Here is a 95,759-nt window from a genome sequence, read left to right on the forward strand (position 1 = left end):
CAGATGGTAGTGGTACTCGGTTTGTGCGTTGAACCCGACCTCCACCGTGCGCAGGCTATCGGCACCGGAAAGCTGTGCGTAGACCATCGCCAGCAACTGCTGCCAGCGACCAAATCCCTTGCTGTACTTGTCGGCCTCGCACCGCTCGACGGCGCGATCAAACACGCCACGCGGGAGATGCTTCGTCAGTGCATGGAATCGGCTTATGCTGAACATGTTGCGGGCCCCGGTTTTTGAGTTGGCGCTCGGGGGTGTACACCCCCAACCGTTGGCCCGCAACGCTTCTCGCTCCCATGGCTGGATTTATTCCGGACAGCAGTGAGCCTTCGCTGGATTGACGAGTAGGAAAATCGTGCGACTCGCCCGCCGACTGCGCCTGTCACGCGCCAAGCCGGGAGGCGGGAACGGGCGTGATAATCTTTGCGGCCACAGTCATCGCCGCAGAGGTTGCGCCATGTCGCAGGACCGCCGTTCGTTTTACCCCGAGATCGAGCCGTATGACCGCGGCATGCTCAAGGTCTCGGAACTGCACACGCTGTACTACGAGCAGAGCGGCAATCCGGACGGCAAGCCGGTGGTGTTCCTGCACGGTGGCCCAGGCGGCGGCACCAACCCGAAGTGCCGGCGTTTCTTCGACCCGAAGGTCTATCGCATCGTGCTGTTCGACCAGCGCGGCTGCGGCCAGTCCACGCCCCATGCGGAGCTTCGCGAGAACACCACCTGGGATCTGGTGGCCGACATCGAGCGCGTGCGCGAGCACCTGGGCATCGATCGCTGGCAGGTGTTCGGCGGTTCATGGGGCTCCACCCTGGCGCTTGCTTATGCGCAGAGCCATCCGGACAAGGTCACCGAGCTGGTGTTGCGCGGCATCTTCATGCTGCGTCGCTGGGAACTGGAATGGTTCTACCAGAAGGGCGCCGATGCGTTGTATCCGGATGCGTGGGAAACCTTCCTGAACGCGATTCCGGAAGTGGAGCGCGGCGACCTGATGAGTGCCTACCATCGCCGCCTGACCAGCGACGATCCGGCGGTGCGCGTCGCTGCGGCGCGGGCCTGGTCGGTGTGGGAAGGCTCGACCAGCTACCTGTACCAGGATCCGGCCAGCATCGGCTCGCATGACGAGGACGCGTTCGCGCTGGCCTTTGCCCGTATCGAATGCCATTACTTCGTCAACGGCGGTTTCTTCGAGCAGGCCGACCAGTTGCTGCGCAACGTGGATCGCATCCGCAAGATTCCCGCGGTGATCGTGCAGGGCCGTTACGACGTGGTGTGTCCGCTGCGCAGCGCGTGGGACCTGCATCGCGCGTGGCCGGAAGCAGACCTGCGCATCGTGCAGGACGCCGGCCATTCGGCGTTCGAGCCGGGCAACCTGCATGAATTGATCGAGGCGACGGATCGCTTCGGGCGGTGATGGGTTCAATCAGTCGCGGATAGTTGCTTGGTGCCGAAGATCTTGTCACCGGCATCGCCAAGGCCGGGCAGAATGTAGCCCTGCTCGTTGAGCCGTTCGTCGATCGAGGCGGTGTAGATCTCGATATCCGGGTGCGCCGCTTCGATGCGTTTGAGGCCTTCCGGTGCGGCGACCAGGAACAGGCCCTTGATGCGTGTGCAGCCGGCGGCCTTGAGCATGTCGACGGTGGCGATCAGGGTGCCGGCGGTGGCCAGCATCGGATCGACGATCAGCGCGATGCGTTCGTCCATGCGGCCGGTGAGTTTTTCGTAGTAGGCGACGGGTTGCAGCGTGTGTTCGTCGCGCTGCAGTCCGACCACGCCGACCTTGGCCGACGGGATCAACTCCAGCACGCCGGGCAGCATGCCGATGCCGGCGCGCAGGATCGGCACGATGGTGATCTTCTTGCCCTTGATGCGCTGCACGTCCACCGGGCCGGCCCAGCCTTCGATGGTCTGCTCGACCAGCTCAAGATCCTGGGTGGCTTCGTAGGTCAGCAGCGAGGCCACTTCCGAAGCCAGCTCGCGGAATTCCTTGGTGCTGATGCCGGCGCGGCGCATCAGGCCGAGCTTGTGGCGGATCAGTGGGTGGCGGACTTCGACGATTTTCATGGGCGGCTCGCATGCGTGGCTGCCCCAAAGCATAGCCGCAAAGAAAAGGGCGCCGCCAAGCTGGCGACGCCCTGGTGCTCATGACAGGCGGGCTCAGTGGCCCTTGAGGCAGCTGCTCATGAAGGTCTTGCGATCCGCACCCTTGAGCGCCTTGGTCTTGGCTTCGGCGTTACAGGTCTTCATCTTTTCGCGCTGGGCCATCTTGGCGCTGGACGCGGCCGGCTTGGCGGCGGGTGCGGCCGCCGCGCTGGTCGAGGCCGTGCTCTTGCCCTTCAGGCAGGCACTCATGAACGCCTTGTGCTCGGCCCCCTTCTTGCCCTTGGACTGGTGGCTGCAATCGGCCATGCGTTGCTGCTGCGGGGTGAGTGTCTTGGTGGCCGGAGCGGCGTAGGCGGTAACAGTGGCGAGTGCCAGCACGGCACTGGCGGCAAACAGGCTGAGTCGCATGGTCATGGTGCTTCCTCCTGAAGATGGACCGGCGGGCGCCGGCCGTCGCAGTTTATGCCTGTGCGATGGGCCAGCGGAAGCGGTCTTGTACGGGATCTGCGACCCATGTTCAGGAAGCGGAAACGTCGACGGCCCGGAGCATGGGCTCCGGGCCGCCGGTGGTTTGCCCGAGGGTGTCAGGCAGCCTTGCTTTCGGCCTTGCGCGGACCTTCCAGCAGGGCGTGGCGCACGTGGGCGACGATCAGGTCGACCTCGGCACTGGTGACGTTGAAGTGCGGGGTGAAACGCAGCGAATTGGCGCCGCCGTGGATCACGCCCACGCCGTGCTCGCGCAGGTACTCCTCGGTGGAGCCGGCGCCGTAGCACTTGAACTGCGGGGCCAGCTCGCACGAGAACAGCAGGCCGGTGCCCTGCACCTTGGTGATCAGGCCGCCCAGTTCGTCCTTCAGCGTGTTGAGCTTGTCGACGAACTCCTTGCCACGGGCACGGATGTTGGCGCGCACTTCATCGGAAAGCTGGTCGAGCGTGGCCAGCGCCACGTCCAGCGCGCGCGGGTTGGCGGTCATCGTGTTGCCGTAGATGCCCTTGCGATACAGCTCGGCGGTGCGTGCGCTCACGGCCAGCACCGACAGCGGATACTGGCCGGCGTTGAGCGCCTTGGAGAAGGTCTCCATGTCCGGCGCGGGCAGCTTCTCGAAACCGGGGTAGTCGGTGATCGACAACACGCCGTGGGCGCGCAGGCCGGCCTGGATCGAATCCACCAGCAGCAGCGAGCCGTGCGCCTCGGTGAGTTTGCGCGCCGCTTCGTAGAACGCCGGCGTCACCGCGCGACCCGGATCGCCTTCGCCCATCACCGGCTCCAGGAACATCGCCTCGATGAACCAGCCGTGCTTGTCGGCATCGGCGAACACGGCCTCGAGCTGGGCCACGTTGTAGGGCTCGACGGTAAGCACGCTGTCTTCGTGGCGGTAGCTGGCCAGGTATTGCTGGTAAGCCTTGCGCGAGGAATCGGAGTACAGCGCCGGACGGTCGGTGCGGCCGTGGAAGGCGCCCTTCACCGCCACGCGCTTGATCGTGCGGCCGGCATAGCGGCCACCGGCATCGGTCATCGCCTTGGCATTGACGTCGGCGATGCGGCAGGCCAGCGTCACCGACTCCGAGCCGGAGTTCAGGCACAGCTGGCGCGCGTACGGGTTGCCGCCACGGGTGCGGCCCAGTTCGCGGTTCAGCGCCTTGGTGAAGCGCAGCTGCGCCACGCTCGGCGTCATCACGTTGGCCATCACCTGCGGACGCGCCAGCGCGGCGTCGATGGCCGGGTTGTTGTGGCCGAAGCCGAGCATGCCGTAGCCGCCGTTGTCGTGCAGCACCGCGCCCTTCAGGGTGACGATCCACGGGCCGCGCGCGGCCGCCGGCAGGTACGGGTTGATCGCATCGTCCGGATAGAAATTGACGAAACCGGTCTGCGCCTGCGTCAACTGCTCGGCTTCATCCAGCTTCAGGAAGTCGGCCAGCTCGCTGCGCAATTCACGATGATGCGCCACGGCGGCACTCACGGCTTCGCCCAGCATGGGATCGACGGCAGCCATCCGCTCGATGGTGGCGTCGTCCAGGCCGGTGGTACGCGGCTTGCCGCCGAATTCGCGCAGCTCGCGCAACTGTTCGATCAAACCCATGGTTTCCTCCTCGAAATTCACCGGCGCCTCGCACCCAGCGCAAAGCAGGCCGATGTGTATCTGTGTGAGTGGCGGAGACCTTGGGTTGCCCGGCGCGTTTTGCGCTCGTGGATGGGCGGTCGGCGCACTCATGAACGTTGAGCATAACGCGCCGGACGGGGTGGCCGGTACCCCCGGCATGACGGCTGTCATCCACGATGGCTGACGTCGGGGACTGGGTGCAAGGTCTTGATCTGCTTACCTTGCAGTGCAAGGAGAGAACTGTCATGAATGAAGCATTCCCGCCCGTCGCGCGCCTTGCCGGGGCTGTCAAACACTACGATCGACTGGCCGCGCTGGACGGCGTCGACATCATGTTGCATCGCGGCGAATTGCTGGCGTTGCTGGGCCCGAATGGTGCCGGCAAGAGCACCAGTATCAGCCTGTTGCTCGGGTTGGTTCGCCCCGACGCGGGTTGCGCCGAACTGTTCGGCATGGACCCGCAGCGTATCGAGGCGCGTCGGCGTATCGGCGTGATGCTGCAGTCGGCGAACCTGCCGCCCACCTTGCGCGTGGGTGAAATGTTGCGGCTCACCGCCAGCTATTACCCGGATCCGCGACCACTGGCCGAAAGCGCCGAGCTGGCCGGCATCGGTGATCTGTTGAAGCGACCCTACGGCAAGCTTTCCGGCGGCCAGCAACGACGCGTGCAGTTCGCGCTGGCGCTGTGCGGGCGGCCCGAGCTGCTGTTCCTCGACGAGCCTACCGTGGGCATGGACATCGATGCCCGGCAGAAATTGTGGGCGGCGATGCGTGCGCTGATCGCCGAGGGCTGCTCGGTGGTGCTCACCACGCATTACCTGGAAGAGGCCGAGGCGCTGGCGCAACGCGTGGTGGTGCTGGGGCACGGGCGCGTGCTCAGCGAAGGCAGCGTGGACGAGCTGCGCGCGAAGGTGGCGTTGACCCGTATCCGCTGCGTCAGCGACCTCGATGCGGAAGCCGTGGCGCATTGGCCGCAGGTGGCGTCGGCGTCGTCCATCGACGGGCGGCTGCAGGTCGCCACCGCGGCGGCAGAGCACGTGGTGCGCCGCCTGCTCGATACCGATCCCGCCTTGCGTGAACTGGAGGTGCAACGCGCCGGCCTGGCCGAGGCATTCACCGAACTGACCCGTGCACCCACCCTGCAGGAGGCTGCGTGATGAATGCCGTGACCGTTCCCGTGGCCGCTTCGACGAAAGCGCCCGGCATGTCGCCGCGCCGCGCGTTGGGCGCCTATGTCGAGGAAGCCCGCAGCGAATGCCTGCGCTACATGCGGGCTCCCGGCTTCATGCTGCCGATCCTGCTGTTTCCTGGCATGTTCTACCTGTTGTTCGGCGTGGTGATGGGCAAGTCGGAGGGGGCCGATGCGGCGCGTTACCTGCTGGCCAGCTATAGCGTGTTCGGCGTGATGAGCCCCGGCCTGTTCGGCTTCGGCGTGTCGCTGGCAATTGAACGCGATGGTGGCCTGCTCACGCTGAAACGCGCGCTGCCCATGCCGCCCGGGGCCTACCTGCTGGGCAAGATGCTGATGGCGATGACCGTCGCCGCGGTGGTGGTGGGGGTGTTGCTGGCGATGGCGGCGGGGCTGGCGCACGTGGCGCTGGCCCCGCGGCAGGTCGCATTGCTGCTGCTCACCGGCGTGCTCGGCGTGCTGCCGTTCTGCGCGCTGGGCATGTTCGTGGGCACGCTGTTCAAGGGCCAGGCCGCGCCGGCCATGCTGCAACTGATCTACCTGCCGATGTCGTTCCTGTCCGGCCTGTGGTTCCCGCTGTCGATGATGCCCCGGGTGCTGCAGCAGATCGCGCCGGTGTGGCCGAGCTACCACCTGGACCGCCTGGCGTTGGCCGCGGTGGGCATGGGCCAGGATGCGGCGTGGCCGCACGTGCTGGTGCTGGTCGGATTCGCCGCGGTGTTCCTGCAGCTGGCGGCGCGGCGGCTGCGCCGGCACGGCTGAAGTGTTGCCTTGACTGGCGGTAGCATGCGGACATGAGCAACATGGATCACCGTTCCGGCAACACGCGATGGCCCGCCTGGCTGCGCCCGGCGCCGGGTTCTTCGGCGGCGGCGATGCGCGCCGCGGGCCATTCGCCGTGGTCCTACGCATGGAACCTGCTGTGGTCGTTCTGGGTGTTCCTCGGCCCCTTTTTCCAGCCCGTGGAAGCGGGCTTCTGGTGGTCGCTGGCGCTGGGCTATCCGCTGTTCCTGCTGATCTTCCTGCTTTCTTGGGTGCGGCCGGTCGCCGAGGTGGGCGGCTACGTCGGCGCGCTGGTGGTCCTGACCGCGCTGTCGATGCCGTGGAATCCCGCCGGGTGGACGTACGCGGTGTTCGCCTGCGCGATGGTGCCGTACCAGGGTTCGTGGCTGGCCAGCGCGACGAAGATGGCGGTCATCCAGGGCTTGCTGGTACTGGAGGGCATCTTCCTGCACTGGCCGTGGTACGCCTTCCTGATCCTGGTCGGCGTATGCACCAGTACCGGCGCTGGCGCGCTGGCGGGGCGCATCAACTGGGACAAGAACACCCGGCTGCGCCTGTCGCACGAGCAGATCCGCCAGTTGGCCGCCACCGCCGAGCGCGAGCGCATCGGCCGCGACCTGCACGACCTGCTCGGCCACACGTTGTCGCTGATCACGATGAAGCTGGAGCTGTCGCGCCGACTGCTTGATCGCGACCAGGCGGCGGCGCGGCGCGAACTGGCCGAAGCCGAGGAGGTGGCGCGCCATGCGTTGGCGGAAGTGCGCGCGGCGGTCACCGGCATCCGTGCCGCGGGCATCGCCGCCGAGCTGGCTTCGGCCGCGCTGTTGCTGCAGACCTCCGGCGTACAGCTCGACCAGCACCTGCAGGTCGCGAACCTTCCCGAATCGATCGAATGCACCTTGGCGCTGGTGTTGCGCGAGGCGTCCACGAACATCGCGCGGCATGCGCGTGCGACGCTGGCGCGGGTGTCGCTCACCCGCACCGGCGACAGCGTGCGGTTGTGCATCGAGGACAACGGCCACGGCGGCATCCGCGCCGCCGGCAACGGCCTGAGCGGGATGCGCGAGCGCGTGCAGGCGCTGGGCGGCCGCCTGGAACTGGATTCGCCGCCGGGCGGTGGTACGCGGCTGGAGATCGACGTGCCGCTGGCGGCGCCCGCCATCGTGCGGGACGTCGACATGCCGCGCGCCGGTACGCTGGCATCCGCACGGGTGCGGCACGCCACATGATGCCCGCCTTCCTCGCCCGCTGGTTCACCCCGGCGCCGGATTCCGGCGTGGCCGACGACCTTCGCTGCGGCAAGTCGCCGTGGGCCGACAGCGTGCACTTGCTGTGGTCGGTGTGGATCTTCGTCACGCCGTTGTTCGACCAGGGCACGGACGGCGGCTACACGCGGACCTGGTGGCTGCTCACACTGTCCAGCTACCCGGTGTTCCTGCTGTTGTTCGCCAGAATCCAGCTGGCGTCGCGGCGTACGACGCATTTCTACGCCTGGGCCATGGCGGCACTGTGCTTCGCGTTGTTGCGCTGGTACCCGAGCAGCCTCAGCTATTTCGTCTATGCCTGCGTGATGTTGAGCCATTGCCGGATGCCTCTGCGCGTCCGGCTGGCTCAGTTGCTGGCGCTCAACGCGATGTTCGCGGTGCTGGCATGGCGGGTCGGTTATCCGGTGGCCCTGCTGGTGGTGATCCCCGCCTCGGCGATGGGTGTCAGCGCCATCGTCATGGTCGAGAGCGTCTACAAGGAAAAGGACGCGGCGTTGCGCCTGTCGCAGGACGAGATCCGCCGGCTGGCGGTGTTGGCCGAGCGCGAGCGCATCGGCCGTGACCTGCACGACCTGCTCGGCCACACGCTATCGCTGGTCACGTTGAAATCCGAGCTGGCGCGCAAGCTGGCGCTGGTCGACCCGCCGCGCGCGCAGCGCGAGATGGAAGAAGTCGAGCGCGTCTCGCGCCACGCACTGACCGAGGTGCGCGCGGCGGTCACCGGCATGCGCCGCAGCGATCTCGCTGCCGAACTGGTCTCCGCACGGCTGATGCTGGAAGCCTCGAACATCGCGTTCGGTGCCGACGCGCCGGCGACGTGCGAGCTGCCGCCGGACGCCGAGGCCTCGCTGGCGCTGGTGCTGCGCGAGGCCGTCACCAACATCCATCGCCACGCGCGCGCCACGGCGGCGCGGGTGGATTTCTCCAGCAGCCCGGAAGGCTTCCACATGCGCATCAGCGACAACGGACGCGGTGGTCTCGCCGCCCATGGCAACGGCATCAGCGGCATGCGCGAGCGCGTGCGCGCCCTGGGTGGCACACTCACCATCGATTCGCCCGCGCGGCGCGGCACTGCACTCGACGTGGCCATACCGCTGCAGCGTTCGCCGAAGTCCGTCGAGCGCGATGCGCCGGTCGCATCGATGGCGCTGTCGGGTCCGGGGGGCGTCGCATGATCCGCGTATTGCTGGCGGAGGACCAGGCGATGGTGCGCGGTGCGCTGTCCGCGCTGCTCAACCTGGAATCCGACATCGAGGTGCTCGGCTCCGCCGCGGACGGCGAGGAAGCCTGGCGCGAACTGCAAAGGCTGAAGCCCGACGTGCTGGTCACCGACATCGAGATGCCCGGCCTGACCGGGCTGGAGCTGGCGCAGCGCATCCAGCGCCACGACGAGTTGCCGGTGAAGGTCATCATCGTCACCACCTTCGCACGCCCCGGCTTCCTGCGTCGCGCGCTGGACGCGGGTGTATCCGGTTACCTGCTCAAGGACGCGCCGGCGGAGAACCTGGCTGAGGCCTTGCGTACCGTGCACCGCGGCGGCCGCGCGATCGATCCGCAGCTGGCGCTGGAAGCCTGGTCGGAAGCCGATCCGTTGAACGATCGTGAACGCCAGGTACTGCGTCTGGCCGGCGAAGGGCAGTCGGCCAACGATATCGCCACGCAGCTCAGCCTGTCCCACGGCACCGTGCGCAATTACCTGTCCGAGGCGATTGGCAAACTCGGGGCAGCCAACCGCATCGAGGCGTATCGATTGGCAAGGCAGAAAGGCTGGCTATAGGCGCTGTCCTGGTTCGCGCAACATGTGCGAGTGCCGGCGGCGGCCGTGTTTTCACGAAGCCGGTTCGCCGGCCTGGTGATCCGCTGCCGTCACCCATTCGCCACGTCGGGCGATTCGCTTGGCGGTCCACCCCATCGCTGCGGCACGCACCAGCATGAAACCGAGGAAAGCCAGCCACAGGCCGTGGTTGCCCCATGGGCGAAGGCCGGCTGCCAGCAGCGCGAAGGCGATGCCGGCGATCAGCATGCTGTCGCGCATTTCACGAGCGCGACTGGCGCCGACGAACAGGCCATCGAGCAGATAACTGCCTACGGCCACCAGCGGCAATGCGGCAAGATAAGGCAGGTATGGGTAGGCGAGGCTGCGCACCTTGGCGATGTCGGTTTGCAGGTCGATGAAAACCTTTCCGAACAGCGCGAAGAACATTGCGAACAGCACGCCGCCAAGCAGCGACCAGCCACCCGCGACCACCAGCGCTCGGCGCAGTGCCACCGGGTCGCCACGCCCCAGCGCGTGACCGGTCAGTGCCTCGATGGCGTTGGCCAGGCCATCCAGCGCAAACGAAGCCACCAGCAAGCCGTTGAGCAGCAGCGCATTGGCGGCAACCATGCCGTCGCCCAGGCGCGCGCCCAGCACGGTCACCGCAAAGAACACGCCCTGCAGCACCAGGCTGCGGATCAGGATGTCGCGGTTGACTGCCAGCAACGGCTGCCAGCTTTTCCACCGACCCATGACGGAGGCGTGCAGCCGGCCCGGATAACGACGCAGTTGCCCTGATACACCAAGCAGGCCGACCAGCGCGCCGGTCCATTCGCCGATGACCGAGGCCAGGGCAATGCCGCCCACCCCGCGGTGCAGGCCCAGCACCAGGATCAGGTTGAAGGCGATATTGACCGCGTTGGTGATCACCGTGACGCGCAGCGCCATACCGGCGTTCTGCATGCCCAGGTACCAGCCGACGAGTGCATAACCGAGCAGCGCCGCCGGCAGGCCGGCCAGGCGAACGTGCAGATAAGTGACGGTGAAACCATCCAGTCCGGCCGAAGGTTTCATCAGCTCCAGCACACTGGGCAGCAGTGGCAGTGCCAGCAGCAGGATGACGCTGGCCAAGGCGCCCGCAAGCAGCAGCGCCTGCAACAGCACGCGACGCAGCGTGTCGCCGTCGGTGCGACCTGCGGCCTGCGCGGCGAAGCCGATCGTGCCCATGCGCAGGAACCCGCAAATCAATACCGGCAAGCTGTACACCGCACTGCCGACGGCCACGGCGCCAAGCTGCTCGGCGTGCGGCAGATGGCCGGCCACGATGCTGTCGACCAGCGACACCAGCGGTACCGTCAGGTTGGAGGCGATCATCGGGCCGGCCAGCCGCCATACCTGACGGTGCGTGGGCCGGTGAAGCCAGTCGCGCTGCAGTGATTGCATGGAAAAACCGTTGCCCGGGTCGCGGCATTCTCCCATCCGCCGTGCATCGCTGCCCATGCGGGCGAGTGCGCGGAGGGTGCCAGCGGTCGGTGGCTGCGGGATAATGCGCGCCTGCCCGTAGGTCGCGGGCGCCCCTTGAGCCGATCTTGAAGAAGTCCGATTTCAATTTTGATTTACCGCCCGAGCTGATCGCCCAGGCACCGTTGCCGGAACGCTCGGCCAGCCGCCTGCTGCTGCTGGATGCCGCCGCGGCGAAGCGGCAAGATCGCATGTTCCGCGAGCTGCCGGAGTTCCTGAATCCGGGCGATCTGCTGGTGTTCAACGACACGCGGGTATTGCCGGCGCGCCTGTACGGCCGCAAGGACACCGGCGGCGCGGTGGAAATCCTGATCGAGCGGGTTACCGGCGCCCACGAGGCGGTAGTGCAATTGGGCGTCAGCAAGAAGCCGAAGGAGGGCGGCCGGATCGAGCTGGCCGACGGCAGCCACGCCACCGTGCTGGGGCGCGACGAGGGCTTCTTCCGGCTGCGCTTCGAATCGCCGGAGTCGCTGGAACGGCTGCTGCTGAAGCTCGGCGAGATGCCGCTGCCGCCGTATATCGAGCGGGCCGCCGATGCCAGCGACATGGAGCGCTACCAGACCGTCTACGCGCGTGAGCCCGGCGCGGTGGCCGCGCCCACGGCGGGGCTGCATTTCGACGAAGCCCTGCTGGCCAAACTGCATGAACGCGGCGTGGATTTCGGCTATGTGACGTTGCATGTGGGCGCCGGCACCTTCCAGCCGGTGCGGGCGGACGACATCAGCGACCACCACATGCACAGCGAATGGCTGAACGTGGGGGCGGGCCTGATCGAGCAGATCCACCGCACCCGCGCCGCGGGTGGCCGGGTGATCGCGGTGGGCACCACGGTGGTGCGCGCGCTGGAAAGTGCCACTGCCGAAGGGCAAATGCGCCCGTTTGCCGGCGAAACGCGGATCTTCATCTTCCCGGGTTACAAGATCACCAGCATCGACGGCCTGATCACCAATTTCCACCTGCCCCAATCGACCCTGCTGATGCTGGTCTCGGCGCTGGCCGGTCGCGATTACATGCTGGATGCGTACCGTCACGCGGTGGAGCAGCGCTATCGCTTCTTCTCGTATGGCGATGCGATGCTGATTTTGCCCCAAGGCGCCTGAAACTTTCCCTCTCTCCTGCGTGGAGAGGGCAGGGTGAGGGGCGGGTGCTCGCGGAAGCGCTCCAAAGGAGAGCGTCGGCGCAAGATTGGCCCCTCACCCCAACCCTCTCCCCGGAGGGGAGAGGGAGACAGTCGTGCGACCTGCGATAATGGGGGAATGACTTCCCTCAAATTCGACCTTCTCGCCACTGACGGCGCGGCGCGCCGTGGCCGCCTGAATTTTCCCCGCGGCACGGTGGAGACGCCGGCGTTCATGCCGGTGGGCACTTATGGTTCGGTGAAGGCGATGACGCCGCGCGACATCACCGATATCGGCGCCGAGATCATTCTTGGCAACACCTTCCACCTGTTCCTGCGCCCCGGGCTGGACATCGTCGGGAAATTCGGCGGGCTGCACCGCTTCATCGGCTGGGACAAGCCCATCCTCACCGATTCGGGCGGTTTCCAGGTGTTCTCGCTAGCGCACAAGCGCAAGCTGACCGAGGAAGGCGTGACCTTCGCCTCGCCGGTGGACGGTTCGAAGGTGTTCCTGTCGCCCGAAGTGTCGATGAAGATCCAGACCGTACTGGACTCGGACATCGCGATGATCTTCGACGAGTGCACGCCGTACCTGGTCGATGGCGCGCCGGCGACGCAGAAGCTGGCCGCGGATTCGATGGAGCTCAGCCTGCGCTGGGCCGCGCGTTCGCGCCAGGCTTTCAATGAACTGGGCAATCCCAACAACCTGTTCGGCATCGTGCAGGGCGGTGTCTACGAGCCGCTGCGGCGGCGCTCGGCCGAGGGGCTGGTCGACATCGGCTTCGACGGTTATGCGGTGGGCGGCCTGGCCGTGGGCGAGCCGGAGGAAGAGCGCAATCGCACGCTGGATTTCACCCTGCCGATGCTGCCGGCGGACAAGCCGCGCTACCTGATGGGCGTGGGCCGGCCCGAGGACATCGTCGAGGCGGTGCGCCGTGGCGTCGACATGTTCGATTGCGTGATGCCTACCCGCAACGCGCGGAATGGCTTCCTGTTCGTGCCGGAAGGCACGTTACGCATACGTAACGCGAAATTCGCCGACGATACGCGGGTGATCGAGGAAGGCTGCGACTGCTACGCCTGTGCCAACGGTTTCAGCCGGGCCTATCTGCGCCACCTCGACCGCTGCAACGAGATCCTGGCCAGCCAGCTGGCCACCATGCACAACCTCCGGCATTACCAGCGGCTGATGGCCGGCTTGCGCGAGGCGATTGCCGCGGGCAAGCTGGACGACTTCGTTGCCGCGTTTTATGCGCGGCGGGCGGGTTCCGTGACCGTTTAGGCATGGCAGCAGGGAACCCGCGGGGGCTGTCGGGGTTCCCACTTGTATCGGTGCCGGTGCGCCCCGATACCGGACGAACGTGACCGTGCATGTCGATTGGCGCAGTGCATGGCTTGGGGGGGCGTGGCATAATCCACGGTCTTTTACCGGCTGCCCGGCAGAAAATCCTGCCGGCTCCATAACTTGCGAGACAAGCTGATGAGTCTTTCGTTGCCCTTCGTGATCGCCCAGGCCGCACCCGCCGGTGCCGCTGGCGGTGGTGTGTCCATGATCATCTTCATGGTGGTGATCTTCGGCGCCATGTATTTCATGATGATCCGCCCGCAAACCAAGCGGCAGAAGGAGCATCGCGCGATGGTCGCAGCCCTGGCCAAGGGCGACGAGGTGGTGACCAACGGCGGTATCGCCGGTCGCGTGGACGAGGTGGGCGAATCGTTCATCACCGTCGAGATCGCGGCGAACGTGAAGATCAAGGTGCAGAAGGGGGCGGTGTCGCAGGTACTCCCCAAGGGCACGCTGAAGTCGGCCTGAGACAAAGGTTGCCCACGGATCGGGCTTTCATTGTGAAACGCGGCCAGGACGGCCGCCTCCTGACTTTAGCGGCCACGGACGGTTGCCCAGGGATTTCCCAGACATGAGTGATTTTCCACGCTGGAAGTACGCGCTGGTCGCCATTGCGATGGTGCTCGGCATTCTTTACGCGCTGCCCAATGCATTTGTGCCGTTGTCGGCCGTGCAGGTCGCTGCCACGCACAACGCCCCGGTCGACGCGGCGCTGGAGCAGAAGATTGTCGCCGAGTTGCAGAAAGACAAGATCGCCTACCAGAACATCACCCTTCGGCACGACAAGGCCAAGGGCGACAACATCCTGATCGGCTTTGCCAACGGCGACCTGCAGAAGAGCGCGGCCGATGCGTTGAAGCCGGTGCTGGGTGATGACTACACCGCGGCGTTCAACCTCGAATCCACCGTGCCGCACTGGCTGCAGGCGATTGGCGCGCGTTCGATGCCGCTGGGCCTGGACCTGCAGGGCGGTGTGCACTTCCTGATGCGGGTCGATCAGAGCGACGTGGTCGACAAGCAGGAGGTGCGCTACACCGAGGACATCACCGCGCTGCTGCGGGAAAAGAAGATCCACTACACCTCGGTTACGCGCAACAGCGTGCATGGCAAGGGTGTGGTCGTGGTGCTGCCCACGGAGGCCGACCGCAAGGCCGCTTCCGACGAGATCGCCACCAGCTTCCCCGACCTCGATGTCACCAATGGCCCCAATACGGGCGACCGCTATGTGCTCAACGCGGTGGTGAAACCCGACAAGCTGCGCGAGCTGGCGCAGAACACCATCAAGGAAAACCTTGGCACGCTGCGTAACCGCATCAATCAGCTGGGCGTGTCCGAGCCGCTGATCCAGGCGCAGGGCGACAACCAGATCGTGGTCGAGCTGGCCGGTGTGCAGGATCCGACCGAAGCCAAGCGCGTGATCGGTGCCGTGGCCACGCTGGAATACGTCGCCGGCCTCGGTGGCCCCGGCGACCCGGCCACCCAGGATGCCGCGCGTACCGGCAACATCCCGCCGAACGCGCACCTGTACTACGGCAGCCATGGCGAGCCGTACCTGGTCAGCAAGCGCATCATCGTCAGCGGCGATGAACTGGTGGATGCCTCGTCAGGCAGCGACCCGGACAATGGCTCGCCCAGCGTCAACGTGTCGTTGAACTCGGTGGGCGCCAAGAAGATGCTCGACTTCACCCGCGACAACGTCGGCAAGCCGATGGCGGTGGTTTACGTGGAGCGCGTCACCAACACCAAGATGGTCGACGGCAAGGAAGTCATCACGCCGAAGATCACCTACAAGGTGATCAACTACGCCACCATCCAGGGCGTGTTCGGCAGCAAGTTCCAGACCAACGGCCTGTCCAGTCCGAAGGAAGCTTCCGAGCTGGCGCTGCTGCTGAAGGGCGGCTCGCTTGCCGCGCCGATGGACATCGTGGGGCAGAGCGTGATCGGTCCCAGCATGGGCAAGCAGAACATCAGCAAGGGTCTGGACGCGGTGCTGCTGGGTCTGGCGCTGGTGCTGATCAGTGCGGCGATCTACTACAAGCTGTTCGGCCTGGTGGCCGATATCGCGCTGTTCTTCAACCTGGTGATCCTGATCGCGGTGATGTCGATGATCGGCGTGACCCTGACCATGCCGGGCATTGCCGGTATCGTGCTGACGCTGGGCATGGCGATCGACGCGAACGTGCTGATCTGCGAACGCGTGCGAGAGGAATTGCGCAACGGCTCCACGCCGCTGGCCTCGATCCGCGCCGGCTACGAGAAGGCGTGGTCGACCATTCTCGACGCCAACGTCACCCACCTGATCGCCGCGCTGGCACTGACCACGATGGGCTCGGGCGCGATCCGCGGCTTCGGCGTGACCTTGCTGATCGGTATTCTTACCTCGCTGTTCACCTCGGTGACGATGACGCATGCGATCACCGCGCTGCTGCATGGCGGTCGCAAGAAGCTCAAGACACTTTCGGTATAACGGGGAAGCGGACGCTATGGAAATTTTCAATCACAACAGCAATATCCACTTCCTCGGCCTGCGCAAGTTCAGCGTCGGACTGGCTGTGTTGCTGGTCGTCGCATCGATCGCATTGCTCGTTACCAAAGGCCTCAACTACGGTCTGGACTTCACTGGTGGCGTATCGATCGAGGCGCATTACACGCAGGCGGTCGATACCAATGGCGTGCGCGACACGTTGATCAAGGGCGGTATCGAGGACCCGGTAGTGCAAAGCCTGGGCGGCACCCGCCAGGTACTGATCCGCTTCCAGCCCAAGGACGACACGCACAACCCGCCGAAAGACGGCAAGGTCAATCTCGACCTGGTCGCTGCCGATGTCAGCAAGGCCTTGCAGGCGGTGCGGCCGGACGCCAAGGTGGTCAGCCGCAGTTACGCCAGCCCGCAGGTCGGTGCCGAGTTGCGCAGCAGCGGCATCGTGGCGGCGATCTTCGTGATCGTCGGCATTGGCCTGTACTTGTGGATCCGATTCGAACGCCGCTTCGCGGTCGCCGCACTGGTGACCGAAGTGCATGACGTGCTGGTGACGCTGGGTGTGCTCGCGCTGTTCCAGCGCGAGTTCGACATGACTGCGTTGGCTGCGGTGCTGGCGGTGATCGGTTACTCGATCAACGACAAGGTGGTGGTGTTCGACCGTATCCGCGAGCTGTTCCGGCTGGCGCGCAAGGCCGAGCCGGAGGAAATCCTCAACCGCTCGATCAACAGCACGCTGTCGCGAACCATCATCACCTCGTTGTTCACCGGTATCGCGATGGGGGCACTGTTCTTCTTCGGCGGTCCAAGCGTGCACGTCTTCGCGGTGACCATGTTGATCGGCATCGTGGTGGGTACGTTGTCGTCGATCTTCGTGGCCAGCCCGATCCTGTTGTGGCTGGGCGTGTCGAAGAAAGACCTGATGCCGGTGACCAAGGAAAACCCGGAGCTTGCAAGAAGGCCTTGAGCCAGCATCGCCCGCAAAACGGGCGATGATGCCCGATGGGTGGGTGAGGCAGCCCTCCGAAACGAAAAACGGCCCGGTCTCACACCGGGCCGTTTTCTTTTGCTTGTCCGCCCACGACGCGCGCGTGCAGGAGGCCGCTGGCGGGCGATGCTCTCTGGCACGCTGCAAAAGCATCGCCCGCCAGCGGGCTCCTACGCGTGGGACAAGTCGGCTTCCAGCTCGGCCAGTCGCTGCGGCGTGCCTACATCGGTCCAGTCGCCGCGATAGTGGCTGCCGCCGAGTGCGTTCACCGCCATCGCCGCTTCCAGCAACGGTCGCAGTTTGAAGCGTGGCGGTTTCGCATCCGCACCTGCGGCATGGCCCACGGTTTCAAGCCAGCCGTCCAGCAGCTCGCGGCGAAATACGCCGATGCCGCTGTAGGTCAGTCGGGGGGCGCCGTCATCGTGCAATTGACCCTGCTCATCCAGCCGGAAATCACCGTTCGGATGATGGGCCGGGTTGTCGACCATGACCAGGTGCGCCCGTCCCGTCGGCTCGGCGGGCAGGGTGGTCAGGTCCAGGTCGCACCAGATATCGCCATTGATGGCCAGGAACGGTTCGTGCCCCAGCAACGGCAGCGCGTTCAACATGCCACCACCGGTTTCCAGTGGAACCGGACCTTCGTAGGCATAGCGGATGCGCAGGCCCCAGCGCGAGCCGTCACTCAGCGCTTCGGGAAACTGTTCGGCCAGGTGCGAGGTGTTGATCACCACGTAGTTCACGCCTGCCGCGGCGAGTCGTTCCAGATGCCACTCGATCAGCGGTTTGCCACCTGCCGACAGCAGCGGTTTGGGCGTGCGTTCAGTGAGCGGGCGCATGCGCTCGCCAAGGCCGGCGGCGAAGATCAGCGCGTGCCTCATGCGCCGGCGGCCTGGGTCAGGTCGCGGCCTTTGGCGTGGCGTTCGAGCAACGCGACGAAGTCGGCCAGTTCCGGATAGCTGCGCGCCACCGACACCACGTAGTGGTAGACCGTGGGCACGTCGGCGAGATAACCGGGTTTGCCGTCGCGATACCACAGCCGATAGAACTGCCCCAGCACGCGCACGTGGCGATGCAAGCCGGTGAGGTCGAACCAGCGCAGGAAACGCTTCGGGTCGACAGCGGTGCCGATCACGCCGGCGTCCAGCAGTCGCTGCCGATAGGTTTCAACCCAGCCTTCCACGCGTTCACGCGGCCAGACGATGTAGGCATCGCGCAGCAGCGAGGCGAGGTCGTAGGTGACGGGGCCGGCCAGCGCACCCTGGAAATCCACGATGCCGGGCGTGTTGTGTTCGACGATCAGCAGGTTGCGGCTGTGGAAATCGCGGTGCACGAACACGCGTGGCTGTTCCAGCACGTTGCGGATGATCACGTCGAAGGCCGCCTCCAGCACGTCCCATTCGGCGCAATCGGGCGTGTGGCCCAGATGCCGTTGCAGGAACCATTCCGGCATCGTCTCCAGCCCGCGCACCAGCATGGCGTGATCGAAGGGTGGCAGCTCGTCGCAGGACACCTGCGTCTGCATGCGCAACAGCGCGTCCATCGCGTCGTCGTAAAGCCGGTCCGCGCTGGCGTCGTTCAATGCGGGAAGGTACAGCCGCGAACCGAGATCCTCGATCAGCAGGAAGCCCTGCACGAGATCGGTGGCTTGCACCGCCGGCACGTGCAGGCCGGCGGCGGCGAGTCGCTCGCCGATGGCCAGCCACGGGCGTGGATCTTCCTGCGCCGGCGGCGAATCCATCACGATCCAGCTTTTGCCGTCGTGCCGGGTACGCCAGTAGCTGCGGAAACTGGCGTCGGCCGAGGCGGGCTCCAGCACGAGCGAATCGTCGCCAAGGGTGGCGCGGGTCCAGGCGAGGCGGGCGGTGGTGCGATCGGGCAATGGGGGCATGGCTAAGCTGGCATCGAACGGCTTTGCCAGCTTAGCCGCACGTTGCTGGTCTGGCGAGCAGCCACCCGGCGGTGATCCGGGTGGCGCCGGGCGCAGTTACAGGAGCGTGCCGCCGGAGGCTTCGATGCGCTGGCCGGTGACCCAGCGATTCGCGTCGTCGAGCAGGCTGGCGATCATCGGACCGATGTCGTCCGGAACGCCGGCACGGCCCATGGCCGTCATCGAAGCGATGAAGCGGTTGAGCTCGGGGTTGTCGCGCACCGCACCGCCGCCGAAATCGGTTTCGATGGCACCGGGGGCCACGGCGTTGACGGCGATGCCGCGCGGCCCGAGTTCCTTCGCCAGGTAACGCGTAAGCACTTCGATGGCGCCCTTCATCGCCGCATAGGCCGCATAGCCGGGCAACGAGAAACGCGCCAGGCCGCTGGAGATGTTCACGATGCGGCCGCCGTCGCGGATCAGCGGCAGCAGGGTCTGGGTGAGGAAGTACACACCCTTGAAGTGCACGTTGCACATGTCGTCGAAGCCGGCTTCGGTGGTTTCCTCAAAGCTGGCGTAGTAACCGCTGCCGGCGTTGTTGACGAGATGATCGAAGCGCTCGCGGTTCCACTGCACGTGCAGCACGCGGCGGATTTCATCGGCGAAGCCGCCGAAGCTGGCCACGTTGCCGGCGTCCAGTTGCAAGGCAACGGCCTTGCGGCCAAGCGCCTGGATTTCCGCCACGGCGGCGTCGGCTTCGCTGCGGTTGGAATGATAGGTGAGGATCACGTCCACGCCACGCCGGGCCAGCGCGATGGCGGCATTGCGGCCGAGGCCGCGACTGGCGCCGGTGATCAGGGCGATCTTCGACGCGTTGTTTGCGCTTTCCGTTGTCATGGGTGTCTCCGGGAGTGGGGTGCGGGAAGGGAGTCACTCTAGGCTCGGGGTGGCACGGACTGAATGCCGGAACTGACGAGTTTCTTGCCTGATCCTGCGGGGGCGGCGGATGGCGCCCGGTATCCGTTGCACAATGCGTTCTCGGCCGGTGTGGCCGGCAAGCGGAGTGTTCCAGCGATGTCCTCGGCCCTGAAACTTGCCTTGAATCGCCAGATGGATCGGCTGGGCGGCGGCGATGGTCCCTTCGCCACCGCCGTCGATGGTCTGTACCTGATGCGCGCCACCGACGCGACCTTGCCGGCACCGCGAATCTATCGCCCGGCGCTGTGCATCGTGGCGCAGGGCGCCAAGCAGGTGATGCTGGGCGAGTCGACGTTCAACTACCGCGAAGGGCAGGCGCTGGTGATCGGCCTGGAGCTGCCGGTGCTGGGGCGGGTGGTTCAGGCCAGCGCCGAACAGCCTTTCCTTGGCCTCAACCTGGACCTGGACGTGCAGGTCATGCGCGATGTGCTGGCCCAGCTCGATCCGCCACCGCGCCCGGGCCCGGACGCATCCGGCGTATTCGTCGGTCATCTTGGCGAAGCGTTGAGCGACTGCGTGCTGCGCTTGTTGCGCCTGCTGGATACACCCGAGGCCATCCCGGTGATCCAGCCGGGCATCATGCGCGAGATCTGCTACTGGCTGCTGACCGGGCCCAACGCGGGCGAGGTCTGCAAGATCGCGCTGCCCAACGGTCCGACCGAACGCATCGCCGGGGCGATCCATCAGCTGCGCGAAGACATCACGCGGGCGGTGCGCATCGACGCGCTGGCGGCCGCCGCGAACATGAGCCCTTCCACGTTCCACCAGCACTTCAAGACGCTGACGTCGATGACGCCGCTGCAGTACCAGAAGCAATTGCGCCTGCTCGAAGCGCGCCGGTTGATGCTGGCGGGCGAGGCCAACGCGTCAGGCGCGGCTTATCAGGTCGGTTACGAAAGCGCCTCGCAGTTCAGTCGCGAGTACGCACGCATGTTCGGCACGCCGCCGAAGCGCGACGTGGCCGTGGCGCGGCTGTCGCCCGCGATCTGAGGATCTGCTCGAACGTTTTCGGCAACGAACATGCGGATGGAGGAGCCCGCTGGCGGGCTCCTCCATCCGCTTCCGTCCTGCCTTGATGCTGGCCGGAGTTCTCAACTCAGGTTGTACGCGCGCTCCTCGTGCTCGGCCAGGTCCAGGCCCATCTGTTCCTGTTCGGTGCTCACGCGCAGGCCCAGGGTCCGATCGATCAGTTTCAGCAACACCCAGCTCAGCACGGCGCTCCAGACAATGGTGAATGCCACGCCCTTGGTCTGTATCCACAACTGCCCGCCCAGCGACGTGACCGTGCCGAAACCGCCCAGCTTTGATGAGGCCAGCAGGCCGGTGAGCAGGGCGCCGACGATGCCGGCGATGGCATGCACGCCGAACACGTCCAGTGCATCGTCATAGCCCAGGCGGTACTTGAGCTTGGTGGCAGTGAAGAAGCACACCACGCCGGCGATCAGGCCCAGCACCAGTGCGCCGCCCGGTCCGCAGGTACCGGCGGCGGGAGTGACCGCGACCAGTCCCGCCACCGCACCGGAGACGATGCCCAGCACGCTGGCGCGACGATGCGCGATCCATTCGGCGGCGGTCCAGCCGATTGCGGCGGCGGCAGTGGCGATCTGCGTCACCAGCATCGCCATGCCGGCACTGCCGTTGGCCGCCACCGCCGAGCCGGCGTTGAAGCCGAACCATCCCAGCCACAGCAGGCTGGCACCGATCACGGTGTAGCCCAGGTTGTGTGGCGGCATCGGCGTGTGCGGCCAGCCGCGACGCTTGCCAATCACGATGCAGGCGACCAGCCCGGCGATGCCGGCATTGATGTGCACCACGGTGCCGCCGGCGAAATCGATCACACCCAGGTCACCGAGCAACGAGCCGGGGCCGCCCCACACCATGTGCGCCACCGGCAGGTAGACGATGGTGAACCACAACGCGCTGAACCACAGCATGGCGCTGAATTTCATGCGCTCGGCGAAGGCGCCGATGATCAGCACCGGCGTGATGATCGCGAAGGTCAGCTGGAACATCACGAACACGCTTTCCGGTACCGTCTGGTAGCGCGATGCCGGGGTCAGCCCGGCCAGCAGCGCGCGATCGAGTCCACCCACGATCGAGTGCAGGTTGAATACGCCGGCGTGCATGCCCTCGGTACTGAAGGCCAGCGAATAGCCGTACAGCATCCACAACACGGTCACCAGCGCGGTGATCGCGAAGCACTGCATCATCACCGAGAGCAGGTTCTTGGTGCGCACCATGCCGCCGTAAAACAGCGCTGCGCCGGGGATCGTCATCATCAGCACCAGCATGCTGGCGACCAGCATCCAGGCGGTATCGCCGCTGTTGATGGCAGGGGCGGTGGATTGCGCAAAAACCGGCGTGGTCGCCAGCATGCCGGCGGCGATCAGCGCGGCGAATCCGGCGATCCGGCGGCCATGGCCGCCAGCGCATCGTGGCGTTTTCGTATCAAAGCGCATCAGCGTCGACCTCCTGCGTGCGGATGCGGATCACCTGTTCCAGCTCACTGACGAAGATCTTGCCGTCGCCCACCTTGCCGGTGCGCGCGGCCGCGGTGATCGCCTCGATCACCTGCTCAGCCTGCTCGTCGGCCACGGCGACCTCGATCTTCAGCTTGGGCAGGAAATCCACCACGTATTCGGCCCCGCGGTACAGCTCGGTATGCCCGTGCTGGCGCCCGAAGCCCTTGACCTCCGTGACCGTCATGCCCTGCACGCCGGCTTCGGCCAAAGCCTCGCGCACGTCGTCCAGGGTGAACGGCTTGATGACTGCAATGATCCACTTCATGTCCTGCCCCTCGCTGGCTACCCTGTTGCAGCACAGCAGGTTGCGTGCCATCGAGGGGAATGCGTTGCGGGGCAACGCCTGGCGGGCTTTGCAGGGTGGCGTTTGGCGGCCGTGCTGCCGATTCGAGTGCATGCATTGCGCCGATGCGGTGCAAACCCGATGGACGTCCATTTGACCGCGCCGAGCCGAATCAGTACCATTTTGGTCTGGATTAAGAGGCCGAGTCCCCGTACCCCCATGCTTCGTGTCAGCCGACTCACGGATTACGCCACGGTGGTGATGACCTGCATCGCCGCCCATCCCGGCGACGTGCTCAGCACCGCGCAGATTGCCGACGAGACGCACCTGGAATTGCCCACCGTCAGCAAGTTGCTGAAGTCGCTGGGTCACGCCGGGCTGGTGGACTCGTTCCGTGGCGTCAACGGCGGCTACCGGCTGTCGCGCCCGGCCGGCGAGATCAACCTGGCCGAGATCGTGGAGGCGCTGGAAGGCCCGATCGGCATGACCGAGTGCGGCATCACCCAGGGCCAGTGTGATCGCGAGGCGCAGTGCGGCGTGCGCGGCAGCTGGCAACGCATCAACAGCCTGCTCGACGGCGCGCTGCGCGCGGTAAGCCTGGCCGACATCCTGCGGCCGGCCACCCCGTGCAAGGAAGTGACCGTGGACATCAGCACATTGAAAGGCAGAACCATCGCATGACCAGCGAACGCAGCGACCACATGCTCGGTGACACCGGGGCCACCGTGCTTCGCGACAACGCCGAGGTTGCCGAGGCATTGGGGCGCAGCTACAGCGCCGGCTTCGTCACCGAAATCGAAAGCACCGGCCTGCCGCCTGGCCTGAGCGAGGAAACCGTGCGCCAGATCTCGGCGATCAAGCGCGAGCCGGAGTGGATGACCGAGTGGCGCCTCAAGGCGTTCCGCCACTGGCTGACCATGCCGCAGCCGGACTGGGCCAAGCTGAAGATGGCGCCGCAGGACTACCAGGCGATCAGCTACTACTCCGCCCCCAAGGTGGCGCCGAAGTCGCTGGACGAAGTGGATCCGGCGCTGCTGGAAACCTACGAGAAGCTGGGCGTGCCGCTGCACGAGCGCGCGGCGCTGGCCGGCGTGGCGGTGGATGCGGTGTTCGACTCGGTGTCGGTGGGCACCACCTTCCGCAAGCAGCTCGCCGACGCCGGCGTGCTGTTCTGCTCGATGAGCGAGGCGATCCGCGAATATCCCGAGCTGGTGCAGAAATACCTGGGCAGCGTGGTGCCGCCGGGCGACAACTTCTTCGCCGCGCTGAACTCGGCGGTGTTTTCCGACGGCAGCTTCGTGTTCATCCCCAAGGGCGTGCGCTGCCCGATGGAACTGTCCACCTACTTCCGCATCAACGCACAGAACACCGGCCAGTTCGAGCGCACCCTGATCGTGGCCGAGGAAGGTGCGCACGTCTCGTATCTGGAAGGCTGTACCGCGCCGCGCCGCGACGAGAACCAGTTGCATGCCGCGGTGGTCGAGCTGGTCGCGCTGGAAAAGGCGCAGATCAAGTATTCCACCGTGCAGAACTGGTACCCCGGCGACGAGAACGGCGTCGGCGGCGTCTACAACCTGGTGACCAAACGCGGCGACTGCCGTGGCGCGGACAGCAAGATCAGCTGGACCCAGGTGGAAACCGGCTCGGCGATCACCTGGAAATATCCTTCCGTGATCCTGCGCGGCGACCGCTCGGTCGGCGAATTCCACTCGGTGGCGCTGACCCATCATTTTCAGCAGGCCGATACCGGCACCAAGATGATCCACATCGGTCGCGACACCAAGTCGAAGATCGTTTCCAAGGGCATCAGCGCCGGGCGCAGCAACAACAGCTATCGCGGCCTGGTGAAGGTGGAGAAGGGCGCCGAAGGCGCGCGCAATTACACCCAGTGCGACAGCCTGCTGATCGGCAAGCGCTGTGGCGCGCACACCTTCCCCTACATGGAGGTGAAGAACCCCAGCGCGATCGTCGAGCACGAGGCCACCACCTCGAAGATCTCCGACGACCAGCTGTTCTATTGCCGCAGCCGCGGCATCGGCGAGGAAGACGCGGTGTCGATGATCGTCGACGGCTTCTGCAAGCAGGTGTTTCGCGAGCTGCCGATGGAGTTCGCGGTGGAAGCGAAGAAGCTGCTGGAAGTGTCGCTGGAAGGTGCTGTCGGTTGATGCTTTTCCCTTCTCCCTCCGGGAGAAGGTGCCCGAAGGGCGGATGAGGGTACGGGCGGAGCGGGGCATCCTGTTCCAGCCGAACCCTCACCCCAACCCCTCTCCCGATGGGAGAGGGGCTCAAGATCAGGAACAACCATGCTGAAAATCGAAAACCTGCACGCCCGCGTCGAGGGCAAGGAAATCCTCAAGGGCCTCTCGCTGACGGTGAACCCGGGCGAGGTGCACGCCATCATGGGGCCGAACGGCGCCGGCAAGTCCACGCTGGGCAACGTGTTGTCCGGCCGAGACGGCTACGAAGTGACCGCCGGCAGCGTCACCTACAACGGCGTCGACCTGCTGGCGCTGGAGCCGGAGGCGCGCGCCGCGGCCGGCGTGTTCCTGGCGTTCCAGTATCCGGTGGAAATCCCCGGCGTGAACAACACCTATTTCCTGCGCACCGCGTTCAATGCGCAGCGCAAGGCGCGCGGCGAAACGGAGCTGGATTCCATGCAGTTCCTCAAGCTGGTGCGTGAGAAGCTCAAGGTGATGCAGATCTCCGACGAGTTGATGCATCGCGCGGTGAACGAAGGTTTCAGCGGCGGCGAGAAGAAGCGCAACGAAATCTTCCAGATGGCGGTGCTGGAACCGAAGCTGGCGATCCTGGACGAGACCGATTCGGGCCTGGACATCGATGCGTTGAAGCAGGTGTCCGAGGGCGTCAACGCGCTGCGTTCGCCGGAGCGCAGCTTCCTGGTGGTCACGCATTACCAGCGCCTGCTCGACTACATCGTGCCCGACTTCGTGCATGTGCTGGCGGACGGACGCATCGTCGAGAGCGGCGACAAGACGCTGGCGCACAAGCTGGAAGAACACGGTTATGCGTGGCTTGCCCAGCACGGCGAGCCGGCCGGTGCGCAGGCATGAGCGAGTCGGCCGTTCCCTTTGTGGCCTCCACGCTGGCGGTGCCGCCGCCGAGCAGCGGCATCGGCTGGCTGGACGAAGCCCGACGCGAGAACCTGGCCGCCTTCGGCGAAGCCGGGTTGCCCGACACGCGCGTGGAAGCGTGGAAATACACCGCGCTACGTGCGCTGTCGCAGCGCAGCTTCATCCATGGTGACGCGCAGGCGGCCACGCGCGACATCGATCCTGAAGCGTTTGCGTTGCCGGGGCTCGACGGACCGCGGCTGGTTTTCGTCAATGGCGTGTTCCGCGGCGACCTTTCCGATCTTTCTGCTCTGCCCGCCGGGCTCGCGCTGAGGCCGCTGTCGCAGGCTCTGGCACAAGACGCCGAGCCGCTGCGCTTTGCGCTGGCGCGTCGCTACAAGGAACGCGGCGACGCCTTCGCGCAACTCAATGCGGCGCAGGCCGTCGATGGTGTGGTGCTGCGGGTGGCGGCCGACGCGAAGATCGATGTGCCGGTACGACTGGTCTTCGTTGGTGTGGCGGCGGATGCCGAGCTGGCATGGCATCTGCGCAATGTGATCGAGCTGGGCGAAGGCGCCGAACTCACCCTGGTCGAGCAGCACGTGGGCAGCGGCAACGCACGCCAATTGGGCACGCTGGTGGCCGACGTGGTACTGCGCGACGGCGCGCGCCTGCAGCACATCGTCGCGCAAGATGCATCGGCGGACGCCACGCTGGTGCATCGCCATGCGTTGCAACTGGGCGCGCGGGCGCAAGCCTTGCTGCACGTGCTGGAACTGGGCGGCGCACTGGTGCGCCACGATCTGCAGGCCGATCTGGTCGGCAACGGCGCCCGGCTGGATACGCGCGGCGTATTCGTGCCGCGCGGTCGTCAGCACATCGACACGCAGCTGGCGATTCGCCACCAGGCATTGAACACCACGTCCGACTCGACCTGGCGCGGCGTGGCGGATGGCCGCGCGCGCGGCGTGTTCCGCGGCGCGATCCTGGTGGCGCCCGGTGCCGATGGCAGCGACGCCCGGCTCAACAACAAGAACCTGCTGCTGTCGGGCAGCGCCGAGATCGATACCAAACCGGAACTGGAAATCTATGCGGATGAAGTGCAGGCCGCGCATGGCGCCACGGTTGGCCAGCTCGACGAACGCGCACTGTTCTACCTGCGCTCGCGTGGCATTCCGTTGGCCGAGGCGCGCACCCTGCTGACCGCGGCGTTCTGCCGTGCCGTGCTCGATGACCTGCCAAACGCGACGTTGCGCGAGCATCTTGCTTCGTTGTTGGCGATCAGGCTGCCAGTTTGACGACACAGAGTTTGAAGATGCGGTAGGAGCGCACCCTGTGCGCGAATGCTCTCGGCTTCCAGCAACGCCAGAGCCATCGCACACCGGCCGCACTCCTGCACGCGGCGTACTGCGGTAAAGAGTAATCACGGAACATTGGAGACGAACATGCAAGCCAGCGCGCCAGCCTTCGACCTCGCTCGCATCCGTGCGGACTTCCCGCTGCTTGCGCGCAGCGTGCACGGCAAGCCGCTGGTGTATTTCGACAACGCCAATACCAGCCAGAAGCCGCACCAGGTGATCGAGGCGGTGGACCGTCATTACCGCGAGCACAACGCCAACGTGGCACGTGCGGTGCATCAACTTGGCGAGGAAGCCACCAGTGCCTACGAAGGTGCGCGTGATGCCTTGGCGCGTTTCATCAACGCGCCGTCGCGCAACGAAGTGGTGCTGACCTCGGGCACCACGCAGTCGATCAACCTGGTGGCCTACAGCTATGCCTTGCCGCGGCTGAAGCCCGGCGACGCGATCCTCACCACGGTGATGGAACATCACGCCAACATCGTGCCGTGGCAGCTGGTGGCTGCACGCAGCGGCGCCACGGTGAAGGCGGCGCCGATCAACGAGCGCGGCGAGCTGATCGTCGAGAAATTCATCGAGCTGCTCACGCCCGAAGTGAAGCTGGCCTGCATGGCCCACGTCTCCAACGTGCTGGGTACGGTGAATCCGGTGCGCGAGATCGCGAAGGAGTGCCGCAAGCGCGGGATTCCGCTGCTGGTGGACGGCTCGCAGGCCGTGCCGCATCGTCCGGTGGACGTGCAGGCGTTGGGCTGCGACTTCTATGCGGTCACCGGCCACAAGATGCTGGCGCCCACCGGCACGGGTTTGCTGTGGGCGAAAAAGGAACACCTGGATGCGATGCCGCCATTCTTCGGTGGCGGCGAGATGATCCGCGAAGTGAAGTTTTCCGGCACCACGTTTGCCGAAGCGCCGCACAAGTTCGAGGCCGGTACGCCGAACATTGCCGGTTTCGCTGGCGTGGCGGCGGCGATCGACTATTACCAGTCGATCGGCTTCGACGCGATCCTCGCACACGAGCGCGAGCTGCTCGACTACGCCAGCGCGCGCCTGCGCGAGATTCCCGGCCTGCGCATCTTCGGCGAAGCCGTGGACAAGGAACCGGTCATCTCGTTCCTGCTCGATGGCGCCCAGGCGACCGACCTGGCCACGCTGCTGGACCTGGAAGGCGTGGCGGTGCGTTCCGGCCATCATTGCGCGCATCCGCTGATGCAGTTCTACGGCGTGCCGGCCACGCTGCGTGCCTCGCTGGCGTTCTACAACACGCACGAGGAAGTGGATGCCTTCGTGGCGGCCTTGCTGAAGGTACGCAAGCTGCTGATGTGAATGCCGGGCCGGCGCCGGTGCGCCGACAGCGGCTCCGGTATTGGACGATGGTCGCGATGCGTGCTGCCACGCGGGCGACCGGTTACCCTTTGATTTCCCGCTCGCCCCAAGGTCTTCGATGTTCGCCTCGTTGCCCCGCCTGATTCGCGTTCCGCTGGTCGTGCTGTTGCTGACGGTCAACGTCGTGGTGCATGTGTTGCTGCTGTTCGCGCTGACCCTGGTGAAGCTGGTGTTGCCATGGCGCGCCGCTCGCAGCGCATGCTCGCAGGGGCTGGTGGCCATCGCGGAAAGCTGGATCGGCTTCAACAATCTCCTGTTCGACCTGTTCACCCGCATCCGCTGGCAGGTGGAAGGCCTGGACGGATTGCGTCCGGACGGCAATTACCTGGTGCTGTGCAACCACCAGAGCTGGGTGGACATCCCGGTGCTGCAGAAGGTGTTCAACCGACGCATTCCGTTCTTGCGCTTCTTCCTCAAGCAGCAGTTGATCTGGGTGCCGTTGCTCGGACCGGCCTGGTGGGCGCTGGATTTTCCCTTCATGAAGCGCTATTCGCGGGAGACGCTGGAGCGGCATCCGGAGCTGCGCGGCAAGGACATGGAAGCCACTCGCCGCGCCTGCGAAAAATTCCGCCGCATGCAGGTGTCGGTGATGAACTTCGCCGAGGGCACGCGCTTCACCCCGGCCAAGCACGATGCGCAAGCTTCGCCGTACCGCCACCTACTGCGGCCGAAGGCCGGTGGACTGGCGTTCGTGCTCGATGCGATGGGCGATGCATTGCACGCGATTCTCGACGTCAGCATCGTCTACCCGGAAGGCCCCTGCAGCATGAAGGACCTGGTCGCCGGCCGGGTGCACGAAGTCCGCGTCCATGTGAGCGAGCGGCCGATCGAGGCATCGCTGCGCGGTGATTACGAAGCGGACCCGGTTTTCCGTGAGCATTTCCAGACATGGGTCAATGAACTGTGGCGGGCCAAGGATGCGTGCATCGAACGCATGTCCGGGCCGGTCAGCGAGACGGCAAGAGGAGACTGAGCAATGCGAATCCTGTTTGTAGGTGCGGGCGCCACCGGCGGTTATTTTGGCGGCCGTCTGCTGCAGCATGGACGCGATGTCACGTTTCTGGTGCGCGAGCGTCGCGCGGAACAATTGGCGCGTCATGGCCTGGTGATCCACAGCCGCACGGGTGACGTGACATTGCCGGCACCTCCCGCCGTATTGGCGCGCGAGCTGCACGAACCGTTCGACCTGATCGTGCTGAGTTGCAAGGCCTACGGGCTGGAGCAGGCGATGGAGGATTTTGCTCCCGCGGTCGGTTCGCATACCACGATCCTGCCGTTGCTCAACGGCATGCGCCACATGGATCGGCTCGATACGCGCTTCGGTGCGGACAAGGTGCTGGCCGGCCAGTGCTCGATTGCCGCCACGCTGGATGACGAAGGCGCGATCCGTCATCTCAACACCATGCAGAACCTGGTTTTCGGCGAGCGCGACGGGCGCAAATCGGAACGCATGCAGGCGATCACCAAGGTCATGCTCGATGCCGGCTTCGACGCGCATGCCAGCGACGATGCATTGCAGGCTATGTGGAACAAGTGGGTGTTCCTGGCCTCGCTGGCCGGCATCACCTGCCTGATGCGCGCCTCGGTAGCCGACATCATGGCCGCACCCGGCGGCGCCGAGGCCACGCTGGCCTTGCTGGAGGACTGCCGCGCCACCGCCGAGCGCGCCGGTCATGCGCCCAGCGACGCCGCGCTCGGACACGCCCGTGGCCTGCTTACCGATGCCCAGTCCTCGCTGACTGCCTCGATGCTGCGCGACTTGCAGCAGGGTCATCCGATCGAGGCCGACCACGTGATCGGCGACATGCTGGCACGCTCGGGGCACGCGCTTGGCGATGGTTCGATGCTGGCCGTGGCCTATGCCCATCTCAAGGCTTACGAGGCGGGCCGCGCCCGTCGCCAGACCAACTGACCTTTCCGGAATTTGCCGCATGTCGACACAGCCGCTTCCCTTTGCTTTCCGCATCGCTACTGCCGCGGATATCCCCGCGTTGCTGGCGCTGGTCCAGTCGGCCTATCGCGGCGATTCCGGCCGGCGCGGCTGGACCACCGAATCGGATCTGCTCGATGGCCAGCGCACGGACGCCGCCGACATCGCCGAGGTGATGGCGCGTCCCGACAGCCTGATCGTGATGACCGAACGCGATGGCCGACTGCTTGCCAGCTGCCATGTCGAGCGGCAGGCGGACGGCGGCTACTTCGGCATGTTCGCGGTCGATCCGCTGCAGCAGGGTGGTGGCGTGGGCAAGGCGGTGCTGGCCGAGGCCGAGCGCATGGCGCGCGAACGCTGGCAATGCCGCGCCATGCACATGACCGTGATCGAGCAGCGTGCGGAATTGATCGCCTGGTACGAACGTCGCGGCTACCGTCGCACCGGCCAGTACAAGCCGTTTCCGTACGGCGACGAGCGCTTCGGCATCCCGCTGCGCGACGATCTGCGTTTCGAGGTGTTGATCAAGGAGTTTCCCGCATGAGCCTGGAATCCGAAGGTTGGGTGCGCGTAGGCACGCGTAGTGAAATGCTGCCGGGCGAGTTCCGCACCGTGTACGACGGCGATACGCCGATCGCGGTGTACAACATCGACGGCGACCTCTACGCGATCGAGGATGTCTGTACGCACGACGGCGGCGATCTCGCCGGCGGAGAGGTGCACGGGTTCGAGGTGGAATGCCCCCGCCACGGCGCCCGCTTCGACGTGCGCACCGGTGCCGTCACTGCACCGCCGGCCTACGAACCGGTGGCCAGCTTCCCGGTGCGCGAGGAGGATGGCGCGATCTTTACCCGGGACGATCGCGACTGACTTTATCCGCCCCTCCATGACCTCTGGCCTATGACGAAACGCCGCATGCGGCGCACGCTGGAGGAATCACTCGTGGGGGAGACGTGCGATGGCAGGAATGACGGGCAGTCGCGGGCTGTGGCTCGCGGCCCTGGTGTGTGGCCTGGGCTGGCCGGTGCTGGGCTGGGCCCAGTCGGCGCCGGCGCCGGCAGCCAGTACGGCGGCACCGGCGGTGGCAAGCAGCGCACCGATTCCGTTCGCACCGGCACACCAGACCATCATCACCACGCCCAGCGCGCCGAATGCCTGGGGCGGCCAACGCACTGGCAGCGAGCCGACGCTGTCCGACCGGGTGGTCAGCTACACCATCGATGCCAGCCTGGATGCAGCGAAGCACCAGGTGACCGGCAAGGAACACATGACCTGGCGCAACCGCAGCGATCGCCCGGTCAGCCACGTCTACTTCCACCTGTATCTCAACGCCTTCGCCAATGACGGCAGCACCTGGTTCACCGAGCGCAGGGTGCTTACCGCGCATGGCCGTTCGCGCGGCAACGCCCGGCTGAAGAAGGGCCAGTGGGGCTGGGTCCACCTGCAACAGGTCGAACAGGACGGCACGGCGCTGAAATGGAGCTTCGTGCACCCCGATGGTGGCCCCGCCACCGACGAGACGGTGGTGCGCTTCGACCTCGCCCAACCCGTGCCCGCCGGCGGCACGCTCGCGCTGGACATCAACTTCCTCAGCCAGTTGCCACGCGTGGTCGAGCGCACCGGTTGGTGGGGCGATTTCAACCTGGTCGGACAGTGGTTTCCGAAGATCGGCGTGCTGGAATTGCCGGGCGAACGCGGCGCCACGCAAGTGCGCTGGAACGTGCACGAGTTCCACTTCAACAGCGAGTTCTACGCCGATTTCGGCCTGTACGACGTACACCTGACCGTACCCAGCGATTACACCGTGGGTGCGGTGGGACAGGAGCAGGGCGCGCCGGTATCGAAGGATGGCCAGACCACCTACCACTTCGTGCAGGGCGACGTGCACGACTTCGCCTGGGTAGCCGCCAAGGGCTACAAGACGCTGGACGGCAGTTGGACCGGCCCGGGCAGCCCCAAGGTGGACGTGCGGGTGATCTATCCGCCCGAATACGTGGGCAGCGCTGCGCCGACGCTGAAGTCCACCATCGCCGCGCTGGGTTACTTCTCGAAGACGCTGGGGCCTTACCCGTATCACACGGTGACCGCGGTGATCCCGCCGTACAACGCGCAGGAAGCCGGTGGCATGGAATACCCCACCTTCTTCACCTCGGAGGGCTACAAGAAGGTGGAGCCGGGCACGCTGAGCCAGTACGAGAGCGATTTCGTCAACATCCACGAATTCGGTCACGGCTACTTCTACGGCATCATCGCTTCGGACGAATTCGAGGAGCCGATGCTCGACGAAGGCCTCAACGAGTACTGGGATGACCGCATGCTGCGCGACACGCATGAGGACATCACCGCTGCCTCGCCGCTGATGAAATGGCTGGGCATCACACCGACACTCACCGCCTTCCAGATGGAACGTCTGGGCGCCACCTTGAGGCAGCCGGCCGATCCGCTGGCGCAGAACAGCTGGGATCGCCTGTCCAGCACCAGTTACGGCACGGTCTACACGCGCACCACCACGGCCATGCACGACCTGGAGCTGCGCATGGGCAAGGCGACCATGGCAAAGGCCATGCGCCTGTACTACCAGCGCTGGCGTTTCCGCCATCCTTCGGTGGCCGATTTCCGCCAGGCGATGATCGACGGCTCGGGCGACGCCAAGGACGTCAACGAAATCTTCGACCAGTTCGTCTACGGCACCAAACACATCGACGATCGCGTGGCCTCCATCGATACCCGCCAGGTGCTGCCGCAGGCTGGCGTGACGTGGAAGGACGGCAAGCCAGTGGAAGCCGACGGCACCGCGCTGGACAAGCAGATCGCCAAGCAGGAGTCGGACTGGAAGAAGGCGCACCCCAAGGCGAAGCCGGGCAGCGGCGGGGCCTATCCCTGGCACAGCACGGTGACGGTGCTGCGCGACGGTGCCCAGGTGCCCGAATTGCTGCGCGTGACCTTTGCCGACGGCAGCCACGAAGACGTGCATTGGAACGATGATCGCCGCTGGGCGCGCTTCGACTTCGTCAAGCCGGGCAAGGTGGTGTCGGCCGAGCTCGATCCGCAGCAGCAGGTCTACCTCGATGCGAACAAGCTCAACGACAGTTACGCAACCAAGCCGAACAGCGCCGCGTCGCGTCGCTGGAGCGCCGACGTGGCTGCCGTGCTGCAGGCTTTCTACTCGATGCTGGTGACCTTGTGATGATGGCCTACAACACTTCCCGTCGCGTGGGTCCCGGGGCCCTGTTCTCCGCCATGCTGGCGGCCATCCAGTGGCGCCTGCTGCTGTTGTGGCTGCTGTTCCTGCTGCTGCCGGTGGCAGTGGTGGCGTTGCCGTTGTGGCGCACGCTGGCCGGGCTGCTCGATCACTCCGTGCACTCGGCCCAATGGGCGCAGCACTTCAATGCATCGATGTTCGGCGACACGATGATGGCCTTGAGCGGACACGCCGCGTGGTTTGGCGCCACGGCCCTGCTCGGAGTGGTGCTGACCCTGCTGCTGTCGCCGTTCCTCGACGGCATGATGGTCGGCAGCGGCCGTGCCGGGCGCACCCTGGGCTTCGGCGCGTTGCTGCAGAACGGCTGGATCGAATACGGGCGGATGTTCCGCGTGATGCTGTGGGCGCTGGTGCCTTACGCGGTGGTGCTGGTGGTCGCTGGGGCGGGTTCGCACCTGGCCGACAAGCATGCCGCGGAAGCCGTGCTGCAATCGCAGGCGGATGCCTGGGCGCATGGTGCGAAGTGGGTATTGCTGGTGGTGTTCGTGCTGGCGCAGGCGATCGTGGAGTCGATGCGCGCCGCGTTCATCGCCGACCCCGAACTGCGTTCGGCCACCCGCGCGTTCGGCCGCGGCCTCCTGCAACTGTTGCGCCGACCGCTGGGCACCTTGCTGTTCTATCTGGTGGTGAGCGTGATCGGCCTGCTGATCTTCGGCGCACTCGGCCTGGCACGCATCCACTCCACGGCAGTGGATGGCGGCTTCCTGCTGGCGTTGTTGCTGGGTCAGCTGATGGTGCTGGTGGTGGGCTGGATGCGCTTGGCGCGCCTGTTTGCGTTGGCCGCGGTGTCGCGTGCATGGCGAGCGGGGCGGCGCTCGTCGGGATTTGCATCGGCACGCTGATCGGAGGCGTTGCATATGGCCGGGAGGGAGCATGCTCCTCTTCTGGTCACGTTGTGAGCGTTTGCTGCCCGGAATGCTTTGGGGCGTTCCGCCCGGACTCAAATGCCTGGGTAACGTGCCGCCACGAGGGTGACGGGGTTTCGCCCACCTGCCGGTGGCCAAGTCACTTTCTCTCGCTTGCCCGAGAGAATGTAACCCAAGAGAGGGGCACCCTGCGTTCGCGCCCACCGGCTCTGCGAGCCGGCGGGTCCGCGCCCGGCTACGGGGGTTCGCCGACAGCACATCGGGCAACTGCGTCCTGCGTTGCCTCAACTCCGGCATCCATGCCGTCGCCTGCCCTGACGTCGAACTGACCGGCATCCATGCCGGTCACCCTGCGGGCCTGATCCTCCGCCGTGCGCCGCTTCTCGAAGGGGATGAAAAAGCCGCACACCGCAGCGCCAAGCTCGACCACACGCGTCCGCTCTTCCTACCCCTCAGTTGACGGTGACGGCGCGGTGTGGCCGCTGGTGTAACAGGAAGTGTCACGCAGGTTCCAAACCCCTCGACCGCCAAGGCTTGTAGGGTCGGCGGGTCCCATAGGCCATTTCTCTGGGTTACGTCTCTTGACTCCGGGCATCCTGCCCTTCGCCCTTCGGGCCAGCTTCGCTGTTCGCCACTGCTCCTGCAGTGGCGTGGGCCAGCAAAGAGAGGTAACTCGGGCGCCGGCAGGCGTCCGAAAGCCCGCCGCAGGCGAGCAATCTAGCGACCACGTCAGAACGAGCAAAAGCCCGCCGCTGGCGAGCAATTCCACGATAACGCCTGCAGCCCACCCGGAACGGGCCGCAGCCCCGCCTACGCGAAGGCGCGACGCGCCTCAGCCCGAGGCGGATAGTAGGCGAACACGTGGGTGTCGCTGCCGTAGAAATCCATGTCCTCGATGTGCTCGCCGCCCAGCCGTTCGGCCACGCGATCGGAAGCATCGTTGCCGATGCGCACCAGGCTGATCACGCGCGGCACGTGCAGGCGGCTCCAGGCGAAATCGAGCACGGCGTTGCCGGCTTCGGTGGCGTAGCCGTGGTGGCGGTGTTCCGGCTTGAGCATCCAGCCCAGTTCCACGTCCGGCCAGCCTTCGGGGTGGAACAGACCGGCGCGACCGATGAATTCGCCGCTTTCCTTCAACTCCAGCGCCCACATGCCGTAACCGCGCAGTTGCCAGTGGCCGATCAGCATGGCCAGCGAGCGCCAGGCATTGGTGCGGTCCAGCGGCTGGCCGTCGCCGACCCAGCGCGTGCTCTCCGGATCACCCAGCATCGCGGCGTAGTCGTCGAAGTGGCGTTCGGTGAGGGCGGTGAGGCGCAGGCGCGCGGTTTCGATTACGGGGATATCAATCATGTCAAATCAGCAAGCAGGCACCGTGCCATCAAGCAGACTGGCCAGCGCGCGCGTAGTGGTTGCCAGGCTTTCAGCCCAGGGCAGACCCACGATTGTCTCACCGGAAGCCGCATCCGCAAAATCCTCGACCTGGCCGGGTGGCAGCAGGTGGCGGTAGTCCACGGTGATCTCGGTGCCTGCGGGCAGGTCGCGCAAGGCGAACACGAAGCCCAGGTGCCACAGGCCGACCGGCTGGAAGCTGTGGTTGATATAGCACTCGTCCGGCCAGTCTGGCGACAGCGTGTAGCGGTCCTCGAACCAGCGGGCGGCGGCGTGCATCTGCGCGGAAAGGGCCGGATCGGCGACGATCTCGGCCAATCGCCAGGTGCGGTCGATGGCATCGGGGGCGGTGAGGATGCGCCCGGCGGCCACATTTTCGTCCAGGAACAGGCCTTTGCCAGCGCCACGGATGGTGGAGACGGCAATGCGATAGCGCGGAAGAATCATGGGGCGTGGCGGCGGCGGGAATGCCGCGCAGTGTAGCGCAGCCGGCGCGGCATTCCTTGCTGCACCGGCTGCTCCATCCTGGAAATCGTCCCTGTATGAATGCAGCATCCCCCCGCATTCGACAATCCGTTGCACTGACATCCCTGAGGCAACATTCCGTGTTGGCCTGACCGATACTTTGCCGCAAGGCGTGATGGTTCGCCGCCAGCGCTTGCGTGCGGTGCGCGTGCGCTTTTGGCGCCATGATTTGTCAGGGAATCCCCACAGGCGGCAGTCCGGTGGGACAGGGTCGTCACGGGGCGCTGGTACAATGTGTGTTTTCGCCTGCCTGTATTGGAGCCCACGTGATGGATACCGCCCGCCTTTCCCGTTTCGTCAGCGACCTGTGGGACGCCGAGATCGTGCCGAAGCTGACCGATTACATTCGCATTCCCAACAAGTCGCCGATGTTCGACAAGGATTGGGTGGCGCATGGCCACATGGATGCGGCGGTGAAGCTGATGAGCGACTGGGCGAACAGCAAGCTGTCCAGCTTGCCGGGCGCCACGCTTGAAGTGGTGCGATTGGAAGGGCGTACGCCGCTGATCTACATCGAAGTGCCGGGCCAGGGCGACGACACCGTGGTGCTCTACGGCCATCTCGACAAGCAGCCGGAAATGACGGGTTGGTCCGAAGGCCTGGGTCCGTGGACGCCGGTGCTCAAGGGCGACAAGCTTTACGGCCGCGGTGGCGCCGACGACGGCTATGCCATTTTCGGCTCGCTGGCTGCGTTGCTGTCGCTGCATGAGCAGGGTATTCCGCATGCGCGCTGCGTGGTGATGATCGAGGCCTGCGAGGAATCGGGCAGCTACGACCTGCCGTTCTACGTCGATCACCTGGCCGAACGCATCGGCAGCCCGTCGCTGGTGGTGTGCCTGGATTCGGGCTGCGGCAACTACGATCAACTCTGGCTGACCACCAGCCTGCGCGGCATGACCGGCGGCGAGCTGAGCGTCGAAGTGCTGACCGAGGGCGTGCATTCGGGCGACGCCTCCGGCGTGGTGCCGTCCAGCTTCCGCATCCTGCGCCAATTGCTGGAGCGGCTGGAAGACGCCAACACCGGGCGTATCAAGCCGCAGGAACTGTATGTGGAGGTTCCGGCCGAGCGCGTGGAGCAGGCGCGCAAGTCGGCCGAGGTGCTGGGGGCGGACATCTACGACAAATTCCCGTTCGTCGAAGGCATGCAGCCGGTGACCGAGGACTTGGGCGAGCTGGTGCTCAACCGCACCTGGCGCCCGCAGCTGGCCGTGACCGGCGTGGACGGCATGCCACCACTGGAAAGCGCCGGCAATGTGCTGCGTCCCAAGACGGCGGTGAAGCTGAGCTTGCGCGTGCCGCCGACCCTCAGCGGCGCCAAGGCCGGCCAGTTCGTCAAGGAACTGCTGGAAAAGGATCCGCCGTACGGCGCCAAGGTGAACTTCAAGCTGGAAAAGGACGGCAGCGGCTGGAATGCGCCGGCGCTGTCGCCGTGGCTGTCGCAGACCGTGTCCGAGGCTTCCGAGCATTACTTCGGCGCACCGGCGGCCTACATGGGCGAAGGTGGCAGCATTCCGTTCATGGGCATGCTGGGCGAGAAATTCCCGCAGGCGCAGTTCCTGATCACCGGCGTGCTGGGCCCGCACTCCAACGCGCACGGCCCCAACGAGTTCCTGCATATCCCCACCGGCAAGAAAGTGAGCATGGTGGTGGCCGAAGTGGTGGCCAGGCATTACGCGCAGGGCGCCAAGGGCTGAGGCGTCTTTCTCCCTCTCCCCTGCGGGGAGAGGGGCGGGGTGAGGGGCCAACCTCTCGGGGCGCTTGAAAGAAGCGAAGAGCGCTCGCTTGAATGTTTTCGCGAGCACCCGCCCCTCATCCCAGCCTTCTCCCCGGAGGGGAGAAGGGGCCAAGGCGGAGCACCCGCCCTTCACCTCAATCCTCTCCCTCAAAGGGGCGAGGAGGCGAACGCAAAGAGCCGTACTCATGGATCACTCCCATCTCGCCCACAACTGGGCCGATATCCGCCATCGCGTGGCGGAAGCCTGCCGCGCCGCCGGGCGCGATCCGTCCGAGGTCAGCATCCTGCCGGTCAGCAAGACCTTCGGCGCTGACGTGGTGCGCGAGGCGGTGGCGCTGGGGCTGCATCGCTTCGGCGAGAACAAGGTGCAGGAGATCCGCGACAAGTCCGGTCCGCTGGCCGACTGCGGCATCGACTGGGTGATGATCGGCCACCTGCAGACCAACAAGGCCAAGGACGTGGCGCGACTGGCCAGCGAGGTGCAGTCGCTGGACCGCCCGGAACTGGCCGAGGCCTTGCACCGCCGCCTGACCCTGGAAGGCCGCAGCATCGACGTACTCGTGCAGGTGAAGACCTCGCGCGAGGACAGCAAGTACGGCCTGCCGCCCGACCAGCTGCCGGCCTTCCTGGACAGCCTGCGCCAGTACGACACCTTGCGCGTGCGCGGCCTGATGACCCTGGCCATCCACACCGACGATCCGGCCGAGATACGCGCCTGCTTCCGTCAGTTGCGCGAGTTGCGCGATGCCGAAATGGCCCGCGGCCACGACATTCCGCGCCTGTCGATGGGCATGAGCGGCGATTTCCCGCTGGCCATCGCCGAAGGTTCGACCGAAGTACGCATCGGCACCGCCATCTTCGGTCGCCGGCCGTATCCGGATTCGTATTACTGGCCCGAAGGCAGCGGGCAGGGCGACATATCTGGCTGAATATGAATGGCTGGAGTGTGAACCGGTTGTCGATTGTTCGTGAACGACAGGGTTCAGTTAACTCCATCCGAACAAGTCATCCACTTCCCTTTGCTAAGTTCACTCCTTCATCACGGTCGTCGCACCATGCGGGCGATCGGAAGTCAGCGATTACACTGGGATTTCCCGCATGCTCTTCAAGCGATTGACCGCTTCTGCCGTGCTGGTGTCGGCCTTGCTCGCCAGCGGCACGCTGTTTGCTGCGGGTACGGTCGGGGCCACGGCCGACATGGCCGCTGCCCGGGCGTCCGCCCCGCTGATGGATGCCTTGCCGATCTTCAACCCGGCCACGAAGCTGGCGCAGTCGATGATCCCCAGTGGCCCGGTGGCCTTGCCGGCGTCCGCTGCGGATGACCAGGCACTGGATCTGCGCAAGACCCTGATCAGCCTGGCCATGAAGCTGCGCAACAGCCCGTACGTGCGCGGCGGCCACAGCCCGTCCACCGGGTTCGATTGCAGCGGTTTCGTGCGTTACGTGTTCGCCCATGCGCTGGGCCTGGAGCTGCCGACCAACTCCGCCTCACAGTTCCACGTGGGGCACAAGGTCAAGCGCGACCAGATGAAGCCGGGCGACCTGGTGTTTTTCCGCACCGCCGGCCGTCACGGCCACGGCCGCGTCTCCCATGTGGGCATTTACCTCAGCGGTGGGCGCTTCATCCATTCGCCCCGCCACGGCGAAACCGTGCGCGTGGACAGCCTGCAGGAGGCCTACTGGGCCAAGCGTTTCGCCGGCGCCAAGCGTCCGGACGCGATGGCCGAGATCGACTCGATGGCCGCTCGCCAGGGCTGATTCGCCTGTCTCGCATCGCTGGACGAGGCCGCCATCTGGCGGCCTTGTCGTTTCCTTTTCCGGTTTTTGCGCCCCTTCGTGGCGTGGCGAATTGTCGCGGAGGGGTGCGTAGCCGTCCAGGCGACCGCATGACGCATGAGGGTACACCCGGCTACCCTTGCTCCATCGCTCCCGGAAACCTTGCATGCCCTTCAACCTGCCACCCGTTACCCGCAACCTGCTGATCGCCAATGTGCTGGTGTTCGTGCTGCAACTGTTGCTGCATGACCAGACCAGCCTGGCGCTGACCCAGCATTTCGCGTTGTGGCCGCTGGGGCCGGATGTCACCGGTGCCACGCCAGACGGGCATGTCATCACTGCCGGTTTCCGCATCTGGCAGGTGGTCACCTATGCCTTCATGCATGGCGGCTTCACCCACATCCTGTTCAACATGTTCGCGCTGTACATGTTTGGCGGGGCGATCGAACAGACCTTCGGCGCGCGTCACTTCGTCATCTACTACTTCGTCTGCGCGATCGTGGCGGCGCTGGCGCAACTGCTGGTGGTGAAATACTTCACCCACGGCTTCTATCCCACCATCGGCGCTTCCGGTGCGATCTTCGGCCTGCTGTTGGCGTTCGGCATGCTGTATCCGCAGGAGAAGGTGATGCTGCTGTTCCTGCCGGTGCCGATGCCGGCGTGGCTGTTCGTGATCGGCTACGCGGCAGTGGAGTTGTTCATGGGCGTCACCGGCACCGAGGCGGGCGTGGCGCATTTCGCGCACCTGGGCGGAATGGTCGGGGGCATCGTGCTGATCCAGTACTGGCGCGGCAAGTTTCCGATCAAGCCGAAACGGCGCCTGATGCGCTGACCGTGGCGGCTGCGGCGTGTCGCCGCGGGGCGGGCTGATCCATGTCATGGCGGGGCTGCGTGGCGGCGGCGCATGCTGCGCGGGTCATTCCCGCCACAGGTATCCATGCCCATGTACACGTCTGCCACGCTGAGCCAGAACTCCACGCACATCTTCGATGCACGCGGCATCGCGCGGCGTTTCCGTCATTCGTCGATCTTCGCTGCGTTGGGCGTGTTGCAGCCGGGCGAAGCCATGCGCTTCATCAACGACCACGATCCGTTGCCGCTGATCGCCCAGTTGAACGAGCGCTACGGCGACGTGTTGTCGGTGAACTATGTGCAGCGCGATGCCGAGCTGGTGGTCATCGATTTCGGCGTGACTGGCTGAGGCGCGATCATGTCCATGCCCGGTTTTTTCGACCAGGCCCCGGTGGTGTGCGTGCGTGACCGGTTGGCCGACCTGCTCGGCGCGGCGGGCGACGGTGTGATGGAATACCACTACGCCGACGCGGTGCGCCTGGCCGGGCATTCGTGCCCCACCGTGGCCGGTGCCTATCTGCTGGGGCGTACCGCGCTGATGACGCTCTATCCCGGCGAGATACCCGAGCGCGGCGGCGTGAGCGTACGCATGCCGGCACCCGTGGATGACGGCGTGACCGGCGTGACCGCACAGGTGCTCACACTGCTGACCGGTGCGGCCGCCGAAAACGGTTTCCATGGCCTCGGCGGTCAGTATGTGCGCAGCGGCCTGCTGGATTTTGCCGAGAGCGTCGAGGGTGGCCCTATCCTGTTCCGTCGCAACGATACCGGCGCCGCCGTGGCGTTGACCCTGGACCTGTCCAGCGTCCCGCCCGATCCCGCCCAGCGGGCCTTGCTGGGCCCGGTGCTGCAGGGCAATGCCGATGCCGCGCAGCAGCGCGCATTCGGTGTCGCGTGGCAGGGACGGGTGCGACGGCTGTTGCTGGAACACGCCGATGATCCGGCGGTGATACGGGTTGAGCGTCGGTGAGGGTACGACAAAGGCGGGCGCCGGTGACTCGTTGGCGCCTCGACTTCGTGTCGCCTCGACCTTCGTCACAGCCGCGAAAGCGGAAATGACGGTGAGGAGTGCGGTGCGATGAAAAGCGGGGGCGAGGCGCGCTGGCGCACCGCCCGCTTGGGTCAACAGTGCTCAGCGAAGCGCCAGGAAGTCCGCGCTGACCACGAAGCGCACCGCGTCCAGGCGTAGCCGCGATTGTGGCAGAGCCTCCAGCAGGGCGGTGCGCTCGTCGGCGACGGCGGTGATTTCCGCTTCGCTGATCGACGGGTTGACTGCGTGCAGGGCACGCAGGCGTGACAGTTCCGCATCCAGCATCTCGGTGGCGAGCACGGTGGCCTCGTCGATGACTGATTGCGAGCGCAAGGTGGCAATGGCTTCGCTGCGCTCCAGCATCGGCGGCACCAGCTTGGTCAGGAATTTGCGGTAGCGCGCCACTTCGATGTTGCGGTCGGCGGCCTTGCGCAACGCGACGTCGCTGGGACGGAAATCAGCACGCTCGGCAAGCCGGGTGTCCACGGTCACCGTGATCGGCTGGGTCGGCAGGAAGCGTTCGGCATCGAGCTGGCGGTGGGCCACGCATTCAAGCAGGTAGACCGCTTGCAGCAGGGCGGTGCGCGGTGGCAGCGCGTCGTCGACCATGAAGGCGGCGTTGCCCTGTTCGCCGGAAAGAGCCAGGTCCAGCGCACCGGCCACCAGCGGGTGGTCGAGCCGCAGCAAGGGCAGCTCCTCGCGCGCCAGCGCCACGTTACGCGCGAACGTCGCCGATTGCGGGCCCTCGGCGAAGCCGGGCAAAGCATCGGTGGACAGGTATTGCGGATCGAGCAGCAGCACCTGGCCACCGAGTTCCTCGGCGTGGATGCCGAAGGCTTCCAGCAGGCGTTGCACGAAGGCATCGCGGGCCGGATCGATGTCTTCGCGGCGGAATGCCTGGCCCAGTTCCTCGGCATGCAGGTCGCGGTTGGCTGCCAGTTCCAGCAGGTGGTCGCGGCCGGCGCGAATCAGTTCGGCCAATTGTTCGTGGGCGGCGCGGGTCTCGGCCAGCAGCGCTTCCAGTTCCTGGTCGCGGCTGCCGGGGCCGCGGGCGTGCTCCTCGGCCAGTTGCGTCAGCGTGCTGCCAAAACGGCGCAGCAGTTCGCGGCCGTCGGCCGGGCTGGCGCGGAAGGCATCCACGCCTTCGTCGTACCAGCGGGCCAGCACGTGTTGTGCGCTGTCGGCCACGGCGAGAATGTGGATGGCGATGTCGTGGCTTTGGCCGATGCGGTCGAGTCGGCCGATGCGTTGTTCCAGCAGGTCGGGATCGAGCGGCAGGTCCCACAGCACCAGGCGGTGCGCGAACTGGAAGTTGCGTCCTTCCGAACCGATTTCCGAGCACAGCAGCAGGCGCGCGCCATCGGGCTGGGCGAAGAAGGCCGCGTTGCGATCGCGCTGCATGATGCCCAGGCCTTCATGGAAGCGCGCGATGCCGGCGCCGGTGCGCGTGCGCAGCGCTTCTTCCAGCGCAAGTACCTTGGCCTGGCTGCGGCAGATCAGCAGGAACTTGTCTTGCGGGTATTCGTCGAGCAGGGCGACCAGGGTTTCGAGCCGCGGATCATCCGCGTAGTCCAGTTCCAGCACGGGTGCCGGTTGCTGGATGTCGGCGTGGAATTCGGCAAGCAGTGCTTGCCGGGCATCCTCGCTGACTTCGTCCGATTCGGTGATGTGCCATACCGGCTGGCGCTGCGGGAAGCCGCCGATACCGGCACGGCGGTTGCGGAACATCGCGCGGCCGGTGCCGTGGCGATCGATCAACGCATCAAGAATCGTCCGCGCGTGGGCGGCCTTGGTGGTGTCGGCCAGGCAGGCGAGCAAGGCATCGTCGCCGGCGAACAAGGCGTGCAGATGGGAGAGCTGCTCGGCGTCCTGGGCTTCGCCGTCGAGCAGCCGATCGGCGATGCGCGACAACGGCTGGAAGCGATCGGCTTCGGCCAGGTAGGTGTCCAGGTCGTGGTAGCGCTGCGGATCGAGCAGGCGCAGGCGGGCGAAATGGCCGCTGCGGCCGAGTTGCTCGGGGGTGGCGGTGAGCAGGATCACGCCGGGCGTCTTCGCGGCCAGCTGTTCCACCAGCGTGTAGCGCGGACTGGCGGCTTCGGGCGTCCACTCCAGATGATGGGCCTCATCCACCACCAGCAGGTCCCATGGGGCATCGAGCAGTTGCTGTGCGCGTTTCGCGCTGGCCTGCAGGAAGCCAAAGTCGGCGATCACCATCTGCTCGTCTTCAAACGGGTTGCTGTCGTTGCCGGATTGCTCCAGCGCTTCGCAGCGCTCTTCGTCGTAGATCGCGAAGCTGAGGTTGAAACGGCGCAGCAATTCGACGAACCACTGGTACACCAGCGTGTCGGGCAGCAGCACCAGCACGCGCGAGGCGCGACCGGCGGCGAGCTGGCGGGCGATGATCATGCCCGCCTCGATGGTCTTGCCCAGGCCCACCTCGTCGGCCAGCAACACCCGCGGCGGCCGCCGCGCGGCGGCGGCGCCGGCCACGCGCAACTGGTGCGGCACCAGCCCGATGCGCGCGGCGCCGAGTCCCCAGGTGGGCGAGCGGCGGGCGTCGGCACGGCGTTGCAAGCCTTCCAGGCGCAGCTCGAAGTGGCTCACCGGATCCGTGCGGCCACCGGTCAGGCGCTCGTCGGCCTGGCTTACGCTTTGTTCGTCGTCGAGCTGGCCTTCGTGCAGTTCGCGACCTTCACCGCGATAGATCAGCAGGTCGTCCTTCACTTCCACCCGTTCGACCAGGAAGGCGACCCCCTTGCCGGCCACGCGTTGTCCCGCGCGGAATTCGGCCCGAACCAGTGGTGCCGAGTCGATCGCGTAGGGGCGCAGCACGCCAGCCTTGGCGAACAGCACCTGCACGCCGCGTCCTTCGACGCGCAGCACGGTACCGAGGCCGAGTTCCGGCTCGGCGGTGGAGATCCAGCGTTGACCAGGTACGAACATTGCACAGCCGTGGAGTTTCAGGGGTCGCCGATTATCCGCTCCCGGTCGCGTGGTGGGAACCGTTGCGTGTCGCCGGCCCTCTTCAGGCTTCGGCCCATTGCCGCAGCAGGTTGTGGTAGGTGCCGGTGAGTTGCAGTACGGCGTCGGCATCGGCGCCGGTGGCGGTGAGGCGCTGGATCGAGGTATCCAGTTCGAACAGCAGGCGGCGGCGACCGTCGTCGCGGATCAGGCTTTGCACCCAGAAGAACGAGGCCAGGCGCGCGCCGCGGGTGACCGGTTGCACGCGGTGCAGGCTGCTGGACGGATAGATGATGGCGTCGCCGGCGGGCAGCTTCACCTCGTGTTCGCCATAGGTATCGCTGACGATCAGCTCGCCGCCGTCGTAATCGTCCGGTTCGCTGAGGAACAGCGTGCAGGAGATGTCGCTGCGCAACTGCTCGCCGCCCGGCAGCGACATCACCGAACCGTCGACATGCATGCCGTATTGGCCACCGCCTTCGTAGCGGTTGAAGCGCGGCGGCAGCGTGCGCAGCGGCAAGGTGGCGGCATGGTAGAGCGGGTGGCGTGCGAGTGCGGCCAGCACGATGTGGCCCAGCTCGGCGCGCAGTGGCGAAGCATCGGGCAGCTGCCGGTTGCGTTTCACCAGTGCGCCCTGCACGCCGACGGTTTCGCGGCCATCGGTCCAGTCGGCGGCATCCAGCGCCTGGCGCAGCTGCACGACCTGGTCGTGATCGAGGATGGCAGGGATGTGCAACAGCATGGCGAGGGTCCTCAACGCGGCAAGCCCTCCCCGCTTGGGAAGGGCTTTCGAGTTTGCCTGAAACCGCAGGTGACAGCCTGACTCGGATCAGAAGCGGATGTTGGCGGTCAGCATGCCCGAGCGTGGCGTGGCCGGGGTGTAGCGGTAGCCGCTTTTGTTGATCGCCGCCACGTACTTCCTGTTGAACAGGTTGTACAGGTTCAACTGCAGGTCGATGTGCTTGTTGAGCGGATAGCTGGCCATCGCGTCGAACACCCAGTAGGCACGGGTGAAGGCCGGTGTGCCGATGGCGCCGTCGGTACCGCGCTTCATCTCGCCGGAGTAGCGCGCGCCGCCGCCGATGGTCAGGTTGAACGGCAGGTGGTAGGTGGTCCAGGCGGTGAAGGCGCTCTTGGGCGTATAGGCCAGATCGCTCGAACCGTCCTCGGACACGTTCGGGCCATCGGTGACGGTGGCATTCATGAGGGTATAGCCAGCGCTGACCGCCCAGTTGCGACTGATCTGGCCGACTGCGTTCAGCTCGATGCCTTGCACGCGCTTCTTGCCAACCTGGTAGTACAGCAGGTCGGTCGGATCCTGCACGACCTGGTTGGTGACCACGGTGCGGTACAGCGCACCGGTGAGCAGCAACTGGTCGTCGAGCAGGTTCCACTTGGTGCCGATTTCGGTGGTGCGGGCTTTTTCCGGGTCGAAGATCGGGTTGTCCGCGCTGTTGGCCGAGGAACTGAGTGACAGGCCGTTGCCGCCCGGCGGCTCCTGCGAGACGGCGAAATTGGCGTAGATGCTGCTGATCGCGCTGGGCTTGTACAGCACGCCGAGTTTGTAGCCGAGCAGGTTGCCGTTCTTGCTGGCGTCGACGCCAGGCGCGGGGCTGCCGGCCGGTAGGCCACCGCAATCGGGGCCGCGACGGCCACCACACGCCACGATGCTATCGAAGCGGGTGGTGTAGTGGTCCAGTCGCGCACCCGCGTTCACCTGCCAGTGCTCGCCGAATTTCAGCGTGTCGAACAGGTAGGCGGCGTAGGTGTCGGTCTTGCCGCGGCTGGAGGTGCCGGTGTTGCCGTAGACCAGACCGGTGGCATTCCAGCTGGGGTCGTACAGGTTGGCGGGTGACGCCGTGCTGCCGTCCAGCGTGCCGAGCCCGCCGGTGTTGAGCTTCTCCTGGCTCAGCTCGATGCCGGTGCTGATGTCGTGGATGACGCTGCCGGTGGTGAAGCTGGCGGTGAGGTTGGTCTGGTTGGTGACGATGCGGTTGGTCTGGTCCTTGTAGTTCGGAATGCTGCGGACCAGCGACCAGCTGGACGGATCGGCCGGGTTCGGCGTGACCAGGTTGGCCGCGTTGCCCATGAACGAGGTCAGCAGGTAATCCTCATGCGTGCGGCCCCAGCGCAGCGTGTTGTGCAAGGCCATGTCCGGCGAGAAGTCGTGCTCGACGATCACGGTGAACATGTCCGCGGTGACGTGGTCGTGGTCGGCGTCGGTGCCGTAAAAATTGTGCGGATTGACCTGCGGGGCGTTGCCGATGAACGGCCGCGTCGGATCGGGGCTGGAATAGCCGGGCAGGCCGATGGTGGGGACGCCGCCGTCGGGCACGTTGGTCTGCTTTACGTGCAGGTAGTCCAGGTACACGCGGGTGGGCGTGCCCAGGCCGAACGCCAGCGTGGGGGCGATGCCCCAGCGGTCGTTCTTCACGTGGTCGCGGCCGGCCACGCCGCTGTTCTGGCCCATCACGTTGAGGCGGAAGGCGGAGTGGTTGCCGGTGACCTGGTTCAAGTCGGCGGTGGCGCGCTTGTGGCTGCCGCTGCCGTAGGAGATCGAGGCGGAGACGGCGTTGCCCAGCATCGGCTGCTTGCTGACCATGTTGACCGCGCCGGTGGGCGCGGTGCGGCCGTATTCGGTGCCATCCGGGCCCTTGGTCACTTCCACCTGCTCGATGTTGAACACGTCGCGCGAAATCGAACCGAGGTCGCGTACGCCATCCACGAAGATGCTGCCGGAGGTGTCGAAGCCGCGCATGTAGATGGCGTCACCGGTGGAGGTGGTGCCGTTCTCGCCGACGTAGAAAGTGCCCACGCCGGGACTGTTGCGCAGCGCTTCGGTCAGCGTGGTGGCGCCTTGCTGCTGGATGATTTCCTTGCTGATGATGCTGATCGTCTGCGGCGTGTCGAGTAGCGGCTCGGTGAACTTGGACGAGGAGAGTTGATCGATCTTGTACGCCGCCGCGGTGCCTTCCACGTTGACGGCCGGCAGGCGCTTGGCCGAAGCAAGCTGTTCGGGCGTGGGGAAGGTGGTATCGGTGGACGTTGCAGCGGCTGCGGGCAGCGCCAGCGCCAGGCCGGTCATCAGCGTGGCGGCGGTGAGTGTCGGTGCGCACGAACGGCGCGTGACGGGATGCTTGCGGCTCTTGATGAAGTCCATCGGTAAAAACTCCACGGCGTTTCTGGAAAGGGGAAAGCAGGGGGCGCGAGGTTGCGACTTGGCGGCCGGATGGCTGGCGTGTCCACGGATCCCGGCAGCAGGATCCGCGAGCGCGCTGCACTGTCGTCATGGCGCAGGCCGTGTCGGTTCCCCGAGACACGGACGGCGCGACCGTCGCAACGAATCATTCAGTCAATGTTATTTTTAATGAGAATGATTTGCAACACCTTTCGCGTCATCAACCCGTAATGCCTGCTTCCCCACATTCGTGGCGCCCACGAAAAAGGCCCCGCACTCGCGTGCGGGGCCTTTGGTCTGGTCAAGCCGCGACTGGCGTGGCTTAGCCGGAGCGACCTACCAGATCTTCACCTGCTTGTCGCCAGAGCGAACCATCGGATCGGTGGTCTTGCACTGGAACGCCTTGGCGAATGCGCTCATGTCCGACGGGGCGGCAATGGCGCGGATCGATGCCGGCGAATGCGGGTCGACATTGAGGTACAGCTCGGCCTGCTTCTCGCGGATGTTGCCGCGCCACACGCGGGCCCAGCTGAGGAAGAAGCGCTGGTCCTCGGTGTAGCCGTCGATCTTGGTGGCCGCTTCCTGCGGGTGATTCTTCAGCGCGGTCTGCAGGGCGTCGTAGGCGATGTTCAGGCCGCCCAGGTCGGCGATGTTCTCGCCCAGGGTCAGCTTGCCGTTGACGTGCAGGTCCGGCTTGCCCTTGATCGGCGTGTAGCCGTCGAACTGCTCGACCAGCAGCTTGGTGCGCGCATCGAACTGCTTCTTGTCCTGAGGCGTCCACCAGTCTTCGCGGTTGCCGTGGCCGTCGAACTGGCTGCCCTGGTCGTCGAAGCCGTGGCTGGACTCGTGGCCGATCACCGCACCGATGCCGCCGTAGTTGATCGCGTCGTCGCCGTGCGCATAGAAGAACGGCGCCTGCAGGATCGCGGCCGGGAAGTTGATGGTGTTGGTGCTCGGATCATAGTAGGCGTTGACCGTCTGCGGGGTCATGCCCCATTCCTTGCGGTCGGTGGCCTTGCCGATCTTGCTGATGTCGTAGTGGTAGTTGTACTTGCTGGCGGCTTCGAGGTTGGCGAACCAGTTGCCCTGCTCGATCTTCAGGCCGCTCCAGTCACGCCATTCGCCCTTGTCGGGGTAGCCGATCTTGGGCAGGAATTCGGCCCACTTGTCCAGCGCCTTCTTCTTGGTCGCTTCGCTCATCCAGTCCAGGTGCTCGATGCGATCCTTCAACGCGTTGCGCACGTTGGTCACCAGCTCTTCGGCGCGCTGCTTGGATTCCGGCGGGAAGTACTTGGCCACGTACAGCTGGCCCAGGCCCATGCCCATGGCGCCATTCACCGAGCGCAGCACGCGCTTCCAGCGCGGCTTCTGTTCCGGCTGGCCGGACAGGGTCTTGCCGTAGAAGTCGAAGCGGTTGTCCTCGAACGGCTTGCTCAGCGCGGACGAGGCGCTGCTGATCAGGTGGAAGCGCAGGTAGGCCTGCCACTGCGACACCGGTGCGCGGGCCAGCAGCTTGTCGAACTCGGCGATGAATTTCGGCTGCGACAGCGAGAAGCCCTTGTCGATGGTCACGCCCTGGGCGGCGAAGAACTTCTGCCAGTTGAAGTGCGGGCTGATCTTGTCCGCTTCCTTCAGGCTGACGAAGTGGTACTGGTTGTCGAGATTGCGCATCTCGGTGGGAGCCAGCGAGGCCTTGGCCAGCTCGGTTTCGAACTTCATCACTTCGCCGGCCTGCTTCTTGGCATCGGCGGCGGACACGCCGACCAGCTCCAGCGACTTGGCGATGTAGGCCTCGTACGCGGTGCGGATGTCCTTGTACTGTGGCTTGAAGTAGTAATCCTTGGTCGGCAGGCCCAGGCCATCCTGGTACACGTAGCCGATCTGCTTGGTCGCATCCTTGAAGTCGGCGCCGGAGCCGAAGCTGAAGATGTAGCTGTCACCGTTGTTGAAGCTGGTGTCGATGAAATTGGCGATGTCGGCGCTGTTCTTCAGGCCGTCGATCTGCGCCAGCTGCGGCTTGATCGGGTCGAAACCGGCCTTGTCGATGGCCGCTTCATCCATGCCGGCGGAGTACAGCCAGCCCAGTTTCTGTTCGGTCGAACCGTCCTTGGCGCTGGCAACGTTCTTTGCGGCGTTCTCGAGAATCTGGTGCTGCTCGTCCATGCTCTTGTCGGCCAACTGGTCGAACGCGCCCCAGCGGGTGCGGTCGGAGGGAATCGGGTTGGCCGCAACCCACTTCGCGTTGACGAAGGTATTGAAGTCCTGGCAGGCCTCGGTGGGCGCGCCCAGCTCGCTGACGTCGAACACGCTCTTGGGCGCGGCGGCGGCCGTGCTGGCTGCGGCAGCCGGCGCGGCGGCGGTCTTGGCCGGAGCCGGGGCGGGCGCGGCCGCCTGCTCGCTCTTGCCGCACGCGGCAAGCGCCAGGCTCAGGCTGGCGGCCAGCGCCAGCGGCTTCAGATACTGCTTGGTCATGGGTATCCCTCTGATAAATAGCAATGTGATTTGCCCGTAGGCTTCCTGGTTCGCGCGGACCGTGCCGGTGGGCCTCCCCCGCCCGCGACCATGACCGCTCACGCTAGGTCAAAGGTCATGGGGAGCCCAGTGTCAAAGGTCAGGGGTGGTTTCGGCAACCAGGGCCAGCCAGGCGCGGGCGGCTGGCGAAACCTCGGCGCCGCGACGCCAGGCCAGCACCATCTGCCAGCGCAGGTCGCGGCCGGACAGCGGCACGGCGACCACGCCGCTGAGCGAACGCTCCTCCACGGTCAGCCGCGGCAGCAGGGCGATGCCGCCACCGGCGGCGACCAGCGCCAGGATGAAGTCCACTTGCGCGCTGTGCACGGTCTCGCGCGGCGCCACGCCGTGGCGGGCACAGGCGTCGCGGATCAGCCGGTTCAGCGCGAAGCCTTCCTCGAACAGGATCAACGGCGACTCGCCCAGCCACTCCATGCGGAAGCGGCGCGCCCGTGCGCGAGGATGCGATTGCGGCAGCAGGGCCAGCATGGGTTCGTCGCAGACTGGCTGGCAGTCCAGCCCTTCGCCGACCGGACGCAGCGTGGCGGCGATTTCCAGCTCCCCGGCCAGCACGGATTGCTCCAGGCGCCGACTGCCGTGTTCCAGCAGGTGGATGTCGATTTGCGGATGCTGTTCGCGGAAGCGTGCCAGCAGGGGCGCGAACAGCACGCTGCTGCCCAGCGGCGGCAGGCCCAGTCGCAGTTCACCGCGATGCAGGTTTTGCAATGCGTCCAGCTCGGCGCGCAGATGCTCGGTTCGCGCCAGCATGGCCAGCGCGTGGCGATGCACGATCTCGCCGGCCTGGGTCAGGCGCACGCCGCGGCGGTCGCGGTCGAGCAGGCGTGTGCCCAGTTCGTCTTCCAGTTGGGCGATGGCCTTGCTCAGCGTGGGCTGGCTGGCGTGGGCCGAGCCGGTCGCGCGGGCGAAGCCACCGCGACTGGCCACCTCGGTGAAATAACGCAGGCTGCGCAGGTCCATGATGTATTCCAAAAACGAATTGAAATGATGGAAACAATTCATTTCCATCATATACGGGATGGCCATAGGCTGGCGCCATGAAAACGCTCCATGCCCGCATGCGCCTGCTTGATCGTCGCCATCCCCGGCTTGCCCTGCTTGTGCAGGTGTTGCTGCTGGTGGTGCTGTGCGCCGTTTGCGAATACGTGGTGCGTGCGTGGCGCCTGCCGGTGCCGGGCAGTGTGCTGGCGCTGGGCGTATTGCTGCTGATGCTGGCGTGCGGCGTGGTGCCGATGTCGAGCCTGCGTCGCGGCGCCGACTGGCTGCTGGCCGAGATGCTGCTGTTTTTCATTCCCGCCGTGATGGCGGTGTCGCAGCATGCGGCGCTGTTGCGTGCGGAGGGCGTGCGCATCGTGGCGGTGATCCTGATCGGCACCGTGCTGGTGATGACGGCCACGGCCTTCCTGGTCGATCTGGTCTGGCGCTGGAGGCAAAAACACCATGCGCAGTGAACTCGCCTCGCTGGCGTGGCTGGCGGTCACGCTGGGCGGTTACTACCTGCTCAAGCCGCTGTACCGGAAACGACCGCGCTGGTGGACCTCGCCACTGTTCACCGTGCCGGTACTGCTGATCGCGTTGGGCCTGCTGTTCGGCATGAATTACCCGGTGTATATCCGCGACACGCACTGGCTGGTGCTGATGCTGGGGCCGGCGACGGTGGCGTTCGCGCTGCCAATCTGGCGTTATCGCCGGTTGATCCGCCAGCACTGGGCTGCGTTGCTGGCCGGTGTGCTGGGTGGCAGCACGGTGGCGATGAGCAGCGCGTGGGGACTGGCCACATTGTTTGGTTTGAGTGGAAGCCTGCGCCTGAGCCTGGTGCCGCGTTCGATCACCACGCCGCTGGCGATGCTGGTGTCGGCCGATATCGGCGGCGTGCCGGATCTGACCGCGCTATTCGTGGTGATCACCGGCGTGGCCGGCATCGCGTTGGGTGAGTTGTTGCTGAAATACCTTCCGCTGCGTTCGGCGCTGGCACGCGGCGCGTTGTTCGGTGTCGGCGCACATGGCGCCGGTACCGCCAAGGCCTGGGACGTGGGAGCCGAGGAGGGCACCATCGCCAGCCTCGCGATGGTGCTGGCCGGCCTGCTCAATGTGCTGGCTGCACCCGGGGTCGCCTGGCTGCTGCGCTGAACGGTGCTCTTACTTCCTCTCCCCCACGGGGAGAGGATTGAGGTGAGGGGCGGGTGCTCGCGGGAGCGCTTCGCAAGTGAGATTGCCGCAAGAGCGGCCCCTCACCCCGGCCCCCTCCCTGACGAGGGGAGGGAGACAGGCAGTTGGCGCAGCTCTGCCGCGTTGAGTCGCAACACCGGGTACGCGCCAACACGCTGCACCGTGTACCACGGCGAGCGCTTGTAGAAGAATTCCAGACGTGCGCGGCTGCTGGCGGCGAAGGCCGGATCGTCGTGCAACTTCTTTTCGAATTCGGCTTTGAGCGCCGGGTTCTTCGCGATCATCTCGCGCGCCAGCTTCTCCAGCACGCGCGGTTCGCCGTATTCCTTCGCCTCGAAGATCGCATTCAGATAGCCCCAGTGCAGCAACGAGTCGGGTGCCTGCGGTTCGAGCAATTCGATCGCCACGTTGGCCGCGCGCTGATCCATCGGCACGATCACCGAGCCGGGCGCCAGGGTGACGGTGCGTGGTGCCGTCGCCAGCGTGAAATCGCGCAGCATCAGGTGGCCTTCGAATGACCGGGTCGCCCAGCGCGGATCGTCGAGCTGGTAGCCCTGCGCGGTCATCGTCAGCGGGTGGTCGATGCGCCGGTAGGCAATGCCGTGTGCTTTCAGCCGGTCGATGATGACCGTCCACTGTGCCGGCACGACATAGGCCGCCGGCGGGGTGATCGAGAGATCCGGCAACAGACGGTTCCAGTTCTGGATGGTGTAGTTGCGCGGCGTGTGCGGGTCGTACCGGATCCAAATGTCGTTGGAGATGTCGCTGTGGGTCTGGCTGAAGGCGTAGCCCTTCAGCGTGTACGACGTGGGCACGGGATCGAGCTTGAAGGTGAGCGGTACGCGTGCCGCAGGATTGTCGGCGCGGGCGATCACGTCGGCATCGGCCTTGTGCGTGGCGGCGAGCAGGGCGGCCGGGTCCCGGTTGATGTCGGCCAGCATCAATTCGACCAGATCGTAGACGGCCTTCACGCGCACGCCGTAGGGCTTGAGCATGTGCGTTTCGATCAGCAGCGCGGGCCGGTTCTGCAGCGCCGCGTAGCCGGTGGAGAAGCGCGGGCCGGAGCCGAAATTCGCGATGCCCTTGCGCGGGTCGCGACCATCCTTGAACTCCAGATAGATCGAAGCGAGATGGCCGCGCTTGTCGTAGGCCGGCATCACCGTGTCGGTGAGCTGCTGCTGCCAGGACGCCACGGCGGGATCGAGCTTGTGCGGGTCTTCGGTGTACCAGGTCAGGTCGTACTGGTAGTCGGCGCCGTCGGTGGCATGCACGTCGACCAGGAAATTCGGCTGCCACGTCTGCCACAACTTCAGCCACGCGCGCATTTCCGGTGCGTCGGCCTTGATGTAATCGCGATTGAGGTTGAGGTACTGCGATTGCCCGCGAAAGCCCATGCTGGCCGGGCCATTCTGGTTGATGCGGTTGTAGGGCGAGGAATTCGCGTGGCCATCCACGCTGAACACCGGGATGTAGACCAGCACCACATGATCAAGCAGGTGCGGATACTTGCCGGTGATGGCGAAATCGCGTAACAGCATCAGGCCGGCATCCTTGCCCGCGATCTCGCCCGGATGGATGCCGGCCTGCACCAGCACGACAGCCTTGTGCGCGGCGCGGGCCGCTTGCGGAGTGAACGTGCCATCGCCGCTGGCGATCACCACCGTCATCGGCCGGCCTTCCGGCGTGGTGCCGAAGGTTTCCAGATGGATCTTGCCGGGCGCGGCCTTTTGCAATCGTTGCAGGTAGGTCAGCGTATCGGCATAACTCGGCGTGGTACGGAAGTGTGCCGCCTCGGCCGGGGTGATCCAGTTCGTGGACGCGAACGTGGTGGCAGGCACGCATGCCGTGGCAAGCATGAGCAATGCGGTAAGCGGCCATTTCGGCATGAGGTTCCCCGGCACTGGCGTGAAAGACGCAGGCATTGTGGTGGGAGCGCTCCCTGTGCGCGCATGCCTTTCGTCGTGGTGACGCTCGCGCGCAGCGCGCCGGCTACAGCAGGTGATCGGGGTGGCGGGCAGGCGCGGGCAGGGTGTCCGGCGCCACGGCACCACCGGAAATGATGAAGGCCATCGCCTGGTCCATCGTCCAGTCGGTCGGCGTCAACTCGTCCACCGGCACCAGTTCGAGATAGCCGCCGGTGGGGTTGGGCGTGGTGGGGATGTATACCGCCGCCATCTCGCGGCCGGTGCCTTCCTCGACCATGGTGCGGGTAACGAAACCAACCACCTTCATGCCGCGCCGGGGGAAATCGATCAGCACCACGCGCTGCATGCCGCCGGGCTTGTTCTGCAGCACCGTCATCAGCTTCTTGGTGCCGCCGTAAATCGTCTGCACCAGCGGGATGCGGTGCAACAGTCCGTCGAAAGCATCGAGCACGCGCCGACCGATCACCCGGTGCGCCAGCCAGCCGAGCGTATACAGCGCGGCCAGCGTCAGCAGCAGGGCGAGGATGAAGATCAGCCAGTCCTGGTTCAGCGCATCGGCTGCGCGCGGCGCCACCAGCGCCAACGCCTTGACGAAGCCCGCCACCACCGGCGCGCCGATCCCGGCCAGCAGACCCAGCACGAACTTGAACACCAGCCAGGTCACCCACAACGGGATGAAGGTGAGCAGTCCGGTCAGCAGATAGCGTTTGAGGCGCAGCGGTTGCATGGGGTGGGCACGTCAGGGGGATGGTTCGGCCATTGTAGGCGACGACTGTGGTGCCCTGGGAAAGCCGTTTGGCGGGTGTTTTTGCAAGGAGAGGCTTCAGTCGTGATGTTCTTGCTTGTTCCTGACCCACCGTCGTGTGGATCTTTGGCTGCCGCCGTTTCCAGCGAATTGCTGGAGGCACCGATTGCTTCGAGGGTACAGCTACCGCTTGAAGCAATTTTCCCTGTGCCAGGCCAGATAGGTTGCGTGCGGTCGCAGGTCGGGATTGGCAGGGATACGCAGCTTTCTATCCGGCAGAATCAGCTTGTCCAGATCATCGGGTACGCCATGGGGTGAGAGCAGGATGCTGTAGTCATCGGCGAAGGTCAGCAGGCCTCTATCAAATAGCCAGTGAGCCGTGCCGGTGAGGGCAATGCCATTGCGGACGGTATCGGGGCCATCGGCTTCTACCGAACGGATATGGGCAGCCTGAACTTCAGGGCGACCACCGCCATTGATCAGGCGAAGACCTGTGACCGCACAAGTGTTTGCGTAGGCGTTGCGGACATGGCGCCTGAATGCGGCATCACGAAATTTTCGTTGGCTGACCTGTTCCACGATGGGGTGCACGACATACTCAGGCACAGGTTCTGCCACCCGGTCAGCCAGCTCCCATGGTTGGGGCTGGGCGTACAGGCCGGCTTGTGCGATTCGATCGAATTCCTCTCTGGGAATCAGGCGAACAGATCGACCGAAGGCGCCTTTGTTGGTTGAACCATCCGCTTTTTGCAGAATTGATTCCCGGTACTCTGCACCTTCACGAAACGCGATGGCTTGATCGAACTCCAGGAAGCCGCGCATCTGTGCGTAATGATGATCCGGTCGCGCGGGGTCCTGCGTGATGCCCGCGACTTGAGCGATGGCAAAGTAGGCTTGTCGGCCACCAGCGCGGTTCGGACCAGTGGACCGACGTGGTTCGTAGTAGATGATCCAGTCACCAATAGCCTCTTCGACCTGTCGAAGATAGGTGCGAGGGAAGTGGTAACGGCACTCGATCTGGTCGTCGTAAGCGGAGCTTTCTGAAGCGGTGAATATCGCGTTGGTCATCCTGCCTCCCCGTGTTGCCCAGGTTACCAGGGATAACGCGCTATGGGATTTCACGCGTGGCACGGCATGCCGGACTTGCAAAAGCGGAAGTATCGTGGAGTCCTTCAGGGGCGTTCAGCGAGCTGATGGCGAAGCGGTGCAAGGGATCAAAGTGCACACCACGCTGTGCCCACAGCGCATGTCAGCGCTACACGTGCGGCGCGTGCCGAAACTGGCTCCGGTACAACCGGCGCAATCCGATCAGTGCGACCAGCAGCCAGGCCAGCAGGCTGACGTAGACGCCCACGGCAGGAATCGTCCGCAGAAAATCCAGATGCAGTGCCTGTGCCAGTTCGAACGTGCCCACGGTATACATGCCGATGGGAAACACGATGTCCCAGTCGTCGGTTTCGTAACGCACCGGCACGTGGCGCCAGATGTGGCGCCACAGTTCCAGGATCACCAGCAGCGGAATCCACCAGCTGGCAGTGGCCCAGAAGAACAGGGTGAATCCTTTCACGAACGGCAGCAGGGGCAACAGCGGGCTGGCGGCTGGCGTGTTGATGACCACCAGGCTGCCGGCCAGCGTGGTTACCGCCAGTGCACCCATGTCGATCCAGTACGGTGGCGTGAACTCGCGTGCGCGCATCGGGAAAAACACCATGCGATAGACCACCAGCGTGATGATCAGCAGGTACAGCGCCGCGCCCAGCAGGTACAGGCACAGCGCCACGAACAGCCAGCCGCCGCGCGGCGTGGGTGCGTGGCCGGCGATTAGTGCAACCAGTGCCGCCAATGCCTGCGTGGAGACCACCGCCACCAGCCAGCCGCCGTTGATGCTGCGGGTGAAGCCGGGCTTGAAGCGGGCGGTGATGGTGGCGGCGAAGAACAGGTAGATCAGTGCCAGCCAGAGGACGGCGCCGGCGATCGCCAAGCCCAGGGCCAGCCGCGGACACGACACCACCAGCAGGCATTGGCTGCCGAGCACGCTGGTCGCCGCTGCCAGTGTCAGGAAGCCGGCGCCGCGCGAGGGATCGACGAAATCCGCCACCATGCTGTGGCGAAAACGCGCCAGCCGCAGCGCGGTCAGCACCAGCAGCCAGGCGTAGGCGATCAGGTTGAAGGCGAACAAGGCCAGCGCCAGCCACGGCATGCCGTGTTGGCTGGCGTCGACGGAGACGATGCCGGTGGCCATCACCAGCGCGAAGCAGCCGGGGTCGAGCCGACGTACTCGCCGCAATAGCGCATCCACCACAGCCATCGCACCCTCCATCGCCGGCAACCTCGGTCATTATGCGACCGTGGGCCGGCGCGCCGGTGTGAAGGCGCAGCAGCGACGCGACCCCGGACCCCGCCGTTCGCACTGAGCGTAGCCTGCGCAGCTGGCGGAGTCGAAGTGGGGCCCGCATGGCCAGCGCTTCGCCGTGGGTGTCCTGCGACTTTGGCCTGAGCTCGAAGCCTGCCCCGGACGCGATCCGGGGCGAGCGGTAACAAATGGTCTTCGGACGAGGTGTGATTTTTTTTCGCGCCGTGCGAATCATGGGGTGTATCACGGGGAATACGGATGACATGACCAGCCGCAGCCACCAGCGACAGTTCGAGATACTGCTGCACGAGCATCGCGGCATCGTGTTCAAGGTGGCTTCGGTGTATGCCGTCAGCGCTGCCGATCGCGATGATCTGGCGCAGGAAATCTGCGTGCAGTTGTGGCGATCGTTCGGCCACTACGACGAGCGCCGGGCGAAGTTTTCCACCTGGATGTACCGCATTGCGTTGAACGTGGCGATCTCGCAATTGCGTCGCCGCAAGACGTCGCTGGACAGCCGTGTCGAACCGCTGGATGAACATCATCTGGACAGCATCGGTGGTGGCCAGGTCATTGCCGAAACCGATGAGCGGCTGGCTGCGATGTACGCCTGCATCGGCCAGCTCGATCCGCTCCATCGCGCGCTGATCCTGTTGTACCTGGAAGACCGCAGCTACGCCGAGATCGCCGACGTGCTCGGCATTAGCGAAACCAACGTGGCCACCAAGATCAATCGCATCAAGCAGAAGCTGCGCGGCCAGATGACCGCGCCGGCACCTACCGGAGCATGACGATGGAACTCGACGAGATGAAGCTGGCCTGGCAGACCATGGGACAGCAACTGGAGCGGCAGAATGCGTTGCAATTGGAGCTGTTGCGACAGGGGCGCGCCGACCGCCTGCATCGGCACTTGCGACCGCTGGCATGGGGACAGTCGCTGCTTATCGTGCTTGGCGTCGCCATCATGCTGTGGGGCATCAGCTTCTGGTCGACGCACCTGGGCATCTGGCAGGCGGTGGCTTGCGGTGCCTTCATGCAACTGTTCGGTACCCTGGCGTTTGCCTTCCCGATCCGCTTGCTGGTGATGCAACAAGGCATCGATTACACCGCGCCGGTGCTGGACATCCAGCGCCGCCTTGCCCGGATGCGCGTCTGGCGGGTCAAGGTGGAAGCGCCGGTGTTCGCGGTGCTGGGTGGCGTGGTGTGGATACCGGCCTTGCTGATGCTGGCGCAGTACGAGGCGGACCCCTTCGGACTGAATCCCTGGCAGCACCTGCGCCCTAGCCTCATGCCCTGGCTGCTGTCGAGCGTGGCCGTGGCCATTGGCCTGGTATTCCTGGCCCGTTTCGCGGTGCGACGACTGGGGCACGGTCGCTGGCTGGAGAACGGCCTGGCCGGCAGCGCCATCGTCAGGGCTGAAGCGGCGCTGGAGGAGATGGCGCGCTTCGAGCGGGACTGAAGCCGCCCGTCATTCCGACCTGTGCCAGCTGCTGTCCGAGATATTTCCGGCTGTTGAATGAGCCCCTCCCCCTGCGAGCAGGGGGAGGTTGGGAGGGGGTAACGCTTTGGCTCTCCAAGGCAAAAGCACCCCTCCCCAACCCTCCCCTGCGCGCAGGGGAGGGAGTTTTCAGTCCGTCCATCGAGGCGCACGGACAGTCTTCGCTGAGCTCGGCTCTCGGATTTTTGATACAACCTTTTGATCGAGCTCGACAAGTATTCCGGACAGCAGTGAGCCTGCGCCGGAATGACGACTGGGCAAGCCCTCAGCGCGCCTTTGGCTTCAAACGCACATAGATCTGCTTGCGCACCCGGGCGATTACTTTGCCGGAGGCGGTGACGACGTCGGTCTCGAACCAGCGCAACACCTTCTCGCCGCCGGCGGCTGCCGTGCGCAGTTCGTCGATCACGCCGGGTTCCAGCTTGAAGTGGGCGTAGACGTCTTCATAGCCAGGTGCGACGAAGTCGATCGTGCCGGCCTTGTCCCACACGAAGTAGTCCTTGCCCAGTTGCTGCATCACCAGCAGCATCCAGAACGGGTCGGTCATCGCGAACAGGTTGCCGCCGAACTGGCTCTTGACGTAGTTGCGGTTCCACGGGCGCAGGCGCAACACCACCCTTGCTTCGGTGTAGTCGTCGCTGACCGATTGCAGGCGGATGCTGTTGAACAGGAACGGCGGCCACAGATTCAACAGCCGGCGGAAAGTGGATGCGCGCATGGGGCGGGAAGCGTGTCGAAGTCGCCGGAACGATACCATACCTTTGCGTATGGTGTGCCACTCGCACCGCTTAGAACAACAGCGAAGCCATCCGGCGCCGGTAGCGTCCCACCAGTTCCGCATCATCGAGCGTATTGAACGCCGCCAGCAGGCGCTTTTTCGCGGCACCGTCGTTCCAGTCGCGGGCTTTTTCGAGGATGACGAGGAACTGGTCGAGGCCGGTGGCCGGCTCGTCGCCGAGCAGCAGGCGCACGCCGAGCAGGTCGCGGGCCTCCCAGTCCGTGGCATCGGTTTGCACGCGCTGTTGCAGTTCGGCCAGCGTGGGCGCGTTTTTCAGCGTGCTCGCCAGTTCGAGCTGGCTGCGCAGGCGGACGGCGCGGGCATCGGTGGCGAGGTTGGCGGGCAGGGCGTTCAGTTCGGTTTCGGCGGCGTCGCTTTGACCGGCCTGCATCAGTGCCAGGGCGAGGTCGAGCTTGAGCTCGGCACGGTCCGGCTCGGTGGCGATGGCCTGCTGCAGGCGGTTGATGGCCTGTTCGGGCGTTTCGGCCGGGGCTTCGACGGCGTCGGCGGCATCTTCATCGCCGGCTCCGTCCAGTGGCTGCAGATGGCGCGACAGGAATTCGCGCAACTGGCCCTCGGGCAAGGCACCGGAGAAACCGTCGGCGATCTCGCCATTCTTCACCAGCATCACGGTGGGAATGGAGCGGATGCCGAACATGCCGGCCAGCTCCTGGTTCTTGTCCACGTCGACCTTGGCCAGCCGGAACGCGCCGTTGTATTCGGCGGCAAGCTTTTCCAGCATCGGGCCGAGGGTCTTGCACGGGCCGCACCAGGTGGCCCAGAAATCCACCAGCACCGGGGTGGCCTGCGAGGCCTGCAGGACATCGGTCTCGAAGTTGGTCGGGTCCACGTCGAAGACGTGAGTGGTGGCGGTATCGGTCACGATGGGCTCCGGTAGGCGGGATGCCCGCTGAAGGTCGGGGCGGGCACGAGCATATCAAGGGCTTCGACACATGCGCGCCGTTGACGCGGATTTGCGAGAATGGCCGGCATGAGCGTCCCGTCTCCCGCCATTGAGCAGGCCCCGGCCCCCGTGCCGGCGCCGCTGCTGATCTGCGAGCACTGCGACACGGTGTATCGCCGCCGCCCGCTGGCGTGCGGCGAAACGGCGCGTTGTGCGCGCTGCGATGCGGTGCTGGAGCGCCATCAGCGGCTGGGTACCAACGCCATGCTGGCGCTGATATTGACGGCCATGCTGGTGTTCGTGGAAGCGAACGTCTGGCCGATCGTCACCCTTGGGCTGAACGGCGAGAAGGTGGCCACCACGCTCTGGGGCATGATCCTGGCGATGTGGCACGAAGATGCCAAGGTGGTGTCGGTGCTGGCGGCGGCTACGCTGTTCTTCTTTCCGCTGGCGAAGATGATCGGCATGGGCTGGCTGTTGTTGTTCGCGCGCAAGGGGCAGCGGGCGCCGGGCTTCCGGTCGCTGATGGTGGGGCTGCATTACTTGCATCCGTGGACGATGAGCGAGGTGTTCGTGCTGGGCGTGCTGGTATCCATCGTCAAGGCGCACCTCTATTTCGAGATCAGCCCGGACCCGGGCATCTTCGCGTATGCGGCGCTGGCCGTCCTGATCACGATCTTCGCCGGGGTGGATTTGCGGCAATTGTGGGAAACCCTGCCGGAGCACGCGACCACGGAGCCGACTGAATGAGCGCGTTGCCGCGGGCACACGAGCTGGGGCTGATCGGCTGCCATGTCTGCGGACTGGTTTGCCGCGACACGCCGATGGACGACGCGGCCTGCCCGCGCTGCGGCTCGGCGCTGCATCGGCGCAAGACGGCCAGCTACGCGCGCACCTGGGCGCTGCTGATTGCCGGCTTCCTGCTGTACATCCCGGCCAACGTGCTGCCGATCATGCGCACGGCGAGCCTGGGCGACGTGGACGACAACACCATCATCAGCGGCGTGATGGAGCTGTGGAACAAGGGATCGCCGGATCTGGCGGTGATCGTGTTCACTGCCAGCATCCTGGTGCCGATGACGAAATTCTTCGTGCTGACGACCCTGCTTGTCAGTGCTCGTCGGGGCAGCAACTGGGCACGTCCGCAGCGTGCGAAACTGTACCGGCTGGTGGAATTCATCGGCTACTGGTCGATGCTGGACGTGTTCGTGGTGGCGTTGCTGACGGCGCTGGTGCAGTTCGGCATCTTCAGCCTGGTGGCGCCGTTGCCCGGCGTGATTTTCTTCGGCCTGACCGTGGTGCTGACCATGCTGGCCTCGATGAGTTTCGACCCCCGTTTGATCTGGGATGGCAGGACCGACGATGACTGATGAATCCAGGGCGACTCCCCCCGACGACTTGCCGCAACCGGTGGTACGAAGCCGACGCGTCGGCATATCGCTGATCTGGCTGGTGCCGGTCATCGCCGCACTGGTGGGGTTGTCGCTGGTGGTCCATGCCTGGTTGCAGGCCGGGCCCACGATCAACATCAGCTTCCAGACCGCCGAAGGCCTGACGCCGGGCAAGACGCCGGTGAAGTACAAGAGCGTGACGATCGGCAAGGTCGAAAAGGTCCGCCTCAGCAGCGATCGCGACCACGTCATCGTGAAGGTGGCGCTGGAGAAGAGCGCCGAAAGTTTCGCCACGGCCGACACGCGCTTCTGGGTGGTGCGTCCGCGCATCGGGCTGGGTGGCGTGTCGGGCGTAAGTACGCTGTTGTCGGGTGCTTATATCGGCGCCGATATCGGTAATTCGAAAGAGGAAAAGTACCGGTTCAAGGGGCTGGAGCTGCCGCCGGCGATCACCCACGGTTCGCCCGGGCGCAGCTTCGTGCTGCATGCGCAGGACCTGGGTTCGCTGGATGTGGGGTCGCCGATCTATTACCGGCGCATCCAGGTCGGCCAGGTGGCGTCCTACCAACTGGACAAGGATGGCAGCGGCGTGACCATCCGGATTTTCGTGGGCAGTCCGAACGATCGCTTCATTACGGACTCCACGCGGTTCTGGAATGCCAGTGGCGTGGACGTCTCGCTGGGCGCGAACGGGTTGAAGCTCAATACCCAGTCGCTGGCCGCGGTACTGGCCGGTGGCGTGGCGTTCCAGAATCCGCCCGGGCCGCACGACAGCACGCCGGCCAAGGAAGACGCCAGTTTCCGCCTGTTCGGCGACGAGACCACCGCCATGGCTCCGCCGGATGGCCCGGCGCACTACATCCGCATGCGCTTCAAGCAGTCGCTGCGCGGGCTGGCGGTGGGCGCGCCGGTGGAATTCCTTGGCGTGAACTTCGGCAAGGTGGTGTCGATCAAGATGGATTACGACGAGAAGTCGCAGAGCTTCCCGATCATCGTCGGTGCCGTGATCTATCCGCAGCGGCTTGGACAGGCCAACGACAAGCTGGTGGCGCTGGCCAAGGCGCAAGGCGACGACGCGGATCTTTCGCACATAGTCGGCCGGCTGGTGGCGCATGGCCTGCGGGCGCAGGCGCGCACCGGCAACCTGCTCACCGGCCAGCTCTACATCGCGCTGGACTTCCTGCCGAATGCGGCCAAGGTGAAGTACGACCCGAATGCGCGGCCGCTGGAAATTCCCACCGCGCCGGGCAGCTTCGACAAGCTGCAGGAGCAGTTGGCCGAAATCGTCGACAAGATCCACAAGATCCCGTTCGACAGCATCGGCAAGCACCTGGACGACTCGCTGGCCAATCTGGACAGCACGCTGAAACAGGTCAACGGCCAGGTCTTGCCGCAGGTCAGCGAAACCCTGAAGGGCGCGCAGAGCACGCTCGGTTCGGCCAACCACATGCTGGCCGGCGATTCACCGCTGCAGCAGAACCTGGGCACCACCTTGCAGGAGCTGCGACGCATGGCGCGTTCGCTGCGCGTGCTGACCGATTACCTCGGCGTGCATCCGGAAGCGCTGATTCGTGGGCGCCACGCCGATCCGGCCGTGCGTGAGCCCGCCGCGGAGCCGACAACGCCCGCCACGTCGAACGGCGCGGCATCGAAAGGGAGCAAGCCATGATTCGCCTGCGTTCTCCACTGGTTGGCCTGCTGGCTGTGGCGCTGGCCGCCTGCGCCTCCGCGCCGATGCATTACTACACCTTGATCGCGCCGGCTCCGACCGAAGCATCGCCAGTCGCCGCGCCGGCCTCGTTCCGTTTCGCGCTTTTGCCGGTGGGCATTCCGGCCCAGGCCGACCAGCCGCAAATGGTGGTGCGCGAAGGCGGGCAGGGCGTGGCCATGCTGGATGGCCGGCGCTGGATCGCCCCGTTGGCCGATGAAGTGCGCGGCGCGCTGTCGGCCGATCTTGCGCGCGACACCGGGGCGCAGGATGTCAGCGGGTTGCCCGCCGGCGACAAGCCGGTGCTGCGCATCAAGGTCGACCTGCGCCGCTTCGACTCCGTGCCTGGCCAGTACGCCCTGATCGACGCCGCCTGGAGCGTGCATGCGCTCAAGGGCGATGCCTTGCTGGCGTGCACCAGCCGGATCCAGCAGAGCGTCGGCCCCGGCTTCGACGCGCTGGTGGCCGGCCACCAGCGCGCACTCGCCGCACTGGCCACGCGGATTGCGCGCGTGGCCCCGGCGGTGGCTGCCGGCCAGACACCGGCCTGCCCGGCGGATTGATGTCAGCGGATCGGACGGGAGCCATGCGGGCTTTTTCGCCCGCCGACAAGGCCCGGAAGCCTTTCGCGGCTCCGGACAACGCGCCATTCTGCTAGTCTGACGCGTTCAACGCGGCAGCCGGCAACGGCCGTTTCGACGTCGGCACAGGCACAACGGCAGCAGAACATGCAGGACATCCAAGAGCAGGCTTCCAACGACTATGACCCGCAGGCGGTGGAAGCCGCCGCACAGCGGTACTGGAACGAACAGCACGCCTACGAGGTGAAGGAAGACCCGGCCCGGCCGAAGTTCTTCTGTCTCTCGATGCTGCCGTATCCGTCCGGCGCGCTGCACATGGGCCATGTGCGCAACTACACCATCAGCGACGTGATCAGCCGCTACCAGCGCATGCAGGGCAGGAACGTGCTGCAGCCGATGGGCTGGGATGCGTTCGGCCTGCCGGCCGAGAACGCCGCGATCAAGAACAAGACCGCGCCGGCGAAGTGGACCTACGCCAACATCGAGCACATGCGCGGCCAGCTGAAGTCGCTGGGCTATGCGATCGACTGGACCCGCGAGTTCGCCACCTGCCGTCCGGATTACTACGTGCACGAACAGCGCATGTTCGTGCGGCTGATGAAGAAAGGCATCGCCTACCGCCGCAACGCGGTGGTGAACTGGGACCCGGTCGACCAGACCGTGCTGGCGAACGAGCAGGTGATCGACGGCCGCGGCTGGCGCACCGGCGCGCCGGTGGAAAAGCGCGAAATCCCGCAGTGGTTCCTGAAGATCACCGATTACGCGCAGGAACTGCTCGACGGCCTGGACACGTTGCCCGGCTGGCCCGACGCCGTGAAGACCATGCAGCGCAACTGGATCGGCCGCAGCGAGGGCCTGGAAATCCATTTCGCGGTGGAGGGCGAAGCCGCGCCGCTGACCGTGTTCACCACGCGCCCCGACACGCTGATGGGCGTGACCTTCGTGTCCATTGCCGGTGAACACCCGCTGGCGCAGAAGGCTGCGCAGGGTAATCCGGCGTTGGCGACGTTCCTGGAAGAGCTGAAGCACGGCGGTGTGTCCGAGGCCGAACTGGAAACCCAGGAAAAGCGCGGCATGGCCACTGGCCTGTTCGCCATCCATCCCGTCACCGGCGACAAGGTGCCGGTATGGGTCGCCAACTTCGTGCTGATGGGTTACGGCACCGGCGCGGTGATGGCCGTGCCCGGCCATGACGAGCGCGACTTCCATTTCGCGAAGAAGTATCGGTTGCCTATTAAAGCAGTGGTGGCCCCGCTGAGCTGGGATGGCAAAAGCATCGAGTCGGTCACGATGTTCCATGACACCGGGAGTGGAAAGGTCGAATACCCGTCGATTCATCTGGAAGACGATATTTCCGAATCTTTGACTTGGAGCGCTTGGGATGAGCGGTTTGGTCAGCACGGAGTGCTGCTCAACTCCTGCGCGCTGAACGGCAAGACCTACCGCGAAGCCTTCGACTACTTGGCCGACAAGCTTTCTGCCGAAGACAAGGGCCAGCGCCGCGTGAACTATCGCCTGCGCGACTGGGGCGTTTCGCGCCAGCGCTACTGGGGTTGCCCGATTCCGGTGATCCGTTGCGCCAAGTGCGGTGACGTGCCGGTGCCGGAAGACCAGTTGCCGGTGCTGCTGCCCGAAGACGTGGCCGATGTGTACTCGAAGGGCGGTGGCGTGCAGTCGCCGATCAAGACCGATCCGGAATGGCGCAAGACCACCTGTCCCGAGTGCGGCGGCGCGGCCGAGCGCGAAACCGACACCTTCGACACCTTCATGGAGTCGAGCTGGTACTACGCGCGCTACACCTCGCCGGGTGCCGCCACCCAGGTCGACGAACGCGCCAACTACTGGCTGCCGGTGGACCAGTACATTGGCGGCATCGAACACGCCATCCTGCATCTGCTGTACTTCCGCTTCTATCACAAGCTGTTGCGCGACGCGGGCATGGTGAATTCGGACGAGCCGGCGACCAACCTGCTGTGCCAGGGCATGGTGATTGCCGACACGTTCTATCGCGACAACGCCGACGGCTCGAAGGACTGGATCAATCCCGCCGACGTGGAAATCCAGCGCGACGACAAGGCGCGGACGATCGGCGCGGTGCTCAAGGCCGATGGCCAGCCGGTGCAGATCGGCGGCACCGAGAAGATGTCCAAGTCGAAGAACAACGGCGTCGATCCGCAGTCGATGGTGGGCAAGTTCGGCGCCGACACGGTGCGTCTGTTCTCCATGTTCGCCGCGCCGCCGGAGCAGTCGCTGGAATGGAACGAGGCGGGCGTGGAAGGCATGTCGCGCTTCCTGCGCCGTTTCTGGCGTGAGGTGACCACGCATGCCGCACAGCCGGATCACGCGGTGGTCGATCCGGCGCAACTGGATGCTGGCCAGAAGGCCTTGCGCCGGCAGTTGCACGAAGCCATCCAGAAAGTGGGTGACGACCTCGGTCGGCGCCACTCCTTCAACACGGCCATCGCCGCGCTGATGGAACTGCTCAACGCGGTCGGCAAGTTCGCCGACATGAGCGAGCAGGGCCGCGCGGTACGCCACGAAGTGCTGGAAACCATGGTGCTGCTGCTGAACCCGGTGGTGCCGCACGTCAGCCATCGCCTGTGGCAGGTGCTGGGGCACGCCGAAAGCGTGCTGGAAGACCAGCCGTGGCCGAAGGTGGACGAAAGTGCGCTGGTGCGTGATTCGCTGACCCTGGCGGTTCAGGTGAACGGCAAGTTGCGCGCTACCATCGAGGTTGCCGCCAGTGCGTCGAAGGACGAGGCGGAACAATTGGCTCGCGCGCACCCGCACGTGACCAGCTTCCTCGAAGGGAAGACCGTGCGCAAGGTGATCGTGGTGCCGGGCAAGATCGTCAACATCGTCGCAGGATGAAAGCCATGAGCCGTTCGCTCCAAGTTTCGCTGTTGCTGCTGTGCGGCCTCGCGCTGAGCGCCTGCGGCTTCCATCTGCGTCGCAGCGCGGCGTTGCCGCCGTCGATGCAGCGCGTACATCTCACCGTCAGTGGCGGTGGCGAACTGCAGCGCAACCTGGCGCGCACGCTGACCGCCTCCGGCGTCACTGTCGAGGACGAAAGCGGCCCGGGCATCGCCGAGCTGGACGTCACTACCGCGCACTTCAGCACCGACTCGCTGAGCATCAACGGTTCCGCCCGCGTTACCGAATACGCCGTGCGCTACCACGTCGAGTTCAACGTCAAGGACGGCAAGGGTGACTTGCTGATCCCGGGGCAGCACATCGACATGTCGCGCGAGTACAGCTACAACGCCGGCGACACCGTGGGCAGCACCGCCGAGGTGGAAGAGCTGCAGCGCAGCCTCAACGACGACATGGTGCAGGCCATCCTGTTCCGTCTGCAGGCGGCCGCTAAGCATCCCCAGCCCGTAATGGGGGCGGCTGCCGCGCCGGCACCAGCCAGCAGCACGCACTGAGACAGCCATGCCGCTGAATGCCACCCAATGGCAGAAGGCGCTGGCGGCGGACAGCCTGCGCCCGGTCTACCTGCTGGTGGGCGAGGAATTGCTGGTGCTGGAAGCGGCCGACGCATTGCGCGCGCAGGCGCGCAAGCTCGGCTACAGCGAGCGCGACGTGCTCGACGCCGGTACCCATTTCGACTGGAACGATCTGGCTCGCGCGGGCGCAGGCATGTCGCTGTTCGCCACGCGACGGATGATCGACCTGCGCCTGCCCACCGGGCGCCCGGGCAAGGAAGGCGCCGCCGCGCTCACCGAGTACTGCGCCGACCCGCCGCCCGATGTCACCCTGCTGGTGACGGCCACCACCTGGAGCAGCAAGCACGACGGCGCGTGGAGCAAGAAGCTCGACGCTACCGGCGCGATGGTGGTGTTCAACGCACCGCGCCCGAACGAATGGAGTTCGTGGATCGGTGCCCGACTCGCTTCGCGCGGCTTGTCGGCCACGCCGGATGCCGCGGCATTGTTGGCCGAGCGCGTGGAAGGCAACCTGCTGGCCGCCGCGCAAGAAGTCGACAAGCTTGCCGTGCTGCGTGCCGGTGACAGCTCGCGCATCGATGCGGCGGCGATGGAAAGCCTGGTCGCCGACAGCGCCCGCTACGACGCCTTCAAACTCACCGATGCCGCCTTTGCCGGCGACGGTGCGCGCGCATTGCACATCCTTGCCGGCCTGCATGCCGAAGGCGAGGAATTGATCGGCCTGATGGGCTGGCTGGTCAATCAATTGCAGCTTGCGCTGCGCCTGGCCAATGCCCGCGACTTCGCCGCGCAAGCCCGCCTCGAACGCCTGTGGCCCGCACGCGAACAACTGTTTCGCAAGGCCCTGCGTCGTGCCCCGCGCGAACACTGGCTGCAATGCTTGGCGCGCGCCTCGCGCATCGACCGCATGGCCAAGGGGCGCGAAACCGGTGAACCGTGGCGCGAAGCCGAGCGGCTGATTGCGGCCATCGCCGAACCGCGTGCGGCCATGGCACTCGCCTGAACGCCGGACTTGTCATGAAGCCCCTCGCCATTCTCGGCGGCACCTTCGACCCGGTACACATCGGCCACCTCAACGCCGCCTGGGAAGCCGCCGAACTGCTCGACGCCGAAGTGCGCCTGATGCCTGCCAACGTGCCGCCGCATCGCCCGCCGCCGGTGGCCAGTGCCGAACAACGCGTGGCGATGCTGCGCGCTGCACTGCAGGGGCAGTCGCGCCTGAGCCTCGACACCCGCGAACTGCAGCGCGAAGGCCCGTCCTATACCGTCGACACCCTTGTCGAGCTGCGCGCCGAGCAGGGCGATCGTCCGCTGGTGTTGCTGCTGGGTGAAGACGCCTTCGCCGGATTGCCGAGTTGGCATCGTTGGCATGAGTTATTTGAGCTGGCGCATATGGGAGTGCTGACGCGGCCGGGGGTTGAGCCGACGTGGCCGGCGGGACTTGCTGAGGCGATCAGCGGACGTTTGACTACCGATCCCCAGGGTATTCGCGCCACCCATGCTGGCCGAGTGGTCCTGATGCCGATCACGCCTTTGGAAATTTCCGCTACGCGCGTGCGCGAGCTGCTTGCCGCAGGACAGCAGCCGCGCTATTTGCTGCCTGTGGAATTGCTGGACAGTCCGACGTTGCTGGCGCCGTATCGGCGATAGATCGAGCTGCCGCACTCGGGCAAGCGTTCATTGGCTCATTCCGCGCATTCAATCGGCGTTGGTGATGCCAAGCTCATCGAGCTTCTCGAAGAGAACGTCCGAAATGTATTCGGGGAACTGTGGCATGGAGGAGGCCATGTTGGCGGCCGCCTGTTCCGTAATGGCTTCGGAGGTTCCATTCAATTCCACGCTACTGCGTGCTCCCTTGAGCCCCCGATAGAATTTCAGTGATTCCAGGTCGATTGACGAAACGTCGGTATTCCTTGCCACAACGGGCCAGTCGCCAGATTCGATCGGTAGTGTCACTATGTTGTGGACGGGCATGGCGCGGTGCGCCTCAAGAATGTCATTGGAGAATTCCGGAGTCTTTCTGAAGCACGCAAAGAACTCTGCGAGCCGCCACCGCCCATCCAGGTAGAGCAGGCGGCCAAAGCCGTAACCGCGCGCCCGCAAGGGAATGGCAAAAACGTCCCCTGCGCGTGGGGCCTGTCGTCGGGAAGAACCATTCTTCGTCACACGTGCTCCGTTCATCAGATCCTGCAGCCCGCTGATTCGGGTGTCATTGCATCATAGTGTTTCCTGAAAGCTTTCCCGCGCGTATCGGTGCGGGCAATGTCGAAACCTGCCTGCCTATTGCCCTCTGCATTGGGGCCGAATGCCTTTCCGCGTGCGGATGTCTGCATCGTCTTGTGTTGCTCTATGTAGAACTGTTCCTTGCCTCTGGCTTCCGCATAGGTTTCTGCGGAGTCCAGCTCAATGCTTTCCAGCGCGCCATGAAGTCGCCCACTTGTTGCATGCTCGTTCATGCGATCCCAGAACCTGGCGTTTTCCGTCAAGCCAACATACTTCACGGTCCCCGTCTTCCGGTCGACGAGTGCGTAGATTGTGTAGCCGCTGCCATCAGGTCCCTTGTAGCCAAGATCTATCAGACCGAGGGGGTCTGCATACATCAAGGGATTGGCTGGATAGCTATACAGGTTCGTGCCTGCCAGCAGTCCCAGCGGATCTCTCGTCACGTATTGGCCAGAGCCTGGGTCGAAGTAGCGAAAGCGGTTGTAGAGAAGGCCGCATTCGTCGTCATGGTATTGGTTGAGAAAGCCGATCTGGCTTTTCAGGTTCTCGATGCGCGCGTCGTTTGGCTCGCCCCAGAGTCGTTGGCTTCCCGCCCATGCGACCTGCCCCTGCGCGTCGGTGATTCGCTGGGGGCATCCGTTTGGATCGTTGTGGAAGTAGTAGACGGACGTCCGCGATGGCTGAAGCACTGCCGAGGGAGGCTCTTCATTTGGCGCGAGCGTGAGGGCTCGCTGCGACTGCATGGTCGCGTTCCCCTCTCGCTGTGAAATGCCGAGTCCCGACACGGGGTATACGAGGGCATGGTGGCCGGGGTCGCGGCTGGCGAGAGGGGCTTTCGCCCGGCTTGCACGCGTTGCAAGTGATGCGGTGCTGCCTAGCAAGCCCAGTGTATGCGCGCTTTCCACCTGTGCCATGGGGCCCCGGCCGGAATCGAGCCGTGCAGGGCGTACAGGGTTATTCGTCGATTCACTCTCGACCAAGGTTGCCGGATGGGGCGGTGGTGAGGAGGGCGTCTCCTGCCTGTCTGGTGCTTCGTGCTCGATCAGGGCTAGTGGTTCGAAAGTCCCGGGTCTGTAAACGTACTCGCGGATTGCGGGGAACAGGCGTCTGAAGGTATCGAGCCGCTTTCGTGACGCGATGAAATCGATGACGCCGTCTTGGGTTGCCGGTCCACCGAGAGCAGATTCAATTGCATTCCCCTGACGGACCTCGCCCAGCAGCGCATCGCCATCCCAGAAAAACCACGTCGTATGCGTCGGGTTGCGCTTGAACACGCGTCGTCCCAGCGGGTCGTAGCCGTAGGTGGTGCGCAATTCTTCGCGGTCGCCGCCTTCCCAGTGGCTTTCGGCCAGGCGCTGGTTGGCGTCCCAGGCCAGGTGCAGGGTGGGATGGCCGGGTTCCTGGTGGTGCTGGCGGCGGATCAGGTTGCCGGCGCGGTCGAATACGTAGTGGCGGCCGTCGTAGTCGCCTTCGCGGGTCCAGGCATCGGCAAGCGGGGCACCGCCCACGGCCTGTTTCATGCGCACTTCCAGCACACGGGTCTTGAGCCGGTCACCTGCGGGATCGTTGAGCCAACGGGTGAGCTTGCCGGCGGGATCGGTGTGCTCCAGCACGCGACCCATCGGGTCGTAGGTGTAGCGATCGGTGCCGTGGACGCTGTCGGTGCGTTCGGTGAGGTTGCCTGTCTGGTCGTAGGCGTAGCGGGTGTCGAACAGCGGCGTGTGGTCGTTCGTCACCGCCTGCGCGGTGAGCAGGCCGTCGGCGTTGTAGTCCAGCGTGCGGCGCAGGGTGGGCGTGAGTTGTTCGGCGACGACCAGCCCCGACGCGTTGCGTTCGATGGTGATGGGCGCGGCATCGTTGATGGTGATGCACTCGGGGCGGCCCAGTACATCGAAGCCGATGCGCACGGTGTTGCCGGCCGAGGTATGGCGCTCGATGCGATTGCCCAGCGCATCGTAGATGTTGTCCACGGTGAAGCCGTTCTGGACTTCCTGCAATAGCCGGCCTTCGGCATCGAAATTGCGGGTGACGTGGGCGACGGTATTGCGCAGTTCCACCAGCTGTCCCGCCGCGTTGTAGCGGAAGGTCTCGTGGATCTGGCGATTGGCATCCCGCGGATTGGGCAGGGTTTTCCGGGTGATGCGTCCCAGCGCGTCAGTGTCGAAGCCCAGGGCCCGGCCCAATGGATCGGTGCTGCGGCACAGGCGGCCGGCGGCATCGTAGTCGTAGCGGCGGCCCTGGCCCCAGTAGTCGATTTCTTCGACGATGCGACCGAGCGGGTCGCGTTTCAGCTCGTAGCGTTCGCCGCGCTGGTTGATCACGGCGACCAGCTGTTCCTCGGTGTCGTATTCGTAGCGGACGCGGTGACCATCCGGTTGCTTGCGGCAGGCGAGCTGGCCGATGCCGGTGTAGGTCAGTTCGGTGACATGGCCGGCCTCGTCGCGGTGACGCACGAGCTGGCCCTCGGCGTCGTATTCGCAGTGCACGCGGGCGCCGGTGGGCGAGATGATTTCGAGCAGGCGGCCCTTGGCGTCGTAGCGGTAGCGGCTGCTGCGGCCGGTGGCATCGGTGCGGCTGAGCAGGCGGCCCAGGGTATCGTGCTCGAAGCGATTGGCCTGTCCCATCGGATCGATGAGTTCGAGCAATGAGCCATGGCGGTCGAAGGCCAGTCGGGTGGCGGCGCCGAGTGCGTTGATGTGCCCGGTCAGCTGGCCATGCGCATCGTAGGTGTAGCGGGTGGTGGCACCCAGCGGGGTGCGTTGTTCATGCAGCAGGCCGTGTTCGTTCCACTGCTGTTGCCAGCTCGCTCCGGCAGCATCGGTCATGGCGACGGGGTGGTCGTTCTCGTCGTAAGCCGTTTCGATGACACTGCCGTCGGCTCGGGTGAGTTTGAGCAGGTTGCCGCGTTCGTCGTATTCGAATTCGGTGCGCAACCCCATCGGGTCGACGACGGCGGTGGTGCGGCCGACGTCGTCGTATTCGAACACGGTGACGCCATCGAGCGGGTCGATCTCGCACAACGGCAGGCCGTTCTCGTCGAACTTCACCAGCGACACATGGCCGAGCGAATCGGTGACTTGGGTTTCCTGCAACGCTTCGTCGTAGTGGAAGCGGTAGTCGTGCAGGCCGCCGTCGCCCCAGGCATGGATGACTTGCTGGCGGGCGTCGTATTCGTAGTAGAAGCTCAGGCCGGTGCGGTCGGTGTGGCGCACCAGATGGTGTTTGGCGTATTCGAACCTGCGCGGCGCGCCCAGCGGATCGATCGCCGCGACCAGGTCGCCGGCCTCGTCGTAGTCATAGCTGACCAGCGGATGGTTGATGCCGGTGGCGGGGTCGTGCAGCAGCAATTGGCGAATATGGTTGCCGTGCACGGTGACGTCGATGAAACGCCCTTGCAGTCCATCGATGCCGCTTTCTTGGATACGGGTGAGGCGGCCATCGATGCGCTCGAAGCACCAGTGGTTGCCGCACACGTCCTCGATGCGTTCGATCGACAGCCGTTGCTGGCCCAGCGCGGCCACGTTGCGTGGTGGTCGCGGGAATGCGTAGACCAGGCCATCCTTGGTTCGTACCCGGTATGCCGCGCCTTCGGCGTACAGGCGCGCGCCGTCGACCAGTTCGGTCACGGCGTGTTCGAAGCCGTCCGCGGCAGGCAGTTGCGGGAACACCACATGACGATCCGTGTCGACGAACACCGCAATGCCATCGGTGTCGATGTCCAGGTGCAGGTCGGCGGGCGTCTGCCAGCCATGACCACACAGGCCGGGCTGAAGGTCGCGCGAGCGATAGACGCGTGGCCACGCCAATGACAGCCGGCCCGGGATGACGAAGTCTTCGTGCTCCACCGCCACGCTGCCGTCGCGGATGTCCACCGGCTCGGCGCGCAGCACTTTGCACTTGAGGAATCCGCTGGGCATTTCGCCGAATTTGCTCTTGCGCCAGGCCTTGAATTTCTCCATGGCGCTTTCGAAGCGTTTCAGCTTCTTCAATGCCTTGAGACCTTTCAGCGCGCCGGCGAAACCGGCCTGGAACAGCAGGCCCATCATGTCGATGGTGGGCGCGCCGCCCACGCTGACGTTGCTGGGAATGGCCAGGTTCACCGCGGTTGGCAGGGTTAGCGACAGCGAGGGCTTCTTCGGTTTCTTCAGTCGCAATGGCGGGATCATGCCGACCATGTTGCAGTCGAGCACGGGCATGCACAGCTTGGAGAACGGCGCGCTGTCGGCAACCACGGTCTGGCTGCCCATGAACAACTGGTCGTCGAACTGCGGACCCTCGGGCGCTTCCTCCGGCGGAACCCACAAGCCACCGACGGGGATATGCACGTTCAAGCCACCGGTGCCCGCGGTGGCGCGCTTGATGCCGTGGACGTGGACGGTGCCGCCGATGAACGGGATGTAGTCGAACGGGTCGAAGACGATGCCGATATGCGGTGTCGGCAGGGGAATCGGAATCGGGCTGGGCGGAATCTCGTACAGGTGGATGTCGAGGCCCAACTGCGGATCGAAATGCTTGGCGGCGATGGTCATCGGTGACGTCCTTGTGGGTTACAGCGCGCGGCGCAGGGCACGCAGCAGGCTGTGCGCGTCGTGTCCGCTGGCGCCGAACCAGTACACCAGCGCGATCGCCACGAGCACGCCGCCCGCCAGCACGAGCCAGCGTTGCGAGGTGCTCATGCGTGGTTCTCCAGCAGTGACTCGGTGGCGTTGGGTGCATCCGGCGCGGGTGCAAGCGGCGTCTCGGCCAGGTCGTGGCCGTCCGGCAGTGGCAGGAAGCCGGGTGGTTCGCTCCATTCCGCGGTGGGCTTGTCTTGCGGATGGCGCACGTCGGGCATGCCGTTCCACCCCGGGTGCAACAGTTCGCGGCCTACGGCGACGGTCTTGCGGAAGAACACGTCGCCGCCGGCAATCAATTGTTCGCGTTCCTTCACCAGTTTGGCGAAGGCGGATTCGCACTGTTCCAGCAACTCGGTGTCGATGCTGTCGAGGGCATCGCGAGCGGGCGCGTCGCCGAGCTTCGCGGCGCGGTGTTCCGCACGGACATGCGCGTCGGCGACGGCCTTCTGGTAGTCGTCGGCGCGCGTTGCCAGTTGCGTGGCGCGCCGCGGGTCCTCAAGTTGCAACAGGTTCTGCAGCAGCAACGGGAAGGTGGTCATGGCGCGATCGGGGGCTGCCATCTCGCGCGCTGCGCTTACGCCCTGCAGATATTGCTGCAAGGCCTGCTCGCGCTGGTGGGCCTGGGCGAGAGCATGCCCGGCCATGCGCCGGCCCTCGATCACGAACAAGGGATTGGGGATCGATGCGGCCACTTGCGCGGCTTCGGCATAGGCCTGCGCGGCGTGCTCGGGCTGCTTCGCCGCAAGCAGGGCGCCGGCTTCGCCGAACCAGCCCTGCATCAGCAGGTCGTTGGCGGCGGGGTGTTGTTGCGCCAGGGCGACCAGCGCGCATTCGCGGGCGTGGCGATAGCGCAGCACGGCCTCGCCATAATGCTTTTCCTTCAGATGCGCACCGGCCACGGCCAGGTGCAGTACCACCTGCTGGTCGGGCCAGGATTGCCGTTCGGCAATGGCCATGGCGCGATCGGCGCGATGCGCGGTCTGCGCGGCGCTGCGCTTGTCGAGCAGGTTCATCACGTCGGTGAGCAGTTGCCGATAGGCGGTGGTACCGGGCGGACCGCCAGCCCCGGCCTGGGCGGCGGTGGCGCGCGCGATGTCGAACATGTCCAGCGGCGTTTCGATCAGGCGCGTCTGCGCGGGATGCTTGTCGATCAGGCCTTGCCAGGTGGGGCGGGCGATGCTGTCCACCAGTACCAGCCGCACGCGTTCGGGCACCGGTGCCGCCAGCGCCTGCGTCAGCCATTGCTCCAGCGCGGTCGCCGAGCCGACCTGTTCCGGCCACAACACGGCCACGCTGTAGCGCAGGTGTTCGCCATGGTGGCAGGTAAAGGAATCGAGCAGGCCGAGGAAGCCGGGGGCGGTATCCGGATGCGGTTCGAACGGACCGTTCCAGTCGACCTTCAGCGCCAGGTTCGTGAGCGTGTCGCGGCTGCGCAGGTAGCCGTCGAGCAGTTCGTCCTTCAGCGCGCGGCTGTAGCGATAGCCGGTCTCGAAGCTCGTCGAAAACTGCACGAACAAGTCGGGTGTGCCGGCGGTTTCGGGCTGTTGTTGCGCTTCGATGAAGGCGGACACCAGGCTCAGCGCATTGCCGGGAACGCGCCATATGGCCAATCGCATGGCCGGGTCGGCGCTGGTGTCCAGCCAGCGTTCGAGCAAGGTATCGATGGCCTTCTCGACCGGATTCCGTGTGGCAGTCATGGTCGCGTCCCTGCGATCAGTTCAGGCTGATCTTGGCGCCGTTGATGCTGACGCCACCGCCGTCGATCTTGATCGTCGACCCGGCCGCGCTGATCACGATGGAGCTGCCGACGATCTCGATGCCGGCGCCGCCGACCTGCAGCGTCATCTTGCTGCCGGAGGCCAGCGTCATCGGGCCGCTGGCTGCCGTGTCGTGCTTGCCGCCGGCGACATGGCTGACGTCGCTGGCCACCATGGTCTTGTGCTGGCCGCCGATCTCCTGTTCGAGATTGCCGCCCACCTGGTGCGTATCGCTGGCGGCCACCGTGGTGGTGCGGGTGGCATTGTGGTTTTCGGTGGTGGCGCCAAGCACGGTGCGCGTGGAAGTGCCGGTGACGGTTTCCGCCAGGGTGCCATTGCGCTGGCTGACGTGGTTGCCGTTCAAGGTGCTGGCGTAATCGCCGGTGATGGTTTCGTTGTAGCCGCCGGTGACGGTACGGGTATGGCCGGACTGGTAGGTCTCGGCCACCGCGCCGGCCACCGTGGCGGTGAGCGCGCCGGTGATGGCATGGGTGGAACTGCCGGTGATGCTGGCGCTGTGGCTGCCCTTGACGTTGATGTCCTGGTTGCCGCCGATGGCGATGCGCTGGTTGGCCCCGACGTCGAGGCTGTGGCTGGCGCCGACGCTGGTGGATTTGCTGCTGCCGACCGAGCTGGCGTGGTCGTTCAGCACCGTGGTCGCCATGTCGCGCTGCGCGTGCATGTTGAGCAGTTCGGCGCCAGCGGCATCGTGCATGGTCAGTTCGTTGAAGCCTTCGCCCTGCACGGTCTTCGAACGGATGCCGCTGACATGCTTGTCGAACGGTTGCGGGTTGTCCTCGTTGTAGACGCGGCCGGTGATGATCGGGCGATCCGGGTCGCCATCGAGGAAATCCACCACCACTTCCTGGCCGATGCGCGGGGCAGAGACGCCGCCCATGCCGGGGCCGGCCCATGGACTGGACACGCGCACCCAGCACGAGCTGCGTTCATCGCGCTGGCCCAGGCGATCCCAGTGGAACTGCACCTTGACCCGGCCGTAGCGGTCGGTCCAGATCTCCTCGCCGGCAGGGCCGACCACCGTGGCCGTCTGCGGTCCGCGCATCAACGGCAGCGGCGTGACGCATGGCGGCCGGTACGAAATCTTGCGGCGCAGGCAGGTGGCCTCGGTGCGATACACGCAGCCCTCGGCTTCGGAGAAGTCGGGCTTGAAGTTGTTGCGGGCCTCGTGCGTCACCTCGAGCAGGAAAAACTGGCGCGGTTCCTCGTCGGCTTCCGCATGGTCGTAGTGGCCCTGCAGCACGAAATAATGGCCCGCACGCAGCGCACGGCAGGTACCGCCCGTCTCGAACAGCTTGGTCTGCCAGCTGAGTTCCTCGCCGCGCAGGCCGGCCAGTGCCTCGCCGCCGCTGCTGTCGCCGAAACGCGCGGCGCCGTCGTAGCGGTAATGTTCCAGCACCGGCAACACACCATGCGGCGGTTCGAGCAGGCGATCCACCGAGAGCGCGCTGCGTGGCTGCTTGAAATCGAAGCTCTTGTGCGATTTCAGGCCGACGCCGACGCGGCGAATGGCCGTCCATTCGTCCAGGCCGTCCTCGTCGCGCACACCCTGGTCGGACTGGAAGTGCACGGCCGGGTGCGGGCCAATGGCCGGGCTGTGGGTGGAATCGTCGGCCAGCTTCAGCACGTGCGCTTCGGCCGAGTGCTCGAAGTAGTAGTGGATGCCGGCGTCTTCGAGCAGGCGCGAGACGAAGGCGAAGTCCGACTCGTTGTATTGCACGCAATACGGCATCTTCGGGTAACACGAGGCGGTGACGTCGGCGCTGTACTCGGCCAGCCCGGGATAGCGGGCGAACACCTCGTCGATGATGTCCAGCACCGTCATGCCCTGGAAAATGCGGCAGTTGCTGGTGTGGCGCAGGAAGTCGAACCATGGCGCGACTTCGGCGCGGTAGGTGGCCAGGTCGCCATCGGTACCGGTGCGCGCGAATTCCTTCACGTAGCCGTGAAAGTGGCGATCGCCTTCGGGCGTCTGCAGGGTGAAGCCCATCGGCTGGCCGATGACCTGTTTCAGCTCCAGCGTGGCATCGGGCGAGAGCAGGTCGGTGGTAAACGCGAAGGGGCGGGAAACCGCTTCGCTGCCGCGGAAGCGGTGGACCACGAAGGGTTCAGGATCAAGTGGGGAGGTGACCCGGATCAGGCGGTGATCCTGCTGGAAGCGGGCCATCGTTGGCATGGCTTCGGCGGCATGTCCGTACACGGTGTTTCTCCCTCGGGTAGCAGTTTGTCGCGAACCGCCACATCGCCTGGCTGCATCGCCATCGGTGTCACGGTGTCTCGAACATTGCCCCCTGCGACCGAGGGTAAAACAGCCGGCGAACGACGCAAAGTGCGCGCGGGGTGACGGTTCAGCTTGTACTGGCCGCAATGTGATGGTGTTCGCACAAGCGCAGGGACCGCTGGAAAATCGTTCCCCCGATCACAGCCCTGGCGATTCAGGTGGCGGCTCGCGGAAGCGCCCACACGCTGTTGGCTTCGCCCGTCTGCGCGCGCCGGCTGGTGGCGCGGGCCAATGCGGCAAAGCCGAGGGCCAGTGCCAGTGCGCCGAGGTCGATGGCGGCCAGCGCGGTGTGTCCAGCCGCGGCACTGCGCCAGAACCACCAGCCGGTGGCGAAGCCGTGCGCCGCGGGTACCAGCGTGGTGACAATCGCGGCCAGCCACAGCAATTCGCGCGCGGCCTGAATCGGTGCGCGCACGCAGGCCCACAGCAGGCACAGCGCCCAACCGACGAAGCAGATCCAGTGCTCGCCTGCATCCACGTTCCAGCCTGACCTTGGCAGCAGTTGCGCCGCGATGGCCGTGGCCGAAATCGCCACGCACACACCGATGCACACACCGACGGTAGCGCGTGCCATCACGTACGCAGAGCGACGTTGTTCGCCCTGGCGTCGGCGTCGGCGCGATTCGATCCACAGCAGGTTGCCGGAGTAGAACAGGAACGCGCCGCCCAGCCCGAGCAGGAAGTACAGCCACTGCACGGCGGCGTTGCCGTAATCGCCAAAGTGCAGTGCATAGGCCCAGGCCAGCGTGGCGTGGTTGGCGTCGCGGTGGCCTGGCAATTGATTGGCGATCACTGCGCCGCTGGAGGCATCCAGCGCCAGCGTGCCGGTAGCCAGCGTGTGCGGCGCAGCGCCGGTGATTTCCACCGTGGCGTGGGCGTCGCCGGCATGCGCCAGTTTCAGGTATTGCGGCGTGAAGCCGTCAAGGCCCTGCTTGCGTGCGACGGCAGCGGCCTGCGCCACCCACGACGATACCGGTGCCCGCGGCGCGGCGATGCCCGATGCCTGCACGGTCGGCGCAGTATTCATGGCTGGTGCCGAGGCCGCCAGCAGCTTGCCTTGCCAGGCCAGCGGGCCGATCGCCAGCATCAGCACCACGGACAGGCACAGCATTGCGCCGGTCACCGCGAACATCGCGTGGAACGGCAGGCTCAGCACGCCGATGGCGTTGTGCGCGTCTTGCCAGAAGCGCTTGAGGTTGCGTCCCGGACGCAGCGCGAACAGGTCCTTCAGCAGGCGCGGCAGGTGGATGATCACGCCGCTCACCAGCGCGATGCCGTAGAGCAGGCTGACGATGCCCATCAGGTACATGCCGATGTTGCCGGGCAGGCCGAGCGAGAAATGCAATTTGTTGATCAGCCCGGGCAAGCCGGCCCCCGGTCGTTCGGGGCTGCCGGCCAGGTTGTCCAGCGTGGTGAACTGCCATGTGCCGTGACTGTCCTGCCAGTACGCGCTGGGGCCTTCCAGCATGTAGCCGGGGAAGGTCATGCCCAGATGGGTGCGAGCCTCCGGGTGACGCGCCAGCGTCTCGTCGAGCAGGCGCTGCATGTCGCTCATCGAACCGGTGGTTGCCACGTGCGGCGTGGCCCACTGTTGCAACGGCTGCTGGAACACCGTGATCGCGCCGGCGTAGAACGCCACGAACAGCGCAAGCCCGGCGAGCAGGCCCATCCATGAATGCAGCGAAGTGAAGGTGCGCAGTGTGGCCGGTTTCAGTTTCATGCGGCGTTCCTCAACGCACCCAGTCCAGCGCCTGCAACACGCGCAACAGCGCCAGCCCGGCCACGGCCAACGAGCCCAGCCACAGCCATGCGCGCCGGGTGCTGGCGAACTGCAGGCTGGCGCAGATCACGCCGACCCACACCGGGATGAAGGCAAGCATGCCGGGCACCAGGGTGGATTGCCACGGCCCCGGCAGCAGCCAGCAGACCAGCCCCACCAGTGCAGTGGACAGGAAGAAGCCGGCCACCACGCCGGCCGCGAAACGGCCCCACATCAGTCGTCCTCCCGCGCGGTGGCCTCGGCGGCATGACGGTCGGCCAACAGCGCGAAATACGGTTGCATGACCAGCGCCAGCATCCAGCCAACCAGCATTGCGCACAGGCCGGCACCGGGCCCGAGTGCGGCGATCCAGCCGACCAGCGCCAGCACGGCGAGGGCGAAGCCGCCGCCCAGCACGCCGCGCCGACGTCGCCATGCATGCCACACGCAGTGCGGCGAGGCGGCGTACAGCAGCGCCGCGGACAACAGCGTCGCCACGCATGCCAGCAAGGTCAGCCATGCCGTCATCGGCCGATGCCTACCAGCGATACCGCGCGCTGGCGGTCACGTTGCGCGCGTAGCCGTAGTAGCACCAGACGGCGCTGTTGCAGACCGAGACGTAGTTGCGGTCGAACAGGTTGCTGGCGTTCAACTGCAGGCGCCAGCGACCGGTTTCGTAATGCACCACGCCATCGACCAGGGTGTATGACGGCGTCTGCCACTGGTTGTAGCTGTCGCCGTAATGCGCGCCCACGTAACGCACGCCGCCGCCGAAACCCAGCCCGGCCAGTGGACCGCTGACGATGGTGTAGTCGGCGCCGATCGCCGCCTGCTGCTTCGGCAGCAGTGGAATCTGCTTGCCCAGCGAGGGCAGGTCGTTGGTCGCGGTGACCTTCGAGTTGCTGTAGGTGTAGTCGCCGTACAGGCTGAAATTCGTGCCGAAGTTCCAGCGGCCTTCCAGCTCCACTCCGCGCAGGCGCGTCTGACCCTGCTGCACCTGGAACAAGGTGTGGTTGGGATCGATGGTGAGCGAGTTCTTCTGGGTGATCTGGTAGGCCGCGAGGCTGAGCAGGCCATTGCCGCTGGTCGGCTGGAACTTCAGGCCGGCCTCGTACTGATCGCCGGTGGTCGGCTTGAAGGCGATGCCGGCGAAGTCGGTGCCCACGGTGGGCTGGAACGAGTGCGACCACGACACGTACGGCACGAAGCCGCTGTCAAAGCGGTAGTTGACGCCGATGCGGCCGGAGAAGGCGTGGTCGGTCTGCTGCGCACGGGTGTCGCCGATCAACTGGTTCGTGTTGGTGTCCACGTGATCCTGGCGGCCGCCGATGGTGATGCCCCAACGATCGATCCTGATCTGGTCCTGCGCGTACACGCCGAGCTGCTTCTGCACCTGCAGCGTGTGCGTGGTGTAGGCGGGTACCGTCACCGGGCTGCCGTAGACCGGGTCGAAGATGTCCAGCGGAGGTGCGTCGAAATCGAACGCCGAGGCGTAGTCGTCGTTCGAGCGGCGGTAGTCCACGCCCACCAGCACGGTGTGCTGCAGCGCGCCGGTGTCGAAGTCGTATTGCAGGTTGTTGTCGACGCTGAAGGTCTTGGTGTGGTTTTCGTTGGGGAAGGCGTAGCGGATCAGCGTGCGGTTGTCGGCCAGCAGCCCGAACGCGCCGATGTTGGCGCCGTCACTGTCCACGTCGGCCTTGCCGTAACGCAGGTTCTGCCGGAATGTCACGCCGTTGGCGAAGTCGTGGCGGAACGCGTAGCCGATCGAGGCCAGCGTCTTGTCATAGTCGTTCTGGCCCGGCTCGCCGGTGAAGCGGTGGCGGGAAATCTTGCCGTTGGGGTTGTACAACAACGTGCCTGCCGCGGGCAGGAAGCCGGCACCCGAATCGGTATCGCCCTTCTGGAAGCGCGACAGCACGGTCAGCGAGGTGGCGTCTGAGGGCTTCCACGTGATCGCGGGTGCGAGGTAGTAGCGGTCGTCCTTGATGTAGTCGGTCATGGTGTTGCTGTTGCGGGCCAGGCCGGTGAGGCGGTACAGCAGCGTGCCCGCGTCGTTCAGCGGACCACCGAAATCGAACGTGCCCTGGCGCAGGGCGAAGCTGCCGTACGCGACGCCCACTTCGTGCAGCGGCTGCGCGGTGGGCTGCTTGCTGATCATGTTGATCATGCCGCCCGGCGGCATCGCGCCGTACAGCACCGACGACGGTCCCTTGATCACCTCCAGCCGTTCCAGCCCGTAAGGTTCGATGCGGGTGATGCCGGTACCGGAGCCGGCGGGCAGGGCCAGCCCGTCGAGATAACGCGCCGGGGTGAAGCCGCGTACCAGCAACCAGTCGCTGCGCGAATCGGGGCCGTAGCCGCCACCTTGCGCGCCAGCGGTGTACCACACCGCTTCCTCGATGCCCTGGATGCCGCGGCGGGCCATCTGCTGGTCGGTGATCACCGACACCGACTGCGGGATGGCCACGATCGGGGTGTCAGTCTTGGTCACCGAATCGCTGTCCTTGACGATCTTCGCGCTGACCTGCACGCCTTTCAGCGTGGTGGCCTGTTGCGGCGAGGGCGTGGTGTCGGCGGCATGGGCCACAGCCATGCCGCTGAGCAGGGGCAGGCCAAGCAGAGCGCATTGGAGCGCGCGGGGAAGACAACGCAGATGGAACCTGGACATCGGAAACCTTGGCGAATGAGGGCGGTCGGCGCCGCACTCCGGCCGTCATCTTCGGGTGGTGACGGCCGGGGCGAACGGTTTGTTCTCGACGGCTCGACACAAGGCGTTCAGGCAGATGCGTCAGAAGTTGCGTATGAGAATGATTCGCATTGTAAATCCAATGCCGGGTTTTCGGCAACGCCGCCGTCCTGAGCCCGGTTCGTCCGGAGCCGTTAGGGAAGGCCGGCTGCGCATCGCGGCACCTCGATGCCGCCCTCTGTGCGGGCTGCGCTCCGTGCGAACGGGGCAGAGATCCACGCCCTTCGCTCCGCTTGTTGCCCGGGCCAAGCCCAGCCTGGATGGCCGGGGAGCTGAGTGACGCGGGTGAGTGCCCGTTCGACCGGGAAGCGGCTCAGCTTGCGGTGCGTGGCACGAAATGCAGCGCCAGCGAGTTCATGCAATAGCGCAAACCGGTCGGGCGTGGGCCGTCGTCGAAGACGTGGCCGAGATGGCTGTCGCAGCGGGCGCAGCGGATCTCGGTGCGTTCCATGCCGAGGGTGGCATCACGATTTTGCACCACGTTGTGGGCCGAGATCGGCTGCCAGAAGCTGGGCCAGCCGGTGCCCGAGTCGAACTCGGTGGCGTCGTCGTAAAGCGCGGTGCCGCAGCCGCGGCAGCGAAAGATGCCGCGTGCGGCGGGGCGTTCGTGCTCGCCGCTGAAGGCCCGTTCGGTACCGCGCCGACGCATGATGTCGAAGGAGGCTTGCGACAGGCGCTGGTGCCACTGGGCATCGGTCAGCACCAGCTTCAGCTCGCGATGCAGGCCAAGGTTGCGGCCGTCGTCGGCGAAGGTTTCCAGCAGGACCGAGCCCGGCGTGGTGTGGATCAGCCCCGGTGGCCAGCTGTCGGCGCCGGCGGCGAGCAGGCGGGGCAACGCGATGCTGCCGCCCACGGCAAGCATCACGCCGCCGGCCAGGGCCGAACGCAGGAAGCGGCGGCGATCTGCGGCAATGACTTCATCGATGCGTGACATGACGGTCTCCTGGGGGAGTCGGAGGTGTGGAGTCGGCCATGGCGTTCAACGTCCGCGGCCGGCGCCCGATGGCTTCAGGTCTTTTACGGCCACTTAGCCGAAGGTGAAGGCGTAGGCGCGCACGCCGGGGTCGAGGAAGGTGATCTTGAACACCCGCTCGCCGGTGCCGTGGGCCTGGCGCACCAGCTGGTACAGCCGCTGCGAGGTCACCGTGCCATTGCCGTCGGCGTCGGTGTCCATGCCGTGGTCGGCGCCCGGTGCCTTGCCATCCAGCGTGACGCGGAAGCGCACCGGCTTGCCGTCCTTGGTCGGGCCCAGCACCAGGTGAAGGTCGCGGCCACGGAAGCGATAGCTGATGCTGCCGTCGGCGCGATCGAGCGTGGCGTCCTGCGGATGCACCGTCCAGCGGCCGTCGAGCGCCCACTGATTGGTAGCCAGCGTGGCGGGCGCGTGGTAGGGGAAGGCATCGTCATGGGCGACCTGGCCGCTGGCGAAATTTTCTGCGCGGGCGTAGCCGACGTAGGTTTCCGGCGAACGCTGCGCATCACCCGAGGCGGCTGCTTCCGCGCCTTTCGCGCCCGGCTGCACGTAACCGCCCGGCAGGTTCTTGTAGCCGGCATCGGTGAGCAGGCGGCGAATCATGTCCTCGCCTTCCGCGTAGCCGCCTTCGCCAAAGTAGTGGTGGCGGATGCGGCCGTGTGCGTCGATGAAGTAATCCGCCGGCCAGTATTCGTTGTTGAAGCCCTGCCAGATCGCGTAGTCGTCATCCAGCGCCACCGGGTACTTCACGCCCAGGCGTTTCACGGCGGCGGCCACGTTGGCCGGGTCCTTCTCGAAGGCGAATTCCGGGGAATGCACGCCAATGATCACCAGGCCGTGGTCCTTGTACTTGTCGTACCAGGCTTCGACGTAAGGCAGCGAGCGCAGGCAGTTGATGCAGGAATAGGTCCAGAAATCCACCAGCACCACCTTGCCGCGCAGCGACTGCGGAGTCAGCGCGCCGCTGTTGAGCCAGCCGGTGGCACCGGCGAGCGAAGGAAACTGGCCTTCGATCGGCAGCGGCTCGCCGGCTTTCGGCGCCGGTTCGGCGGAGGCCGTCGACATGGGGCGTACCGCGTTGATCAGCTTCTGCTCGATGCCGCTGGTGCTGGCCAGCGAGACGCGGGTGAGCAGGCCGGTATCCGCACCCAGCGCAATCGCCACCACGCCGCACAGCACCAGCGCACCCAGCCCGCGGCGAACCCATTCGCCCGCGCCCAGCGAGCGCTTCATCACGGCGAATACGCGGCCGCCCACGGCCAACGCCAGCGCCAGCGAGGTGGCCGCGCCGGCGGCGTAGACGAGCAGCAGCAGGGTGGTGGCCACGCTGGCGCCGTTCAGTGCCGCGCCGGTCAGCAGCAGGCCGAGGATCGGTCCGGCGCAGGGCGCCCACAGCAGGCCGGTGGCGATGCCCAGGCCCACCGCGCCCCAGATCGAATCCTGTTCCGAATCGGCGTGTTGCGACAGCCGGTTGCCCAGCGCCACGAACGGCCGGGTGATCCATTCGGCCAGGTGCGTGGAGAGCAGGGTAAGCCCGAGGAAGGCCAGCACCACCAGCGCCACGATGCGGCCGTACTGGTTCGCATGCACCGCCCAGCCACCGCCGACCGCGGCCAGCGTGGCGACAAGGGCGAAGGTGAGCGCCATGCCGATCAGCATCGGCAGGCCGTTGCGCGCGAACGGCCGGTCGGCGCGGGCGAACACGAACGGCAGTACCGGCAGGATGCACGGGCTGAGAATGGTCAGTACGCCGCCGAGGTAGGCGAGTAGCAGCAGGATCATGGCGTCAGGCACCTGTGGAAGGGTTCGCTGGGGTATTCGCCGGCTCTCGTCGGGCGGTTACATCCCCGAGAGCGTGGGCATGCCCTTGTATACGAGGTAACCATCGCGGTGGATGCGGCGAACCGGAAATGGAGTGAAACACCAGGAACAAGCATGCCCCTCTTGACCGCTGGCGGTTCATGGGTGATAGATGATGGTCTGCCTTCACCATCGGATCGCCCCTTTACCGTGTCAGTCGAAGCCGCCAGCCCCAGTGAGCAGGCCGAGCGCCAGCGGGCAGCGTGGATGGCTGCCGCGCAAGCGGGCGATCGGCGTGCCTATGAGCGTGTGCTGGCCAGTTCGCTGTCGTTGATCCGCAGCGTGGCGCGTCGGCAGGGCGTGCCGGTGGATTCGATCGATGACGTGGTGCAGGAAACCCTGTTGACTGTGCACCGCGTACGCCACACCTACGATCCGACCCGCTCGTTCGATGCGTGGCTGGCCGCCATTGCCAGCCGCCGCGCGATCGATGCCCTGCGCAGCCAGGGCCGTCGCGGCCGGCGCGAAGTGCACGACGAATTCGCGCTGGACCAGCATCCCGATCGTGACGACGCCAGCGCCGAAGGCGAACGCGAACAGCAGGCGCTGCGCCTGCGCGACGCCATCGCCGAACTGCCGCCGGGTCAGCGTGAAGCGGTGGAGCAACTGGGATTGAAGGAACAGACACTGGCCGAGGCTGCCGCCTTGACGGGGCGAAATACCGGCGCACTGAAAGTGAACCTGCACCGCGCACTGAAGGCGTTGCGCGGTCGCATGCACGGAGAACCCTAGAAACCATGTCGTCCGATCCACGCCGCCACGAAGCCCTGATCGATGCGCTCGGCGCCGAGCTGACGCCGGTACGGCGCCTGCTGCCGCCGTGGCTGCGCACGCTCGGTTGGCTGCTCGCCGTGGTGGCCATCGCGGCGGGATTGCTGATGCGCTATGGCGATCAGCCGATGTTGCGGCGCTGGGCCGGTGCTCCCGATCTGGCCTGGGCGGCGGCCGGCGCCGTGTTCACCGCGGTCTGCGCCGCATGGTGTGCTTTCGTGCTGGGCGTGCCCGGACGTTCGCGTGCATGGGCCTGGTTGCCGGTGCCCGGCTTGCTGTTGTGGATCGGTGCCAGTGGCCTGGGTTGCCTGCGCACGTGGTTGGCGCCGGATACCGACATTGCCACCTTGCACCAATCCGTTGATTGCCTGGTGTTCATCATCAGTTTCTCGGTTCCGCTGTCGATATTGATGGTGTGGTTGCTGCGTCGCGCCTGCCCGTTGCGGCCGGCGCTTACCGCGGTGATGGTGGGGCTGGCCAGTGCTGCCGCCTCGGCCAGCCTGCTGGAGATTTGCCACAACTTCGACGCGGCGGCCACCGACCTGCTGACCCATGCGCTGGCCGTGGCCATCGTGGTGGGCGTCAACGTGGCGATGGGCGGGCGGCTGCTGTCGCGGCATTGATCGGCAGGTCGCCGCGAGTTGCGGTTTGCCTTGAGGTAACCGTCGACGTGCGGCCTGCGAAGAAAGGGACGGAAGCGGCCAGATCGCTTCCGTCCCTTTTCCTTTCAAGGATGCACCCATGAACACACGCACGCTTGTCGCCGTGGCTGTGGCCGCCGCCGTTGGCGCCTTCGCTTTCAGCCCGGTCTTCGCGCAGGATGCAATGTCCGGTTCGTCGATGTCGCACGATGCCATGCACAAGGGCAGCATGATGAAGAAGGACGCGATGAAGCACGAAGCCATGAAGCATGACGCCATGAAGTCCGGCGCCATGAAGCATCAGGCGATGAAGTCCGATGCCATGATGAAAAAGGATGGCGCGATGATGAAGAAAGGCGCCATGAAGCACGACGCGATGAAGATGAAGAAGACCGGCGGTGATGCCATGAGCAGCGGTGGCTGACACGACAGTCCCGGCCTGACAGGCCGCGGGGCATGGCCGCCGGCAACGGATGCCATGCCCCGATTTCATGCCGGGCAGACGCGACAGGCGGATAATGCAGGAGTCCCACTGCCTGCGGTGACCACGTCATGTCCGCTTTTGCACGCCGGCTCGGTATCGAGCATTCCCTTGTCCAGGCGCCGATGGCCGGCTCCACCACACCAGCCCTGGTTGCCGCTGTGTCCGCTGCGGGCGCCTTCGGTTCGCTGGGCGCCGGCTACCTGGAGCCGCAGGCCATCCTCGAGCAGGTTGGCCAGGTCCGCGCAACGACCGATCGCCCGTTTGGTATCAACCTGTTTGTGCTGCCCGATGAATTTTCGCCGGACATGACCGCGGTGGCGCGAGCACGCGAGTTGCTCGATGCCCTGATGGAACGCGAAGGCCTCGAGGTGCGCACCGCACTGCCGGCACGCTGGGCACCGCGCTTCTCCGAGCAGCTCGCCGCGTTGCGCGAAGCGCGCCCGGCCGCAGCCAGCTTTACCTTCGACCTGCTGACCACGGAGCAGGTGCTTGAGCTGAAACGGCTGGACATCATGGTGATCGGCAATGCCACCAGCGTGGCCGAGGCCCGTGCCTGGGCCGAGCGCGGCGCCGACGCGGTGTGCGTGCAGGGTGCCGAGGCGGGCGGACATCGCGGCACCTTCATGCATGCGCCGGAAGAGGCGATGATCGGCCTGTTCGCGCTGATTCCGCTGGTTGCCCGGGCCGTGGACATTCCGGTGATCGCCGCCGGCGGCATCATGGATGGCCGCGGGATACTGGCCGCCGAGGTGCTGGGCGCCGCGGCCAGCCAGCTCGGCACCGCCTTCCTGTCCTGTCCCGAAGCCTCGGCCGCCCCCGCCTGGAAGCGCGACCTGCCGAACGTGGAAGCGCATCGCGTGGCCAGCATTCGCAGCTTTTCCGGCCGAGCCGCGCGCGGCCTGCGCAACCATTACGTGGTGGTGATGGAGGCTGCCGCCGACGAGTTGCCGCCGTATCCCATCCTGAATGCGCTGACCGCCCCGCTGCGCCGTGCCGCAGCCCAGGCCGGCCGCGGCGACCTGCTCTCCGAGTGGTGTGGCCAGGCGGCCGCCATGACGCGACCCCTGCCGGCCGGCGAGCTGGTGGCCCTGCTGATGGACGAATACGACAGCGCGGCACGTAATGCGGGTTGAATGAATGCGGTGCCTTGACCTTGTCTTGCGCTGCGGCGGTTATACTGCGCCCGCGCCATACCGCGCGCCGACCACGCCGCGAGGCACCCGCTCTTGAGTACACCCCGCAACGTCAAGGCCGATTCCACGGCCGCCCTGCGCAAAGCTGTCATCGATGCGCTGGAAGAATTGAAGGCCAAGGACATTCGCGAAATCGATGTCCTGGGCAAGACCTCCATTGCCGATCTGCTGGTGATCGCTTCCGGCACCTCCGCACGCCACGTCAAATCCATCGCCGACGAAGTGGTGAAGTTCGCCAAGAAGGCGGGCGTGATGCCGCTGGGCGTGGAAGGCGAGCAGGAGGGCGAGTGGGTGCTGGTGGACCTGGGCGACGTGATCGTCCACGTCATGCTGCCGCGCATCCGCGAGTTCTATGGCCTGGAGCGCTTGTGGACGGTGGGCGACCACGGCCACGACCTGGATGCCGCGAGCGCCGGGTGAACGCCAGGTTTTCTCCCTCGCAGGTACGGGAGAGGCCACGCTTTTCTCTCTCTCCCCGCCGGGGAGAGGGCCGGGGTGAGGGGACAATCTCGCGAGGTGTCTGTCACGAAGCGAAGCGCAGCTTTGGTGGGCGATATCGCGAGCACCCGCCCCTCACCTCAATCCCCTTCGACCGGCTCAGGACGGTGCTCTCTCCGCAGGGGAGAGGAGGCGAACGAGGCACTATGCGCGCTCCATTTCATAAAGGCGGGCAATGACGCGCGCGCGCATCATTGCCGTCGGTGAGCGCATGCCCGGCTGGGTGGCCGAAGGGTTTGCCGAATACCGCAAGCGGCTGTCGCATGAACTGCCGCTGGAACTGATCGAGCTGAAACCCGGTGTGCGTGGCAAGGGACGCGATGACGTCCGCGCCATGCAGGACGAGGGCGCCGCCATTCTTGCCGCGTTGCCGCGCGACACGCACGTGGTGGCGCTGGACGGGCACGGCAAGGCGTGGTCCAGCGAGGAGCTCGCCGAGCAACTGGCAAAGTGGCGCATGGCCGGGCGCGATCTGGCCTTCCTGATCGGTGGACCCGACGGTCACGCTGCCGAAGTGCTGGCGCGCGCCGACCAGCGCTGGTCGCTGGGCCCGCTGACCCTGCCGCACATGCTGGTACGGCTGGTGCTGGCCGAACAGTTGTATCGCGCCACCACCATCATGGCCGGGCATCCCTATCATCGTGCGTGAGTGTGGGCGATCACGCGATGTGATCCAGGTTCATGCCACTTGCCGGATGGAGGGACTGTCCTCATGGATTGCCGGGATCATCGCGGGCAGGTAGGTTCTTCGCTCACGTCCCTGTTGCGAGTTTCTCCCATGGATTTCCACGTTCGTCCGGCCACGATCCACGACCTCGATGCGCTGGTGCCGCTGTTCGATGGCTACCGCCGGTTCTATGGCAAGCCGTCCGATGAGGCAGGGGCGCGCGATTTCCTCACCACGCGTCTGCGCCTCAACGAATCGATGATTCTGCTGGCGCGCGACGAGCATGGTGCGGCGCTGGGTTTCACCCAACTCTATCCGCTGTTTTCCTCGGTGCGCATGGTGCGTACCTGGCTGCTCAACGACTTGTTCGTGGCAGCCGGTGCACGGCGGCAGGGCGTGGCGAAGGCCTTGCTGGAGGCCGCCGCCACACAGGCGCGAAACCTGGGGGCCGCCAGCCTGTCGCTGTCCACCGCGCTGGACAACGCGCCGGCCCAGGCCTTGTACGAATCGCTGGGCTGGCAACGCGACCGCCAGTTCTGCAGCTATGACCTGACACTTTGAGCGCACCGTTCACCGGGTTGCCAACGGGAGTCCGCATGCTTCACCTTGCCTCGCAATCGCCGCGCCGCCGCCAGTTGCTGGAGCAGCTTGGCGTGGACTTCAGCGTGCTCGATGTGGACGTGCCCGAGCAGCGGGCCGTCGGCGAATCGCCGCAGGCCTATGTCGGCCGCGTGGCGCGGGACAAGGCGCGCGCCGGATTGGCGAAACTGGGCGCCGCGCCCGACGCACGGGTGCTGGGCGCGGATACCGAGGTGGTGCTGGACGACGAGGTGTTCGGCAAGCCGGGTGATGCGGCCGAAGCCGCGGCGATGCTGCGTCGGTTGTCCGGGCGCACGCATGCCGTGATCTCGACGGTATGGCTGGTGGACGCCAGGCACGAGCACTGCGTGACGTGCGTGTCGCAGGTGCGCTTTGCCTCGCTGGACGAGGCCGCCATCGCCGGCTATGTCGCGACCGGCGAATCGTTCGGCAAGGCCGGCGGCTACGCCATCCAGGGGCGCGGTGCGGCCTTGATCGAGCATCTGGATGGCAGCTATTCCGGCGTGATGGGGCTGCCCCTGTTCGAGACCGCGCGGTTGCTGCGCGAGGCCGGTATCGTCATCGCGTAGTGCGGCCGTTTCAGGCGTGATGCTGGGCGACCGCCACGAACAGCGCAATCATCGCCACCGCATTGTTGACGCCATGGGCCAATACCGACGGCCACAGCGAGCCGGATTTCAGCCGCAGCCAGCACAGCGCCAGCGCCAGCAGCATCAGGTCGGGCAGTGCGTACCACTTGAAGTGCAGGCCGGGCAGGTGCACCACGCCGAACAGCAGCACGCAGGCGGCCACCGCCCAGCCCACCGGCAGTCGTCGCAACAGTGCGGAAAGCAGGGCGCCACGAAACAGCACCTCTTCCACCAGCGGGCCGATGCTGACCACCATCACGGCCAGCAGCATGCGCAAGCCGGGCGTGGCGCTGTGGCCGAGCTGTTCCACGTTCTGGGTTACCGGATGGCCGTGCGCCAGCCATTGCGTGAGCCACCCGCCCAGCGGCGGCAACACCAGGCCGAGGGCCACGGCGGCAAGGTAGAACGTGGGTGTAGTTGGCCTGCACAGGCCGAAGCCGGGTGGTTGCGGCAACGACCACAAGTGCGGCCACCAGCGATGTGCCACGTACAGTGCGACCAGTGCAGCCACCGGAACGGTGACGATGACCATCAGCGTTACCGCATCCGGCTGTTGCATGATCGCGACGACCTGCTGCCGGATGCTGGAGGCGGACTCGCCCATGTGCCGGATGCCGACGACCAATCCCACCACGAAGCCAGCCAGCACGCTCAGCATCAATTGCAGCAGGAAGTACAGCGCGATCAGGCCGAGAGCCGACCAGATGCCCGGCGCCGGCAGGGCCACGGGTGGTTCGCCACGCGGCAGTGGCGGTGGCTGGATGGCATGTTCTGTCGTGGTCATGCCACGGGTCTCGTGGCGACCGTCCTCCGGGACGGCCGATGACGTGGTCCGTTCATGGCTTGCATCAAGCCAGCAGCAGCGCGCGGATGACTCCGACAACGGCCATGATCAGCACGGCAGCCCAGGCCAGCATCGAGAGCATGAAGCCGCCCTCGCGACGCGCCGCCTCCTGCAGGTAACCCGCCGCGTACCACACCCGGCCGACGATCCAGAACAGCCCCGCGATGCCGGCCCAGCCGGCGAAGCCGTAGTGCGTGGCCAGCCACAGCGTGGGCAGGAACATCACCGTGCCTTCCAGCGTATTCATCTGCACCCGATAGGCACGTTCGAAGTCGGGATGGCCGCTGGTGGCGGGCGCCTTGATGCCGTATTTCATGCGCGCCCGGCCCACCACGAACATGGTGCCAAGCAGCAGCAGGACGGTAAGCAGGACAACAAGGGCAGGCAGTTGCTGGAGCATGTCGGGTTTCCACAAGGACAGGCCACCACTTTACCGGTTTGGCGGGGAGGTGCGCGTGGCGCTATCGTCATGGTCCGGCGGTGACGGTGCCGCCAGGGGAGACGAACATGGATTGGCAGAAAGGCGAAACCAGCAGTAATGTCGAGGTGGACAGCGGTGGTGGCGGCGGCCCGCGCTTCGGCGGTGGCCGGCGCATGGGGCTGGGCGGCTTGCTGATACTGGCGATCCTGGGCTGGGTGTTCTTCAAGAACCCCATGGCCCTGCTCGACCAGGGCGGCGGTCAGCCCGTCGCCACGGCGCCGAACGCGCAGCCGGCGCAGGTCGATCCGCAACAGAAACTGTTCGTGGAGAAGATCCTCGGTTCGACCGAAAAGACCTGGGGCGACATCTTCACCTCGATGGGGCACACCTATACCGACCCGAAACTGGACCTGTTCAGCGGTGGCGTGAACACCGCCTGCGGCGAGGCATCCACCGCGGTGGGGCCGTTCTACTGCCCGGGTGACCACAAGATCTATCTGGACCTGGACTTCTTCCAGGAGCTGCAGAACCGCTTCCACGCCAGCGGCGATTTCGCGCGCGCCTACGTGATCGCGCACGAAGTGGGCCACCATGTGCAGCAGCAGCTCGGCATCTTCGCCAAGGTGCAGCAACTGCAGCGCCAGTGCGCGCAGATGGACGGCGCCGATGGCCTGTCGGTGCGGCAGGAACTGCAGGCCGACTGTTTCGCCGGGGTGTGGGCCAACCGCAGCCAGCAGCGCCTGCAATGGCTGCAGCCGGGCGACGTGGAGTCGGCGCTCAATGCGGCCAGCCAGATCGGCGACGACACCTTGCAACGCGAGGCATGAGGCACCGTGGTGCCCGATTCGTTCACCCACGGCACCTCGGCGCAGCGGGTGAAGTGGTTCAAGACCGGCATGGCCAGCGGTGACATCAGGAGCTGCAACACCTTCGCCGGGGAGCCGTAAGCATCTGGCTCTCGCGTAGGAGCGCACCCTGTGCGCGAAGGTTTCTGGCCGGGCATCCGAAAAAACCTTCGCGCACAGGGTGCGCTCCTACCCGTGCTGGTGGGTGGTTCCGGGCGGTCCCACCTTCCGTCGCTGCGCGATCGGATCTAGACTCCGCGAGCTGCGTGCCTTGGGGTGCGCTTTCGCTGGCTTGCATGAGTCATCCCTGCCTGAGTTGCGGCGCCTGCTGCGCCTTTTTTCGCATTGCCTTCCACTGGTCCGAGACCGACCCCTTGCTGGGCGGAACCGTGCCTGCCGAACTCACCGAAAAGCTGGACCCGCATCGCGTTGTGATGCGCGGTACGCAGTCGAAGACACCGCGCTGCGTGGCGCTGGTGGGCGAGATTGGCGTGGCTGCCCATTGCGGCATTCACCCGATCAAGCCCTCGGTGTGCCGCGAGGTCGAGCCGTCCTGGGAGTTCGGGCGGCATAGCCTGCAATGCGACAAGGGGCGTATCGCCCATGGCCTGTTGCCGTTGACGCCAACGGACTGGCCGACGCCGGTGATCCCGGTGCCGGTCCTGCCGCTGGTGCCGGAGTTGCCGCTGGACGAGCCGGCCATCGCCGTGCTGGCCAGCCTCGATCTGCCGCCGGCCACGGGCGGTACGGGTATTCCGGTGTAGGTACGCAAGGCTTGGGTGCCGGGCGGTTTCACAGTGCGGCCGAATCAGCCCATCGGCGGTTGCGCAGAACTGGCTCCTGTCGCAGTGTCGAAGCGATAGATGTCCATCGCGAGAAAGCCCAGGTCGATGCCGGCATCGATGCGCCGGGCCTGTGCGGATGCGCCCGCAGCGCCCAGTGCCACGAACAAGGGCAGCAGGTGTTCGTCCGTGGGATGGGCGCGTTCGGCGAATGGCGCCTGGTGACGGTAGTCGAGCAGAGCGTCGACGTCGCCGGCGGCCAGGCGCTGTTCGATCCAGTCGGTGAACGGGCGCACGTAGGGCGCCTCGCGCGCTTCGCTGTAACCGGCACGGAAGTCACCCAGGTTGTGCGTGATGCTGCCCGAACCGATGACCAGCACGCCTTCCTCGCGCAGCGGTGCCAGCGCGCGGCCCATGGCGAGCGCATGGGCCGGGCCGGCCTCGGGCTGGATCGATACCGGCACGACCGGGATGTCGGCCTGCGGATAAAGCAGGCGTAGCGGAACCCATACGCCATGATCGAAACCGCGCGATGGGTCGAGCTCGGGCTGCAGGCCTGCCGTGTCGAGCAGCGACGCCACGCGAGCGGCCAGGCCGGGCGCCCCCGATGCCGGGTAGTTCAGCGCGTGGAGCTCGCGCGGGAAGCCGTAAAAGTCGTGGATGGTGGCCGGCCGCACTGCGCTGCCGACGTGTGGCGAGCGGGCCAGCCAATGCGCCGAGGCGATCACGATGGCTTTCGGCCGCGGCAACGTCGCAGCCAGTTCAGCCAGGCGAATGCCGGTGAGGCCAGGTTGCAGCGCGGTCATCGGCGAGCCGTGCGAGACGTACAGGCTGGGCAGGGCGGACATGGCGAATCACTGTCGAGGAGATCGCCTCAAGGTAAGGGATGTTGACGATTTTGCAGCGGCGTCCGGGTGAACGGCGCGTTGCCGTATCGAAACAATGGGCCGGGCAGTAGCGTGCACGGATGCCATGCCTTTGCTCGTCACTCTGACGAAGGCCGAAATCCATTGACTGCATGGCTTGACCTGATCAGCGACGAAGCGCAGCTAAAAAGACCGTTCGCGCTGAGCGTAGCTTGCGTTAGCAAGCGGAGTCGAAGCGCCTGCAGGCGATCACCCTTCGACTCCGGCCCTGCGGGCCTACGCTCAGGGCGAACGGTGAGGCGTTGGCTGAACCTTGTCGCTCTTCAGAAACAGAAAAATAACCCCTTGTTTTGCTTGTCTGTTTCATGGGGCGGACGGAATCGGTACGAGGTTGTAGCCCATCATGGCAGCGCGCTTTTGGAGTTGATGTACCACGCGCTGCTGATGCCGCTCCTCGTAGTAGGTCTGCCCCTGATCGACGTAGGCCTCGCCCTTGGTCAGCAGGGTGTAGATCAATCGCGCCAGCTTGTGCGCCGTCGCGGTGATGGCTTTGGCTTTCTCCACCCGCGCCAGCATGCGCCGGTGATACGCTCCGAGCGCGGTCTGGCTGCGGCGTAAACCCATGGCCGCCATCCGTAACGCCT

At 65.8% G+C, this 95,759-nt stretch carries 87 protein-coding genes and 2 pseudogenes; 51 read left to right on the forward strand and 38 right to left on the reverse strand.

Annotated elements, in window-relative coordinates; translation table 11 throughout:
• Positions 1 to 216 (reverse strand): DUF4372 domain-containing protein (locus BMY90_RS12735; protein WP_139201745.1); only part of this gene is annotated, 216 nt, incomplete at its 3' end.
• Between the two features lie 238 nt (positions 217 to 454).
• Here BMY90_RS12735 and pip point away from each other — a divergent pair.
• Entirely contained in the window at positions 455 to 1,411 is a 957-nt protein-coding gene (pip, locus tag BMY90_RS12740) for a prolyl aminopeptidase (protein WP_092704452.1), read from the forward strand.
• Between the two features lie 5 nt (positions 1,412 to 1,416).
• Here pip and upp read toward each other — a convergent pair whose 3' ends face one another.
• From upp to BMY90_RS12755, 3 genes are all read right to left on the reverse strand, one after another.
• Positions 1,417 to 2,061, reverse strand: a complete 645-nt coding sequence (upp, locus tag BMY90_RS12745; protein ID WP_008211817.1) for a uracil phosphoribosyltransferase — start codon at positions 2,059 to 2,061, stop codon at positions 1,417 to 1,419.
• A gap of 93 nt (positions 2,062 to 2,154) precedes the next feature.
• A complete protein-coding gene (locus BMY90_RS12750) occupies positions 2,155 to 2,514 on the reverse strand; it encodes a PsiF family protein (protein ID WP_008211815.1) in 360 nt (119 codons plus the stop codon).
• Positions 2,515 to 2,684: 170 nt separating this feature from the next.
• Positions 2,685 to 4,181 carry an aminotransferase class III-fold pyridoxal phosphate-dependent enzyme gene (locus BMY90_RS12755; RefSeq protein ID WP_092704557.1) on the reverse strand — a complete coding sequence of 499 codons (1,497 nt, stop codon included), beginning with the start codon at positions 4,179 to 4,181 and terminating at the stop codon, positions 2,685 to 2,687.
• A gap of 266 nt (positions 4,182 to 4,447) precedes the next feature.
• Here BMY90_RS12755 and BMY90_RS12760 point away from each other — a divergent pair, with 266 nt between their 5' ends.
• From BMY90_RS12760 to BMY90_RS12780, 5 genes are read left to right on the forward strand one after another with little or no spacing between them, the layout of a single operon-like run.
• Complete coding sequence (locus BMY90_RS12760; protein ID WP_092704454.1) at positions 4,448 to 5,359, forward strand: ABC transporter ATP-binding protein; 912 nt, start codon at positions 4,448 to 4,450, stop codon at positions 5,357 to 5,359.
• Positions 5,359 to 6,153 (forward strand): ABC transporter permease, encoded by a 795-nt coding sequence (locus tag BMY90_RS12765; protein ID WP_092704456.1) that lies wholly within the window; start codon positions 5,359 to 5,361, stop codon positions 6,151 to 6,153. Before BMY90_RS12760 ends, BMY90_RS12765 begins: the two co-directional genes overlap by 1 nt.
• 41 nt (positions 6,154 to 6,194) lie before the next feature.
• Positions 6,195 to 7,403: a sensor histidine kinase gene (locus tag BMY90_RS12770; RefSeq protein ID WP_037102001.1), complete on the forward strand. Its 1,209-nt coding sequence runs from the start codon at positions 6,195 to 6,197 to the stop codon at positions 7,401 to 7,403.
• Positions 7,400 to 8,614 (forward strand): sensor histidine kinase, encoded by a 1,215-nt coding sequence (locus BMY90_RS12775; RefSeq protein WP_092704458.1) that lies wholly within the window; start codon positions 7,400 to 7,402, stop codon positions 8,612 to 8,614. Before BMY90_RS12770 ends, BMY90_RS12775 begins: the two co-directional genes overlap by 4 nt.
• Positions 8,611 to 9,216, forward strand: a complete 606-nt coding sequence (locus BMY90_RS12780) for a response regulator transcription factor (RefSeq protein ID WP_008209409.1) — start codon at positions 8,611 to 8,613, stop codon at positions 9,214 to 9,216. The genes BMY90_RS12775 and BMY90_RS12780 overlap by 4 nt, the downstream gene beginning before the upstream one ends.
• Positions 9,217 to 9,267: 51 nt before the next feature.
• On the opposite strand, the gene BMY90_RS12785 is transcribed toward BMY90_RS12780, so the two are convergent.
• The gene (locus BMY90_RS12785; RefSeq protein ID WP_037098862.1) at positions 9,268 to 10,638 is read right to left on the reverse strand and encodes an MATE family efflux transporter; all 1,371 of its coding nucleotides are present in this window, start codon (positions 10,636 to 10,638) and stop codon (positions 9,268 to 9,270) included.
• Between the two features lie 146 nt (positions 10,639 to 10,784).
• On the opposite strand from BMY90_RS12785, the gene queA reads away from it, so the two are divergent.
• The 5 genes from queA (at position 10,785) to secF (ending at position 16,624) form a co-directional block, all read left to right on the forward strand.
• The gene (queA, locus tag BMY90_RS12790; protein ID WP_092704460.1) at positions 10,785 to 11,816 is read left to right on the forward strand and encodes a tRNA preQ1(34) S-adenosylmethionine ribosyltransferase-isomerase QueA; all 1,032 of its coding nucleotides are present in this window, start codon (positions 10,785 to 10,787) and stop codon (positions 11,814 to 11,816) included.
• A gap of 156 nt (positions 11,817 to 11,972) precedes the next feature.
• A complete protein-coding gene (gene tgt, locus BMY90_RS12795) occupies positions 11,973 to 13,115 on the forward strand; it encodes a tRNA guanosine(34) transglycosylase Tgt (RefSeq protein WP_092704462.1) in 1,143 nt (380 codons plus the stop codon).
• Positions 13,116 to 13,313: 198 nt separating this feature from the next.
• Entirely contained in the window at positions 13,314 to 13,646 is a 333-nt protein-coding gene (gene yajC, locus BMY90_RS12800) for a preprotein translocase subunit YajC (protein WP_008209404.1), read from the forward strand.
• A gap of 103 nt (positions 13,647 to 13,749) precedes the next feature.
• On the forward strand, positions 13,750 to 15,645 hold the full coding sequence (gene secD, locus BMY90_RS12805; RefSeq protein ID WP_092704464.1) for a protein translocase subunit SecD: 1,896 nt from the start codon (positions 13,750 to 13,752) through the stop codon (positions 15,643 to 15,645).
• A gap of 16 nt (positions 15,646 to 15,661) precedes the next feature.
• Positions 15,662 to 16,624, forward strand: coding sequence for a protein translocase subunit SecF (gene secF / locus BMY90_RS12810; RefSeq protein WP_092704466.1), 963 nt, complete (start codon positions 15,662 to 15,664; stop codon positions 16,622 to 16,624).
• A gap of 191 nt (positions 16,625 to 16,815) precedes the next feature.
• On the opposite strand, the gene murU is transcribed toward secF, so the two are convergent.
• The 3 genes from murU to BMY90_RS12825 all read right to left on the reverse strand — a co-directional run bounded on the left by murU (position 16,816) and on the right by BMY90_RS12825 (position 19,409).
• Complete coding sequence (murU, locus tag BMY90_RS12815) at positions 16,816 to 17,523, reverse strand: N-acetylmuramate alpha-1-phosphate uridylyltransferase MurU (protein ID WP_092704468.1); 708 nt, start codon at positions 17,521 to 17,523, stop codon at positions 16,816 to 16,818.
• Complete coding sequence (locus BMY90_RS12820; RefSeq protein WP_008209393.1) at positions 17,520 to 18,533, reverse strand: aminoglycoside phosphotransferase family protein; 1,014 nt, start codon at positions 18,531 to 18,533, stop codon at positions 17,520 to 17,522. Before BMY90_RS12820 ends, murU begins: the two co-directional genes overlap by 4 nt.
• 96 nt (positions 18,534 to 18,629) lie before the next feature.
• Positions 18,630 to 19,409, reverse strand: a complete 780-nt coding sequence (locus BMY90_RS12825; RefSeq protein ID WP_092704470.1) for an SDR family NAD(P)-dependent oxidoreductase — start codon at positions 19,407 to 19,409, stop codon at positions 18,630 to 18,632.
• 177 nt (positions 19,410 to 19,586) lie between these two features.
• Here BMY90_RS12825 and BMY90_RS12830 point away from each other — a divergent pair, with 177 nt between their 5' ends.
• A complete protein-coding gene (locus BMY90_RS12830) occupies positions 19,587 to 20,480 on the forward strand; it encodes an AraC family transcriptional regulator (protein ID WP_092704472.1) in 894 nt (297 codons plus the stop codon).
• Between the two features lie 101 nt (positions 20,481 to 20,581).
• Here the strand turns inward: BMY90_RS12830 and BMY90_RS12835 are convergent, their stop codons facing one another.
• Both BMY90_RS12835 and BMY90_RS12840 read right to left on the reverse strand, forming a co-directional pair.
• Positions 20,582 to 21,949, reverse strand: coding sequence for an ammonium transporter (locus BMY90_RS12835; RefSeq protein WP_092704474.1), 1,368 nt, complete (start codon positions 21,947 to 21,949; stop codon positions 20,582 to 20,584).
• On the reverse strand, positions 21,939 to 22,277 hold the full coding sequence (locus BMY90_RS12840) for a P-II family nitrogen regulator (RefSeq protein WP_008209384.1): 339 nt from the start codon (positions 22,275 to 22,277) through the stop codon (positions 21,939 to 21,941). Before BMY90_RS12840 ends, BMY90_RS12835 begins: the two co-directional genes overlap by 11 nt.
• Before the next feature lie 237 nt (positions 22,278 to 22,514).
• On the opposite strand from BMY90_RS12840, the gene BMY90_RS12845 reads away from it, so the two are divergent.
• The 11 genes from BMY90_RS12845 to BMY90_RS12895 all read left to right on the forward strand — a co-directional run bounded on the left by BMY90_RS12845 (position 22,515) and on the right by BMY90_RS12895 (position 34,141).
• Positions 22,515 to 22,976 (forward strand): SUF system Fe-S cluster assembly regulator, encoded by a 462-nt coding sequence (locus BMY90_RS12845; RefSeq protein WP_008209382.1) that lies wholly within the window; start codon positions 22,515 to 22,517, stop codon positions 22,974 to 22,976.
• Between the two features lie 20 nt (positions 22,977 to 22,996).
• Complete coding sequence (sufB, locus tag BMY90_RS12850) at positions 22,997 to 24,460, forward strand: Fe-S cluster assembly protein SufB (RefSeq protein ID WP_092704559.1); 1,464 nt, start codon at positions 22,997 to 22,999, stop codon at positions 24,458 to 24,460.
• Between the two features lie 138 nt (positions 24,461 to 24,598).
• Positions 24,599 to 25,366, forward strand: coding sequence for a Fe-S cluster assembly ATPase SufC (sufC, locus tag BMY90_RS12855; RefSeq protein WP_008209379.1), 768 nt, complete (start codon positions 24,599 to 24,601; stop codon positions 25,364 to 25,366).
• Positions 25,363 to 26,664: a Fe-S cluster assembly protein SufD gene (sufD, locus tag BMY90_RS12860; RefSeq protein ID WP_092704476.1), complete on the forward strand. Its 1,302-nt coding sequence runs from the start codon at positions 25,363 to 25,365 to the stop codon at positions 26,662 to 26,664. The genes sufC and sufD overlap by 4 nt, the downstream gene beginning before the upstream one ends.
• Before the next feature lie 147 nt (positions 26,665 to 26,811).
• Positions 26,812 to 28,047 (forward strand): cysteine desulfurase, encoded by a 1,236-nt coding sequence (locus BMY90_RS12865; protein WP_092704478.1) that lies wholly within the window; start codon positions 26,812 to 26,814, stop codon positions 28,045 to 28,047.
• 118 nt (positions 28,048 to 28,165) lie between these two features.
• Entirely contained in the window at positions 28,166 to 29,080 is a 915-nt protein-coding gene (locus BMY90_RS12870; protein ID WP_092704480.1) for an acyltransferase, read from the forward strand.
• A 3-nt stretch (positions 29,081 to 29,083) separates the two neighbouring features.
• A complete protein-coding gene (gene panE, locus BMY90_RS12875; protein WP_092704482.1) occupies positions 29,084 to 30,019 on the forward strand; it encodes a 2-dehydropantoate 2-reductase in 936 nt (311 codons plus the stop codon).
• A gap of 19 nt (positions 30,020 to 30,038) precedes the next feature.
• Complete coding sequence (locus BMY90_RS12880) at positions 30,039 to 30,581, forward strand: GNAT family N-acetyltransferase (protein WP_092704484.1); 543 nt, start codon at positions 30,039 to 30,041, stop codon at positions 30,579 to 30,581.
• Positions 30,578 to 30,907: a non-heme iron oxygenase ferredoxin subunit gene (locus tag BMY90_RS12885; protein ID WP_008208720.1), complete on the forward strand. Its 330-nt coding sequence runs from the start codon at positions 30,578 to 30,580 to the stop codon at positions 30,905 to 30,907. The genes BMY90_RS12880 and BMY90_RS12885 overlap by 4 nt, the downstream gene beginning before the upstream one ends.
• 88 nt (positions 30,908 to 30,995) lie before the next feature.
• Positions 30,996 to 33,224: a M1 family metallopeptidase gene (locus BMY90_RS12890; protein ID WP_342741515.1), complete on the forward strand. Its 2,229-nt coding sequence runs from the start codon at positions 30,996 to 30,998 to the stop codon at positions 33,222 to 33,224.
• Positions 33,224 to 34,141, forward strand: coding sequence for a hypothetical protein (locus BMY90_RS12895; RefSeq protein ID WP_092704488.1), 918 nt, complete (start codon positions 33,224 to 33,226; stop codon positions 34,139 to 34,141). The genes BMY90_RS12890 and BMY90_RS12895 overlap by 1 nt, the downstream gene beginning before the upstream one ends.
• Positions 34,142 to 34,975: 834 nt before the next feature.
• On the opposite strand, the gene BMY90_RS12905 is transcribed toward BMY90_RS12895, so the two are convergent.
• A complete protein-coding gene (locus BMY90_RS12905; protein WP_092704491.1) occupies positions 34,976 to 35,515 on the reverse strand; it encodes a GNAT family N-acetyltransferase in 540 nt (179 codons plus the stop codon).
• Positions 35,516 to 35,521: 6 nt separating this feature from the next.
• Positions 35,522 to 36,001 (reverse strand): SET domain-containing protein-lysine N-methyltransferase, encoded by a 480-nt coding sequence (locus tag BMY90_RS12910; RefSeq protein WP_092704493.1) that lies wholly within the window; start codon positions 35,999 to 36,001, stop codon positions 35,522 to 35,524.
• A gap of 347 nt (positions 36,002 to 36,348) precedes the next feature.
• Between BMY90_RS12910 and BMY90_RS12915 the strand changes: the two genes are divergently transcribed.
• The 6 genes from BMY90_RS12915 to BMY90_RS12940 all read left to right on the forward strand — a co-directional run bounded on the left by BMY90_RS12915 (position 36,349) and on the right by BMY90_RS12940 (position 41,412).
• Positions 36,349 to 37,773, forward strand: coding sequence for a M20 family metallopeptidase (locus BMY90_RS12915; protein ID WP_008213220.1), 1,425 nt, complete (start codon positions 36,349 to 36,351; stop codon positions 37,771 to 37,773).
• A gap of 226 nt (positions 37,774 to 37,999) precedes the next feature.
• Positions 38,000 to 38,743 carry a YggS family pyridoxal phosphate-dependent enzyme gene (locus tag BMY90_RS12920; protein WP_092704494.1) on the forward strand — a complete coding sequence of 248 codons (744 nt, stop codon included), beginning with the start codon at positions 38,000 to 38,002 and terminating at the stop codon, positions 38,741 to 38,743.
• A gap of 169 nt (positions 38,744 to 38,912) precedes the next feature.
• Positions 38,913 to 39,572, forward strand: coding sequence for a C40 family peptidase (locus BMY90_RS12925; protein WP_008216148.1), 660 nt, complete (start codon positions 38,913 to 38,915; stop codon positions 39,570 to 39,572).
• Between the two features lie 184 nt (positions 39,573 to 39,756).
• Positions 39,757 to 40,422, forward strand: coding sequence for a rhomboid family intramembrane serine protease (locus tag BMY90_RS12930; RefSeq protein WP_008216147.1), 666 nt, complete (start codon positions 39,757 to 39,759; stop codon positions 40,420 to 40,422).
• Positions 40,423 to 40,533: 111 nt separating this feature from the next.
• Positions 40,534 to 40,791 (forward strand): DUF2249 domain-containing protein, encoded by a 258-nt coding sequence (locus BMY90_RS12935; RefSeq protein WP_037102234.1) that lies wholly within the window; start codon positions 40,534 to 40,536, stop codon positions 40,789 to 40,791.
• 9 nt (positions 40,792 to 40,800) lie between these two features.
• Positions 40,801 to 41,412 (forward strand): hypothetical protein, encoded by a 612-nt coding sequence (locus BMY90_RS12940; protein WP_092704496.1) that lies wholly within the window; start codon positions 40,801 to 40,803, stop codon positions 41,410 to 41,412.
• 162 nt (positions 41,413 to 41,574) lie between these two features.
• Here the strand turns inward: BMY90_RS12940 and rapA are convergent, their stop codons facing one another.
• The 5 genes from rapA to BMY90_RS12965 form a co-directional block, all read right to left on the reverse strand.
• Complete coding sequence (gene rapA / locus BMY90_RS12945; RefSeq protein ID WP_092704498.1) at positions 41,575 to 44,415, reverse strand: RNA polymerase-associated protein RapA; 2,841 nt, start codon at positions 44,413 to 44,415, stop codon at positions 41,575 to 41,577.
• A gap of 82 nt (positions 44,416 to 44,497) precedes the next feature.
• On the reverse strand, positions 44,498 to 45,175 hold the full coding sequence (locus BMY90_RS12950) for a Fe2+-dependent dioxygenase (RefSeq protein WP_092704500.1): 678 nt from the start codon (positions 45,173 to 45,175) through the stop codon (positions 44,498 to 44,500).
• 87 nt (positions 45,176 to 45,262) lie between these two features.
• The gene (locus tag BMY90_RS12955) at positions 45,263 to 47,593 is read right to left on the reverse strand and encodes a catecholate siderophore receptor Fiu (protein ID WP_092704502.1); all 2,331 of its coding nucleotides are present in this window, start codon (positions 47,591 to 47,593) and stop codon (positions 45,263 to 45,265) included.
• 354 nt (positions 47,594 to 47,947) lie between these two features.
• Positions 47,948 to 50,083: a M13 family metallopeptidase gene (locus BMY90_RS12960; protein WP_092704504.1), complete on the reverse strand. Its 2,136-nt coding sequence runs from the start codon at positions 50,081 to 50,083 to the stop codon at positions 47,948 to 47,950.
• Positions 50,084 to 50,215: 132 nt separating this feature from the next.
• On the reverse strand, positions 50,216 to 51,100 hold the full coding sequence (locus BMY90_RS12965; RefSeq protein ID WP_092704561.1) for a LysR substrate-binding domain-containing protein: 885 nt from the start codon (positions 51,098 to 51,100) through the stop codon (positions 50,216 to 50,218).
• Between the two features lie 77 nt (positions 51,101 to 51,177).
• Between BMY90_RS12965 and BMY90_RS12970 the strand changes: the two genes are divergently transcribed.
• Together BMY90_RS12970 and BMY90_RS12975 are read left to right on the forward strand one after the other, a co-directional pair.
• A complete protein-coding gene (locus BMY90_RS12970; protein ID WP_008211088.1) occupies positions 51,178 to 51,591 on the forward strand; it encodes a CidA/LrgA family protein in 414 nt (137 codons plus the stop codon).
• Positions 51,581 to 52,270 (forward strand): LrgB family protein, encoded by a 690-nt coding sequence (locus tag BMY90_RS12975; protein WP_092704506.1) that lies wholly within the window; start codon positions 51,581 to 51,583, stop codon positions 52,268 to 52,270. Before BMY90_RS12970 ends, BMY90_RS12975 begins: the two co-directional genes overlap by 11 nt.
• A gap of 101 nt (positions 52,271 to 52,371) precedes the next feature.
• On the opposite strand, the gene BMY90_RS12980 is transcribed toward BMY90_RS12975, so the two are convergent.
• The 4 genes from BMY90_RS12980 to BMY90_RS12995 form a co-directional block, all read right to left on the reverse strand.
• Positions 52,372 to 54,165: a M14 family metallopeptidase gene (locus tag BMY90_RS12980; RefSeq protein ID WP_425438665.1), complete on the reverse strand. Its 1,794-nt coding sequence runs from the start codon at positions 54,163 to 54,165 to the stop codon at positions 52,372 to 52,374.
• A 133-nt stretch (positions 54,166 to 54,298) separates the two neighbouring features.
• A complete protein-coding gene (locus BMY90_RS12985) occupies positions 54,299 to 54,961 on the reverse strand; it encodes a DUF502 domain-containing protein (RefSeq protein WP_092704510.1) in 663 nt (220 codons plus the stop codon).
• Between the two features lie 201 nt (positions 54,962 to 55,162).
• Positions 55,163 to 56,047: an HNH endonuclease gene (locus BMY90_RS12990; RefSeq protein WP_008211080.1), complete on the reverse strand. Its 885-nt coding sequence runs from the start codon at positions 56,045 to 56,047 to the stop codon at positions 55,163 to 55,165.
• 187 nt (positions 56,048 to 56,234) lie between these two features.
• Positions 56,235 to 57,287, reverse strand: a complete 1,053-nt coding sequence (locus BMY90_RS12995) for a tellurite resistance/C4-dicarboxylate transporter family protein (protein WP_245735041.1) — start codon at positions 57,285 to 57,287, stop codon at positions 56,235 to 56,237.
• 308 nt (positions 57,288 to 57,595) lie between these two features.
• Here BMY90_RS12995 and BMY90_RS13000 point away from each other — a divergent pair, with 308 nt between their 5' ends.
• The gene (locus tag BMY90_RS13000; RefSeq protein ID WP_092704513.1) at positions 57,596 to 58,123 is read left to right on the forward strand and encodes an RNA polymerase sigma factor; all 528 of its coding nucleotides are present in this window, start codon (positions 57,596 to 57,598) and stop codon (positions 58,121 to 58,123) included.
• A gap of 2 nt (positions 58,124 to 58,125) precedes the next feature.
• Entirely contained in the window at positions 58,126 to 58,791 is a 666-nt protein-coding gene (locus tag BMY90_RS13005; RefSeq protein ID WP_092704515.1) for a hypothetical protein, read from the forward strand.
• A gap of 304 nt (positions 58,792 to 59,095) precedes the next feature.
• Here the strand turns inward: BMY90_RS13005 and BMY90_RS13010 are convergent, their stop codons facing one another.
• Positions 59,096 to 59,548 (reverse strand): DUF4442 domain-containing protein, encoded by a 453-nt coding sequence (locus BMY90_RS13010; protein WP_008211073.1) that lies wholly within the window; start codon positions 59,546 to 59,548, stop codon positions 59,096 to 59,098.
• A 70-nt stretch (positions 59,549 to 59,618) separates the two neighbouring features.
• Complete coding sequence (trxA, locus tag BMY90_RS13015; RefSeq protein ID WP_008211071.1) at positions 59,619 to 60,491, reverse strand: thioredoxin; 873 nt, start codon at positions 60,489 to 60,491, stop codon at positions 59,619 to 59,621.
• A gap of 99 nt (positions 60,492 to 60,590) precedes the next feature.
• On the opposite strand from trxA, the gene BMY90_RS13020 reads away from it, so the two are divergent.
• The 8 genes from BMY90_RS13020 (at position 60,591) to nadD (ending at position 69,291) form a co-directional block, all read left to right on the forward strand.
• A complete protein-coding gene (locus BMY90_RS13020) occupies positions 60,591 to 61,262 on the forward strand; it encodes a paraquat-inducible protein A (protein WP_008211068.1) in 672 nt (223 codons plus the stop codon).
• Positions 61,259 to 61,882: a paraquat-inducible protein A gene (locus BMY90_RS13025; protein WP_008211066.1), complete on the forward strand. Its 624-nt coding sequence runs from the start codon at positions 61,259 to 61,261 to the stop codon at positions 61,880 to 61,882. The genes BMY90_RS13020 and BMY90_RS13025 overlap by 4 nt, the downstream gene beginning before the upstream one ends.
• Complete coding sequence (locus BMY90_RS13030) at positions 61,875 to 63,572, forward strand: PqiB family protein (protein ID WP_092704517.1); 1,698 nt, start codon at positions 61,875 to 61,877, stop codon at positions 63,570 to 63,572. Before BMY90_RS13025 ends, BMY90_RS13030 begins: the two co-directional genes overlap by 8 nt.
• Positions 63,569 to 64,174, forward strand: a complete 606-nt coding sequence (locus BMY90_RS13035; protein WP_092704519.1) for a PqiC family protein — start codon at positions 63,569 to 63,571, stop codon at positions 64,172 to 64,174. Before BMY90_RS13030 ends, BMY90_RS13035 begins: the two co-directional genes overlap by 4 nt.
• A 165-nt stretch (positions 64,175 to 64,339) precedes the next feature.
• A complete protein-coding gene (leuS, locus tag BMY90_RS13040; protein WP_092704521.1) occupies positions 64,340 to 67,063 on the forward strand; it encodes a leucine--tRNA ligase in 2,724 nt (907 codons plus the stop codon).
• A 5-nt stretch (positions 67,064 to 67,068) separates the two neighbouring features.
• A complete protein-coding gene (locus BMY90_RS13045) occupies positions 67,069 to 67,620 on the forward strand; it encodes an LPS-assembly lipoprotein LptE (RefSeq protein WP_008211051.1) in 552 nt (183 codons plus the stop codon).
• 7 nt (positions 67,621 to 67,627) lie between these two features.
• On the forward strand, positions 67,628 to 68,644 hold the full coding sequence (gene holA, locus BMY90_RS13050; RefSeq protein WP_092704523.1) for a DNA polymerase III subunit delta: 1,017 nt from the start codon (positions 67,628 to 67,630) through the stop codon (positions 68,642 to 68,644).
• Between the two features lie 14 nt (positions 68,645 to 68,658).
• On the forward strand, positions 68,659 to 69,291 hold the full coding sequence (gene nadD, locus BMY90_RS13055; protein ID WP_092704525.1) for a nicotinate-nucleotide adenylyltransferase: 633 nt from the start codon (positions 68,659 to 68,661) through the stop codon (positions 69,289 to 69,291).
• Between the two features lie 48 nt (positions 69,292 to 69,339).
• On the opposite strand, the gene BMY90_RS13060 is transcribed toward nadD, so the two are convergent.
• The 11 genes from BMY90_RS13060 to BMY90_RS13105 all read right to left on the reverse strand — a co-directional run bounded on the left by BMY90_RS13060 (position 69,340) and on the right by BMY90_RS13105 (position 85,796).
• On the reverse strand, positions 69,340 to 69,822 hold the full coding sequence (locus BMY90_RS13060) for an Imm26 family immunity protein (protein ID WP_092704527.1): 483 nt from the start codon (positions 69,820 to 69,822) through the stop codon (positions 69,340 to 69,342).
• Positions 69,822 to 74,393 carry an RHS repeat-associated core domain-containing protein gene (locus BMY90_RS13065; RefSeq protein WP_245735042.1) on the reverse strand — a complete coding sequence of 1,524 codons (4,572 nt, stop codon included), beginning with the start codon at positions 74,391 to 74,393 and terminating at the stop codon, positions 69,822 to 69,824. The genes BMY90_RS13060 and BMY90_RS13065 overlap by 1 nt, the downstream gene beginning before the upstream one ends.
• Before the next feature lie 18 nt (positions 74,394 to 74,411).
• Complete coding sequence (locus BMY90_RS17505) at positions 74,412 to 74,540, reverse strand: hypothetical protein (RefSeq protein WP_281244056.1); 129 nt, start codon at positions 74,538 to 74,540, stop codon at positions 74,412 to 74,414.
• A complete protein-coding gene (locus BMY90_RS13070; RefSeq protein ID WP_092704529.1) occupies positions 74,537 to 76,177 on the reverse strand; it encodes a hypothetical protein in 1,641 nt (546 codons plus the stop codon). The genes BMY90_RS17505 and BMY90_RS13070 overlap by 4 nt, the downstream gene beginning before the upstream one ends.
• Before the next feature lie 16 nt (positions 76,178 to 76,193).
• A complete protein-coding gene (locus BMY90_RS13075) occupies positions 76,194 to 78,422 on the reverse strand; it encodes a type VI secretion system Vgr family protein (RefSeq protein ID WP_092704531.1) in 2,229 nt (742 codons plus the stop codon).
• Between the two features lie 268 nt (positions 78,423 to 78,690).
• Positions 78,691 to 80,256 carry a PepSY-associated TM helix domain-containing protein gene (locus BMY90_RS13080; protein WP_092704533.1) on the reverse strand — a complete coding sequence of 522 codons (1,566 nt, stop codon included), beginning with the start codon at positions 80,254 to 80,256 and terminating at the stop codon, positions 78,691 to 78,693.
• A 10-nt stretch (positions 80,257 to 80,266) separates the two neighbouring features.
• Entirely contained in the window at positions 80,267 to 80,530 is a 264-nt protein-coding gene (locus BMY90_RS13085) for a hypothetical protein (RefSeq protein WP_092704535.1), read from the reverse strand.
• Positions 80,530 to 80,823, reverse strand: a complete 294-nt coding sequence (locus BMY90_RS13090) for a hypothetical protein (RefSeq protein ID WP_092704537.1) — start codon at positions 80,821 to 80,823, stop codon at positions 80,530 to 80,532. Before BMY90_RS13090 ends, BMY90_RS13085 begins: the two co-directional genes overlap by 1 nt.
• A gap of 10 nt (positions 80,824 to 80,833) precedes the next feature.
• The gene (locus BMY90_RS13095) at positions 80,834 to 82,963 is read right to left on the reverse strand and encodes a TonB-dependent siderophore receptor (protein WP_175481574.1); all 2,130 of its coding nucleotides are present in this window, start codon (positions 82,961 to 82,963) and stop codon (positions 80,834 to 80,836) included.
• Positions 82,964 to 83,354: 391 nt separating this feature from the next.
• Positions 83,355 to 83,975 (reverse strand): peptide-methionine (R)-S-oxide reductase MsrB, encoded by a 621-nt coding sequence (msrB, locus tag BMY90_RS13100; protein ID WP_092704539.1) that lies wholly within the window; start codon positions 83,973 to 83,975, stop codon positions 83,355 to 83,357.
• Positions 83,976 to 84,068: 93 nt separating this feature from the next.
• A complete protein-coding gene (locus BMY90_RS13105) occupies positions 84,069 to 85,796 on the reverse strand; it encodes a cytochrome c biogenesis protein DipZ (RefSeq protein ID WP_008214925.1) in 1,728 nt (575 codons plus the stop codon).
• A 285-nt stretch (positions 85,797 to 86,081) separates the two neighbouring features.
• Here BMY90_RS13105 and BMY90_RS13110 point away from each other — a divergent pair, with 285 nt between their 5' ends.
• The 8 genes from BMY90_RS13110 to BMY90_RS13145 all read left to right on the forward strand — a co-directional run bounded on the left by BMY90_RS13110 (position 86,082) and on the right by BMY90_RS13145 (position 91,297).
• Positions 86,082 to 86,606, forward strand: a complete 525-nt coding sequence (locus tag BMY90_RS13110; RefSeq protein ID WP_092704565.1) for an RNA polymerase sigma factor — start codon at positions 86,082 to 86,084, stop codon at positions 86,604 to 86,606.
• Positions 86,607 to 86,611: 5 nt separating this feature from the next.
• Entirely contained in the window at positions 86,612 to 87,268 is a 657-nt protein-coding gene (locus tag BMY90_RS13115; RefSeq protein ID WP_092704541.1) for an NrsF family protein, read from the forward strand.
• A gap of 118 nt (positions 87,269 to 87,386) precedes the next feature.
• Positions 87,387 to 87,710, forward strand: coding sequence for a pentapeptide MXKDX repeat protein (locus BMY90_RS13120; RefSeq protein WP_092704543.1), 324 nt, complete (start codon positions 87,387 to 87,389; stop codon positions 87,708 to 87,710).
• A 128-nt stretch (positions 87,711 to 87,838) separates the two neighbouring features.
• On the forward strand, positions 87,839 to 88,903 hold the full coding sequence (locus BMY90_RS13125) for an NAD(P)H-dependent flavin oxidoreductase (protein ID WP_092704545.1): 1,065 nt from the start codon (positions 87,839 to 87,841) through the stop codon (positions 88,901 to 88,903).
• A 93-nt stretch (positions 88,904 to 88,996) separates the two neighbouring features.
• Positions 88,997 to 89,383, forward strand: a complete 387-nt coding sequence (rsfS, locus tag BMY90_RS13130; protein WP_008214905.1) for a ribosome silencing factor — start codon at positions 88,997 to 88,999, stop codon at positions 89,381 to 89,383.
• Between the two features lie 253 nt (positions 89,384 to 89,636).
• Entirely contained in the window at positions 89,637 to 90,110 is a 474-nt protein-coding gene (gene rlmH / locus BMY90_RS13135; protein WP_008214903.1) for a 23S rRNA (pseudouridine(1915)-N(3))-methyltransferase RlmH, read from the forward strand.
• Between the two features lie 129 nt (positions 90,111 to 90,239).
• Positions 90,240 to 90,689, forward strand: a complete 450-nt coding sequence (locus BMY90_RS13140) for a GNAT family N-acetyltransferase (RefSeq protein ID WP_092704547.1) — start codon at positions 90,240 to 90,242, stop codon at positions 90,687 to 90,689.
• A gap of 35 nt (positions 90,690 to 90,724) precedes the next feature.
• On the forward strand, positions 90,725 to 91,297 hold the full coding sequence (locus BMY90_RS13145) for a Maf family protein (RefSeq protein WP_092704549.1): 573 nt from the start codon (positions 90,725 to 90,727) through the stop codon (positions 91,295 to 91,297).
• Positions 91,298 to 91,307: 10 nt separating this feature from the next.
• Here BMY90_RS13145 and BMY90_RS13150 read toward each other — a convergent pair whose 3' ends face one another.
• Both BMY90_RS13150 and BMY90_RS13155 read right to left on the reverse strand, forming a co-directional pair.
• Positions 91,308 to 92,141: a CPBP family intramembrane glutamic endopeptidase gene (locus BMY90_RS13150; RefSeq protein ID WP_008214896.1), complete on the reverse strand. Its 834-nt coding sequence runs from the start codon at positions 92,139 to 92,141 to the stop codon at positions 91,308 to 91,310.
• A gap of 64 nt (positions 92,142 to 92,205) precedes the next feature.
• Positions 92,206 to 92,601: an MAPEG family protein gene (locus BMY90_RS13155; protein ID WP_092704551.1), complete on the reverse strand. Its 396-nt coding sequence runs from the start codon at positions 92,599 to 92,601 to the stop codon at positions 92,206 to 92,208.
• Positions 92,602 to 92,708: 107 nt separating this feature from the next.
• Here BMY90_RS13155 and ypfJ point away from each other — a divergent pair.
• Both ypfJ and BMY90_RS13165 read left to right on the forward strand, forming a co-directional pair.
• Positions 92,709 to 93,569, forward strand: a pseudogene (gene ypfJ / locus BMY90_RS13160) (KPN_02809 family neutral zinc metallopeptidase).
• A gap of 194 nt (positions 93,570 to 93,763) precedes the next feature.
• Positions 93,764 to 94,231, forward strand: coding sequence for a YkgJ family cysteine cluster protein (locus BMY90_RS13165; RefSeq protein ID WP_092704553.1), 468 nt, complete (start codon positions 93,764 to 93,766; stop codon positions 94,229 to 94,231).
• A gap of 44 nt (positions 94,232 to 94,275) precedes the next feature.
• Here the strand turns inward: BMY90_RS13165 and BMY90_RS13170 are convergent, their stop codons facing one another.
• Both BMY90_RS13170 and BMY90_RS13175 read right to left on the reverse strand, forming a co-directional pair.
• Positions 94,276 to 95,097 carry a dioxygenase family protein gene (locus BMY90_RS13170; RefSeq protein ID WP_092704555.1) on the reverse strand — a complete coding sequence of 274 codons (822 nt, stop codon included), beginning with the start codon at positions 95,095 to 95,097 and terminating at the stop codon, positions 94,276 to 94,278.
• A gap of 381 nt (positions 95,098 to 95,478) precedes the next feature.
• Positions 95,479 to 95,759, reverse strand: a pseudogene (locus tag BMY90_RS13175) (IS110 family transposase); the annotation flags it as partial.

Source organism: Rhodanobacter glycinis, from assembly GCF_900114325.1.
GTDB lineage: Bacteria > Pseudomonadota > Gammaproteobacteria > Xanthomonadales > Rhodanobacteraceae > Rhodanobacter_A > Rhodanobacter_A glycinis.

Coding starts and splice junctions, on each gene's coding strand:
- pip (WP_092704452.1), top strand. CDS start 455: ATGTCGCAGGACCGCCGTTCGTTTTACCCCGAGATCGAGCCGTATGAC.
- upp (WP_008211817.1), bottom strand. CDS start 2,061: ATGAAAATCGTCGAAGTCCGCCACCCACTGATCCGCCACAAGCTCGGC.
- BMY90_RS12750 (WP_008211815.1), bottom strand. CDS start 2,514: ATGACCATGCGACTCAGCCTGTTTGCCGCCAGTGCCGTGCTGGCACTC.
- BMY90_RS12755 (WP_092704557.1), bottom strand. CDS start 4,181: ATGGGTTTGATCGAACAGTTGCGCGAGCTGCGCGAATTCGGCGGCAAG.
- BMY90_RS12760 (WP_092704454.1), top strand. CDS start 4,448: ATGAATGAAGCATTCCCGCCCGTCGCGCGCCTTGCCGGGGCTGTCAAA.
- BMY90_RS12765 (WP_092704456.1), top strand. CDS start 5,359: ATGAATGCCGTGACCGTTCCCGTGGCCGCTTCGACGAAAGCGCCCGGC.
- BMY90_RS12770 (WP_037102001.1), top strand. CDS start 6,195: ATGGATCACCGTTCCGGCAACACGCGATGGCCCGCCTGGCTGCGCCCG.
- BMY90_RS12775 (WP_092704458.1), top strand. CDS start 7,400: ATGATGCCCGCCTTCCTCGCCCGCTGGTTCACCCCGGCGCCGGATTCC.
- BMY90_RS12780 (WP_008209409.1), top strand. CDS start 8,611: ATGATCCGCGTATTGCTGGCGGAGGACCAGGCGATGGTGCGCGGTGCG.
- BMY90_RS12785 (WP_037098862.1), bottom strand. CDS start 10,638: ATGCAATCACTGCAGCGCGACTGGCTTCACCGGCCCACGCACCGTCAG.
- tgt (WP_092704462.1), top strand. CDS start 11,973: ATGACTTCCCTCAAATTCGACCTTCTCGCCACTGACGGCGCGGCGCGC.
- yajC (WP_008209404.1), top strand. CDS start 13,314: ATGAGTCTTTCGTTGCCCTTCGTGATCGCCCAGGCCGCACCCGCCGGT.
- secD (WP_092704464.1), top strand. CDS start 13,750: ATGAGTGATTTTCCACGCTGGAAGTACGCGCTGGTCGCCATTGCGATG.
- secF (WP_092704466.1), top strand. CDS start 15,662: ATGGAAATTTTCAATCACAACAGCAATATCCACTTCCTCGGCCTGCGC.
- murU (WP_092704468.1), bottom strand. CDS start 17,523: ATGAGGCACGCGCTGATCTTCGCCGCCGGCCTTGGCGAGCGCATGCGC.
- BMY90_RS12820 (WP_008209393.1), bottom strand. CDS start 18,533: ATGCCCCCATTGCCCGATCGCACCACCGCCCGCCTCGCCTGGACCCGC.
- BMY90_RS12825 (WP_092704470.1), bottom strand. CDS start 19,409: ATGACAACGGAAAGCGCAAACAACGCGTCGAAGATCGCCCTGATCACC.
- BMY90_RS12830 (WP_092704472.1), top strand. CDS start 19,587: ATGTCCTCGGCCCTGAAACTTGCCTTGAATCGCCAGATGGATCGGCTG.
- BMY90_RS12835 (WP_092704474.1), bottom strand. CDS start 21,949: ATGCGCTTTGATACGAAAACGCCACGATGCGCTGGCGGCCATGGCCGC.
- BMY90_RS12840 (WP_008209384.1), bottom strand. CDS start 22,277: ATGAAGTGGATCATTGCAGTCATCAAGCCGTTCACCCTGGACGACGTG.
- BMY90_RS12845 (WP_008209382.1), top strand. CDS start 22,515: ATGCTTCGTGTCAGCCGACTCACGGATTACGCCACGGTGGTGATGACC.
- sufB (WP_092704559.1), top strand. CDS start 22,997: ATGCTCGGTGACACCGGGGCCACCGTGCTTCGCGACAACGCCGAGGTT.
- sufC (WP_008209379.1), top strand. CDS start 24,599: ATGCTGAAAATCGAAAACCTGCACGCCCGCGTCGAGGGCAAGGAAATC.
- sufD (WP_092704476.1), top strand. CDS start 25,363: ATGAGCGAGTCGGCCGTTCCCTTTGTGGCCTCCACGCTGGCGGTGCCG.
- BMY90_RS12865 (WP_092704478.1), top strand. CDS start 26,812: ATGCAAGCCAGCGCGCCAGCCTTCGACCTCGCTCGCATCCGTGCGGAC.
- BMY90_RS12870 (WP_092704480.1), top strand. CDS start 28,166: ATGTTCGCCTCGTTGCCCCGCCTGATTCGCGTTCCGCTGGTCGTGCTG.
- panE (WP_092704482.1), top strand. CDS start 29,084: ATGCGAATCCTGTTTGTAGGTGCGGGCGCCACCGGCGGTTATTTTGGC.
- BMY90_RS12880 (WP_092704484.1), top strand. CDS start 30,039: ATGTCGACACAGCCGCTTCCCTTTGCTTTCCGCATCGCTACTGCCGCG.
- BMY90_RS12885 (WP_008208720.1), top strand. CDS start 30,578: ATGAGCCTGGAATCCGAAGGTTGGGTGCGCGTAGGCACGCGTAGTGAA.
- BMY90_RS12890 (WP_342741515.1), top strand. CDS start 30,996: ATGGCAGGAATGACGGGCAGTCGCGGGCTGTGGCTCGCGGCCCTGGTG.
- BMY90_RS12895 (WP_092704488.1), top strand. CDS start 33,224: ATGATGGCCTACAACACTTCCCGTCGCGTGGGTCCCGGGGCCCTGTTC.
- BMY90_RS12905 (WP_092704491.1), bottom strand. CDS start 35,515: ATGATTGATATCCCCGTAATCGAAACCGCGCGCCTGCGCCTCACCGCC.
- BMY90_RS12910 (WP_092704493.1), bottom strand. CDS start 36,001: ATGATTCTTCCGCGCTATCGCATTGCCGTCTCCACCATCCGTGGCGCT.
- BMY90_RS12915 (WP_008213220.1), top strand. CDS start 36,349: ATGGATACCGCCCGCCTTTCCCGTTTCGTCAGCGACCTGTGGGACGCC.
- BMY90_RS12920 (WP_092704494.1), top strand. CDS start 38,000: ATGGATCACTCCCATCTCGCCCACAACTGGGCCGATATCCGCCATCGC.
- BMY90_RS12925 (WP_008216148.1), top strand. CDS start 38,913: ATGCTCTTCAAGCGATTGACCGCTTCTGCCGTGCTGGTGTCGGCCTTG.
- BMY90_RS12930 (WP_008216147.1), top strand. CDS start 39,757: ATGCCCTTCAACCTGCCACCCGTTACCCGCAACCTGCTGATCGCCAAT.
- BMY90_RS12935 (WP_037102234.1), top strand. CDS start 40,534: ATGTACACGTCTGCCACGCTGAGCCAGAACTCCACGCACATCTTCGAT.
- BMY90_RS12940 (WP_092704496.1), top strand. CDS start 40,801: ATGTCCATGCCCGGTTTTTTCGACCAGGCCCCGGTGGTGTGCGTGCGT.
- rapA (WP_092704498.1), bottom strand. CDS start 44,415: ATGTTCGTACCTGGTCAACGCTGGATCTCCACCGCCGAGCCGGAACTC.
- BMY90_RS12950 (WP_092704500.1), bottom strand. CDS start 45,175: ATGCTGTTGCACATCCCTGCCATCCTCGATCACGACCAGGTCGTGCAG.
- BMY90_RS12955 (WP_092704502.1), bottom strand. CDS start 47,593: ATGGACTTCATCAAGAGCCGCAAGCATCCCGTCACGCGCCGTTCGTGC.
- BMY90_RS12960 (WP_092704504.1), bottom strand. CDS start 50,083: ATGACCAAGCAGTATCTGAAGCCGCTGGCGCTGGCCGCCAGCCTGAGC.
- BMY90_RS12965 (WP_092704561.1), bottom strand. CDS start 51,100: ATGGACCTGCGCAGCCTGCGTTATTTCACCGAGGTGGCCAGTCGCGGT.
- BMY90_RS12970 (WP_008211088.1), top strand. CDS start 51,178: ATGAAAACGCTCCATGCCCGCATGCGCCTGCTTGATCGTCGCCATCCC.
- BMY90_RS12975 (WP_092704506.1), top strand. CDS start 51,581: ATGCGCAGTGAACTCGCCTCGCTGGCGTGGCTGGCGGTCACGCTGGGC.
- BMY90_RS12980 (WP_425438665.1), bottom strand. CDS start 54,165: ATGCTTGCCACGGCATGCGTGCCTGCCACCACGTTCGCGTCCACGAAC.
- BMY90_RS12985 (WP_092704510.1), bottom strand. CDS start 54,961: ATGCAACCGCTGCGCCTCAAACGCTATCTGCTGACCGGACTGCTCACC.
- BMY90_RS12990 (WP_008211080.1), bottom strand. CDS start 56,047: ATGACCAACGCGATATTCACCGCTTCAGAAAGCTCCGCTTACGACGAC.
- BMY90_RS12995 (WP_245735041.1), bottom strand. CDS start 57,287: ATGGCTGTGGTGGATGCGCTATTGCGGCGAGTACGTCGGCTCGACCCC.
- BMY90_RS13000 (WP_092704513.1), top strand. CDS start 57,596: ATGACCAGCCGCAGCCACCAGCGACAGTTCGAGATACTGCTGCACGAG.
- BMY90_RS13005 (WP_092704515.1), top strand. CDS start 58,126: ATGGAACTCGACGAGATGAAGCTGGCCTGGCAGACCATGGGACAGCAA.
- BMY90_RS13010 (WP_008211073.1), bottom strand. CDS start 59,548: ATGCGCGCATCCACTTTCCGCCGGCTGTTGAATCTGTGGCCGCCGTTC.
- BMY90_RS13020 (WP_008211068.1), top strand. CDS start 60,591: ATGGCCGGCATGAGCGTCCCGTCTCCCGCCATTGAGCAGGCCCCGGCC.
- BMY90_RS13025 (WP_008211066.1), top strand. CDS start 61,259: ATGAGCGCGTTGCCGCGGGCACACGAGCTGGGGCTGATCGGCTGCCAT.
- BMY90_RS13030 (WP_092704517.1), top strand. CDS start 61,875: ATGACTGATGAATCCAGGGCGACTCCCCCCGACGACTTGCCGCAACCG.
- BMY90_RS13035 (WP_092704519.1), top strand. CDS start 63,569: ATGATTCGCCTGCGTTCTCCACTGGTTGGCCTGCTGGCTGTGGCGCTG.
- leuS (WP_092704521.1), top strand. CDS start 64,340: ATGCAGGACATCCAAGAGCAGGCTTCCAACGACTATGACCCGCAGGCG.
- BMY90_RS13045 (WP_008211051.1), top strand. CDS start 67,069: ATGAGCCGTTCGCTCCAAGTTTCGCTGTTGCTGCTGTGCGGCCTCGCG.
- holA (WP_092704523.1), top strand. CDS start 67,628: ATGCCGCTGAATGCCACCCAATGGCAGAAGGCGCTGGCGGCGGACAGC.
- nadD (WP_092704525.1), top strand. CDS start 68,659: ATGAAGCCCCTCGCCATTCTCGGCGGCACCTTCGACCCGGTACACATC.
- BMY90_RS13060 (WP_092704527.1), bottom strand. CDS start 69,822: ATGAACGGAGCACGTGTGACGAAGAATGGTTCTTCCCGACGACAGGCC.
- BMY90_RS13065 (WP_245735042.1), bottom strand. CDS start 74,393: ATGACCATCGCCGCCAAGCATTTCGATCCGCAGTTGGGCCTCGACATC.
- BMY90_RS17505 (WP_281244056.1), bottom strand. CDS start 74,540: ATGAGCACCTCGCAACGCTGGCTCGTGCTGGCGGGCGGCGTGCTCGTG.
- BMY90_RS13070 (WP_092704529.1), bottom strand. CDS start 76,177: ATGACTGCCACACGGAATCCGGTCGAGAAGGCCATCGATACCTTGCTC.
- BMY90_RS13075 (WP_092704531.1), bottom strand. CDS start 78,422: ATGGCCCGCTTCCAGCAGGATCACCGCCTGATCCGGGTCACCTCCCCA.
- BMY90_RS13080 (WP_092704533.1), bottom strand. CDS start 80,256: ATGAAACTGAAACCGGCCACACTGCGCACCTTCACTTCGCTGCATTCA.
- BMY90_RS13085 (WP_092704535.1), bottom strand. CDS start 80,530: ATGTGGGGCCGTTTCGCGGCCGGCGTGGTGGCCGGCTTCTTCCTGTCC.
- BMY90_RS13090 (WP_092704537.1), bottom strand. CDS start 80,823: ATGACGGCATGGCTGACCTTGCTGGCATGCGTGGCGACGCTGTTGTCC.
- BMY90_RS13095 (WP_175481574.1), bottom strand. CDS start 82,963: ATGTCCAGGTTCCATCTGCGTTGTCTTCCCCGCGCGCTCCAATGCGCT.
- msrB (WP_092704539.1), bottom strand. CDS start 83,975: ATGTCACGCATCGATGAAGTCATTGCCGCAGATCGCCGCCGCTTCCTG.
- BMY90_RS13105 (WP_008214925.1), bottom strand. CDS start 85,796: ATGATCCTGCTGCTACTCGCCTACCTCGGCGGCGTACTGACCATTCTC.
- BMY90_RS13110 (WP_092704565.1), top strand. CDS start 86,082: ATGGCTGCCGCGCAAGCGGGCGATCGGCGTGCCTATGAGCGTGTGCTG.
- BMY90_RS13115 (WP_092704541.1), top strand. CDS start 86,612: ATGTCGTCCGATCCACGCCGCCACGAAGCCCTGATCGATGCGCTCGGC.
- BMY90_RS13120 (WP_092704543.1), top strand. CDS start 87,387: ATGAACACACGCACGCTTGTCGCCGTGGCTGTGGCCGCCGCCGTTGGC.
- BMY90_RS13125 (WP_092704545.1), top strand. CDS start 87,839: ATGTCCGCTTTTGCACGCCGGCTCGGTATCGAGCATTCCCTTGTCCAG.
- rlmH (WP_008214903.1), top strand. CDS start 89,637: ATGACGCGCGCGCGCATCATTGCCGTCGGTGAGCGCATGCCCGGCTGG.
- BMY90_RS13140 (WP_092704547.1), top strand. CDS start 90,240: ATGGATTTCCACGTTCGTCCGGCCACGATCCACGACCTCGATGCGCTG.
- BMY90_RS13145 (WP_092704549.1), top strand. CDS start 90,725: ATGCTTCACCTTGCCTCGCAATCGCCGCGCCGCCGCCAGTTGCTGGAG.
- BMY90_RS13150 (WP_008214896.1), bottom strand. CDS start 92,141: ATGACCACGACAGAACATGCCATCCAGCCACCGCCACTGCCGCGTGGC.
- BMY90_RS13155 (WP_092704551.1), bottom strand. CDS start 92,601: ATGCTCCAGCAACTGCCTGCCCTTGTTGTCCTGCTTACCGTCCTGCTG.
- BMY90_RS13165 (WP_092704553.1), top strand. CDS start 93,764: ATGAGTCATCCCTGCCTGAGTTGCGGCGCCTGCTGCGCCTTTTTTCGC.
- BMY90_RS13170 (WP_092704555.1), bottom strand. CDS start 95,097: ATGTCCGCCCTGCCCAGCCTGTACGTCTCGCACGGCTCGCCGATGACC.